Origin of the sequence: Halomonas sp. DQ26W, from assembly GCF_003339685.1 — a bacterium.
Lineage (GTDB): Bacteria > Pseudomonadota > Gammaproteobacteria > Pseudomonadales > Halomonadaceae > Halomonas.
In genome coordinates this window covers 1-109479 of record NZ_QPKI01000011.1, presented here as the reverse complement: position 1 = coordinate 109479, position 109479 = coordinate 1, and the positions used below count along the sequence as shown (strand labels likewise).

General features: G+C 60.0%; 92 protein-coding genes, 6 tRNA genes and 1 pseudogene. 32 read left to right on the top strand and 67 right to left on the bottom strand.

Annotated features, from left to right (window positions below; genetic code table 11):
- Nucleotides 1-178: 178 nt before the first annotated feature.
- Nucleotides 179-829, bottom strand: a complete 651-nt coding sequence (locus DU490_RS08075; protein ID WP_114573802.1) for a TetR/AcrR family transcriptional regulator — start codon at nucleotides 827-829, stop codon at nucleotides 179-181.
- A 133-nt stretch (nucleotides 830-962) separates the two neighbouring features.
- On the bottom strand, nucleotides 963-2168 hold the full coding sequence (locus tag DU490_RS08070; RefSeq protein WP_114573801.1) for an NAD(P)/FAD-dependent oxidoreductase: 1206 nt from the start codon (nucleotides 2166-2168) through the stop codon (nucleotides 963-965).
- Nucleotides 2169-2648: 480 nt separating this feature from the next.
- On the opposite strand from DU490_RS08070, the gene DU490_RS08065 reads away from it, so the two are divergent.
- Entirely contained in the window at nucleotides 2649-3581 is a 933-nt protein-coding gene (locus DU490_RS08065) for a DNA-binding response regulator (protein WP_114573800.1), read from the top strand.
- Nucleotides 3582-3678: 97 nt separating this feature from the next.
- On the opposite strand, the gene DU490_RS08060 is transcribed toward DU490_RS08065, so the two are convergent.
- The 13 genes from DU490_RS08060 to DU490_RS08000 form a co-directional block, all read right to left on the bottom strand.
- Nucleotides 3679-5019 (bottom strand): pilus assembly protein TadG-related protein, encoded by a 1341-nt coding sequence (locus DU490_RS08060; RefSeq protein ID WP_114573799.1) that lies wholly within the window; start codon nucleotides 5017-5019, stop codon nucleotides 3679-3681.
- Nucleotides 5020-5021: 2 nt separating this feature from the next.
- Complete coding sequence (locus DU490_RS08055; protein ID WP_114573798.1) at nucleotides 5022-5462, bottom strand: TadE/TadG family type IV pilus assembly protein; 441 nt, start codon at nucleotides 5460-5462, stop codon at nucleotides 5022-5024.
- Between the two features lie 24 nt (nucleotides 5463-5486).
- Nucleotides 5487-6446, bottom strand: coding sequence for a lipopolysaccharide assembly protein LapB (locus DU490_RS08050; RefSeq protein ID WP_258801488.1), 960 nt, complete (start codon nucleotides 6444-6446; stop codon nucleotides 5487-5489).
- Between the two features lie 51 nt (nucleotides 6447-6497).
- A complete protein-coding gene (locus tag DU490_RS08045) occupies nucleotides 6498-7472 on the bottom strand; it encodes a type II secretion system F family protein (protein WP_114573797.1) in 975 nt (324 codons plus the stop codon).
- 12 nt (nucleotides 7473-7484) lie between these two features.
- Nucleotides 7485-8480: a type II secretion system F family protein gene (locus DU490_RS08040; protein ID WP_114573796.1), complete on the bottom strand. Its 996-nt coding sequence runs from the start codon at nucleotides 8478-8480 to the stop codon at nucleotides 7485-7487.
- Nucleotides 8471-9835, bottom strand: a complete 1365-nt coding sequence (locus tag DU490_RS08035) for a CpaF family protein (RefSeq protein ID WP_114573795.1) — start codon at nucleotides 9833-9835, stop codon at nucleotides 8471-8473. Before DU490_RS08035 ends, DU490_RS08040 begins: the two co-directional genes overlap by 10 nt.
- 124 nt (nucleotides 9836-9959) lie before the next feature.
- On the bottom strand, nucleotides 9960-11147 hold the full coding sequence (locus DU490_RS08030; RefSeq protein WP_114573794.1) for an AAA family ATPase: 1188 nt from the start codon (nucleotides 11145-11147) through the stop codon (nucleotides 9960-9962).
- A gap of 66 nt (nucleotides 11148-11213) precedes the next feature.
- On the bottom strand, nucleotides 11214-11531 hold the full coding sequence (locus DU490_RS08025) for a hypothetical protein (protein ID WP_147270451.1): 318 nt from the start codon (nucleotides 11529-11531) through the stop codon (nucleotides 11214-11216).
- 40 nt (nucleotides 11532-11571) lie between these two features.
- Nucleotides 11572-13194: a type II and III secretion system protein family protein gene (locus DU490_RS08020; RefSeq protein ID WP_114573792.1), complete on the bottom strand. Its 1623-nt coding sequence runs from the start codon at nucleotides 13192-13194 to the stop codon at nucleotides 11572-11574.
- Between the two features lie 61 nt (nucleotides 13195-13255).
- Nucleotides 13256-14083: a Flp pilus assembly protein CpaB gene (cpaB, locus tag DU490_RS08015; protein WP_114573791.1), complete on the bottom strand. Its 828-nt coding sequence runs from the start codon at nucleotides 14081-14083 to the stop codon at nucleotides 13256-13258.
- Nucleotides 14080-15435 carry an AAA family ATPase gene (locus tag DU490_RS08010; RefSeq protein WP_114573790.1) on the bottom strand — a complete coding sequence of 452 codons (1356 nt, stop codon included), beginning with the start codon at nucleotides 15433-15435 and terminating at the stop codon, nucleotides 14080-14082. Before DU490_RS08010 ends, cpaB begins: the two co-directional genes overlap by 4 nt.
- Before the next feature lie 88 nt (nucleotides 15436-15523).
- Complete coding sequence (locus DU490_RS08005; RefSeq protein WP_114573789.1) at nucleotides 15524-16063, bottom strand: prepilin peptidase; 540 nt, start codon at nucleotides 16061-16063, stop codon at nucleotides 15524-15526.
- 79 nt (nucleotides 16064-16142) lie between these two features.
- Nucleotides 16143-16346, bottom strand: coding sequence for a Flp family type IVb pilin (locus tag DU490_RS08000; protein WP_114573788.1), 204 nt, complete (start codon nucleotides 16344-16346; stop codon nucleotides 16143-16145).
- A 425-nt stretch (nucleotides 16347-16771) separates the two neighbouring features.
- Here DU490_RS08000 and DU490_RS07995 point away from each other — a divergent pair, with 425 nt between their 5' ends.
- Nucleotides 16772-17896, top strand: a complete 1125-nt coding sequence (locus DU490_RS07995; protein ID WP_114573787.1) for an efflux RND transporter periplasmic adaptor subunit — start codon at nucleotides 16772-16774, stop codon at nucleotides 17894-17896.
- Nucleotides 17896-21054 (top strand): efflux RND transporter permease subunit, encoded by a 3159-nt coding sequence (locus tag DU490_RS07990; RefSeq protein WP_114573786.1) that lies wholly within the window; start codon nucleotides 17896-17898, stop codon nucleotides 21052-21054. Before DU490_RS07995 ends, DU490_RS07990 begins: the two co-directional genes overlap by 1 nt.
- Before the next feature lie 54 nt (nucleotides 21055-21108).
- On the opposite strand, the gene DU490_RS07985 is transcribed toward DU490_RS07990, so the two are convergent.
- Nucleotides 21109-21534 (bottom strand): DUF3617 family protein, encoded by a 426-nt coding sequence (locus DU490_RS07985; RefSeq protein WP_114573785.1) that lies wholly within the window; start codon nucleotides 21532-21534, stop codon nucleotides 21109-21111.
- Between the two features lie 109 nt (nucleotides 21535-21643).
- The gene (locus DU490_RS07980; protein WP_258801484.1) at nucleotides 21644-23167 is read right to left on the bottom strand and encodes a bifunctional diguanylate cyclase/phosphodiesterase; all 1524 of its coding nucleotides are present in this window, start codon (nucleotides 23165-23167) and stop codon (nucleotides 21644-21646) included.
- Between the two features lie 358 nt (nucleotides 23168-23525).
- On the opposite strand from DU490_RS07980, the gene DU490_RS07975 reads away from it, so the two are divergent.
- Both DU490_RS07975 and DU490_RS07970 read left to right on the top strand, forming a co-directional pair.
- A complete protein-coding gene (locus tag DU490_RS07975; protein ID WP_114573783.1) occupies nucleotides 23526-23966 on the top strand; it encodes a LexA family transcriptional regulator in 441 nt (146 codons plus the stop codon).
- A complete protein-coding gene (locus tag DU490_RS07970) occupies nucleotides 23963-25243 on the top strand; it encodes a Y-family DNA polymerase (protein ID WP_114573782.1) in 1281 nt (426 codons plus the stop codon). The genes DU490_RS07975 and DU490_RS07970 overlap by 4 nt, the downstream gene beginning before the upstream one ends.
- Before the next feature lie 313 nt (nucleotides 25244-25556).
- Here DU490_RS07970 and DU490_RS07965 read toward each other — a convergent pair whose 3' ends face one another.
- The 8 genes from DU490_RS07965 to DU490_RS07930 all read right to left on the bottom strand — a co-directional run bounded on the left by DU490_RS07965 (nucleotide 25557) and on the right by DU490_RS07930 (nucleotide 34045).
- The gene (locus tag DU490_RS07965) at nucleotides 25557-26612 is read right to left on the bottom strand and encodes a YeiH family protein (protein WP_114573781.1); all 1056 of its coding nucleotides are present in this window, start codon (nucleotides 26610-26612) and stop codon (nucleotides 25557-25559) included.
- A 137-nt stretch (nucleotides 26613-26749) separates the two neighbouring features.
- Nucleotides 26750-27433, bottom strand: a complete 684-nt coding sequence (locus DU490_RS07960; protein WP_114573780.1) for an aspartate/glutamate racemase family protein — start codon at nucleotides 27431-27433, stop codon at nucleotides 26750-26752.
- A gap of 72 nt (nucleotides 27434-27505) precedes the next feature.
- Nucleotides 27506-28786: a TRAP transporter large permease gene (locus tag DU490_RS07955; RefSeq protein ID WP_114573779.1), complete on the bottom strand. Its 1281-nt coding sequence runs from the start codon at nucleotides 28784-28786 to the stop codon at nucleotides 27506-27508.
- A gap of 12 nt (nucleotides 28787-28798) precedes the next feature.
- Nucleotides 28799-29404, bottom strand: coding sequence for a TRAP transporter small permease (locus DU490_RS07950; protein WP_114573778.1), 606 nt, complete (start codon nucleotides 29402-29404; stop codon nucleotides 28799-28801).
- Between the two features lie 3 nt (nucleotides 29405-29407).
- On the bottom strand, nucleotides 29408-30391 hold the full coding sequence (locus DU490_RS07945; RefSeq protein ID WP_114573777.1) for a TRAP transporter substrate-binding protein: 984 nt from the start codon (nucleotides 30389-30391) through the stop codon (nucleotides 29408-29410).
- A 30-nt stretch (nucleotides 30392-30421) separates the two neighbouring features.
- The gene (locus DU490_RS07940) at nucleotides 30422-31630 is read right to left on the bottom strand and encodes a DegT/DnrJ/EryC1/StrS aminotransferase family protein (RefSeq protein ID WP_114573776.1); all 1209 of its coding nucleotides are present in this window, start codon (nucleotides 31628-31630) and stop codon (nucleotides 30422-30424) included.
- A gap of 10 nt (nucleotides 31631-31640) precedes the next feature.
- The gene (hisD, locus tag DU490_RS07935) at nucleotides 31641-32957 is read right to left on the bottom strand and encodes a histidinol dehydrogenase (RefSeq protein ID WP_181869996.1); all 1317 of its coding nucleotides are present in this window, start codon (nucleotides 32955-32957) and stop codon (nucleotides 31641-31643) included.
- 74 nt (nucleotides 32958-33031) lie between these two features.
- The gene (locus DU490_RS07930; RefSeq protein WP_114573775.1) at nucleotides 33032-34045 is read right to left on the bottom strand and encodes a D-cysteine desulfhydrase; all 1014 of its coding nucleotides are present in this window, start codon (nucleotides 34043-34045) and stop codon (nucleotides 33032-33034) included.
- A gap of 219 nt (nucleotides 34046-34264) precedes the next feature.
- Between DU490_RS07930 and DU490_RS07925 the strand changes: the two genes are divergently transcribed.
- Together DU490_RS07925 and DU490_RS07920 are read left to right on the top strand one after the other, a co-directional pair.
- Entirely contained in the window at nucleotides 34265-35170 is a 906-nt protein-coding gene (locus DU490_RS07925; protein WP_114573774.1) for a LysR substrate-binding domain-containing protein, read from the top strand.
- Between the two features lie 66 nt (nucleotides 35171-35236).
- Nucleotides 35237-35539 (top strand): DUF4113 domain-containing protein, encoded by a 303-nt coding sequence (locus DU490_RS07920; RefSeq protein ID WP_114573773.1) that lies wholly within the window; start codon nucleotides 35237-35239, stop codon nucleotides 35537-35539.
- A gap of 144 nt (nucleotides 35540-35683) precedes the next feature.
- Here DU490_RS07920 and putA read toward each other — a convergent pair whose 3' ends face one another.
- From putA to DU490_RS07895, 5 genes and pseudogenes are all read right to left on the bottom strand, one after another.
- Nucleotides 35684-39349 carry a bifunctional proline dehydrogenase/L-glutamate gamma-semialdehyde dehydrogenase PutA gene (gene putA, locus DU490_RS07915; RefSeq protein WP_114573772.1) on the bottom strand — a complete coding sequence of 1222 codons (3666 nt, stop codon included), beginning with the start codon at nucleotides 39347-39349 and terminating at the stop codon, nucleotides 35684-35686.
- A gap of 155 nt (nucleotides 39350-39504) precedes the next feature.
- The gene (putP, locus tag DU490_RS07910) at nucleotides 39505-40995 is read right to left on the bottom strand and encodes a sodium/proline symporter PutP (RefSeq protein WP_114573771.1); all 1491 of its coding nucleotides are present in this window, start codon (nucleotides 40993-40995) and stop codon (nucleotides 39505-39507) included.
- Nucleotides 40996-41387: 392 nt separating this feature from the next.
- On the bottom strand, nucleotides 41388-43280 hold the full coding sequence (locus DU490_RS07905; protein ID WP_181869995.1) for a methyl-accepting chemotaxis protein: 1893 nt from the start codon (nucleotides 43278-43280) through the stop codon (nucleotides 41388-41390).
- A 232-nt stretch (nucleotides 43281-43512) separates the two neighbouring features.
- Nucleotides 43513-44064, bottom strand: a complete 552-nt coding sequence (locus DU490_RS07900; protein WP_220270469.1) for a transposase — start codon at nucleotides 44062-44064, stop codon at nucleotides 43513-43515.
- A 5-nt stretch (nucleotides 44065-44069) separates the two neighbouring features.
- A pseudogene (locus tag DU490_RS07895) lies at nucleotides 44070-44189 on the bottom strand (transposase domain-containing protein); the annotation flags it as partial.
- 135 nt (nucleotides 44190-44324) lie between these two features.
- Here DU490_RS07895 and DU490_RS07890 point away from each other — a divergent pair.
- From DU490_RS07890 to DU490_RS07865, 6 genes are all read left to right on the top strand, one after another.
- On the top strand, nucleotides 44325-45107 hold the full coding sequence (locus tag DU490_RS07890) for a site-specific integrase (protein WP_114573769.1): 783 nt from the start codon (nucleotides 44325-44327) through the stop codon (nucleotides 45105-45107).
- Between the two features lie 116 nt (nucleotides 45108-45223).
- Entirely contained in the window at nucleotides 45224-46744 is a 1521-nt protein-coding gene (gene istA / locus DU490_RS07885) for an IS21 family transposase (RefSeq protein ID WP_114573768.1), read from the top strand.
- On the top strand, nucleotides 46731-47471 hold the full coding sequence (gene istB, locus DU490_RS07880) for an IS21-like element helper ATPase IstB (RefSeq protein ID WP_114573767.1): 741 nt from the start codon (nucleotides 46731-46733) through the stop codon (nucleotides 47469-47471). Before istA ends, istB begins: the two co-directional genes overlap by 14 nt.
- A gap of 61 nt (nucleotides 47472-47532) precedes the next feature.
- Nucleotides 47533-47955 carry a tyrosine-type recombinase/integrase gene (locus DU490_RS07875; RefSeq protein WP_114573766.1) on the top strand — a complete coding sequence of 141 codons (423 nt, stop codon included), beginning with the start codon at nucleotides 47533-47535 and terminating at the stop codon, nucleotides 47953-47955.
- 347 nt (nucleotides 47956-48302) lie between these two features.
- Nucleotides 48303-49499 (top strand): site-specific integrase, encoded by a 1197-nt coding sequence (locus DU490_RS07870; protein WP_114573765.1) that lies wholly within the window; start codon nucleotides 48303-48305, stop codon nucleotides 49497-49499.
- 268 nt (nucleotides 49500-49767) lie between these two features.
- Nucleotides 49768-49992, top strand: a complete 225-nt coding sequence (locus tag DU490_RS07865) for a hypothetical protein (RefSeq protein ID WP_114573764.1) — start codon at nucleotides 49768-49770, stop codon at nucleotides 49990-49992.
- 86 nt (nucleotides 49993-50078) lie between these two features.
- On the opposite strand, the gene DU490_RS07860 is transcribed toward DU490_RS07865, so the two are convergent.
- The 9 genes from DU490_RS07860 to DU490_RS07820 form a co-directional block, all read right to left on the bottom strand.
- Nucleotides 50079-53456: a DEAD/DEAH box helicase family protein gene (locus tag DU490_RS07860; protein WP_114573763.1), complete on the bottom strand. Its 3378-nt coding sequence runs from the start codon at nucleotides 53454-53456 to the stop codon at nucleotides 50079-50081.
- Nucleotides 53456-53650, bottom strand: a complete 195-nt coding sequence (locus tag DU490_RS07855; protein WP_114573762.1) for a hypothetical protein — start codon at nucleotides 53648-53650, stop codon at nucleotides 53456-53458. Before DU490_RS07855 ends, DU490_RS07860 begins: the two co-directional genes overlap by 1 nt.
- 136 nt (nucleotides 53651-53786) lie before the next feature.
- Complete coding sequence (locus DU490_RS07850; RefSeq protein ID WP_114573761.1) at nucleotides 53787-54386, bottom strand: DUF4276 family protein; 600 nt, start codon at nucleotides 54384-54386, stop codon at nucleotides 53787-53789.
- Entirely contained in the window at nucleotides 54386-55486 is a 1101-nt protein-coding gene (locus tag DU490_RS07845; RefSeq protein WP_114573760.1) for an AAA family ATPase, read from the bottom strand. Before DU490_RS07845 ends, DU490_RS07850 begins: the two co-directional genes overlap by 1 nt.
- Nucleotides 55479-58802 (bottom strand): DNA methyltransferase, encoded by a 3324-nt coding sequence (locus tag DU490_RS07840; RefSeq protein ID WP_114573759.1) that lies wholly within the window; start codon nucleotides 58800-58802, stop codon nucleotides 55479-55481. Before DU490_RS07840 ends, DU490_RS07845 begins: the two co-directional genes overlap by 8 nt.
- 145 nt (nucleotides 58803-58947) lie before the next feature.
- Nucleotides 58948-61827, bottom strand: coding sequence for an SNF2-related protein (locus tag DU490_RS07835; RefSeq protein WP_114573758.1), 2880 nt, complete (start codon nucleotides 61825-61827; stop codon nucleotides 58948-58950).
- Nucleotides 61828-61909: 82 nt separating this feature from the next.
- The gene (locus DU490_RS07830; protein ID WP_258801475.1) at nucleotides 61910-63145 is read right to left on the bottom strand and encodes a DUF4236 domain-containing protein; all 1236 of its coding nucleotides are present in this window, start codon (nucleotides 63143-63145) and stop codon (nucleotides 61910-61912) included.
- 66 nt (nucleotides 63146-63211) lie between these two features.
- Nucleotides 63212-63505, bottom strand: coding sequence for an AlpA family transcriptional regulator (locus DU490_RS07825; protein WP_114573756.1), 294 nt, complete (start codon nucleotides 63503-63505; stop codon nucleotides 63212-63214).
- A 249-nt stretch (nucleotides 63506-63754) separates the two neighbouring features.
- Entirely contained in the window at nucleotides 63755-64489 is a 735-nt protein-coding gene (locus DU490_RS07820) for a S24 family peptidase (RefSeq protein ID WP_114573755.1), read from the bottom strand.
- Nucleotides 64490-65020: 531 nt separating this feature from the next.
- Here DU490_RS07820 and DU490_RS16980 point away from each other — a divergent pair.
- Entirely contained in the window at nucleotides 65021-66850 is a 1830-nt protein-coding gene (locus tag DU490_RS16980) for a hypothetical protein (RefSeq protein ID WP_147270450.1), read from the top strand.
- Between the two features lie 104 nt (nucleotides 66851-66954).
- On the opposite strand, the gene DU490_RS07805 is transcribed toward DU490_RS16980, so the two are convergent.
- Both DU490_RS07805 and DU490_RS07800 read right to left on the bottom strand, forming a co-directional pair.
- A complete protein-coding gene (locus DU490_RS07805; RefSeq protein WP_114573752.1) occupies nucleotides 66955-67173 on the bottom strand; it encodes a DNA-binding transcriptional regulator in 219 nt (72 codons plus the stop codon).
- A 431-nt stretch (nucleotides 67174-67604) separates the two neighbouring features.
- Entirely contained in the window at nucleotides 67605-68726 is a 1122-nt protein-coding gene (locus DU490_RS07800; protein ID WP_114573751.1) for an inovirus-type Gp2 protein, read from the bottom strand.
- A gap of 537 nt (nucleotides 68727-69263) precedes the next feature.
- Between DU490_RS07800 and DU490_RS07795 the strand changes: the two genes are divergently transcribed.
- From DU490_RS07795 to DU490_RS17620, 8 genes are all read left to right on the top strand, one after another.
- Nucleotides 69264-69596, top strand: coding sequence for a hypothetical protein (locus DU490_RS07795; RefSeq protein ID WP_114573750.1), 333 nt, complete (start codon nucleotides 69264-69266; stop codon nucleotides 69594-69596).
- A 106-nt stretch (nucleotides 69597-69702) separates the two neighbouring features.
- Entirely contained in the window at nucleotides 69703-70671 is a 969-nt protein-coding gene (locus tag DU490_RS07790; protein WP_114573749.1) for a DUF932 domain-containing protein, read from the top strand.
- Nucleotides 70672-70749: 78 nt separating this feature from the next.
- Nucleotides 70750-70935 carry a hypothetical protein gene (locus DU490_RS07785; RefSeq protein ID WP_114573748.1) on the top strand — a complete coding sequence of 62 codons (186 nt, stop codon included), beginning with the start codon at nucleotides 70750-70752 and terminating at the stop codon, nucleotides 70933-70935.
- Nucleotides 70936-70945: 10 nt separating this feature from the next.
- Nucleotides 70946-71707 (top strand): ERF family protein, encoded by a 762-nt coding sequence (locus DU490_RS07780; protein WP_114573747.1) that lies wholly within the window; start codon nucleotides 70946-70948, stop codon nucleotides 71705-71707.
- Nucleotides 71708-71765: 58 nt separating this feature from the next.
- Entirely contained in the window at nucleotides 71766-72377 is a 612-nt protein-coding gene (locus DU490_RS07775) for a lambda exonuclease family protein (RefSeq protein ID WP_114573746.1), read from the top strand.
- 10 nt (nucleotides 72378-72387) lie between these two features.
- Nucleotides 72388-72885 (top strand): RadC family protein, encoded by a 498-nt coding sequence (gene radC, locus DU490_RS07770; protein WP_114573745.1) that lies wholly within the window; start codon nucleotides 72388-72390, stop codon nucleotides 72883-72885.
- 192 nt (nucleotides 72886-73077) lie between these two features.
- Complete coding sequence (locus DU490_RS07765; protein ID WP_114573744.1) at nucleotides 73078-73404, top strand: hypothetical protein; 327 nt, start codon at nucleotides 73078-73080, stop codon at nucleotides 73402-73404.
- A 50-nt stretch (nucleotides 73405-73454) separates the two neighbouring features.
- The gene (locus tag DU490_RS17620) at nucleotides 73455-73607 is read left to right on the top strand and encodes a JAB domain-containing protein (protein WP_404872839.1); all 153 of its coding nucleotides are present in this window, start codon (nucleotides 73455-73457) and stop codon (nucleotides 73605-73607) included.
- A 249-nt stretch (nucleotides 73608-73856) separates the two neighbouring features.
- On the opposite strand, the gene DU490_RS07755 is transcribed toward DU490_RS17620, so the two are convergent.
- The 3 genes from DU490_RS07755 to DU490_RS07745 form a co-directional block, all read right to left on the bottom strand.
- Nucleotides 73857-74843, bottom strand: a complete 987-nt coding sequence (locus DU490_RS07755; RefSeq protein ID WP_114573742.1) for a calcium/sodium antiporter — start codon at nucleotides 74841-74843, stop codon at nucleotides 73857-73859.
- A 297-nt stretch (nucleotides 74844-75140) separates the two neighbouring features.
- The gene (locus DU490_RS07750) at nucleotides 75141-76565 is read right to left on the bottom strand and encodes a UvrD-helicase domain-containing protein (RefSeq protein WP_114573741.1); all 1425 of its coding nucleotides are present in this window, start codon (nucleotides 76563-76565) and stop codon (nucleotides 75141-75143) included.
- Entirely contained in the window at nucleotides 76552-78285 is a 1734-nt protein-coding gene (locus DU490_RS07745) for an ATP-dependent endonuclease (RefSeq protein ID WP_114573740.1), read from the bottom strand. Before DU490_RS07745 ends, DU490_RS07750 begins: the two co-directional genes overlap by 14 nt.
- 472 nt (nucleotides 78286-78757) lie before the next feature.
- Between DU490_RS07745 and DU490_RS07740 the strand changes: the two genes are divergently transcribed.
- Both DU490_RS07740 and DU490_RS07735 read left to right on the top strand, forming a co-directional pair.
- Nucleotides 78758-79198 (top strand): LexA family transcriptional regulator, encoded by a 441-nt coding sequence (locus DU490_RS07740; protein ID WP_114573739.1) that lies wholly within the window; start codon nucleotides 78758-78760, stop codon nucleotides 79196-79198.
- 2 nt (nucleotides 79199-79200) lie between these two features.
- Complete coding sequence (locus tag DU490_RS07735) at nucleotides 79201-80472, top strand: Y-family DNA polymerase (RefSeq protein ID WP_114573738.1); 1272 nt, start codon at nucleotides 79201-79203, stop codon at nucleotides 80470-80472.
- A gap of 309 nt (nucleotides 80473-80781) precedes the next feature.
- On the opposite strand, the gene DU490_RS07730 is transcribed toward DU490_RS07735, so the two are convergent.
- The 3 genes from DU490_RS07730 to DU490_RS07720 all read right to left on the bottom strand — a co-directional run bounded on the left by DU490_RS07730 (nucleotide 80782) and on the right by DU490_RS07720 (nucleotide 82043).
- Nucleotides 80782-80869 (bottom strand) — tRNA-Ser (locus DU490_RS07730).
- Nucleotides 80870-80974: 105 nt separating this feature from the next.
- Nucleotides 80975-81478 (bottom strand): YiiD C-terminal domain-containing protein, encoded by a 504-nt coding sequence (locus DU490_RS07725; protein WP_114573737.1) that lies wholly within the window; start codon nucleotides 81476-81478, stop codon nucleotides 80975-80977.
- Nucleotides 81479-81482: 4 nt separating this feature from the next.
- The gene (locus tag DU490_RS07720) at nucleotides 81483-82043 is read right to left on the bottom strand and encodes a nitroreductase (protein WP_114573736.1); all 561 of its coding nucleotides are present in this window, start codon (nucleotides 82041-82043) and stop codon (nucleotides 81483-81485) included.
- Between the two features lie 431 nt (nucleotides 82044-82474).
- Here DU490_RS07720 and DU490_RS07715 point away from each other — a divergent pair, with 431 nt between their 5' ends.
- Nucleotides 82475-83599 (top strand): RNA-guided endonuclease TnpB family protein, encoded by a 1125-nt coding sequence (locus DU490_RS07715; protein ID WP_114573735.1) that lies wholly within the window; start codon nucleotides 82475-82477, stop codon nucleotides 83597-83599.
- Nucleotides 83600-83703: 104 nt separating this feature from the next.
- Here the strand turns inward: DU490_RS07715 and queF are convergent, their stop codons facing one another.
- The 8 genes from queF to DU490_RS07675 all read right to left on the bottom strand — a co-directional run bounded on the left by queF (nucleotide 83704) and on the right by DU490_RS07675 (nucleotide 87029).
- A complete protein-coding gene (gene queF / locus DU490_RS07710; RefSeq protein WP_114573734.1) occupies nucleotides 83704-84540 on the bottom strand; it encodes an NADPH-dependent 7-cyano-7-deazaguanine reductase QueF in 837 nt (278 codons plus the stop codon).
- Nucleotides 84540-85313 (bottom strand): ABC transporter permease, encoded by a 774-nt coding sequence (locus tag DU490_RS07705; RefSeq protein ID WP_114573733.1) that lies wholly within the window; start codon nucleotides 85311-85313, stop codon nucleotides 84540-84542. Before DU490_RS07705 ends, queF begins: the two co-directional genes overlap by 1 nt.
- Entirely contained in the window at nucleotides 85310-86272 is a 963-nt protein-coding gene (locus DU490_RS07700) for an ABC transporter ATP-binding protein (protein ID WP_114573732.1), read from the bottom strand. Before DU490_RS07700 ends, DU490_RS07705 begins: the two co-directional genes overlap by 4 nt.
- 249 nt (nucleotides 86273-86521) lie before the next feature.
- Nucleotides 86522-86597: transfer RNA gene (locus DU490_RS07695), tRNA-Glu, on the bottom strand.
- A 5-nt stretch (nucleotides 86598-86602) separates the two neighbouring features.
- Nucleotides 86603-86677, bottom strand: a tRNA-Gly gene (locus tag DU490_RS07690).
- Nucleotides 86678-86745: 68 nt separating this feature from the next.
- A tRNA-Glu gene (locus tag DU490_RS07685) sits at nucleotides 86746-86821 on the bottom strand.
- 33 nt (nucleotides 86822-86854) lie between these two features.
- Nucleotides 86855-86929, bottom strand: a tRNA-Gly gene (locus DU490_RS07680).
- Between the two features lie 24 nt (nucleotides 86930-86953).
- Nucleotides 86954-87029: transfer RNA gene (locus tag DU490_RS07675), tRNA-Glu, on the bottom strand.
- Between the two features lie 185 nt (nucleotides 87030-87214).
- Here DU490_RS07675 and msrB point away from each other — a divergent pair.
- From msrB to htpX, 4 genes are all read left to right on the top strand, one after another.
- Nucleotides 87215-87616 (top strand): peptide-methionine (R)-S-oxide reductase MsrB, encoded by a 402-nt coding sequence (gene msrB, locus DU490_RS07670; RefSeq protein ID WP_114573731.1) that lies wholly within the window; start codon nucleotides 87215-87217, stop codon nucleotides 87614-87616.
- Nucleotides 87617-87690: 74 nt separating this feature from the next.
- Nucleotides 87691-88650, top strand: a complete 960-nt coding sequence (ylqF, locus tag DU490_RS07665; RefSeq protein ID WP_114573730.1) for a ribosome biogenesis GTPase YlqF — start codon at nucleotides 87691-87693, stop codon at nucleotides 88648-88650.
- 99 nt (nucleotides 88651-88749) lie between these two features.
- Nucleotides 88750-89982, top strand: a complete 1233-nt coding sequence (locus DU490_RS07660; RefSeq protein ID WP_114573729.1) for a pyridoxal phosphate-dependent aminotransferase — start codon at nucleotides 88750-88752, stop codon at nucleotides 89980-89982.
- A 130-nt stretch (nucleotides 89983-90112) separates the two neighbouring features.
- Entirely contained in the window at nucleotides 90113-91012 is a 900-nt protein-coding gene (htpX, locus tag DU490_RS07655) for a protease HtpX (RefSeq protein WP_114573728.1), read from the top strand.
- 129 nt (nucleotides 91013-91141) lie between these two features.
- Here the strand turns inward: htpX and pdxB are convergent, their stop codons facing one another.
- Nucleotides 91142-92296, bottom strand: a complete 1155-nt coding sequence (gene pdxB, locus DU490_RS07650) for a 4-phosphoerythronate dehydrogenase PdxB (RefSeq protein ID WP_114573727.1) — start codon at nucleotides 92294-92296, stop codon at nucleotides 91142-91144.
- A 109-nt stretch (nucleotides 92297-92405) separates the two neighbouring features.
- Between pdxB and DU490_RS07645 the strand changes: the two genes are divergently transcribed.
- Nucleotides 92406-92687, top strand: coding sequence for a hypothetical protein (locus DU490_RS07645; RefSeq protein ID WP_114573726.1), 282 nt, complete (start codon nucleotides 92406-92408; stop codon nucleotides 92685-92687).
- A gap of 66 nt (nucleotides 92688-92753) precedes the next feature.
- Here DU490_RS07645 and DU490_RS07640 read toward each other — a convergent pair whose 3' ends face one another.
- Nucleotides 92754-93101, bottom strand: coding sequence for a glutaredoxin family protein (locus tag DU490_RS07640; protein ID WP_114573725.1), 348 nt, complete (start codon nucleotides 93099-93101; stop codon nucleotides 92754-92756).
- Nucleotides 93098-95293: a bifunctional 23S rRNA (guanine(2069)-N(7))-methyltransferase RlmK/23S rRNA (guanine(2445)-N(2))-methyltransferase RlmL gene (gene rlmKL, locus DU490_RS07635; protein ID WP_114573724.1), complete on the bottom strand. Its 2196-nt coding sequence runs from the start codon at nucleotides 95291-95293 to the stop codon at nucleotides 93098-93100. The genes DU490_RS07640 and rlmKL overlap by 4 nt, the downstream gene beginning before the upstream one ends.
- 267 nt (nucleotides 95294-95560) lie before the next feature.
- Here rlmKL and rmf point away from each other — a divergent pair, with 267 nt between their 5' ends.
- Complete coding sequence (rmf, locus tag DU490_RS07630; protein WP_043516906.1) at nucleotides 95561-95767, top strand: ribosome modulation factor; 207 nt, start codon at nucleotides 95561-95563, stop codon at nucleotides 95765-95767.
- 125 nt (nucleotides 95768-95892) lie between these two features.
- Here rmf and DU490_RS07625 read toward each other — a convergent pair whose 3' ends face one another.
- The 5 genes from DU490_RS07625 to DU490_RS07605 all read right to left on the bottom strand — a co-directional run bounded on the left by DU490_RS07625 (nucleotide 95893) and on the right by DU490_RS07605 (nucleotide 104688).
- On the bottom strand, nucleotides 95893-96912 hold the full coding sequence (locus DU490_RS07625) for a quinone-dependent dihydroorotate dehydrogenase (RefSeq protein ID WP_114573723.1): 1020 nt from the start codon (nucleotides 96910-96912) through the stop codon (nucleotides 95893-95895).
- Between the two features lie 159 nt (nucleotides 96913-97071).
- Nucleotides 97072-101913, bottom strand: a complete 4842-nt coding sequence (locus DU490_RS07620) for an NAD-glutamate dehydrogenase (RefSeq protein ID WP_114573722.1) — start codon at nucleotides 101911-101913, stop codon at nucleotides 97072-97074.
- Between the two features lie 206 nt (nucleotides 101914-102119).
- A complete protein-coding gene (trmA, locus tag DU490_RS07615) occupies nucleotides 102120-103244 on the bottom strand; it encodes a tRNA (uridine(54)-C5)-methyltransferase TrmA (protein ID WP_114573721.1) in 1125 nt (374 codons plus the stop codon).
- A 36-nt stretch (nucleotides 103245-103280) separates the two neighbouring features.
- A complete protein-coding gene (murI, locus tag DU490_RS07610) occupies nucleotides 103281-104057 on the bottom strand; it encodes a glutamate racemase (RefSeq protein WP_114573720.1) in 777 nt (258 codons plus the stop codon).
- An 85-nt stretch (nucleotides 104058-104142) separates the two neighbouring features.
- Nucleotides 104143-104688 (bottom strand): hemerythrin domain-containing protein, encoded by a 546-nt coding sequence (locus DU490_RS07605; RefSeq protein WP_114573803.1) that lies wholly within the window; start codon nucleotides 104686-104688, stop codon nucleotides 104143-104145.
- Between the two features lie 232 nt (nucleotides 104689-104920).
- Here DU490_RS07605 and DU490_RS07600 point away from each other — a divergent pair, with 232 nt between their 5' ends.
- Nucleotides 104921-106264 (top strand): replication-associated recombination protein A, encoded by a 1344-nt coding sequence (locus DU490_RS07600; RefSeq protein ID WP_114573719.1) that lies wholly within the window; start codon nucleotides 104921-104923, stop codon nucleotides 106262-106264.
- Nucleotides 106265-106284: 20 nt separating this feature from the next.
- Here DU490_RS07600 and DU490_RS07595 read toward each other — a convergent pair whose 3' ends face one another.
- From DU490_RS07595 to DU490_RS17300, 4 genes are all read right to left on the bottom strand, one after another.
- Nucleotides 106285-106692, bottom strand: coding sequence for a hypothetical protein (locus tag DU490_RS07595; protein ID WP_258801461.1), 408 nt, complete (start codon nucleotides 106690-106692; stop codon nucleotides 106285-106287).
- 103 nt (nucleotides 106693-106795) lie between these two features.
- A complete protein-coding gene (locus DU490_RS07590) occupies nucleotides 106796-108628 on the bottom strand; it encodes a phospholipase effector Tle1 domain-containing protein (protein WP_114573718.1) in 1833 nt (610 codons plus the stop codon).
- Nucleotides 108625-109137: a DUF3304 domain-containing protein gene (locus DU490_RS07585; protein ID WP_114573717.1), complete on the bottom strand. Its 513-nt coding sequence runs from the start codon at nucleotides 109135-109137 to the stop codon at nucleotides 108625-108627. Before DU490_RS07585 ends, DU490_RS07590 begins: the two co-directional genes overlap by 4 nt.
- 155 nt (nucleotides 109138-109292) lie before the next feature.
- On the bottom strand, nucleotides 109293-109479 hold a 187-nt coding region (locus DU490_RS17300), incomplete at its 5' end, for a hypothetical protein (RefSeq protein ID WP_220270468.1).

Sequence of the window (109479 nt, the reverse complement as noted above, 5' to 3'; positions counted from 1 at the left end):
GAGTATCTTTAGATCACGACTGGAGGCCGCAGGACTCCCGGCGGTGTTGCCAACGTTCGCGGCCATCACCGGCGTTCCAGCCTCCGCCGAGGCGCCTGACGGCGCCAGTCGCGATGGGAACTCGGAGCGCCGAACCGAGCGCTCCAACAGCTGCTTTCTTCACCGATGGTAACTACCCCTAAAGGGAAGCCGACGCCGGGCTGCCAGCCTTGCGCTTCACCCCCGGCATCCACTTCATGCATTTTTCCCCGCGCTTGAGTCGGCGCTCGACGAACTGTCGGGTGCGGTGTTGGCCATCACTGCAATCGCGGGACCAGACGGCAAGGGTGGCCAGGAACAGGCTGGTCAGTGCCAGCTCCTCGACCTGAGCCCGCCGGGTTCCGTAGCGCGCCTCGAGCTGCGCCGCCTCGCGCAGCCATTGGACGGTGCGCGACAGGTCGAATGCCATGGGGACCCAGGTATGCAGATGCGGCAGGTGGGCCTTGGTCCGTAGCATCTGTACGGTGACCCGACGATGGGCGGAGAAGGCGTCCAACCAAGCCAGCAAACTGTGCTCGATGCGAACTCGCTCGGGCCAATCCTCGAAGGTGTCCGGTTTTTTGGCGAGCATCGCCTGCAGTCCCCGCTGGAACCAGGCATTGGCCACGGCATCCAAGTCACGAAACCGGGTCAGCACCAGTGACACTGGCAGCTCGAGGGCACGGGCCACTTCCGTCAGGCGTACCGCTTCCCAGCCTCGTTCCTCGGCCTGTCGAACGGCCTCATCCACCACCTGGTCGATATATGAGCTACCGGTGGTCGAGGAATCGTGTATGGCAATCATGGACATCGCGCAATCTCCCAGCCTGCGTTCCTGGCCTCAGCATAGACCACCAGCTTGAGCATGGACTATCAACATAGACCACCGGGGCATGAAGCAGGGAACACTGCCGCAAGGAGCAAACGGTGGCCACAGGGCATCGTCACAGGGCATTACCGCAGGCCACCCCCGAGGACCAGGCCCACTGGAAATTGTGGCCACCTAGCTCTCCGGTAACGTCGAGCACCTCACCGATGAAGCGTAGCTGGGGCAGCCCGTCCACGGCAAAACTCTTCGAGGAGATCGCCTGGGTATCCACGCCGCCCATGGTCACCTCTGCGGTACGCCAGCCTTCAGTGCCCGCCGGCTTGATCCGCCAGCGATTGAGGTGCCCCTGCCACGCCTCGATGCGCGCATTCGAGAGATCGGCCAGGGTCGGGTCCTCGCCGTGCCATTCGCCCAAGGACTGCGCCAACCGCTTGGGCAGGCGCTCGCTCAGCCAGGTGGACAGCTGGCGCCTGGGGTTCTGCCGCCGAGCGGCTATCAGGGCTGCTCCGACGTCGATGCCTGGTAGCAGGTCGATCTCCAGTTCATCGCCAGGCAGCCAGTAGCTGGAAATCTGCAGCATGCCCGGCCCGGAGAGGCCCCGATGGGTGAACAGCAGTGGCTCGCGATAGCGTTGCTCGCGCCCCGGCCCCTGTCGCTGACCATCGCGCAGTACACTGACCGCCACGTCGCAGGCCACGCCCGAGAGTGCCGCAACTCGCTCCTTCCACTGCGACGTCAGGGTAAACGGCACCAGCGCCGGGCGAGTGTCGGCGACCGCCAGGCCGAACTGCCGGGCGATGTCGTAGCCGAAGCCGGTCGCCCCCATGGTGGGAATCGACAGCCCACCGCAGGCCACTACCACCGCACCGGTCTCGATGCGTCCCAGTGACGTCAACACCTGCATGCCCTCCCCCAACCGCTCAACCCTCTCCACCGAGCACTGCAGGCGAATATCGACCCCTGCCCAGTCGCACTCGGTGAGCAAAACCCGCAGGATCTCCTTGGCGGAATCGGCGCAGAACAGCTGTCCCGGGGCCTTTTCCACATAGTCGACCCCATGCCGCTCGACCAGCGCCACGAAGTGCTCGGGCCGGTAACGCTTCAGCGCCGAGATACAGAAATGCGGGTTGCCGGAGAAAAAATTGGCCGGCGTGGAGGCCAGGTTGGTGAAGTTGCAGCGCCCTCCACCGGACATGAGGATTTTCTTGCCGGCCTTGTTTGCATGGTCGACGACCAGCACACGTCGCCCGCCGTAGCCGGCGGTCAGCGCACACATCAACCCGGCGGCACCCGCCCCGATCACCACCACGTCATAGCTCATGTGCTCATGTCTCCAGGCCACTGCTGTCAGGGCACGCATTGTAACAGGGATGCCCGGGCTTCCTCCCGGATCGGGCTTTTCACTTTCCAAAGTCAATTTGGCGGTCTAGGCTAAACAAGCGCAGCAACAAACTGAAACATTGCATCGAACATTACATTCCAAAACAAAGGAAGTTTTTTCCAGCTGGCTTAGGGACCGTATGAGAAGTCAGCCAGCAATGGCCAGACAAGGCAAAAATCAGCGCAAAGGCGGAGTTTACTCGTGTAAATGAATACTTTGAGTTGATTTTCAACAACGTATAACCGAGCGCAGAGAGTTTTCGGACAATGCCTAACGCCTTAGAGAGAATTCTGAGCGTGAAGGCTTGTCATGTAAAATAATCTGCTGTTGAAATGAATGCTTTAAAAGAATCAAAAAAACTCATTGAAAAAAACAGCATATACATATGGATGAGCTGCGTGCGAGACAGCAGGGGGAGCCATGATTGTCCATGAATACGTACTTATCGTTGTTCGAAACGTTCAAGGGCAGACCGACAGTGACTTTCACCACGCCTTGAAACAGGAAGGTTATCGCACCGAGATTGTTGTCGCCGGCCAGGACCCCGTCCCTATCATGCAGAACAGGCCACCCGTTGCTGTCTGCTTTCAGTTTGATTATCCGGATTTTTCTGGCCTTACCAGCCTACGTGAAGCCAAACAGGCCGTTCCCTCCGTCCCCTTGCTGATGATCACTCAAGCTCATTCCGAACACCTTGCCGTATGGGCCTTCCGCGCCAGGGTATGGGACTATCTGGTACAACCTTTCGATATGCAGCGGTTTCTTGAGGTGATGGCCAAGCTATACAGCGTGCGCTTGCCGGGCAAGACCATCAATGCCGGTACCCCGCCCCAAAGGAGCAAGCCGCAGGAAAGGGAAGTGGTGGAAATCAACAACAGCATTCCTCACGAAGCCCGGCTGCACTGTTCGGCGGCAGGCGATGAACAGGCCCGCCTGCAGCGCGCCCTCTCCTTTATCGATCAGAACCTGCACCGCAAGATCGTCCAGCAGGAAGTAGCGGCACTTTGCGAACTGAGTGCTTTCCAGTTCAGTCGCTTCTTCAAACGACTGACCGGGATTACCTTTCAGGAGTACCTGCTTCACCGTCGCATCAATGAGGCCATGCGGCTGCTGGCCAATCCCAAGGTGTCCATCACCGACGTCTGCTTTACCGTGGGCTTTCGCGACCACTCCTATTTTACCCGCACCTTTCAGCGCTATGTGGGGAAACCCCCGTCGCGTTACCGGCTCGAAGCCACTCAGTCCCAACCCCCCATTGCCAATACTACAACGATGACGGCCAATAGCGACGAAGCCTCGATTATCCCACCCTTGCCGACATTGCCCGACCCCTTCAAGCCCATCGATTCATAAGCCGTCGCGCCACATTGCAGACTTGCAGGCAGCGTGCATCGCAAAGGGCCCCACGACGGGGCCCTTCGAAGGGAGCGCGAAGCCAGGAACGCAGCGATCAATCCACCAATACCGGTATTCGCGCCAGGATGCCGTAGTTCTCGCCACCTGTCTGGCCCTTGGGTTCGTGATAGTCGCAACTCGGCAGGAAATAGATGCTCTGCCTCCGCCAGTCGGCCGGATCATCGTTCTGGTTCTGCAGCGAAAGGTGATCGACGAAGCTGTCCCAGCGCTCTTCACCTGAGCTATCGCTGGTAATCACATCTTCTTCACCCGGCCAGTCGCCCGGCCACTCGACGTCCTCGGAATCCGGCGCCAGGCTCATCTCGTAGGGGGCATATTGGTCGATCTGGCTCAGGGGTTGATTATGGTTGACCATCCAGACGATATGCACGGTGACCGCACCGACCAGGCGATTGCTGGGCGCAACGCCATCCTCGCAGTCGATCACCGGCAGGGTCAGGGTCCAGGTGATCTTCTTGTCGGTGGCCTCCACCCAGCAGTTGTAGAGCGCGGTGAAGGCCGACTGCACCTGGCCGTTGTTGGTGGCGATATCCTCGCCGTAGTGCATCTCGTTGGGGTTGCCGTCACCACACACCAGATCCCTGAGCTCGTTGGCGTTGGTGGCGCCGCTGGTATCATGCTCGAAATTGGTCCAGCCGCCGGTCTTGTCGCCGTCGGGAACGAAGCGCCCCACATCGCAGGAGTAGTCGCCATCCGGGTTCAGCAGCGCCTCCTTGCAAAGCGCAATCGGCTGGTCCACATCTTCCGGATTCAGTTTTCCGGTAAACCCGATATAGGCCACCGAGCGTGCCGTGACGTCATAGCCCTCGAAGCCAAAGATGCGCCCGAAGAAGGCCTCCACCTGTGTTCTAACCTGTCTCTCTGTCTTCTCTTGTCGGGTAACCACCACCTCCACCGCGTTGATAAAGGGATTGAGGTCAAAAGGATCATATTGGTCCAGCTCCGCCGTCGACTTCTCGGACAGATTCACTGGCTCTAGGGAATCATTTGAATTAAATTTTCGTTCTGAAAAACTCCAGTGGCCGCGTCGAGCACTAATCACCTCCTCTATTTCATCTTCGTTTATCTCTATTGAAGAGCTTTTCATATAATTCATATAATTAGATTTGGCAGCATCGGTGGCCACTTGGTTGGCGCCGGGATTGACCGAGCTTCCGTCCGCCGTATAGAGCATCCTGGCGCCCGCCAGGGAGCCGGCATCGGCGGCATTGTGCAACTCATTGCGGGCAACGAAAAGGTTGCCAACATCAATTGCTAGCGCTGTGAAGCCCACCAGGATGAAAAGAGACACCGTGACCAGCACAACCGAAACACCACGCTGCCGATGCGCTGTACCGTAGCGACGATGAGTAGGGTTATCACGTTGTAGGTTCATGGCTATTCCGCTCTCATAGTAGTAACCGCTGACAACTCGATAAGCTCTCCCAGCGTGCCGACAAAGCCCGGAAGCAGCAGGAACCGGTAGGGGTAATCCACCGTAACGACGACGTCGCTGCCGGGCGACATGTCGGGATCGGAACGCGTGATGCTGATATCCATGTCGGCCGGGCCACCCAGTGAGATCAGGTACTGCTCCGCATAGTTGCGAACCGCCTCTTCGATGGCGGCATTCTCGGCAGCGATATCCCTGGGGTTCGGCCGAAAAAGAATGCCCGTCCGCGCCCCTTCCCTGCTAGCATTCGTCAACACTGCCTTATCATACAACGCCACACTGAACTCAATAATGCCGAAGAGTATGGTGAAGAGCAGTACCGCCGAGATGGCAAACTCGACAACTTCTGCCCCTTGCTGCTTGTGTAGTGAGCGCACCCTTTTCATGGCCACTCTCCCCTCTCAAATGCGCTAGTTGGCCGCCTGGTTGCCATTACGCCGCAGCAGGCTATCGAGATTGCGGGCGTTCTCACTGGCGGTCACGTAATAGGCCGGCGATAGCCGCATGGCCTCCTCGAAGAAGCCCATGGCGTCCTGGTAACGGCCCTCGAGCATCGAGATATAGCCGATATCGTTATAGGCCTTGGCGCGGTCGCCGTTGCCGTTGCGGGACACCGCCTCGATGGCGGTCTCATGGTCGCCCTCCCTTGCGTAGACCAGCCCCAGGTTGCGCCAGGCCAGCTCGTAGTTGGGATTGGCACTCACCGCGGCGCGCAGTGACTGGCGTGCGCCCGGCAAGTCGCCGGCCAGGTAGCGTGAATAGCCCAGGTTGTTGAGCACCAGCGGCGTGCCGGGGCTCGCCGACAGTGCCTTTTCGAAGTGGCTCCCGGCCAGGCTGTGCTCGCCACGGATGTCGGCGATCACGCCCAGGGCGTTGTGCGCCTGCCAGGGAGAGTTGCGCCCGTTGGCGATGGGCGCCAAGTGGCGTTCTGCACCGTCGTAGTCGCGTTGCTGCAACAGCAGGACACCCAGCGCCGTGCCGGCGCCCACGTGGCTCGGCTCGATCTCGAGCGCCCAGCGATAGGCATTCTGGGCCAGGTCGTTGTTGCCGCGCCCGTGGTGAATGATACCGACCCGATAGAGCGGATCGGCCTGGGGCCTACGCTCCATGCGCAGGCCGCGCAGGTACTCGAACAGGGCCCGGTCGGCGTCGCCGGCGCGCAGCGCCGCCTCGCCGTTGCGGTAGGCCTCCTCCGGCGAGGCCACCGGAAACGCCGTGCTGTACTCCACCGAGGAGCCGCCATCCCCCAGCGGACCGTAGAGGTCTGAGTTCATTCCTCCCAGCTGCTGTTGATTGGTGGATGCGCAACCGCTTAGCCCCAGGGTCAGCAACAACGCCACACAGCCTGACTTGTTCATTCTGGTCATCATGACGACAGCTCCTTCGTTTCATGGTCAGTCACGCCAGTGGCCGACCCTTGATCACAAGCCCTGACGGGAAAACGCGGCGATGACCCCCAGAATCGGCGGTCCCAGTGTTACCAGCAGAAAGCTCGGCAGGATGCAGAAAATCAGCGGGAAGAGCATCTTGGTGCTGACCTTGGCGGCTCGCTCCTCGGCCTGCTGGGTACGCTTGTCGCGCAGCTCCACGGCAAAGAGCCGCAGGGTCATGGCGATGCTGGTGCCGAAGCGCATGCTCTGCAGCAGGGTGGTGACCAGCCCGCGGACATCGTCCACGCCGGTGCGCTCCTCCAGGTCGCGCAGGGCCGCCTTGTTGTCCATGCCTGCGCGGGTCTGCAGGGTGTAGAGATGCAGCTCGTCGGCCAGCTCCGGGTGGCTGATCTCCAGGTCCCGGGCCACTCGCTGAATGGCCGCCCCCAGCCCCAGGCCCGCCTCGCTGCATACCACCAGCAGGTCCAGGGCGTCGGGTAGCCCACGGCTCAGCGCACGTGTACGACGCTTGATGGCCCGCGCCAGCCAGAAGCGCGGCAGCAGGTAGCCAATCACCGCCAGACAAGCAATCAGCAAGGCGCCGATGTTCAGCGGAATGCGCAGGAAGGGCAGCACCATCAGCATCAGCAAGGGGGGCACAGCCGTCAGCAGCAGGCGCACCCCAAAGAAGATATTCACCGCCCCCGGCGAGCGCTTGCCAGCGCGGCGCATGTCGCGGGCGATACGGCTTCTGGCCGCCTCCTCGCTGGGCACCAGCTTTTCGCCCATGGGGCCCAGCCATTCCCGAAACCCCGACTCCGAACTCGCGGTACCGTCAGCGCCGCTCGCTTCGAGACGGCGCAGGCGGCGGCGCAGTGGATCGGAAACCCCCATCACCACCATTGACAAGGCGAGCAGGAGGGTAAAGATCGCCAGCCCCAGCAAGGCAGCAAAGCCCAGCTGCGCCGCTGCGGGGTCATTGATCAGTTCGTTAAGGGGCTGCAACCACGCCAGAATAGTGTCCATCTCGCGCTCTCCTTACACTTCGATGCGCACGATCTTGCGCAGCCACAGAATGCCAATGATCACCATCACGAAGGCCACCACGACAAGCTGCCGGCCAATGGGATCCTCGGTGAGCATCGGGATGAAGTCCGGGTTGATCAGCATAAGAATTCCGCCCAGGAAAAAGGGCAGCAGCGAGAGGATCCAGCCGGCCATGCGTCCCTCCGCCGAAAGCGTGCGAACCTTGCGCTGGAAGCGGAAGCGATCGCGCACCACCGCCGCCAGGTTGTCGAGCAGCTCGGCCAGGTTGCCGCCGGTCTCCTTCTGGATCAGCACCGAGGTGACGAAGATCATCACCGTCACGCTCTGCACTCGCCGTAGCAGGCCGAGCAAGGCGCCGCGCACATCACCGCCGTAGTTGATCTCCATGAAGGTGATGCGAAATTCGCCGGCGATGGGCTCGGCCAGCTCCTCGGCCACCAGGTGCATGGCGTCGCTGAAGGGGTGACCGGCACGCAGCGCCCGCCCCATGATGATCAGGGCATCCGGCAGCTGCTCCTCGAAGCGAGCCAGGCGCCGCTTGCGGGCCCGCGTCAGGCGCACAAACGGGAACGCCGCCACGCCGGCGCCAAGCAACAGACCGAGCGTGGGCTGAGGCAGCAGCAGATAGCCCGACACCCCACTGATTCCACCCAGGCAGACTGAGTAGAGCACCACCCGATAGGCCGGCGTTTCCTGGCCGGCCTGCTCGATGAGCTGATGCACCCGCGCCATGCCCGGCAGCTTTTCCAGGGCCCGCTCCAGCGGTGAAAGCTTGCGCAGGTACCTGCTCTGAATCAGCGATACACTGCCATGCTGCCCCTCGCCGGAGATCGCCCGAAGTCGCTTCTTGAGCCGCTTCTGGGCCTGGCGGTTCTCGCCGAAGGCGGGCACCAGGAAGCTCTGCATCAGCAGGAAGACCGCGATGGCGATCATGCCGATGACGATCACCTCATCGGAGAGCTGGATATTCAGGCTGGTCAGTTCCATGGCCGTTGCGCCCCCACGCCCTGGAAGATCTCCAGGCCCGGGTCGAGCCCGCGGCGCTTGAGATAATCATGGAAGCCGGGCACCACCCCGGTGGCCACGTAGCGGCCGAGCACCTTGCCCTCGGCATCCATGCCCTCGCGCTCGAAGCGGAAGATCTCCGACATGGTGATGATCTCGCCCTCCTGGCCGTTGACCTCCTGCACGCTGACCAGGCGACGCACGCCGTCCTCCTGGCGCTCGATCTGCACCACCACGTCGATGGCCGAGGCGATCTGCGAGCGCAGCGCCTGGGCCGGCAGCTGGTAGCCGCTCATGGCCACCATGTTCTCGATGCGGGTCAGGGCGTCCCGGGGGGTGTTGGCGTGGATGGTGGTCAACGAGCCGTCGTGACCGGTGTTCATGGCCTGCAGCATGTCGAAGGCCTCGCCCCCGCGCACCTCACCGACCACGATACGATCGGGACGCATGCGCAGGCTGTTGCGCACCAGGTCGCGCTGGCTTATCTCGCCCTTGCCCTCGATATTGGGCGGCCGAGTCTCCAGGCGGCCCACGTGGGGCTGCTGCAGCTGCAGCTCCGCGGAGTCCTCGATGGTGACGATACGCTCGTCAGGGGGAATGAACCCCGACAGCACGTTGAGCAGGGTGGTCTTGCCGGCGCCCGTACCGCCGGAGACCAGCACGTTGAGCCGCCCCTTGACCACCTTTTCCAGCAGCCGGGCGATTTCGGGCGAAATGCTGCCATACTCCACCAGGCTGTCGACGCCAAGCCGCTCCACCGCGAAACGGCGAATGGAGAGCATGGGGCCGTCGATGGCCAGCGGCGGAATCACCGCGTTGACCCGCGAGCCGTCCTTGAGTCGCGCGTCCACCATGGGCGAGGACTCGTCGATGCGCCGCCCGACGCTGGAGACGATGCGATCGATGATGGTCATCAGGTGCGCATCGCTGTCGAAGCACAGCAGGGTCTGTTCCAGCTTGCCGCGGCGCTCCACATAGATGGGGTTGGTGCCGTTGACCAGGATATCCGATACCGTCTTGTCGGCCAGCAGGGTCTCCAGGGGGCCCAGCCCCAGCACCTCGTCCTGCAGCTCGGTAACAATGCGCTGGCGCATGGCGACGTTGAACGGCAGGGTCTCCTTGCTCATCAGCGACTCGCACACCTGCTGCACCTGCAGCCGAGCCTCCCGCTCCTCCAGGGTGCTGAGCAGGGTCAGGTCCATCACCTTGACCAGCTGGCGGAACAGCCGCTGCTTGTACTCCTGTTCCGCCTGGGAAAGCTGGCCGGCGCCACGCCCCGCCCAGGCCGAACGCGCCTCCCCCTCTCCGCCGAGTGCCATCCGTTCACGCAGGTTCATAGCCGTTCTCCTGATGAATGATCCGTAATGACGCCATCTTGGTAACAATCTCCCTTGTGGGAGGTCGGCTCCGCCGGCGGTTCGACGCTTCGACGAAGGCGCCGTAGGCGTCATTACCCATCGTTCAATGTCTCCCCGGCAGCGCCCAGCCCAGCAGCGAGCGCTTCCTGGTCTGGGCCGTGCCGGCAGCGGGCGCCTCCAGCGATTCGGCCAGCGCGGCAAGCTGCCGGGTCAGCGGCGCCTTGGGGGCGATATCGTGGAGCGGGCTGCCCACGTTGATGCTGTGGCAGGCGCGCTTGAAGTCGTTGGGCAGCGTCTGCAGCGACAGGCCCGGCAGGGCATCCTCGATCGCCGCGAGACTCACGTCATTGCGCTTGTCGTAGCGGTTGACCACCACCTCGATACGCGACGCAAGCATGCCCAGTTCGTGAACGAGAATATCGCGCAGGCGCTGGGCATCATGCAGGTGGGCCACGCTCTGCTGCATTACCACCAGCACCTTGTCGGCCCGCTCCAGCACGCTGGCGGTAGCGCCGTTGATCCAGCGCGGCAGGTCGACCACTATCTCCTCGTGGCCCTGGCAGAGCACTGCCAGCAGCTGTTCGACCCGGGTCTCCGGCACTTCGCCGAGGCCAAAGCGGTCTTCCGGCGATGAGGCCAGCAGAGCCAGACCGCTGGCGTGGGGCTGCAGGTAGGCCTCCAGCGCCAGGGCATCCAGGCTGTCGGCCGATTCCAGCGCCCGCACCAGGCCATGGTCCGGGATCACATTGAAGTAGAGCGGCAGGGAGCCGAACTGCACGTCGAGATCCACCAGCACGGTATCCCGCTCCTGCCGGGCCAGGCAGTGGGCCAGGTTGGCGGCCACCAGGCTGGCCCCGGAGCCCCCCTTGGCATTGATCACCGCCGTCACCCGTGCGGCGCGGGTCGGGTCGTCGCGCCGGTTCCGGGCCAGCTCGCGCAGGAAGTGGAAGATCTCGGCATCGTCGATGGGCGGCGAGAAGAAGTCCCGGGCCCCGGCGCGCATGGCCAGGCGAATCAGCTCCACGTTTCCCTTGGGCCCCACCACCAGCAGGGGTGGGCGTTCCGCCGCCGGTCGCTCGCAAAGGGCCATCAGTTCCGCCTCCCAGTGGGTGCCCACCAGCAGCACCAGGGCATCGGGCAGGGGTGCCACCCCTTCCAGGGGATCGACGTTGCCGTTGATCATCAAGCGAGAGGTGACCTGGATATCGCCCTGGCTGCTCAGCAGCGACTCCAGGGCATCCAGTTCGTCACGGGTTCTTCCCGCCAGCAATATCTCGAGCCGTTTACGCATTGCGCCACCTGCTTGTCATTGAAAGTCCCTGATTGCCGTGTGTCCTGCCGTCGGTGGGTGGGCCTCTCAGGGCAGTGAACTCGGGGCCTGGCTGCCACCGGGCGCCTGGCGATAGAGGCGCATGGCCTCTGCCGCCTTGGCACCGTGTAGCGGCGGCACCGGATCGCCAGGCTCATAGGTCTGCAGCGCCTTGGTATGCTGCACGCTCTCGCCATAGGGCGGCAGGTCGGCTCCCGGCTGGGGGGCCATGCAGCCCGCCAGAAGCGTGGCAAAGAGCAGCAGCGCCACGGCAAGCCATGGACGCCCCTCGAGAAACCGCCGGGCCGACAGAGCACGGTGGGTGGTATCAAGCCTGCCTGCACTGGATCGTTGTAAAGGAAACATGGACGCGCCCCCTGTTGATAAGTCGCCAAGGCGATAAAGGTCAGAGATCATGACCGAAGCGGCCTTCGGTGCCGCCATCGGGGCGGCTGGACATCAGCTCCAGGTCGAAGCTGCTCGGCCGCCGGCGCGGGTTGTCGCCACTTTCCTCCAGAGACCGAAAGCTGCCCAGCAGGTAGAACTCCAGGTCGCTGGGCGGCACGAAGGAGCCGGTGGGCAGGCGCACCTGCTCCGGGGCAAAGGAGCGCGCCAGCCGCGGGGTGACGAAGATCACCAGCTCGGTCTGCTCCTTGATGAACTCCTGGCTCCTGAACAGCACCCCCAGTACCGGCAGTTCGCCGAGGCCGGGCATCTTGGAGACGTTCTCACGCAGGTTCTCGTTGAGCATGCCGGCGATGGCGATCGTCTGGCCGTTGGCCAGTTCCACCGTGGAGCTGGCGCTACGCTTGGCCAGCGCCGGGACGAAGAACTGGGTACTCACCCCGCTGCCCACCCCCACCTGCAGGCTGTTGACCGGTACCAGGTCGGAGACCGAGACATCCACCTTGAGATTGATGGTGCCGGAATCCAGCACCGTGGGCAGGAAGCCCAGTCCCACGCCAAACTCCTTGTGCTCGATGGCCACCTGGCCGTTTCCCTGGGGTACGGGAATCGGAAACTCGCCACCGGCCAGGAACTGAGCCGGCTGGCCGGTCAGCGTGGTCAGGTTAGGCTCGGCCAGGATCTTGGCCACGCCTTCACGGCTGGCGGCGTCCAGCACCAGGTTGAGCAGGTAGTCGCCGCGCTGGTAGCTGGCGAAGATGCCGGTATCGGCGATGGTGGCGGTGGCCGGCGCGAACTCGGTGACCGCTGGGCCAACGGGGGTGCCACCGCCAAATACCGGGATACGTCCTCCACCTAGACCCTCAAAAACAGCATCCGGAAAACTGGCGCCGCCACTGACCGCGCCGGCGCGGAATGCCGAGGAGCCGACATTGAAGACGTTGAAGTTGGCCTCCAGGCGCTTGACCAGGGAGCGGGAGACCTCGGCCACCTTGACGTCGAGCATGACCTGCTGGGCGCCGCCCACCTGCATCAGGTTGAGCACCGCATCCTCGCCACCGGCGAAGCGGTTGGCCAGGCGCAGGGCGGTCTCCAGCCGTTCGGCGCTGGAGAGCTGTCCGCTCAGCACGATGCCATCCTGGGCCGAGCGCACCTGGATGTTCTCGCCGGGCAGCAGCTGGTGCAGGTTGCTCTTGAGCGTCTCCAGGTCGTGGGTCACCGTGACATTGAGCGCACCCTCGACCCGCTCTCCCTGATCCCACAGCACCACGTTGGTGGTGCCGGTGGACTTGCCCAGCACATAGAGCTGGCGCGAGCCCATCACCACGATGTCGGCGATTTCGGGGTTGCCCACCGAGACCACCCGCACCGCCCGGGGAAATTCCAGCACCTGGCCCTTGTTGATGGCCACCGCCACCGCGACCGAGCGCCCCTCCAGGGGCATGGAGACATTGCGCGGCGTGCCGCGGTCCTGGGCCGCCAGTTGTGCCGCCGAGCCCAGGGCCAGCAACGCCACCAGGGCCGCCGCCAGCCACTTGAGCAGCAGTACCGCCGCCGGCCCGCAGGGCCATTGGCGCCGTATCAGGTGGTGCCCCTGGGCCAGCCATTGAGTCTGTCTGCTCATGTCGATTCTCCCTTGCTCGTGATCCAACCCTGGGGGCTCGGCCGCCGTTGGCGGTGCGCCCTCAGTTGCGCACGTTCACCGTGCTGATCTGGGTGCCGCGAATGACGTTGACCTGGCGCTGCACCGGGGCCGCGGGTGCCGGCGCCGGCCTGGCTTGTTGCCGCGGCTGGATTTCCGGCAGGTTCAGCACCGAGCGCTGGGCCGTCATCACGTCATTCTCGTCCTCCTTATCCAGGGGGTTGCGCAGGGTGAGCTGCACCTTGCCCTCCTGGGTGGCCTGGACCAGGGTTTCGGCCTGGCGCGGGTCCACCTCGAGGGTGACCGCGCGCACGATTACCGGCCCGTCACGCTCCTGGGAGGCGATCTGGTCCACCGCCAGCACCTTGATGTTGCGCAGGATCGTTTCCGACGCGACGCTGTTGCGGTTGCCATTGTTGTTGCGCTGGGTGGAAACCACGTCGACCCGGTTGCCGGGCAGCAGGAAGCCCGCCACGCCCACCACATCGTCCACCCGCACGCTCATGGCACGTTTGCCGTGGTCCAGCAGCGCCGCCAGGGCACTGCCGCCCAAGTGCTCGGCTACTCGCCCCTCGTGGAGGATCTCGCCGGAATAGATCACCTGGTTGCTGACCCGACCCACCACACTGTCGAAGTCGTTGAAACTTCCCGGCGGCACCGAATCGGGGGGCAGCTTCATTACCTTGAGGTCGGACGCCTGAACCGTGGTACCAAAGGGAATCTGCATCGCCGCCACCACCACCTGGCTGGTCTCGGCCAGGGCGTCTCGCTCGCCCCCCTGCTCCTGCATCCAGTTCATGGCCACCAGGGCGGCGCCCAGGGCCATGAAGAGTGAAATCGCGAACATCGCGAAGATACCTTTGCGTTTCATGATCCTTCCCTCCCATGCACGGCAGCGTCACCGTCGGTGAAATCGCCGAAGTAGGTTTGCCAGGCCCAGTTCAGGGTCTCGCGGTCAGGGGTGGTGTCACCCCGATAGCTCAACTGGTCCAGCGCCAGGCTCAGCAGGTCCCGGGGATGGCAGGCCAGCAGCGGCACCCCATGGCGGGCATGCAGCTCGTCGATCACGAAATCGACCAGCGCCTCTTCAAACGGCAGCCCCTGCGCCTGGCACTGCTGGGCCCAGATGGCCCGGTAGGCCTCCGGGGCCAGGGGTGAGAAGCGGATCTTGTAGCCGATGCGGCGAAGAAAGGCGGCATCGGCCAGGGAGAGCGGGTCGAGGTTGGTGGAGAAGACCAGGGCCACATCGAAGGGGACGCTGAAGTGGTAGCCGTTGGAGAGGGCCAAGAAGTCGCGGCGCTCTTCCAATGGCACGATCCAGCGGTTGAACAGCTCGGTGGGCGACATGCGCTGGCGGCCCAGGTCGTCGATCACCAGCATGCCGTTGTTGGCCAGTAGCTGGACGGGTGCCTGATGGATATGGGTTGCCATATCGTACTGGATCTCCAGGCGCTCCATGGTCAGCTCGCCGCCGGTGACCACGCAGGGCCGCCGGCAGCGCACGTAGCGCGGGTCGTGGCCCTGGCCCAGGAAGAGCCGCGAGGAGGACGCCGCCTGGGCGGGGTCCTCCAGCGAATGATGTACGGCGGGGTCGAAGCAGCGCACCGCCTTGCCCCCGACCTGGATGGCGTGGGGAATCAGCACCTCGCCCTCCAGCAGCCGCACCAGGCGCCGGGCGATATAGCTCTTGCCGGTGCCCGCCTCGCCATGGATGAACATGGCCCGGCCGGAGTGCAGGCCGGGGCCCAGCTGGTCGAGCAGGCCCGGGTCGATCACCGTATCGGCGAAGGCCGCCATCACCGTGTCGCGCTGAATGGCCACGTCAGAGAGCGCCTGGGCCTTCACCCGGGCGCTGTAGGCCTCCAGGGTAACCGGCGCCATGCCGCTGTAGCCATCGCGGTTGAACGCCTCCAGCGCCGAGGCACGGCCGCGGTCGGTCAGCCCGAAGCGCAGCGCCCCCCCATCGCCCTGGCCCCGCACCTCGACCCGCCCCTCGTCGCGCAGGAAGCGGCACACCTCCTCCACCACGCTGCCGGCCAGCGCGCTCTCGCGGCTGAGCTGGTGCAGGTCCAGCACGCCCTGCTCGAAGAGCTGCTTGACCAGCAGGTCGCCCAGGTAGAGCACCGATAGCCCCGTTTCCGCCACCGTGCCGGGGCGCGGCGCGCGTCGTGCAGCCGCCTGGCCGTGGCTGACATCGTCAAGGGGGGGGGCTTCCGGGAGCATGATCGGCCTCACTTTTTCAGCGTAACGTTTGGTTAACGAGTGGCCTGACAATGGCCGCTTGGTTCGTGTTCTTGTTCTTGTTTGCCCACTAGCCCAGCGGCCATTGCCAGATCATCCATCCTGTCGTACCCAGTGCAATTGCCACCGCAAAGGGAAATTTTCGACCCATCACCTCGCCTTGTTCCGGCTTGATATAAATCGGCTTTCCCGTCACGACCAGCGTCTTCGTCATCAATCCATAGCGCGCCATTGGCGAAGCCGTCTGGCGAAACAGCACGGCAAACAGGAGATAGCCAATGGCGATCAGCGAGCCCGCCAGAATACTGGCTAATGCGGCCTGGTACGCCCCCAACGGCCCCAGGAAAGTGCCCACCGCCGCCATCAGCTTGGCATCGCCGGCGCCGGTAAAGCCCAGCAGGTAGCCGGGCATAAATACCGCCAGGCCCACCAGCAATCCGTAGCTGGCGGCCAGGAAACCGCTCGAGCCTGGCAGCATTCCCTGCAGTAGCAACCCGGTAGCGGCCCCGGCCAGAATAAGGTTATTGGGAATTCTACGCTGAAAAAAATCCCAAACTGAAGAAAGAGATAACATAGCCAGACATATTAAATATAAACCCAAATTTTCCATGTCATCACCTTTCTCTGAGGAAATTTAAACCCAACGCCGACCTCCTTGTCAGCGTCAGATACCACTTACTCTATGGTGTTTAGTCACCACCACCGCCAATAGATCCAGGATCATCCAAGGCACCAGTAATTGTGGCAAAAGCAGTAGCTATAGAATCACCAAGAGCGGCATAACCAGCCAAGAATGCCGCCACAATTAGTGCACACACCAGCACCCATTCCACGACCTCAGCACCTTCCTCGTCCTTCCAGAAACGCTCGATACCCTGCATCAGCTTGCTCATGATTGCTTCTCCGTCTGTTTGTCATTCAAGCCTGCTGTTGTCGGAAACCGGCGCCTCTTGCCCCGGCTCTCGGAGGTCAGCATCGTCGTTACCAAGTGTTAATGCTTGAAGAATCTTGCAGGAGACTAGGAGTATCTTGCAGTGGCTTGAAGAATGCTGAAGGAGTGTGCCGAAAGCAGCGTCGTGTGGGCTGGAGGGGCTGGAAGCAGGCGGCAGAAACGAGGCCAATGGCGTATCGCTTTTCTTCTTGCGAAATTTATGTACAATTTATGTACAATTAAAGTCACTAAGCAAATGTCACTGCGTGGAACTTGTGAATTGTTGTCACACTTCCACCAAGCCGCGTGGCTAGTATTATCAGCGGTGCCCCAAGGGATTGGGGCGTCTCTCAGTCATGCATCGTTCGTTACGCCACAAGAGCCCCGATGAACACGATTTCACGCCTCAAGCCCCCCACGTGGCGCGACACTGTGTTGTTGCTGCTGTCGTTATTGCTGCTATCCCTCGCCCTGCTTTTCCTGAGCCTGCCGCTTGCCGCCCAGGAGCGCACTGCGGTGATCGCTTCCCGCGTGACGCTGGAGCCCTGGTCCGACCCCCTCGAGGCATTGGGTACCCTGCGCGCCGACGAAAGCGTCACCCTCTCCGCCACCGTTACCGAGATCGTTGCCGAGCTCAATTTCAGCGATGGTGAGCTGGTGGAAGCCGGCCAGCTGTTGATCCGCCTGGAGGATGGCGAGCAGCAAGCGCAGCTGCGTGCCGCCCAGGCCCAGCGCGACGAACGACGCAGTGCGGTCAATCGGCTCACCCAGCTGCAGGAGCGCAACATGGCGCCGCGGGCCGACGTAGAAGACAGCCAGGCACGGCTGCGCCAGGTGGAAGCCGAGATCCAGGGGCTGGAGGCGCGCCTGACCAACTACCGGCTGCGCGCGCCCTTCGACGGCCGCGTGGGCTTTCGCAACATCAGCGTGGGCAGCCTGGTCACCCCCGGCACCCAGTTGGTGACCCTGGACAAGAGCGACGTGATGAAGCTCGACTTCAACGTGCCCGAGGTCTTTCTGGCGATCCTCGAGCCCGGCCTGCCGCTGACCGCGCATAGCGCGGCCTTTCCCGACGCTGTCTTCGAGGGCGAGGTGGCCAGCGTCGGGTCGCGGGTCGACCCGGTCAGCCGCAGCGTCAGCGTTCGCGCCGAGCTGGCCAATTCCGAGCTTAGGCTGCGCCCGGGCATGCTGATGGAGGTCGTGGTTCAGCGCAGCCCCCGGCAGGCCGTGGTGGCGCCCGAATCGGTACTCGTTCCCAGCGGTGACCGGCAGTATGTGATGGTGATCGATGAATCCGATGGCAACCGGCTAGAGCGCCGTCGGGTCACCGTGGGAGAACGCCGCACCGGTCAGGTGGAGATACTCGAAGGCCTCGCCGAGGGTGAGCTGGTGGTCAACCACGGGCTGCAACGAGCCCGGGAGGGCGACAGCGTGAGGCTGCTGGGCATCACCGACGACGAGGCCACGATTCGCCAGATCCTCAAGCAGAGCCGCAGTGAGGAAAGCACCTGATGCGGCTCTCCGATCTCTCCGTCCAGCGCCCGGTGATGGCCACGGTACTGGCGCTTCTGATCGTCGCCTTTGGCCTGCTGGCCATGCAACGACTGCCGCTGCAGGAGTATCCCTCCATCGACCCGCCGGTAGTCAGCATCGATACCCGCTACGCCGGTGCCTCGGCCAGCGTGGTGGAGACCCGGATCACCCAACTGCTGGAAGACCGCATCGCCGGGGTCGAGGGCATCCAGCTGATCACCTCCTCCAGCCAGGATGGCCGTTCGCGGATCAATATCGAGTTTCGCCTGGACATGGATATCGATGCCGCCGCCAACGACGTACGCGACCGTATCTCCGGCGCCCTGCGCAACCTGCCCGATGAAGCCGACCCGCCGGAAGTGCAAAAGGCCGATTCCAGCGAGGAAGTGGTACTGTGGCTCTCGCTCTCCGGCGACGATTACACGATTCCCGAACTCACCGACTATGCCAACCGCTATCTGGTGGACGGGTTCTCGGTACAGCCCGGCGTGGCGCGGGTTCGCGTGGGAGGCGGACGGGAGTACGCCATGCGGGTGTGGCTCGACCGCAACGCACTTGCGGCCCGCAACCTCACCGTGGGCGATGTGGAAAGCGCCCTGCGTGCCGAGAACGTGGAACTGCCGGCCGGGTCGATCGAGTCCCGCGACCGGCAGTTCATGGTCCGCCTGCCGCGCAGCTTCAATCAGCCCGATGATTTCGAACGCCTGGCGCTGACCCAGAGCCCCGATGGCTACCTGGTGCGCCTGGGCGATGTGGCGCGGGTGGAAATCGGTTCGGTGGAGGATCGCTCGATTTTCCGTGCCAACGGCGTGCCGATGGTGGGCCTGGGGATCATGAAACAGTCCACCGCCAACGTGCTGGAGGTCTCCGAGGGCGTACATGCGGAACTGGCGCGGGTACAGGACAGCCTGCCGCAAGGCATGTCGCTCGCCCTCAACTACGATGCCTCGGTCTTCGTTTCTGGTGCCATTCAACAGGTGGTGGTCACGCTGTTCATCGCCATGGGTCTGGTCGTCGTGGTGATTTTCCTGTTCCTCGGCAATGTGCGCACCACCCTGATCCCCGCGGTAACGGTGCCGGTGGCCATGGTCGGTGCCTTCATGGCGCTGGCTCTGATGGGTTTCTCGATCAATCTGTTGACACTGCTCGCCCTGGTACTGGCCATCGGCCTGATCGTCGATGACGCCATCGTGGTGCTGGAGAACATTCACCGGCGCATGCACGACTACGGCGAGACCCCGCTGGTGGCGGCCTTTCGCGGCACCCGCCAGATCGCCTTTGCGGTCATTGCCACCACTCTGGTGCTGATCGCCGTGTTCGTGCCGCTGGGCTTCCTGCAGGGCAACATCGGCCGGCTGTTCACCGAATTCGCCTTGACCATGGCCGCCGCCGTGGCCATCTCCAGCGTACTGGCACTTTCCCTGACCCCGATGCTGGCCTCGAAGATTCTCAAGCCTTCGATGCACGAGGGCCGCATCGCCCTCGCCGTACAGTGGCTGCTGGAGTTTACCCAGCGGATCTATCGCACCCTGCTGGTCTGGATGCTCAAGGCCCGTGCCGCGGTGCTGGCGGTGTTCGTGGCGCTGATCGCCGCTACCGTCTGGCTCGCCAACCTGCTGCCCAGTGAGTACACCCCGCAGGAGGATCGCGGCAGCTTCATCATCCTGGTCAACGGCCCGGAAGGCGCCACCTTCGATTACATCATGGACTACATGGATGAGATCGAGATCCGACTCGAGCCCATGCTGGAGAGCGGTGAACTCGAGCGCGTGGTGGTGCGTGCCCCGCGCGGCTTCGGCAACATCGAGAATTTCAACAACGGCTTCGCCATCATCAGCATGGCCCCCTGGGGCGAGCGTCGCGATGCCTGGTCGATCATGGGTGAAGTGCGCCAGGAACTGGCCGACCTGCCCGGCGTGCAGGCCTTCCCGGTGATGCGCCAGGGCTTCGGCCAGCGCATCAGCAAGCCGGTGTCGTTCGTGCTGGGCGGCGGTACCTATGAAGAGCTGGCCGTGTGGCGCGACACCCTGATGGATCATATCCGCGAGGACAACCCGAGGCTGATCGGGCTGGACAGCGACTATCGCGAGACTCAGCCGCAGCTGCGCGTTGATATCGACTATACCCGCGCGGCCGACCTGGGCGTCACCGTCACCGAGATCGGCCGTACCCTCGAGGTGCTGCTGGGTGGACGCAACGTGACGCGCTATCTAGACGGCGGCCAGGAATACAATGTCATCGTCGAGGGCGACCGGGGCAGCCAGGCCAGCCCCCGCGCGCTGGACAACATCCAGGTGCGCTCGGCGCGCTCGGGCGAGCTGATCCCCCTGGCCAGCCTGGTGAGCTTTTCTGATTTTGCCGGTGCCAGCACGCTGAACCGCTTCAATCGCCTGCGTGCCATCACCATCGAAGCCAACCTGGCCGACGACTACTCCCTGGGGGAAGCCCTGGCGTACCTGGAAGCCGCCACCGCCGAGGTACTACCCGGGCAGGCCCAGACCGATGTCAGCGGGGCCTCCCGCGACTTCCGCCAGGCCAGCGGTGCCACCACCTTCCTGCTGATCCTGGGTGCGCTGGTGGTATTCCTGGTAATGGCGGCCCAGTTCGAGAGCTTCATCCACCCCTTCGTGATCATGCTCACGGTGCCTTTGGCCATGAGCGGCGCCATGCTGGGGCTGTTCGTCACCGGCCAGTCGCTCAACATCTACAGCCAGGTAGGCTTGGTGATGCTGATCGGCCTGGCGACCAAGAACGGTATCCTGATCGTGGAGTTCGCCAACCAGCTGCGCGACGAGGGCCTGGCCTTCCGCGACGCCCTGCTCGACGCCGCGGTGACGCGCCTGCGGCCGATCCTGATGACCGCGGTGACCACCATGGCCGGCTCCATTCCGCTGATCGTCTCCAGCGGGGCCGGCGCCGAGTCGCGCATGGTGATCGGCACGGTGATCCTCTCCGGCGTCGCCGCCGCCACCCTGTTCACCCTGTTCGTGGTACCGGTGGCCTACGACCTGCTGGCGCGCCATACCGGCTCCCCCGGCGACGTGAAACGCCGCCTGGAAGCGGAGATGACCGCCGGCACGGCCGCCCAAAACGACGGAGCCCACGGCCAGGACGTAACCCACAGCCAGAAGACATGAACGACGAAGGCCACCCTTGTGGTGGCCTTCGTGTTTCTCGCTGCTGTCAGCCGCTCAGCAGTTGCCGAGGCGCTCGCCTTCGATAGTTGTGTTCATGGTCATTTCGCCCATCGGCGAGTCGGTCTGGATAGTGACGCTGCCTTCCACGCGCTCGCCCAGAAAGTCCATCCGGCCGTCGATATCGGCCTGGCCACCATCGGCGTGACAGACCATCTTGTAATCGACACCATCTGCGGACACGTTGTGATCCAGCAGCTCACACCCTTCTTCCACTTCGAGGAACTGGAAATCGGCATCATCGAGATCACCCTGCACGATGCACTCCTGGTGGCTTTCGGTCTGGTCCGGAATCGGCATGTCGCCTTCGACCGAGGTGGTGCTGGTGAATTGCCACTGGCCGGGTACGATATTGGGCGATTCTGCCATGGCGGTCAGCGGCAGCATCAGCACGGTGGCGGCAAGCAAGGATCGAAAGGGCATGAAGACTCTCCGGTGTTTTAATGAAGGGCGGTTGCGGAAGACAGGCCTCTGGTATCCGACATAGCTTACCCCAGACAGGGAGCCGGTGGGAAAACCGAACGATGTGCCATCATGTATCGTAGATGCAGGAGAGCTGCTCCGCTTGCAACTCCACCACCGGCTGCGGCCTGCCGAAAAGGTAGCCCTGGAAGGCTTCGCAGCCGTGGTCCCGGAGCCATTGGTGCTGCGCCTCGGTCTCCACGCCTTCGGCGGTCACGTCGAGGCCAAGGCTCGCCGCCAGGGTGATGGTGGCCTGGACGATCGCGGCATCCACCGAATCGTCGAGCACGCCGTTGACGAAGGATTGGTCGATCTTCAACTCGTCCAGCGGCAACCGCTTGAGATAGTTCAGCGAAGAGTAGCCGGTACCGAAGTCGTCCAGGGCGAAACGGATACCGAGCCGATTGAGTCGCAGCATGATAGTGCGTACCCGCTGATGATCATCCATCAACAGGCTTTCCGTCACCTCCAGCGTCAGCCGATGAGGGTTGGCAGCCGTCTCCTCGAGTATCTGCTGCAGTCTCGCCACGAAATCCGGCTGGTGGAACTGCACGGAACTGACGTTGACGGCAATGCTCAACCTTTCCCGCTCCGGTTCCTGCGCCCAGGCAGCCAACTGCCGGCATGCGGTTTCGAGGACCCAGTAGCCGATCGGCAGAATCATCCGATTCTTTTCCGCCAGGGGAATGAACATGCCGGGCGACACCATGCCACGCTGGGGATGCTCCCAGCGAATCAGCGCCTCGACCCCAGTGACGCGGGTCCGGGCGTCGACCTGCACCTGGTAATGCAGGCGAAATTCATTTCGAGCCAGCGCATGATGCAGGTCGGCTTCTAGGTGGACGCGCGCCATCACCGTGGCCTGCATCGTGTGACTGAAGAAGCGTAACGCGTTGCCTCCCGCCCCCTTGGCCTGTTGCAGTGCCATGTCGGCCTGCTGCATGGCAGTCTCCACGCAGATCTCGCCGTTGGCAAACAGCGTGACACCGATGCTGCCGGTAATCGGCAGTGTCAAGGGTAGGGCCTGCTCCTGCTGGGCTTCCCGAATGCGAGTCAACAGCTTTTCTGCCACACGCTCGGCAGCATGCGCCGCCTGCTCCTGATCGGCAGCCAGGTCGTGAATCAGCAAGACGAACTCATCGCCACCCAAGCGCGCCAGGGTGTCGCTCTCCCGCACTCCACTGGAAAGATGCTCGGCGACATGGCGCAGTAGATGATCACCCTGATAGAGCCCCTGGGTGTCGTTGACCAGTTTGAAATTATCCAGATCGATGAACATCAGCGCCGCATGGCGATCCGTGCGCCGGGAACCCTTGACCACCATTTCCAGTCGATCGAGCATCAGGCGCCTGTTGGGTAGGCCGGTCAACGGATCATAGAAGGTCAGGCGATGATTGCTCTCCTGGACGGCATGGCACTCGGTGGCATCCTTGGAAATACCGCACGGCAAATAGACCATGTCATCTGAATCATTGGCCAGCTTTACCCTGACGGCCAGCGAGTCGGCGCAGTCCCGAGCCGCTGTGCGACGGGTCCACAAGGCACCACCCACTGCCGCCAATGCCATGGACGCAATGGCTACGAGGGCGAGCACTGCCCATCCCATGGCAGGCATCGACGCCGAACCTTCCACGCTGCCAGCCGCTGGCAACGACAGCCCGGCCAGCATCCCTGCGAGCGCATACCGTCGAACTATCGACAGCAAGCCAGTCAATGACATTCCATCACCATTGTTAGGTTATACATCTATTTATAGCAGAAAAATCTGAAATGTCCGTTGAGTGAGCGGCCGACACCATTTCCTGCGCCAGCAAACCCTGCACAGCACGCCATCAAGATGCCAATGGGCTCGGCAACCCACCCGGCAGCCAACTTCCATTAGCGATCCCCTGTTGCCTGTGACAGCTTGTCAATATACTGTACATAACAACAGTTCAAGAAGACCCAATTTCATGTCACACCATACGATCCTTACCGCACACCCTACACCACCTTCCCTTGCGCTGCCGTACCCGCTGGCCCTGGGCCGCGCCGGGCTCGCCGGCTTTCCCAGCCCGGCCCAGGACTACGAGTGCCGCACGCTCGACCTCAACGAGCGCCTGGTAAAACGCCCCTCGGCCACGTTCTTCATGAACGTCACCGGTGACAGCATGGTGCGCCTGGGTATCCACGAAGGCGACCTGCTGTTGGTCGATCGCTCCATCGATCCGCGACCCGGCCATATCCTGGTGGCCATGGTCGACGGCGAAATCACCGTGAAGCGCTATAAACTGCTCAGTAACCAACCACACCTCTGCTCCGGCAATGCCCGCTATGCTCCGATCCCCCTTGAGGATCTCGACTGCCAGGTATGGGGCGTGGTACGCGCGGTCATTCACGAGTACCCAGTATGATCGGCCTGGTGGATTGCAATTCGTTCTACGTCAGCTGCGAGCGCGTGTTCCAGCCGCGGCTGAATGGCCTGGCCGTCGGCGTGCTCTCCAACAACGACGGTTGCGTGATCGCACTTTCCAATGAGCTCAAGGCGCTCGGCATCAAGATGGGCACCCCCGCATTCGAGATCCAATATCTGGTGCACCAAGGCCAGATCCACCTGCTCTCGTCGAACTATGAGCTCTACGGCGACATGTCTGCGCGGGTGCAGGAAGTGCTCGAGGAGTACACACCCGCCGTCGAGCCCTACTCCATCGACGAAATGTTCCTGCGCCTCGACGGCTTCGAGCGCGCCCAACTGCTCGAGCACGCCCGGCAATTGCACCATAGAGTTCGACAGTACACCGGCATTCCCGTCTGCGTAGGGGTGGCTCCCACCCGCACGCTGGCAAAGCTGGCCAATCGCGCGGCGAAGAAGATTCCCGCTTATGCCGGGGTGTGCGTGCTGCACCCCGATAGCCGGGAAACCCAGGTGCTGCTGAAGAAGATCGAACTGGGCGACGTGTGGGGCGTAGGACGACGCCTCGTCGAGCGCCTTGCCATCATCGGCATCAACAGCGCCTGGGATCTCGCCCAGGCCGACCCCAAGCGAATCCGCCGGCAGTTCAGCGTCACCCTGGAACGCACCGCCCTGGAGCTAAGTGGTATCCCTTGCATCGAGATGAACGACTTCCATGAGCCCCGCCAGCGCATCATGACCAGCCGCAGCTTTGGCAAGCTGACTGGTGACATCAGCGAGATACGCGAGGCGATCCGTCAGCACGGCCAGCGGTGCGCCGAGAAGCTGCGCTACCAGAACAGCCTCGCCCGTGCCGTTCTGGTGTTCCTCAAGACCAACCCGTTTCGCAACGACCTACCCCAGTACTCGCCTAGCCTGTCCGTCGAGCTGCCGCGCCCCACCGACGACAGCCGCGAGATCCTCAACGCCGCTGGTCACGCCCTGCAGCGTATCTACCGCAAGGGCTACCAGTACCAGAAAGGCGGCGTGATGCTGCTCGACCTCATCGACACCAATCGGCAGCAGCTCTCGCTGCTCGACACGCCCCAGAGCGACGCCGACAGGAACCGCAGCCAGAAACTGATGAGCGTCATGGATGAACTGAACAGCAGGATGGGGCGCGGCACAGTAAAGCTCGGCATACCCAGCCCCGGCGCCGCCTGGCACCTGCGCTGCAACAACCTAACCCAGCGCTGTTCGACACGCTGGGAGGAGCTGGCCACGGCAAGAGCCATATAACAAGAAGCCCGGCCGTAAGGCCGGGCTAAATCTTCGCTTCCTTTCCACTACCTCAAGCATCCTGCTTGAGCATCCTTGGTGCGTAAGTCTCCCTGACTGGCCTTCCCTGTAGAGCCTCCTTGCCCGATGAGCCTACTATGACAGCTACGAAGGGAGATCACTATTAACCTGGGATACCATTTCTGTAAGAGATTGCCGACACGTGCTGTAAGCAATAACGCTCACGCCAGTACCGTTCGCTACAAGGCACCTGAAACGAAGGAGCAAGCTACACTCCCAAGTCCAGGGCTAGGAAATCTCGGCGTTAATTCCCTCAGACTCCCAACCCACCCAGCACAACCACCCCGAGAACGATGCCCAGCAGTAGCAGGGTTTCCAACACCATCAGGATCACTGGTCGCCACCCCACCACGGCAAGCTTCTGAAAGGAGGTCTTGATACCCAAGGCGGCAATGGCTGTGACCAGGCACCAGCGAGACAGCGTCGTCATGGCATCGTTAACCGATTCCGGAATAGCCCCAAGGCTGTTCACTATCACCAGCACCACGAAGCCCACCAGAAAGCTAGGTAACAAGGGCATTCTAGAGGATTCACCTGCCTCTCGACGTGACTTTCGAAAAAGCCACATGAACACCATGACAACCGGCACCAGCATTGCTACGCGCACCAGCTTGACCAGGGTGGAAACATCACCTGTCTCCTCCGAGATCATGTAACCGGCCCCCACCACTTGGGCGACATCGTGGATAGTCCCCCCCAGAAAGATGCCGGCCTGAGTGTCGGCCAGCGCCAGTGCACCAGCGATGAGCGGATAGATCACCATTGCCATGGTGGAAAGCGTGGTTACGCCCACCACTGTGAGGATGGTATTGCGTTCACTGGCCTCGTTGCGCGGCATCACCGCTGACAAGGCCAGGGCCGCCGAGGCACCACAAATTCCGACTGCTCCACCGGTCAATAGCCCGAATTCGCGTGGCAGGCCCAGTACTCTGGCAAGCAACGCCCCCAACGCAATGACCAATGCAACAGAGCCGATCACGGTAAGTACTGGCGCAAGACCCAGATCACCCACCTGTTCCAACGTCATCCTCGCACCCAGCAACGCCACCCCCAGACGCAGCACCGTGCGAGAAGCAAATTCAATGCCCTCTCGGCAGCGGCCCTCTTCACTGAGAAAGTGCAGCGACATGCCAAACAGCAGCGCATAAAGCAAAGTCGGGCCACCGTAATGATCGGCAATAAAGGTGGTCGCCAAGGCAATGGTCACGCACACGAGAAGGCCACGACCAACGGCACGATAGTGCCCAAGAGAACCATGAAAGAATGTCCGCAGGGTCGTCAATGGCGCGGTAAAGGTACGAGGTTTCATAAGTGGATCTCCGGTCGCATCCCGCGAGTCGCACGAACGATGCCATGACTCGGCAATAGCCGAACCATGAAAACATTCGCGAAATAAATAGCTATGCAAGCGGACGATAAACGCCCATTACTGAACTTACTCGGGGGTCAGCCCGTATTGGCTGCCTCGACCACGTCATCAGCCAACACTTGTAAGGTATCTACCACTGGGAGGGATACCTTTAGCCCATCGCCAATCACGGAAAGTTCGGTACATGCCAGCACCAGCACGTCCGCCTGTAGCGTGGCAAGTTCGGCGGCCGCGCTGGCGAAGGCCGCCAGGGTCTCGGGAGCACGCCCCTGACCACGCTTGACGGCACGAATCACGCCCAGCACGGCTTCTTCATCGCTTGGGTAGACCAGCGCCAACCCACGCTCCCGAGAAAAACCTTCATAGAGGCCGATCTTGCGCAGGGCCGGCGAGCACAGCATGCCGACGCGGGCACCGGGCAGACGATGTGCGATGGCATCCAGCGTTCTCTCGACCATATGCCAAACCGGGATATCTACTGCTTCTTGAGCATCCTTCCAGTAATAGTGCGCGGTGTTGCAAGGCATCACCAGGAAATTGGCACCGGCCTGTTCGAGGCGCCTCGCCATCTCGGCGATAACGGGTCCCGGGCTCTCGCCATCGCCTTCGATCAACGCCTTAATGCGTGATGGCACTTTAGGGTTGTTGTCAACCAGCATGTGGACATGATCGATATCATCTTCAGCCGGCGTGGCATCAATGACCCGTTGCATAAAGGCTACTGTGGCATCGGGCCCCATACCTCCCAGAACGCCAACCATGACATGTGTACTGGTCACAGCAGAAGGCGAATATTCGTTTGCTTTGCTCACAAGAACACTCCCGATAAATCGTCAATACCCAAACTTTCCGGGCAACCACAGCGTAATTTCTGGAATAAATGCAAGAATAAGGGCGATCACTACCATAGACCCAACGAGAGGCAAGGCTCTAACCGATATTCTCTCGATTGAAACATTGGCTATACTGGAACTGATAAACATATTCTCACCAAGCGGCGGTGTAGAGAAGCCTATACCTAGGCTCACCACCAGTACAATACCAAAATGTATAGGATCAACACCTAGCTCCACCATCACAGGAAGAAGCACTGGCGTAACTATCATTATCACGGCCAAAATCTCGATGAACATCCCTACCAGGAGGAGGAACAGAATGACAAGTATCCAAACCATCCAAAGACTGGTGGTGATATCGAGAATTCCTTGAGCAATCATCGCTGGAATATGATTCTCCACCAGAACACGCCCGAAAGCTGTCGCCGTAAACATGATAATCAACACACGACCGGTCAGCCATGTAGCACTCTCAAAAGATTTTCCAACCCCAATCAAAGAGGATTCCTTGTGTATAAACACCCCCACAAAAAGAGCATAAAAAATCGATACCACAGCTGCCTCTGTAGGCGTAAACAGCCCCGAATAAATCCCGCCCAGAATAACAACCGGCGCCATCAAGGACCAGATCCCGTCTTTCAGCACACTGAGGACACGCCGCCAGTCGTAGGGGGTGCCTTCTGTCTGATAGCCATTCCGTTTGGCCACGATATAGTTAGCCACCATCAGGCCCGCACCAAGGATGATTCCCGGAATCGCACCGGCCAGAAAGAGAGCCGAAATAGATTGACTAGCCGTTACGCCATAGATGATCAACGGCATGCTCGGAGGAATGACGACACCTAACCCACCAGCTGTAGCTGTGATTGCCGCCGGATAGCTCCTGCCATACCCTTTTTCTATCATGGCAGGGATGACCAACATGCCTACCGCAGCGGTAGTTGCCGGGCCGGAGCCGGATATGGCGCCGAAAAACATGCAAGCTATCACGACTGCAGCTCCCAAGCCGCCGGCAGCAGGGCCTGCAAGCTCTTCAGCAATGCGTATTAACCGGCGAGCGATACCAGAGTCTCCCATCAAAGCCCCGGCGAGAATAAATGCTGGCAGCGCCATTAATGGAAAAGAGTTCAGAGCAGAGAAACCCAGCTCCACCATCGAGCTGATATCTCTGCCATTCATTACATAGACCGACATTGCCGAGATTCCCAGGGCAACCACGATAGGCGCCCCAAGCAACAGCAATCCACCAAAAACAGAAAATAGAAGAAGAGCCGTCATGATGCCACCCCTTTACTTTTCTGAAGACGGGCTTTTGGCAGCTTCGTCTTCAATTATTTTATCGACTTGTTCTTGATCAATATCGCCAAGTTCGACTCCTTTAACGAGCTTAAGATATTGAACCTGCAAAACGCGGAATGCCATCAACACGAAAGCAACAGGAAATATCATGTAGACGTAAACCAAGGACCACCCCATGGCAGGCGTTCTGTAGGGAAAGGCAAAAAGAAGTTCGATGAGGGAGAGACTTTTCCATGCCAGAGTCAGGCAGAAACCAACCCAGATCAAATCGACAAAAAGCAGTAGCCCGTTGGCAACACGCTTGGGCAAAAGATTGATGTGGACCTGCAATCTATTATGGGCTCCAAGGTGAGCAGCATGCGCTGCACCCAGAAAAACGAACCAGACAAAGGCGTAGCGGGACAACTCTTCAATCCATGCCATGCCAATCCCAAGCGTTGCTCGCATCACCACCTGAGCAAATATCAGAATCACAAAAAGCCCGAGCAAGAACCGGCAAGTGTAGTCTTCAATATTGTTGATAAATTTTAGCACGGGCACCACCCTATCCAGCCAGGAGCGTGCATTTAAGGCCGGGAGATTCTCCCGGCCCAGCATGGTTTAATAGCCAAGAATGGACTGAAACTCTTCGAAGGCTTCCTGACCGCCAATTTTGTCGTAGAAGGCGGGCCAAACTTCTTCTTGAGCGATACGTATCCACTCATCCTCATCTTCGAGCGTCGATACTTCAACGCCTTCTGCCTCCATACCTTCTCGCGCCGTGACCGCTCCAGTCAGCTGAAACTGCAGGGCGTAGAGCTGAGCGTCGATTCCCGCGCGATCAATTATCCTCCTTTCCTCTTCCGACAAGGCATCATAGGTACGCACGCCCATCACAAGTGGCTGTAACGAGTACTGGTGATGGACTTCAGTCAAGTAATCTTGCACCTCGTGGAATTTCATCGTGTAATTCACGATATAGGGGTTATCCTGGCCGTCAACGACACCTTGCTGGAGAGCCGTGAACACCTCAGGCCAGGACATGCTGATCGGATTGGCGCCCCAGGCCTCATAGGTAGCCAGCATCATCTCATTTTGCGGGACACGAACCTTGAGCCCTTGCAGGTCTTCCAGGTTGCGTACCGGGCGATCCGAGTTGGTCAGATAGCGGAAGTTTGAATACAGCCAGCTGATGATTTTTACACCCGCTTCCTCCTTGGCAATGTCGTTCCAGCGTTGTGCAAGCGGGCCCGTCGTTGCCTTGACAGCATCAGCATGGCTTCGCAATGAATAGGGCATCGTCAAGGCACCGAGCTTCGGTGCATACGGCGTCAGGTTACCGACACCGATGAATGCCATATCCAGTGACCCGATGCGGGTGTCTTGAATCATTCCGGTTTCAGGACCAAGCTGGCCACCCGGAAACAGGTCGACAGTCATTTCGCCATCGGAATATTGCTCCACCAGTTCGGCAAATCGCTGGGCCAGCGCCCCTTGGTCGGAATCCATGGGATCTCCCATGCCCACCTGAAAGGTTCTGGCCTGGGCCGCATGAACAGTCAGCGAAGCCAGGATGGCAGTTGCCAGCAGTGTTTTCTTGAACATTGTTATCACTCCAATTCGATAATATCGGTGTTACGGGTTGTTGGTCTTGTCGGTTGCCTGCTCCATGGCATCGCCCATCAGCTGGACAATGTCGTCGCACTCCTCTTCGGTGAATGTCAGTGGAAGCCGCAGGTCACACAGCTCTGCCAGGATGCGATCCGCATTGGGCAATGCTCGTGTGGCTGGGAGATAGCGCCAGCTGTCGTAGCGGCTGGTGTAGTCCTCAGGTTGTGGCTTGCCATACCACTTGAGGGGGATTCCCCGCGCCTCGCAGCCGACGACGAATCGTGCGATTCGATCCGGCGACAGGGACGGCAGCCGAAACTGGATGGAGCTACCCACGAAGTCTTCCTGGGCATGCCGGGGAAGAATCTTGACGAGTTCATGATCGGCAAGACCGGCCTCGATACACCGGTAAAGCGTCTTCCAGCGCTCCTTGCGCCCTTCGAGCTCGGCCAGTTGCGGCCGCAGCACGGCCGCTCGCAGGTTATCCATGCGACCGCTCATGTTAGGTGTCACCAGGCGAGTTTCGTCGAAGCTCTCGGCACCAGGAGCGGCCAGGTGGCGGTCGTAGAGCATATACGAGCCCGACATGATTACCGCCCGGCGCATGATCTCGGGGTCCTGGGTTGCCAGCAGCCCCCCCTCACCGGAATTGATGTGCTTGTAGGTCTGGGTGCTGAAGCAACCTACCCTGCCGAAAGTGCCACTCGGCTTGCCTGCGTAACTGGCGCCCATGGTGTGGGCGCAGTCTTCGATCAGCGTGATACCGTGCGCATCACACACCTCCGTGATGGCGTCCATGTCGCCGATATGGCCACGCATGTGTGAGAGCAAGAAGAACCGTGCGCCGGTCTCCTGCGCCGCTGCTGCCAGGTCAACCGGGTCTACCGTGGTGTCCTCAAGGATGTCGACCAATACCGCTTCGCCTCCCGCTGCATGAATGCTGCCGGGCACCGGAGACAAGGTGAAGGCGTTGCACAGCACCCGGTCTCCCGGCGCGATCCCGCAAGCACGCAGTGCCAGTTGCAGGGCATAGCCGCCCGATGCGCAGGCGAGTGCATAGGGAACGCCCAGGCTGTCGGCAAATTCTTGTTCCAGCAGCGCGGTTTCACCCTTCTCCCCTTCCACCAGGTTGTAGCGATGCAGCCGCCCGGAGCGCATCACCGCCACCGCCGCCTCGATCGAGTCCTCGGACAGTGGCTCCTGCTGGGTGAACGATTTCGAGAAGCGACGCATGTGACGTACCTCAATAGCGCTGTTGGTGATAGACGGGGAATTCCCATTGTTCATTGGGGAAATACTTGGTCAGCCGCCAGTCGCAGGCACGGGCGTGACCTTCCATGCCCTCGGTGCGCGAAATTCGCGAGCCCACGGCGCTGAAGGTGCGGTTGGCTTCTTCGCTGAGTTGCTGAGTAGTCAGCACCTTCATGAACTTGTGTACATTGAGGCCGCCGCTGTAACGGCTGGCACGCTTGGTCGGCAGGATGTGGTTGGTCCCCGAGCACTTGTCACCGTGGGTGACGGTGCTTCCCTCGCCGAGGAACAGCGAGCCGTAGTTGCTGAGGTGCTGCTTCCACCATTCAAGATCCTCGCACAGCACCTGGAGGTGCTCGCAGGCATACCGATCGCTGGCTTCGACGACTTCCTCTCGGGTATCGCCTACGATCACTTCGCCATAATCGCGCCACGCGGCATGCACCACTTCGGCGTTGGGCATATCGTCGGCGACCTTGGGCATCAGCTCGATGACCTTCTGCGCCAAGGGTTCGCTGGTGGTGAATAGCCACACGGGTGAGTTGGGGCCATGCTCGGCCTGGGATGCCAGGTCGACGGCGATGGTCATGGGGTCGGCGCTATCGTCGGCAATGATCGCCGACTCGGTGGGGCCGGCAAACACATCGATTCCAACCTGACCAAACAGCAGCCGCTTGGCCTCTGCCACATAGGCATTGCCCGGCCCCACCAGGATGTCGGCCTCACGACCACCGAACAGCCCGAAAGCCATGCTCGCCATGGCATGTACGCCGCCCATCTCCAGGATCATGTCCGCGCCGGCCACATCCAGGGCATAGGCCACTGCCGGGTCGATGCTGTCACCGCGCGGTGGCGAGCAGGCCACCACATGGGCGACCCCCGCCGCCTTGGCGGTGGCGACACTCATCAGTGCCGAGGCGACATGCGCGTAGCGTCCTCCCGGGATATAACAGCCGGCGCACCCCACCGGAAGCACCCGCTGTCCCAGAATGACCCCTGGCTCAGTCTCGATCTCGAACGAAATCAGGCTGTCGCGTTGCGCCTCGGCAAAGCGCTTGATCTGACGATGCGCGAAGTCGATGTCATCCTTGGTCTCTTGGGGCACCATGGCTATCAGTTGCTGGCGTTTCTCATCGCTGAGCACGAAGTCGCCCTTCCAGCCATCGAACTTCTCGGCATATTCTCGAACCGCCACCTCACCACGTGCGCGTATGTCGTCGAGCATGTCGCGTACCACCGTGGTGATACGCTGGTCTTCGGTGGCTACCGTCTCGGCCGCCTGCGCCGACTTGAGATGTCGAATTGTCATTGTGTTCTCCGCAATGCTGCTGATTTCTAAACCAGGCTCACATCAGGGCTTCCGCCCAGGTTTCAAGGAGACTGTCACGCTGTGTAGTCGGGAAAGCCGAAGGCCTCGGGGTAACCGAACAGCGCCACGCTGCCACCGGTATGTAGAAAGACAACGTTATCGCCTTCCTTGAAGTGGCCCTTGCGAATCAGGTCGATCAGGCCTGCCATGCCTTTGCCTGAATAGACCGGATCGAGCAGGATCCCTTCGTGGCGTGCCAGCAGCGTGACTGCCTCAACCATGCTCTGAGTAGGAATTCCATAGCCTTCGCCGACATAGTCACAATTGGCTACTACGTCCTCACGGGCCACTACACCCGAAAGCCCCAGCTTGGCTTCGGTCTTCTGGGCAAGCGCAAACACGTTTTCTTCCTGCTTGTCCTTGGGCGCACGCACGCCGATGCCGAGTACCGGAATGCCGGCATTGCAGGCGGCAAGTCCAGTGACAAGCCCCGCCTGGGTGCCGGCGCTACCGGTGGCGTGCACCAGATGATCGACCTGAAGCCCCATGTCATTGGCCTGGGCCAGCAGTTCGAGGGCGGCATTGACGTAACCCAGCGCCCCGATCTCGTTGGAACCGCCTCCGGGGATGATGTAGGGGGTCTTACCGTCTTCCTTGAGCTGTTCGGCCAAAAGCTCCATCTCGGCCGCCATGTCGGTGCCACCGGGTCGCTTGCTGACCGTTGCGCCATGCAACTGGTCAAGGAATACATTGCCGTTGAAGTTGTAGGCGGGGTCATCACTTCCGGTGCGATCCTCGAGCAGGATGTGGCACTCAAGCCCCAGCTTGCAGGCCGCGGCAACGGTCTGGCGCGCGTGGTTCGACTGGGTAGCCCCCTGAGTGATGATGGTGTCGGCGCGTTTCTCCATGGCATCGGCCATCAGGAACTCGAGCTTGCGGGTCTTGTTGCCACCGGTGGAAAGACCGGTACAGTCATCGCGCTTGATCCACAGACGCGGTCCTCCCAAGAGACGGCTCAGGTTATCCATCGGCTCGAGTGGTGTTGGCATGTGTCCAAGACGTATGCGCGGGAAACGGGAAAGATGCATGCGGGCCTCCAGGCGAGTAGTTTTTTGCATAAACGTGCTCTCTATTTATGACCAGCGACCAAGAGGTCAGCGAACCGCCGTCCGACATAAGTTGGTCTGGCCTATGAAAAATAGTGCCTATCGGATTGTCCCGACTAATGCCAAGATATTGTCAGTCGGTTAATTTTTTGCATAGAAAGGATAAATTATTGTTGAAAACAATTTATTCAGGAAATTGATATGAAAATTGAGTGGATAGAGGATTTTCTTGCCCTCATAGAGGCCGGAACCTTCTCACAGGCAGCAGAAAGGCGTCATGTCACCCAGCCCGCATTCTCGCGGCGTATTCGGCAATTGGAAGAATGGCTAGGCGTCGAGTTGATTGATCGCCACTCGCCACGCCTGACACTCCTACCCCATGCGAAATCCTATGAGTCATCGCTGCGGGACTGGCTGGCACACCTGTACGCCCTGAGAGGCCGCATCCGCGCTGATGCCAAGCATGGACCGCGAGCAATCCTTACCACCCAGCACACCTTAACCGTCAGCTACTTGCCTCGCTTGCTACGGCACTTTCGTCAGCACGCCGCAGATGCCAGGCTGCAGGTGAGATCATCGGACCGCAGCGAATGCATACGCGACTTCCAACGAGGCGACGCAGACCTGTTGCTATGCAATGAACTCGAAGATGCCCCCCTATTGATGGAGCGCACGGAAATCGAGCGGGTGCTGCTAGGGACCGAGCAGCTCGTGCCGGTGTGCGCAGCCGATCGCTTCGGACAACCGATATTCGATCTCGACAATCAGAACCGGCTGCCCTTGCTTGGATATGATCCCAACAGCTTTCTGGGCAGCGCGCTGTCGTCCCCTTATCTGCTGGACCTGCAACGTCGTTACGATGTTGAGCTGGTCTGTGAAACAGCCTTCACGATAGGCATCCGCGAGCTGTCGCTGGCGGGATTAGGTATTGGATGGTTGCCGCATGGCCTTATCGAGTTGGAGCTTGAGGCAGGGAAGCTTGTCTCGCTTGCAGAACGGCTTGGAGGGCCGATGCTGGTAGTGGCCTGCTACTGGCAACCAGGATACGGCGCGTCAGCAGCGGAACAGTTGTGGGGGTTGATCAATGCTCGGCCGCCAACCGTCTAGTAAGAAAACAACACTTAAATCAGCAATAAGGAAATCTTCACCTGTACATTAAGTTATCGGTCTTTCATGAGCGTGTGTGAAGAGACCCGTCAGCGCATCTGCCGCAAGGGCTACCTAAATCAGAAAGGCGGGGTGATGCTGGTCGACGCTGGCCGCCAGCAGCTCTCATTACTCGACACGCCCCAGAGCGACGCCAAGCGGCAACGCAGCGAGAAGCTGATGGGGGTAATGGGCGAACTTAATCAGAATATGGGGCGCGGTACCGTGAAGTTGGGTATGCCCAGCCCCGGGGCTGCCAGGCACCTGTGCTGCGCCCACCGCACCCCGTTTTGGAGGACGCAGTGGAGCGATATCCCACGTTTACGCTGACACCGTTCTGCCAGCCGCCATGCGTCAGTTCATCGGCAAGCCGTCAGCTCATCGATAAACAAACGAGCGAGAACGAATGCCGGGGTCCTAAGGTCCCGGCGTGGGAGCTGCCATTCACAGAGCCGCCCTCGTGGGTCGATGGGTTTATTCAGCTGTCGCCAGTAAGCTTGCATTACCACCCGCGGCCGTAGTGTCGATGCACAGATGGCGTTCCACTACGTAGCGGTCCGGCGAGATGGTCTGGGTCTCGAGTGGCACGATGGCACCGTCGCGCTCAGAGAGGGCGAGGCGCAACTCGCGGGTCCAGTCGCTGTCACCGGCCGCGGCCACCGCCGCGATGCCCTTGACCTCGCTCAGCGCCTCGGCCGTAACGCTGCCGTCGAGCGCGGCGACAGGCGCCCCGGCATCGATCAGCGGCCGCACGGACTGCGTCGCACCCGGCGCGACGAGCACCGCCGCACAGCCCGCGCCGAGGGCCTGCGCCGCCTGGGCGAGGGCGATATCGAGGGTTGGCCCCAGGCAGAGTACCGGCCCCTTCGGATACAGCGACAAGCGGTTGCTTTCGCCTGTCGGCCCCGGAAGAGTCTGCGGCGTCATGTCCAGGGCCGCGGTCTCGTTGAGCGCCTTGCGGGTCAGGCCACTCTTGCCGGAGAGCGCCTTGCGCAGCACCTCGACCCGATTGGGGCGCGCCGCCCAGTTACGCGCGTCAAGCCCGTCGAGGGCCGACTGGAGGTCACTGAGTGTCACGGCCTTCACGTTCGGCGCGTCGTGGCGCTCCACGGCAGCGATACGGCGGAAGCGGGAGACGTAAAGGGGACCGCCAGCCTTGGGCCCGGTACCCGAGAGGCCCTCGCCACCGAAGGGCTGGGAGCCGACGATGGCGCCGATCTGATTGCGGTTGACATAGATGTTGCCGACATGGATACGCTCAACGATCTGCTGCACCCTGTCGTCGATCCGGGTATGCAAGCCGAAGGTCAGCCCATATCCCCGGTCATTGATGGCGTCGACAACCTCGTCGATGTCTCGCGCCTTGAAGGTGGCCACGTGCAGGATCGGGCCAAATATCTCGCGCTCAAGATCATCAATGCCCCCGACCTCGACCACCGCCGGCGTGACGAAGGTGCCGGTGTCCGGCACGGGCAGCTTTTTCAGCACCTTGCCGGCCTTTTCCTGCTCCGCTACATAGCCGCTGATGTCGGCCTGGGCCTCGGCGTCGATCACCGGCGAGACGTCGGTATCGGTATTCCAGGGATCGCCGATGGTGAGCGCGTCCATGGCGCCGTCGAGCATCGTCAGCAACCGCTCGCGGGCTTCTTCCTGGACGTACAGCATGCGTAGCGCCGAACAGCGCTGGCCGGCCGACTGAAAGGACGAGATCAGGATGTCGCGCACCGCCTGCTCGGTCAGCGCCGTGGAGTCCACGATCATGGCATTCAGCCCGCCGGTCTCGGCGATCAGCACCGAATCCGGCCCCGCATTCTGAGCCAGGGCCTTGTGGATGATCTGCGCCACCGGGGTCGAGCCGGTGAAGCATACCCCGGCGATCCGCGGGTCGCTGGTCAGCGGCCCGCCTACCGTCGGCCCGTCGCCGGGCAGCAATTGCAGCGCCGCCTCCGGCACACCGGCCTCGCGCATCAGCTCGACGGCACGCGCGGCAATCAGGGGCGTCTGCTCGGCGGGCTTGGCGAGCACTACGTTGCCGGCAGCCAGGGCCGCGGCGATCTGGCCGGTAAAGATCGCCAGGGGGAAGTTCCACGGGCTGATGCAGACGAAGATGCCGCGGGCAGTGCCAGGCTCTTCCGCCTCCAGCCGCTCGGCCTCGTTGGCGTAGAAGCGCAGAAAATCCACCGCCTCGCGCACTTCGGCGATGCCATCGAACATCATCTTGCCGGCCTCGCGGGTGGTGATCACGGTCAGCTCGGCGATGTGTTCCTCGTAGAGATCGGCGGTAAGGCGCAGCACCTCGGCGCGCTCGGCCGCCGGACGCGCCGGCCAGTCGCTCAAGCCCTTCTCGGCGGCGTCAAGGGCCGCGGCCACCTCATCCGGCGTCGCCTCATGCACGGTGCCGACCACACGAGAGCCGTCAGCGGGAGACACGGCATCGCGAGCCGGCCCCTGGGGTGCCGGGCTTCCGGCCAGCATGGGGCCGGCGATCCAGGTCGTGTCGGCGAATCCTTCTCGCGCCTCTAGTAATGGCAGGATCGAGGCAGGCTCGTTGATCCGATAGCCCCGGGAATTCTTGCGCTCGGGAGCGAACAGCTCGCCGGGCTGGCGGATCGACGGACTTGGGATTGCCTTGCCCAGGCGCTGCATCTCGGCCACCGGGTCGCGCGCGACCTCGCTGGTCGGAATCGACTTGTCCACCACCTGGTTCACAAACGAGGAATTCGCCCCGTTCTCGAGCAGACGGCGTACCAGATAGGCCAGCAGATCACGATGCGCGCCGACCGGTGCGTAGATACGGCATCGCGTGCCCTCCGACTCCTTGACGATGTGGTGCAATGACTCGCCCATGCCGTGCAGGCGCTGGAATTCGAAGCTGTCCTTGTCGTCACCTGCCATGGCCACCACGGCGGCACAGGTATGGGCGTTGTGGGTCGCGAACTGCGGATAGATGCGGTCCCGTCGGTCGAGCAGCAACTGCGCGCAGGCCATGTAGCTGACATCGGTGTTGACCTTGCGGGTAAAGACCGGAAACGTCTCGACGCCCATCTCCTGGGACAGCTTGATCTCGGTATCCCAGTAAGCGCCTTTCACCAGCCGTACCATGATCTTGCGGTCGAGCCGCTCGGCAAGCTCGTAGAGCGCCTCGATCACCGGCGCGGCACGGCGCCCGTAGGCCTGCACCACGATCCCGAAGCCGTCCCAGCCGGCGAGTCCGGGGTCGGACAGCAGCGCCTCGATCACGTCGAGGGAAAGATCCAGCCGGTCCTGTTCCTCGGCGTCGATGTTGAAGCCGATATTGGCATTGGCCGCCTGACGGGCCAGCTCCAGCGCGCGCGGCACGAGCTCAGCCATCACCGTGTCACGGTGAGTGTATTCATAGCGCGGATGCAGCGCAGAGAGTTTCACCGAGATGCCGGGGCTAGAACGCACGTCACCCTTGGCCTGCCTGGCAATCGCGGTGATCGCCTTGGCATAGGCCTCATGATAGCGAACGGCATCTTCGTCGGTACGCGCCGCCTCACCCAGCATGTCGTAGGAGTAGGTGTAGCCCTGCTTCTCGAGTTCACGAGCATTCTTGATGCCCTCCTCGATGGTCTGACCGAGCACGAACTGGCGGCCAAGAATCTTCATCGACTGAGCGACAGCCTTGCGCACCACCGGTTCGCCCATACGGCGCACCAGACCACGTAGCGCTCGTGCCGGGCCCTTGGGGTCCTCTTCCAGCACCTTGCCGGTCAACATCAGCGCCCAGGTCGAGGCGTTGACCATCGAAGACGAGGACTTGCCCAGGTGCGCGCCCCAGTCGGATGGCTCGATCTTGTCGTGGATCAAATCGTCGATGGTTTCCGCATCGGGCACGCGCAGCAGCGCTTCTGCTAGACACATGAGGCCGACGCCCTCGGCGGTGGAGAGCCCATACTCAGCCAGAAATGCCTCCATCATCGAGGGCGACTTTTCCTTGCGCACTCGTTCCACGTAGTTGGCGCCAACAGCGGCCACCTTCTGGCGATCATCCTCCGATAGCTTGAGTCGTTCGACAAGCTCGTGCAGTACATCTGCCTCGCCGGCGGCGTAGTTGGCGCGGATCCGCGAGCGCATTTCGCTCACGACGCCCTGCAGATGAAAGTTTGCTTCGTTCATGGTCGATTTCTCCTTGCTACCCGACACCTAGCGTTGATGTGTCGGCCGGATGTTGTCGTTATTGTCGACAGCAAATCATCGCCCATCTCTCAAGACCCCGGAATAGTACGACCTTAGGTAGCCTGAGCAATGGACTATGCATCTTGAGTAACATGTCAGCGATTGATGTGCTGATATTCACCAGCATCGTCAGTAACGCTGCTCACCACCACGATGGCTATCATGGAAGCGATGAAGCCAGGAATGATCTCGTACACACCTGGCCCCCCAATGAACTCTCCGTTCCAGCCCAGAGCAATCCAGATCATGACGGTAGCGGCACCGACCACCATGCCCGCGATGGCACCAGCGCCGTTCGTGCGCGGCCACATCAGCGACAAGATAATCAGCGGACCGAACGCCGCACCGAAGCCTGCCCAGGCGTTACTGACCAGCCCCAGAACCTGAGAGCTCTCATCAGATGCAATCACGGCTGCAACCAGACCAACCAGGACGACACAAATCCGACCGATGGCGACGGTCTCCTTATCCGTAGCCTCTTTGCGCAGGAACAGGCGATAAAAATCCTCAGTCAATGATGAGGAAGACACCAGAAGCTGGCTGGAAATGGTGCTCATGATGGCAGCAAGCAGTGCAGCATAGAGGAAGCCGGTGATCAGCGGATGGAACAGCAGTTCCGCCAGAATGATGAAGATGGTTTCCGGATCCTGTACATCCATGCCATTGCGGATCGCAAAGGCCCGGCCGAATATCCCCAGAGAAATGGCACCGATCAGGGAGATGAGCATCCAGCTCATGCCGATATTACGGGCAATTGGAACATCCTTCAGCGTCCGGATGGCCATGAAGCGCACGATGATGTGCGGCTGCCCGAAATACCCCAGTCCCCAGGTCACCGCAGACAACCACCCTACAAAGGTCAGCCCCGCCGTCCAGGATAGCAGCGTGGGGTCGACTTGATTCAGGGTCTGCGAGGCCTGGGCGAAACCGCCGCCACCTTCGCCAAAGAGCACAACTGCCGGCATGATCACCAGTGCCAGCATCATGATGCAGCCTTGCACGAAGTCCGTCATGCTCACGGCTAGAAAACCGCCGACAACTGTGTAAATCAATACCACGCCCAGTGTGATAATGATGCCCATGGCGTAGTCACTCAGGCCACCGACGTTGATGATGCCGGAAAACGCGCTTTCAAACAGCTTGCCGCCAGCCACCAGGCCTGACGCCGTGTAAACCGCGAAAAAAATTACTATGACGATAGCGGATACCGTTCTCAGCGACATCGCACGAGTCGGGAACCGGTTTGCCAGAAATTCTGGGATGGTAATCGCATTACCATAGTGAACCGTCTGTTCGCGGAGGCGTGGGGCGACCAGCGTCCAGTTGAAGAATGCACCCACGAGCAGACCGATACCGATCCAGGCCGAACCCAGGCCAGATACAAACATTGCCCCGGGCAAGCCCAGCAGCAACCAGCCGCTCATGTCCGAAGCACCGGCCGACAGGGCCGCCACTTGTGGACTGAGGGCTCGGCCACCCAGCATATAATCTTCAGACGTTGACGTAGCTTTGCGCATCGCATAAACGCCGATGGCGATCATGAGTGCAAAGTAACCAACAAGACTAATCCAAACTCCAGTAGCCATGTGATTTCTCCAGTTCGTCAGGACGGAACCAACTCCGACAGGTTGGCGCGCTTACCGTGCTGAATCCGGTAGTGCCACGCATTTTTAACTTCGTTTTTTTGTTCACGTAACAAGACGCCACCGCCTGTGACGCCAGCCTTACAATCTCAATATATACCCCTGAATCCGTGATGTCGCCGCAGGCACTCCCCCCCCCACCTCCCCCAACGAGTATTTTTTGAGCACTCGCCCCTCCTGCATACGATCAAGATAAATCAAGAAGAACTCGAGAGAATCTCAAGGAGTGCCTGCATACCTGGATTGGTTTCAGGACATGAGAAAGGGGACCCGAAGGCCCCCGAGTGCTGCGGCACCGATCAAGCGGGGCACGGCTCGTGCCGAATCGGCTGATACTACCAGATGGGATCAGCGGAAGCGGAGACCTTGAAACTGCCAGTGAGCTTTGCCATGTCACCCGCCTGGTCACCCAGAGAGCGACTGGCAGCAGCCACCTGCTCGACGAGTGCCGCGTTCTGCTGAGTCACCTGCTCCAGTTGCGAGACGGCCAGGTTGATCTGCTCGATACCGGCAGACTGTTCGCCGGTGGCCGCGGACATGTCACGCACCAGATTGGCTACCTGGGTGACCTTGATGGCGATGGTCTCCAACGCGGTGGTCGTCTCGTTTACCAGTGACTCACCCTCACTGATGCGAGCTACGTTGTTGTCGATCAGGCGCCGGATCTGATTCGCCTCCTCCGCACTGCGGCTAGCAAGCTTACGCACCTCCTGGGCGACCACCGCAAACCCGCGCCCATGTTCGCCGACACGAGCGGCCTCCACGGACGCATTGAGTGCCAGCAGGTTTGTCTGGAACGCGATACTATCGATGGCAGCCACGATAGACGTCACCTCCTGGTTGGCAGTGTGAATCTGCTGCATCGCCTGACTAGCGCGTTCAGCAACACCGGTAGCATCTGAGGTTTCCTGGCTCACCTCGCCGGTCATTGTCTCTGCCTGACGGGCATTCTCCGCCGTGTGCCGAACCGTGGCAGTGATCTGCTCCATGCTGGAGGCGGTTTCCACCAGCGACGCCGACTGTTCCTCGGTGCGCTGAGCGAGATCCTGGTTACCCTGGGCAATCTCCCCGCTGGCCACCTCGACGGACAGCGCATTGCTCTGGATGCTACCGACAAGGGTCTCCATCTCTTCGGACCCCTTGTTGAATGCCGCATAGAGTCGAGACAGCTCGTCGCTGCCGGGTACCTCAAGCCGCTGGGTCAGATCGCCGCCTCGCGTCTGGATGTTCAGGAGGTTGTTGTGCAGCGGTCTCAGTAGGCTTCGGACAACGAGCACTGACAGCACCAGGGACGCAATGCCGGCGAAGGAAGCCATCAACAGATAGGCTATCAGATTCTGACGAGCACCGCGGCGGAGAGTGGAACCCTCAGTGAGCACGTTCGCCCCCACCGCATCCTCCACCGTCTTCATGCGATTGAGTTTGAGCGACTGCTGTTCGAACCAGGCCTCGGCGTCGATGTTATAGCCGCCCCGGATGCCGCGGTCGATCGCAACCTGGCGCATTTCCGACAGTCGATCCATCTCAGCGCCGCTGAGCTCACGTTCAAGCTGCTCACGATGTTCAGGATTGGCCAGGTCCTTGAAGGAGCGCAGAAAGGCCTGCTCTCGGCCAAACATCGAAAGCAATCGCTGATAGGCTGGGGCAGCCATGACGTTTGAGCTGAACACATTGGTTAGCGTGGCACGCTCCACACCTGCGAGCTCCTTTGCCCGTAGGAGACTGACGTATGCCCCAAGCTGGCGAGTGATGTCATCGTCCTCAGCGAGGTGAGCAGTGCGCGCCACCATAGTGATCAAAGCGTCATTGAGATCCGTGTAAAAGGCGGTGGACTCATCCCCGGTAATCGCCATCTCCAGGACCTGTCGTCTCGCCCCTGGAATCTCGGAAAGCCGGTCCGCCATATCGGCAGCTCGCTGGGCGAAGGCCTCGTCTATGGTCATAAAATCCATTTCGGACAGAGAATCCCGAAACGCCGTGATTGACGCATCGGTCTGAGGGTGTTGCTGGGGAGCAAGCTGGTCCACGAAACGGCTGCCACGGCTGCCAATGTAACCGGTGGACATTCCGCGTTCGCGCTGCAGTTCATGAACAAGATCGCCCGCCTTTGACGTCAGGGCCGATAGCGACTCCAGTTGAGCCATATTCGTTGCGAGCTGCTGGCGTTCGATGATGCCCGAGCCGGCAAACCAGAGCAGGGCGATCAGTGGGAACGCCAGGACGAGCACGAACTTCCTGCTCATTGGAAGACGATTTAAAAGGTGCATCATAGTGAGAATCTCCAGTCCTCTTGCGAGGAAGGTATGGGGCGAGCTTGATGCAGAGGCAACTTTGAGGGAATAGCGAGGTGATTCAATAGTGAATCTGCATGCTTGTAATATCGTCCGAAGATGACTAATCCTGAGCCCTTTGCGAAGCAGCAGATGTTTTCGTTGACATGCGTCAAAAAAACAGAACTTCCTAAGAAACTCGCTGCTCGAAGGCCTGCACAGGGGCCAGTTCGTAGCCTAGCGACTTCGCGCGGCGGTGCAGATTGCTCACCAACCGTTGCCGGTAGCGGACTTCATAGTAATCCACGCCAGGGTCCTGATACTGCCAGCTATACCGCAGGGTGTTGTAGAACAGCAGAGCCAGCTTGCGTGCGGTGGCCGTTACCGCCTTGGCCTTGCCGATGCGGCTCGCCAGTCGACGGTAGTAGGCGCCCAGCGCCGTCTGCGTTCGCCCGATGACATTGGCCGCCAGTCGCAACAGTGCCGCCGCTCGACTCTTGGTCCGCCGCGTGCGCGATGACAGCAGCTTGCCCCCCGAGATCTTGCTGCCCGGCGACAGGGCCAGCCAGGAAGTAAAGTGCTTGGCCGTCGGCCAACGGGCCATGTCGATGCCACACTCGGCAATCAGCTTGAGCACCAGGTAGGGGCCAAACCCATGAACCTGTGTCAGATCGATGCCCAGCACCCGGAACAGTCGTTCGCGTAGATCGGTAAGCGCTCCACCAACCCCATCTGTTGCCACATGAGTTAGATCGGTAGGGTGTCTTTCCAACGCCAAGGGAACAAGGTGCTGACGTCGTCATCCTTGCCGAGTTTGGGGAGGGTCTCGAACACGAACTGCAGGTACTCGTAGGGCGAGAGGCCATTGGCCTTGGCCGTTTATGCCGCCCGCCGAACTATGCCGAACGAGGGTTTTCTTCCCCAGAATCAGCACGAGTGGCACATGATGGGTTCGGCATAATTAGTCTTGTATCTCCACGTTCAACATTGGAGAACAAGATTATGGTGGCAGAAGAGTATCTGGGCAGGAGCCGAATGTTCAGGCGCCTGAAGAGCGGCCCCCACGGACAGCTCATCGAGCTCTACGCGGCGCGTCTCGTCAAGGACGGACTGGCTCGCCAAGGCACCTGGCGATGCCTGAACTTAGTCGACGGCCTCCTGAGTTGGCTCACAAGAAGCCGCTTGAAGCTGTCCGGTCTCGATGAGGGCGTGCTCGAGCGATACCTGAGATACCGAGCTCGCAAGCAATCTATCCAGCCAGGCGACCGGGCGGCGCTGAAGCGGCTGCTGTCAGTGCTGCGCCAAGCGGACCTCATTCCCCCTGTGTCTCAGCCTCCGATCACGCCGGAGGACCAGGTATTCGATAAGTTCGCAGATTATCTACGACAAGAACGCGGACTGGCGTCGACGTCCATCGTCCGCCACCTGCCGGTCATTCGCCGGTTTCTGCGCGAGGTGTGCCCTGGCGGCGACAGCGATCTCAGTGAGATTAGGCAGGCAGACGTCATCTGCTACGTCGAGCACCACGCCAGGGACGGAAGCGCGGCCTCCGGAAAAGCGATGTGCTGGTCGCTGCGCGCCTTTCTTCGATACCTCTACCATAGCGGGTCGAACCCGCTCGCTCTTGACGGCTGTGTCCCTTCCATCAGGCGGTGGACGCTTTCAAGCCTGCCGACCTATCTATCCGTCGCGCAGGTTCAGAAGGTCCTGGATGCTTGTGATCGAACGAAGGCGTCTGGGCGGCGGGACTACGCCATCCTAATGATGCTGTTAATGGCCAAGTAAAGTGACCCCGTACCGGCCAACGCTTTTGACCCACCCCCAAGGTGGCAGCGCTGCCACCGTCCACTTACCGTGTCGGCTCAGCCAAGGGTCGGGACGGAGACGTGAAGGACTGGGGAATGATTCACAAGATCAAAGCGTTACACGATGACGGACAGGGGCTGTCCATTCGGGCCATCGGCCAGGAGCTGGGGATTTCCCGCAACACTGTCCGCAAGTACCTGCGCCAGGAGGTGGCCGCCATCGAAGCGGCGCAGACGCACCGTGAGCGGGAGAAGAAGCTCGACGTCCACCGCGACTACATCGCCTACTTGCTTCGCGCCTTCCCCCGGCTGAGCAGCGTCAAGGTGGCTCGCAAGCTGCGCGAGAAGGTCGGTGAGCTGGACGTCTCGGAGCGCTCCCTGCGGCGCTACGTTAAGCTGATGAAGACCACTATCGCCAGCCGCCAACGCCGCTACTACGAGCCGGTGCTCGACATGGTCCCCGGCGTGCAGTGCCAGGTCGATCCCGGCGAACTGCGCGAGGTGGAGATCGGCGGCGAGCGACGCACGGTGTACTTCGTGGTGTTCGTGCTCTCGTACTCGCGCCTGACCTACGTCGGCGTCAGCTTCACGCCGCTGGACACCACCACCTTTATCCGCCTGCACGACGAGGCCTTCCGCGACTTCGGCGGGCTGCCCGAGGAGTGCGTCTACGACCAGACCAAGATGGTGGTCATCAGCGAGCAGTTCCGCGAGTTGGAGGTGAACCAGCGCTTTCAGGAGTACGCCACTACCGCAGGCTTCCGGATCCACGCCTGCTGCGGCTACGACCCGGAGAGCAAGGGTAAGGTCGAGGCCGGGGTGAAGTACGCCAAGCAGGACGCGTTCTACGGCGATACCTTCCGTGACGAGGCCGACCTACGCGGGCATGTGCAGCAGTGGCTCGATGAGGTGGCCAACGTGCGCATTCATGGCACCACCGGCCAACAGCCCAGGGCGCTCTTCGAGGCCGAGGAGCAGGCCCATCTGCGGCCCTACCTGACACCGGCTTGCGTGGGACGTGAGGCCGACGGCCTGGCCCCACGACAGGTCGATAAGACCGGCTTGATCGCCTGGAAATCCAACAAGTACTCGGTACCCATGGCCTACCAGCAGGGCCGCGTCGGCGCCCGGGAACAGGGCGCTACGCTCCAGGTGCACGACCTGGAGAGCGGCGAGGTGATCGCCACCCATGAGCTGCACCTGGGCAAGGGACGCACCCTACGCAACGAGAGCCACTACCGAGACCACCGACAGCGTGAGGCCGACTTGGAACAGGCCATCGCGGTGTGCTTGGGCGAAGCGCTGGGCGAGCAGCTCTGCGCACGCCTGCGGGCGGCGATGCCGCGCCATTACAAGGACCAGCTGGCCGGCGCCAGGCGGGTGCTGGAGGCCGAACCCGAGCTGGACCTAGCGCTGATCGGCGACTGGGTAACGCGAGAGCGGCTGACTGCCGGGATGCTCAAGGAGCGCCTGGAAGCGACCCGGCAGGCTAAGGCACGGGGCCGTGACACCGATGAGGCGGTGCCGGCCACCGGTGCCACGCCGCCCGACCTGTCGCCTTATGCCCGACTTGGCCGCTCCAGCGGCCAGCTGGAGGTGACCCATGGGGCAGCTTGAGCTGACCACCGGGCGCTACCGCAGCCTGCGCCTGGGCGCCATTGCCGATGACCTCGTCGATCTGCTGGCCCGAGCCGAGGCCAACGAGGCCTCCTACCTGAGCTTCGCCGACATGCTGGTCGAGCATGAGCGGCAGCGGCGCGACGCCAAGCGCATCGACCTGTACCGGCGCCAGGCCGGGTTCCCCAGCGACAAGCGGCTGGAAGCGTTCGACTACCGACACCAGACCACCATCACCAAGCGCCAGATCAACGCCCTGCTCGACTTCGCCTTCCTCGATAACCGCGAGAACCTGGTGTTCATCGGCCCGCCGGGAGTGGGCAAGACCCATTTGGCCATCGGCATCGGCCAGAAGGCCATCGAGGCGGGCTACCGGGTCAGGTTCCGCAACGCCCTCGACCTGGTCGAGGAACTGGAGCTGGCCGAGATGAAGGGTGAGCTGAAGAAGAAGCTCCATCAACTGACCAAGGCCGACGCCCTGGTGATCGACGAGCTAGGGTATTTGCCGATGAACCGACAAGCACGCTACGCACTGTTCCAGCTGATCAACCGGTTCTACGAATACCGGTCGCTGATCATCACCACCAACAAGGACTTCACCAGCTGGGGGGAGTTCTTCCACGACGATAACGTGGCGGTGCCGATCATCGACCGGATCATCCACCACTCGCACCTCTACCTGCTGGGAGGCGAGAGCTACCGGCTGAAGCAGAAGACGCTTAGCTAACGATCAAGGGTGGGTCAATTTTATTGGCCGCTGGTGGGTCAGTTCTGATGGCCATTGACAGATGCTGGCCAAGGTTGGATTGCGGGCCAACGAAGTCGCAACCCTCACCCTGGATGATATCGACTGGCGATCTGGGACGATGCTGATTAGTGCCAAGAATCGCCAGCAGACACGGATGCCAATGCCCTCTGATGTCGGCGTGGCCATCGTTGCTTATCTGCGTGATGACCGTCCGGCTTCACCGTGCCGCCGGCTATTTCTCCGCACCTTGGCACCCCATGCCGGCTTCGCCTCCGGTAGCGCTATCACAATGATCGCCGGGGCGGCTCTCAAGCGCGCTGGCATCAGTGGCTGCGTACACCATGGGGCACATCTCTTCCGCCACAGCCTTGCCACAGAGCTTCTTCGTTGCGGCGCGACCTTGTCACAGATCGGCCAATTGCTGCGACACAAGAGCCATGACACGACGCGCATCTACGTGTAGTGGTCAAGTATTTTTGGCCACTACACCAGCGTAGTCCTGACAGGTTCAGAGGAAGCTAGGCTCAAAGTATAGGCTGGAGTATGGGCCTGGACTTTACAAGCAAAGAAAAAGCCGCTTAAATCAGCGGCTTATTCGGTATTCGTGGCGGAGGGGGAGTCCGTATACTGACTATCCCATGAGATACAAAGACCACCTTCAAACAATTGATATTAAATAGTTTTTAATGCCTTCTTGTCCAGTACTGCCTTATGCAGCCCTGCTAATCCCTGGACCAATGTGTGGGTCAAAGTGTGGGTCAGGTTGTGGTAGGCTGCATGGCATCAAGCAGCGGCGCAACAGGGACACTCATGGGCAAGCTCACCAGCAAGGCGGTTCAGAAGCTCGCGAAGGAAGGCAAGAAGGGCATGACCGGCGATGGCCAGGGGCTATACCTCCAGATCACCGCCGGTGGGTCGGTGAGCTGGATCTACAGGTTCAAGCTGCAGGGCAAGCAGCGCTACATGGGCCTGGGCAGCTTTCCGGAAACGTCCCTCGCGGAAGCCCGGGAGCGAGCTACCGACAACCGTAAGCTGGTCAAAAGCGGAATCGATCCCATGGAGGTCGGCATCGTGGAAGACCAAGCCGATGAAACAACGCCCTCCTTCACCAGCTGTGCCGCTCGCTACATCATGTCTCACCGACGCAGCTGGCGGAACGCCAAACATGCCCGGCAGTGGGTCAGTACCTTGAAGGCTTATGCCCGGCCGGTTATCGGGAGCAAGCCGGTCGATGAGGTCACCACCCAAGACGTCCTGAAGATCCTGTCACCGATCTGGATCAGCAAGACCGAGACGGCCAAGCGAGTGCAGGGGCGGATCGAGAACGTTCTCGACTACGCCGCGGCGCATAACTACCGAGACCCCGTAAATCCGGCTCGCTGGCGTGGCCACCTTGATAAGCTGCTGGCCAGGCCCTCTAGGGTCAAGAAGGTGACGCACCACCCTGCCATGCCTTACGACGAGGTCGCCGCCTTCATAGCTGAGCTCCAGGGCTATACCAGCATCTCCTCCAAGGCATTGCAGATTCTGATCCTGACAGCTACGCGGACCTCGGAAGTTCTTCGCTCCGAGTGGCCGGAGATCGACCTCGACAATGAGACCTGGACGATCCCAGCAGACAGGATGAAGGCTCGCCGCGAACATCGTGTGCCGCTGCCCCAGCAAGCGTTGGCGCTGCTGAGCGAGCTCCCGAGGGTAAAGGGCAATCCCTATGTCTTCCCTGGGGCTCGTTACGGACGCCCCCTCTCCAATATGGCCATGCTCCAGCTCATGCGCGGGATGGGCTTCGGCCTTGACGGCGAGCGTGGTGACTTCGTGCCCCACGGCTTCCGCTCGAGCTTTCGCGACTGGACCGGCGAGGTCACCAGCTACCCGCGTGACGTGGCCGAAATGGCGCTGGCCCACACCATCGAGAACAAGGTGGAGGCGGCATACCGCCGCGGAGACCTGTTCGAGAAACGGCGGGCGATGATGCAAGAATGGGCTGATTTCATCGCTGGCTTGTGAGACCTATGATTGAGATAGCGTCAAACCACTGAATTTCCTGTTTCGAGAAACTCAGCGGATCGCTGAATAGCACGGCAGCATCAGCTGCTCGTCGCTGTGCTGCCAGCAACGCCATCTACTGGCTGTTGATCTATTGTTTTTCCTGGTCGCCTGGCACCTGCGCTGCACCAACCGCACACCGCGCTGGGACGAGCTGCCCCGTCTGCGCTGACACGCCGTCACCTGCCCCACAGTGTCTTTGATGGACACTCACAGGGTGGAACATGGCATGGAGACCATCGTAGTCATTTGGCTGGAAGATGGGGGCTACGCGCTGATCTGTGCCTGCGGCCAGAGCCAGCGTCTGACCCACAAGCCCAGAACCTGGACCTACTTCGACTTCATCTGGCGCTCGGAGAAGCGTTTCTGGATTCGCTGCCGTGCCTGTCACGCCCATATCGAGCTCTGCGTCTGCTACGCCAGGGAAGCGGTCTCTCAATGCCCTTCCAGCTGAACCGTTCGGAATTTCCTAACGGTTGCCTCCTGGGTGAGCTCCTCCTCACGGTAAATATTCTTGAGGGTGACGGTAGGTGGCCTGCATCACGGTTGAGCTGTTGCTTTTGCCGCTGCTGGGCCGGCCACCACCTGCATCAGGCTATCCAAGTAATCCGAGTCAGACATGAACAGCACGTGCTTAGAGCGCAACTCCTCAGCAGTCATGTTCCAGTGGTTGGTGATCCACTCCCGCGTAGTGCTGGAAGGGGCCAGGATGACGCTTTCCAGTTCGACGTAGTCACTCTTCAGGCGCCGCTCCACATCCTTGATGCGCTCTCCGAACTCGATTTTCTCGTCCTTGGGCCCGGTGTGACGAAGCCCATGGGGATCGACGAAGACGATTCGCTGGCGATCGTCCTGCACATGCCAGAGGATGAAGTCAGGGTAGAATCCACCCGCCTCGAAGAAGCCGATGCCCTGCTTCACCAGGTTGCGCAGCAGGTAGAGCTGCTCACCACGTTCCGCTATCGCCTGCTGGTTTCGCTCCAGCCACCCTTTCAGATCCTCGACGAAGCGGAACTCGCTGTCGTTCAGAGCGACGGGCTCGACGCGTATACGGCTGTCCTTGCCCAGGTGCAGCAGCGGATTGTAGAGATGAGCGCCGATCTGCACAGCACTGATGCCATTGGATTTGGACGAGCGATAGATCGCCTGGCGCTGCTTCTCAATGGCCTCCTTCATCTGCTTGATGTCGTCGATCAGTGCCGATTCGCTCCCATCGACAATCAGCTGATACTCCTTGGTATCCGGCAGGTTGCCTCGGGCATCCTCGAGCGCGACCAACTCCATGCGCGGTTCCAGGTAGGCGCGACGATGATAGTTGAAGACTCTGTCCATCAGTAGCGACAAAAGCTCCAGCGCCATACTCTGGTAGCGCTGTAAGTTGTCGGCATGTAGCTTCCACTGATCTTCGGGAACCAGCAGTTTGTACCACACCTGGCTCTTCAGCAGCGCCGGGAAGCGACCGGCATCGATCAGCAGGTTGGCGTAGCCACGGGCTCGACGGTAGCGCTCCAGATCCCGCTCCAACGCTGCCATGTCCAGGAACAGCAGGCGGTGGTCATCGAAGTAGCGCTCATGCTGCTTGGCCTGCCCGGGTTTGGCCATCACGTCCTTCACGCCCGAAGCCTGCAGGCTCTCGACCCTCGGGTAGCGGTCAAGCTCGACCTTGCGCTCCTTGAGCACGATATCCGGCGTCAGGCCCAGCTCGTGACTAAAACCACTGCCCGGCGCAGTCACAGGGTGGCCGAAGCGCACCAAGGGGCCATCGCGGTGGAAGCTGTAGGCCTGCTTGGTGTCCTGTCGGACCTTGGGACGCAGCATCTTCAGCGATTTGCCGACGTCCTCCATAACGTTCAGCTTGAGCGTATGGATCTCGGGCTGATCGTTGCCCGGCAGGCCCTCGTCCTCTAGAAAGTCACGGAAGGTCGCCATGAAATCGGCGCCGACACCGAACACATTGAGGGTTTCCAGCAAGTAGAGGTGCTTGGGAGCCAGTACCGGATCTAGCCGGCTCGAGCGCATCAGGCTCATGTCGCGGCCCTTCAAACGCACACCGCGGCCGAACAGCTGGATGATCTGCGAGCCCTCCTTCTTGCCGGTGTTCATCAGCCCCATGCTGGAGACACGCCAGCAGTTCCAGCCCTCGATGAACTTCTTGGAGCCGATCAATAGGTTGACCGGCGAGCTCTCACGGGTCACCTCGGCGAAAATGGGATTAGCCAGCTCCGACTTGCGGACTTGTAGGTGCTGGATCTTGCGGCCCTCAAGGTGCTCGGCCAGCCCAAGCGCATCGCCCACGTTGATCAGGCCAAAAGGCTTCTCCGCCTCCCCTACTTTCAGCAGTAGCTCGCCAGAGTCACCGGTGATGCGGTCGACGTTCAGCGTGCCCCCACCCGGCGCGTGGAAGGTATGGGTGAGGATGTCGCGGTAGAGCTCTTCGACGGTCGGCCCTTGGGCCTTGAGCCAGGGAAAACTACCAGAAAATATCTCGTTGCCTTGTTTGTCAATCAAGCCAGTCGTTGCTGCGTCACCTTCATAGACAGCGCTGAGCGCACGGCGCGCTGCATCCTTCTCCCCGAGGAACCAGGCAAGAAAGCCCAGCACCTGTGCGATATCGGAAGCACGCTCGTTGTAGTTCTTGGCGGTCTCCTTGCTGCCGTCATCCTTGACCACGCTGGCCCCGACGAATACCCATAGCGGAGCAGCCAGATTCCACTGGGTCAGCTGTCCATGCTCCTCCCGGTAGTAACGCTGCTGCTGGTAGAACGCCAGCAGCGCCGCCGTGAGGTAGGTGTAGCGCTGCTGGGTCTCCTTCTCCGGCAGATTGAAGATCCGATAGTCCTTGCCGTAGCCATCTTCGTAAAAGTAGCGGTAGCCGTAATCGAAGAGGATGCTCTTGGCGTAGGTCTCCTCCACCGCGGTATCCTTGGCGGCGACCACGGCCTCCTTGAAGGTGGCCGAGTATTCGAAGGTGAAGCCCCGCCCGGCCAGCTTGTTACGATGCGACAGCCAGCCCTTCTCTTCGCTCGCCGAGCCCAACCCACGGTGCCCTTCATCGACCAGCAGCAGGTTGCCATCACCGAAGCTGTCGACCGCCATGGTCTTCTTGCCCTGCTCGATGCCGAGCTTGGTGATCTCGGTCACCGCAACGCGGCTCAGCGATTTCCGTTCGCCGCTGAACAGGTCACCACCATCCTGACTCAGTCGCTCCGCCTCCAAGCTAGAATCACGGCACTCCAGCAGGTGCTGCTCACTAAGCCGCTCATTGGGCGTGATCAGGATGATCTGGCCGTAGTCGGCGATGCGGTGGTGCTTGCGGGCATAATGGCGAAACTGACGCACGTTGGTGTGCATCAGCAGCGTCTTGCCTGAGCCCGTGGCGTTTTGAAGGCACACCTTGTTGAGGTCGTCGTCCTCATAGGGCCCGATACCGGTCTGGTAGCCCTGCCCTTGCCAGTAGCCGTTGAATCGCTCGACCTGTCGATTGAGACCGGACTTAAGCGCCTCACGGTCACGGAAGTACTCATGGAGGTAAACCTCCACAAATAGCAGCGTTAGCCACTGAAAGTACTTCCACTCCACCCCGACCTCACGCTGCTGGTTGAGGGCATCGGTATGCTGGACGATATTGGCGTCGAAGCGCTTCAGATCCTCCTCACCGTACTGCCAGTTGGGTTGATAGCTACCCAGCAAGGCATGCAGGTAATGATGGTGGCGATCGCCAGTTAGCCCCGGGCCACTCTCTTTCAGCGTCTTGCTGAGTAGCGTTATCGGACGAACGCGACTGCCGCCGTCGCGATACTGCTCCAGGGGATCGATACCGAAGCGCGTCAGCAGCCACTGATTGAGTACCAGTTTCTTGAGAAAGTCGCTCTTTGCGCTGAGCTGCTTGATTTTGGTTTGGCGTGGCCTACCTGCCATCAGTGCGGCTCCCGGTTCTGATCGCCCTGTTCATCCACCTGCTTCTTGGGCGCATCATCACCCACCAGCACGGGCTTGCCGTCCTGCCAGATCACCGCGTACTGGCCGAGGCGACGCTTACGCTCCAGGGTGTTAGCCACTGCAGTGCGGAGGCTATCGAGCATTTTCTGAGTGTCCGATGACAGCTGAGTCATGGCCGTGCCTCCTTGATGAGGTGATTGTAGTGGCGGTAATCGAAAATATTCAGACCAATTACCGCTTTATCGACGCTTTGGGTGCCAGCAGCGTTCAAGCAGATAGAGCCGTTGACATCTAAAATCATCACCATATCTAACCCTGCGCAGCGAGTTGTGATAATTGCGTTAACCATGCATCAAAGCGTGGGCATCCAACGCGGGCAGCAGCCAATCCCTCTTCAAGAATCACGGGGCCGTGAAACTTTTTTTCGTATTGTGGGGCAAGCGCCTTGATGCGCCTCGAGGGACAGGTGTCGTAACCATCATTCACTTTCTCCGCGCCGCCGCTGTCAGCAACAATTTTTTTAAAACGGTCGCTAAGAGACCTAATCGCCATGACAGCCTCTGCTTGGTCATGTGCTGCCAAGACCAGAGCTTCAAACTCGTACTGCTGAACATAAGGCATTAATCGATGCCTCTGCCCTGGCGAGACAAGCTCAGAAATAGCAATCTCCAAAGCTTCCACATCACCTTGGGGCCTTTTTTGAAAGCCATAAAAATCATAAAACGTCGTCACATAGTCAAACATCGCCAGAAGGCTATTTATTTCACGACTAATTCGTTGTAGCGATACACGCCCCCGCATGTCAATGGGGCTGGCAAAAACCTGATTTCTTGCCAATTCAGGCGCAAGCACCCGGCTCACAAACTCTCGTTCAGTAGCACCCTCGACGCTAATACCCAACCGAATCATCAGGGCGTACCTCCCAACAAGTTTTTCTCCCACAGATCTCCAAGGCGATAATCTTCAAGCCATGTTTCCAATGCCTTGGCATCTAAGCGCTTGAACGTAGAGCTGTTATCGTGATGCTCCACGATTACCATATTTTCAGACGCAAACTCATTGGCCAGCGTTACTGACTGAGTTGACGCTATTATCTGTGTAGACTGGCTTGCTGAGCGCAGCATCGAGCCTAGCAACTGGATAGCGTAGGGATGCAGACCTAATTCCGGCTCATCCAGCAAAACAACAGATGGGAGCTCAGGCTGTAACAACAGCGTTGCCATGCAGATAAAGCGCAAGGTACCGTCAGAAAGTGCGTGCGCATCAAAAAACGCATCGCTACCCTTATGCTTCCACCTTAAACGAATCTTACTGCTATTATGCCGATCGGGCTCCAAAATAAAGTCATGGAAAAATGGAGCCACCCGCTGAACGGTGGTAACGATGCGCGCATAGGCATCTGGCCAATGCTGCTGGATATCATAGAGAAATGCGGCAAGATTCTCACCCTGCTCTCGAAGACGGTCACTATCTAGTAGTTCACCCGCCTGCTTCACCGGTGCAGTACTGCTGGTATCATGAAAATGATAGACTTTCCAATCTGCAATGTATCTAGAGACATTACTTTCAATGGAAACTCGCCCCGGGTTAGGCAGACCCGATTCATCCACACCAGGTTTCGCAAGAGACTTTTTTTTCTTCCCCCCAATATAGCCAATTTTGTCGGCAAAAAACTCACAAAACTCTTCTTTAAATACCAAGCGCCCATCATTAGTAGGAACTAGAGTTGCGCCATAACTGTTTGGGTCAAAGCGAAGATAGGTTCGAAGCTCTGGCGTTTTTTTACGACCAAAGTGCAGCAGTGAATCAGCTCCACCCTGTTCGGCAACATAGAGCTGAAGATCCTTCTGCAGAAGTTTATTCATGAAGCGGAAAAAATTAATGAAGTTGGATTTTCCCGCACCATTAGGCCCAATAAGGATATTAAGAGGCTCTAGCTCCAGAGACATGTCTGCAATAGAGCGAAAGCCTCGAATCTCAAGGTGCGTCAGGTAACCTGTTTTACTCATCGTCACATCCCTCCCACATGCGGGCATGGAAGGTCTCTTCCAGGCTGTGCACTCGGCTACGTGCACTGCCGGTCAGGTTCAAGCCGTGCGGGCCGTTGATGTAAATGGCATCGAACTCACTGTCGGTGGTGCCGATCTTGTACTTTTCCAGCAGCGCTTCCAGCACCGCGGCATCCTTCTCGGGGTCGTCGGTCAGCTTACGCCAAACCACCAACACCTTGGCCAGGTCCTCGTCGCTGCCCGGAATGCGGCGCACATGCCCTTCAACCTGGCGAATCCAGTAGGCGCCGTCCTCATTCTCTCGCAGGCCTTCTGCCTTGAGCCGGGTGTTCTGGTCCTCCGGCAGCTCGGGGTCTTCCTCGCGCTTGAAGCGGGCGATATAGGTCCGCGGCTTGTCGAGGTGAGTGACATGCAGGCCGATCAGCCAATTAAAGGTCTCGACCAAATCGACGGCCGTTTCGCGGGTTTCATCACTGCCGGGCTGCTTGACATTCAGCGTATAGCCCTCGGGGTCACGGAACCACTCAGTATTGAGCAGGCTGGCCGAGCCACGGGTTTCCACGTCGAGCAGGTACTTGAGTGTGTAGTCGCGGCGCAGCTCCGGATTCTGCTCCATCAGCGCATCACGCTGGGCATTATCGTCCAGCTTGAGGTTATTTAAGGTGTCGTCGTAGCTTTCAAGCCGAAAATATTTAAAAGCATGAGACAGCCCCCCTAATTCACCATTGTCATCCTTTTTAGGGGCCTGATCCCTCCAACTTGATGAGTAAACTGCCTTATGAATTCTAGGCTTCATCACCGAATCAAAATGCTCACCCATTTCGATCAAGGCGTATTTAATTTTTTTACCGCTCCCCCTGCTTTCCTCAATGACCCCATGGGCAGTTGACCCAGATCCAGCAAAATAATCTAAGATAAATTTAGAATCTTTTACAATAGATGCGATATGCCGCATCAACCCAATAGGCTTAGGGTAGTCTGGGTACGGGACGCCCATGTGATTAAGAAGTGAGCTGGTAGACTGTGTTGTGCCTACCTTTTGTATCAATGAAGTTATATGCCCATGGTCTTTGCTTCTTTTTTTCTTTGACTCAATTGCACCATTCTTTGTCAAGTAGAACACTGTCTCTTGACCCTTGTTGTCATATACTGGATTCAACCCAGACTCAATAAACTGCAACAGTAAAGTTTTGGAGCTCCACCCAGACCTTGCTTTGACTTCATGAGAAAGCTTCCAATCATTGACTTCCACATCAACACTGTACTTTGGCCATGTTATATCGTCATTTTTTAGAAAAAAGTCCTGTTCATTTGATGGAAAGCCTACTGGGAGGATGACATCACCAGGAGGGTTTTTGGGACCATTTTTTACTATTGTGTTGACAATATTATCATTAAATAGCTTGCTATCTTCACTAGCCCAACCCTCTATTGCGCTTGGATAAGGCAAGTGGTCTCTATTCTTTGAATAAAACAAAATGTACTCATGCGCAAGCTTGACCTTGGCTTGATTGTCAAAGTTACCATCTGTCTTCCAGACGAATTCGCTAACAAAATTATTTTCACCAAATATATTCTCGACAACTCTAGACAAATTTTTAAATTCATTCTCATCACAACTAGAGAAGAAACCGCCTGATTCCCTTAAAAATTCATGAGAATTGGAAATTCGATCATAAACCATAGACAACCAGCTAGATGACTGGTATCCATCCTTGTAAATAAAGTCATCCTTACCTGTATTATAGGGCGGATCAATGTAAATTGTATCAACAGAGCTTCGAAGGCTACTAGCCATGAGCCTAGATGCATGAAATGAATCTGATTGAACTAAAACGCCGTCTAGGCAATCACCTTCACCATACGACAAATTAGAAATCTCATATTTGAGGCTCTTTGGGAGCAAAGCCGTATCAACCATGAGAAACCGGTATTTCTCATTTTTCACAAGCTCGCTCACACTCTTGCTGCTCAAATCACCATCAAGCTCATCCAAGTTTATAGCGTAAAAATCCACCCATTGCTTACGCTGCAATTCTTGCTGAAAAATCTCATACAAAATCTCTTCTCTTCCTTCAAGCTTGTCAAGCGTGAGACAGTAATCAGCCTCTTTAACAAACTTCCTCTTGAGCCAAAGCTTTTTCTGAAAATTCTCCAACTGTGCCAGAAAGGTAATAATCTGCTTGGCAATCTTGCGCAGCACCTGAACTTTCTTTAGCTGCTGTTCGACGATCAGCACACCGGCATTGTCAATATCGTCCAGGCGCAGAATCTCGTTCTTGATGTAGAAGTCCAGCTCTCGGGAGAGGAAGCCGCCCAAGTCCTTGTGGATAAAGTAATCCATGGTGTTGCGGGCGGTGTACTGCTGCAGGTACTTACCCAGCAAAGTACGCTCTCTCTGCTTGTCTGTTGGCGCCTTGGTTGCCAGCCCATCTCGGAAGGCGGCAACCCCATCTGTGGTACGAAGCGACGCCATGATGACGTCTTCCGCATCCTCGAGCAGTTTCTTCTGCCAGGTGCTACTCTGGCCCGTTTTCTCCGGGTCCGGCCGATACTCGAACTGCAGTACCAGATCGGCTCCATCCGGACGCACCGGCTCATCGCGATGGATGATGAAGTAGCGCTCAGTGCTTTCCTTCACATCGTTATGTTCGCCTTCGGTGGCGTCAACTACTCGAAGATGAACCTTGTAAGCATCTTGTACAACACCGAGATCCAATGAAGGCTGTAGCCCTCTTCGTTTCATCTCTTTCTGAATGGCTTTTCCGAGCTCAAAAGTAAAGTTTGAGAGTGTCTCAGAAGACTTTACGTAGTACTGATCCTTGTTGGCCCAGTGGAGGTAGACCTCTCGACCATCGTAGGGTACCGCATAGGGGGCGGCCCGACTGTCGTTTTCAGCGACATGGTGGCGGCGACTCATGAAGTCGCCCTTGTCGTAGTAGCGCGAGAAGAAACGGTAGAGGTGGTCGTAGATGTCCGCCGAGGCGTTATGCTCGCGCTTGGCGACGTCGTAGGCGGCCCTCGCCTGCTTCACCGCCGGGGCCCTATCCGGGTCCGGGGCGCCCAGCTCTTCGGCCTGACGGCGCTTTTCCTCGATCTCCTGGCGCATCGCTGCCAGCTGCTGCTCGCCCTGCTCGGCAAACGCCTCTTCGATGGCCTGGGCCAGGTCCTCGCGGATGAACCGGGAGAGCTGGTCGCTCTTGGCGTGCATGATGCGATAAAGCCCGAAGTCCAGCTCCGGTTTGTCGAGCTGGAACAGCTCATGGAGCAGCTTGATGAAGCGTTCCTTGTGACCGTCGACTGTTGCTACATTCATTGGGCAATCCCATCATCCCTTGCAAAGATTTTAAAAATCAATGCGATATGCGCAAAACGGGGCTGAGCGATGTGCTCAGCCCCTGTTGATTCGTTTGCCAGAATGATACCGGTCAGCACGCCTCCCCGTCATGTCCTGCGCGGTTTCATGCAAGCTCCCAGCGTATCCGGAACAGTCGATGCGTCTGGCTCTTGCGGTGCATCTGGCGCTCCAGGGCGTCGATGAGTGCGTCGCGCTTCTCCTCGATCTCATCCTGCACGTCGAATATCGCCTGACGGTCGCGTCGCTGCTGACGCTCAAGCGTCTTGAGTGCTTCCTGCGCGGCCTTCTGCTCTTCAAGGGTCTCGGCGGTGCGTGAGCGGCGTTTGGCATCCTTGATCTTGGCCCGCGTGTCCTCCAGTTGTGCTTCACTGGAAGCGACCTGATCATCGGCCCAGGCCTCCAGCTTGTCGCGCTCGCGCTGGAAGTATCCGTGATTCTCCTCAAGCACACGGCTGAGGGTGGCATCCAGCTGCCGCTTGGCCAACGCAGGGAGCTCCTGAGGGGGTTCGGGTGCGCTATCGGGTACTACCTCAGCCGTCACATTGAAGAGCCGCTCACAGGCCTCCTGGTCAAGGTGTGTGCCATCGTCAGCAAGGGCAGTGAAGACCAGGTGCTCCTCATGCTGAAAGCTGTCCAGCTCGAGCAGATTCAGCTCCAGCCAGCCACTACGAGTGGTGAGCTGTTCGAGTACCGATATTCGCAGCGGGTGGCCCGATAGCAGGAAGCGCAGCGTGGCAGCCGACGTCTCCCGGCGGCGGCCGCTATCGAGGACATGCTCGCCCAGCGGATGGGTCAGCCGATAGACATGGGCATGCTCGGGTGGCTTGATGCCCTTTCCCTTGCGAATCAGCCAGTAGTCACCGGCGAGCACGCTCTGTACCGGGGAAGCCTCCAAGTGAAAGGTCAAGCTGCTGTCGTTGAACTTGGCCTGTTCCCCTAGGCAGTGCCGGGTCAGCTTCCAGAACAGCTTACCGGTGCGGTCAAGCTGGGCCTCGGCCTTGTCGCGCTGAACGCGCAGCATGTCGTGGATCTGCTCGTCGAAGTGCTCGAGCAGCTTGTTCTCCGTCTCCCGCATACGAGCATCGATATCGACCTCCAGCTGCTCACGCAGCTCTGCGAAGGCCGCCTCGATGGCGGTCGGCGTGCGGCAGGTAGCGTAGATATCGGCGATGCGCTTCTCGACATCCACGCCAGACTCGAGCCGACCGAGAATCTCATCGGATGCTCCAAACACTCCATCAAACAGCTGGAACTTCTCGCTCAGCAGCTCGAGGACGCGCTTATCGGCCTCGTTTCGCTGGTTGAGGAAGTTGACCACCACTACATCGAACTGCTGGCCATAGCGGTGGCAGCGTCCGATGCGCTGCTCCACACGCTGAGGGTTCCAGGGTAAATCGTAGTTCACCACCAGGTTGCAGAACTGCAGGTTGACCCCTTCGGCAGCAGCCTCGGTGGCCACCAGGATCTGAGCCTTGTCACGGAAGTGGTCTGTGATGGCAGTGCGGCGATCAATAGCAGGGCTACCGGTCACTTGGTCGCTGCTGGCATGCTTTGCCAGCCAGCGCTGGTAAATACCCGTGATCCCCGGGCTATTGTTGGTTCCGCTGAAGGTGACGACCTCATCGGCAAACCCTTGGCGTTCCAGAAAGCGGCTGAGGTACTCCAGGGTTCGGCGAGACTCGGTGAATACCACCGCCTTGCGCGGGGCCCCCATCTCATCCATACGGGCAAAGCCGGTTTCCAGCGCAGTCACCAGTGCATGAGACTTGGCATCCTCGTGGATCCCCCGAGCCAGGTTTAGATACTGCTCGATTTCTGCTATCTCGCCCTGCAATCGGGTCGGGTTGATCTCCTCTTCCAGATACCGGACATTACCTTCCTCCACCTCATCAGCGTCGGCGAGTTCCAATAACTCCTCATCGAGTGACTCATCAGCCAACAGCCGCTCCAGCCAGTCTTGCTCGACCTGATGTCGGTCATGAAGCGACTCAAGCCGCTCCTTGAGCGTCTCCAGCGTTTGGATGATGGCGGTGGTAGAGGACGCCAGCAGCTTACGTATGACCAGCGACACCAAGTGGCGTTGACGAGTGGGCACCCCATAGCTATCTTCGCGCTCCAGGTAGCCAGAGACCAAGTGGTAGAGCCGCTGTTCGTCCTGCGACGGGGTAAACGGTATCGTCAGTGCCTTTCGCTCGGTGTACTGCACGTACTCCAACACCTGGCGGCGGAGTGTGCGCTTGACGAACTCACCAAGGCGCTGGCGAAGCGCTTCGATGTCATTACCATCGCGCATGAACTGACGACGGAAGCTGATCGCGTCACCGAACAGCTGATCATCAATTACTGTCGAGAGCCCGTAGAGCTCCAGAAGCGAATTCTGCAGAGGCGTCGCCGTCAGCAGAAGCTTGCGGCTCCCGGCGAAGGTGCGCTTGATAGCCTGACCGGTACGATGACTCTCGCGGTGTGCATTACGTAGCTTGTGGGCCTCGTCGATCACCACAAGGTCCCATGGAATGGTGCGCAACTGGGGTTCCAGCTTCACCGCGAAGTGATAGGACATCACGCTGATAACGTCCTGATCCAGCGGGTCGTAGATCCCTTGGTCACGTTGCTGCTTGTAGGTGCGCGCATCCAGCACCTGGGTCGGCAAATGGAATTTCTCGGACAGCTCGTTGGCCCACTGCTTGCGAAGGGCAGCCGGGGCAATCACTACCAGACGGCGCCGACGCTCCGCCCAGTATTGGCAGATGACCAGCGCGGCCTCGATGGTCTTGCCCAGCCCTACCTCATCGGCCAGCAATACCCCCTTGGTTAGCGGGTTCTTGAGAGCAAACAGAGCCGCATCGATCTGATGAGGGTTTAGGTCGACAGAGGCATCGAACAGCGAGGTTGCCAGCCGGTCGACATCGCCCCCACGGCGCTGACGCGTCAGCTCATAGGCGAAGTATTTGGCGTGGTAGTCGGTGATGCGCTCTGTGGTCATCCTTGCAACCTACTCTGTTATTACTTTATAGCCATACTCTGTGGCTTCCATGAAGTGAGAGCAAGGCGCCTTTGGGCATGGACTACACCAGCTTGAATGGCTCGATGTCGCGGAAAATGCCGGTTTTGGTCATATCACGGCGCAGCGCGAAAGCCTCCACGGCGGCAACCGGGTCCACCTGATCCAGCTTGTCGAAGTGGATCTTCTGCCACTGGCTGCGGGAGACCTTGACGCTGTAGAGGTACTGATCCCGTTCGCCGCCCTTAGCGGCGTCAGTGATCTGGCGGTAACCCGAAACCCGTGACTCTTGAACCGTGGGCAAGCGGGCGAAGACGGCTCCCAGCACGCGAAACGCGATCCCGTGGACATGGTCCCGGTAGAGCTTGCGCTGCCGAGTGTCACTCAGCTTGCGTGGCGTCAGCTTTACCTGCTTGGCTGGCATGGTCCAGTAGCGGTCCGGCATCTCGTCCTCGCTCGGAAGGTCGATGTCGACCGCGATGGTGCTCACATCGCTACCGAGGTCGAAGTCGATGGCCGTTTCACGGGGCCAGTCGATCTCCTCCAGCCGCTCGCCCAGGGTCTGCTCCATGGCGTCGAGGTCATGCATCACGCCTTCGCTCTCGCGCTGTTGGCGGGCAAACTCTGCCGCATCGTGCTCCGCCTTGCGCCACTCCCAGCTACGGTAGGCTTCTTCGAAGGCAGCCTGGCGACGATGATTCTCCATTGCCACCTGTCGCTTGGCCGGCGGCCACAGGAAATGCCACCAGACAGGCGGACTCGGCTCCGGAGGTGACGGTGGCACTTCGGTGAAACCTTGGGTGGTGTAACCGTTGTGGTGCGGGTGAGGGGTATCCTCGTGCAGCTTCCCGAGGCGATCAAGGTCGGCGTTGAGACGTTCGCAGTGTTGTGCCAACTGCTCACGCAGGGACTCCCTGGCATGCCGCCGCAATAAGCGGGCCTCCTTATCCCCCATGGGTGTGCCGTCGCCGTGGAAGTAATCGATGTTTCCATCGCTATCGATGTCGAGTCGAATGGGAAGCGACTCGCCCTGTGCCAGTAGCGCATCCATGGCAGCCGCGGGGCGTGATTGCCCCGCCCCACTACCTGGCCAACTCCCTCGCCGGTTCCGGACGTTGAGCTTCTGCCGATAGGCCAAGCCCGTGCCCGGTATGCCGGCATGCCCGTGGACGCCACTGGGCCCCATGCTGAGACTCGCTCCCCGCGGCCCCACCGAAAGGCCCAGGCCGCGCTTGCTCAGGTTCAGCCGCAGCCCAGGTGCCAGGGTAATGCGGCGTTGAAATCGAAACGCCAACGTCATTCTCCTCGATAGAACGTGATCCGGCGCGATAGGCAGTCATGGTCATACTGAAAATCAAGCACGCCTCTAGTAAACAGAACAGCCTCCTCTCTCAACGCCTCGATTCGCTAGCCACTCTTCCACCTCTGACTCAAACCATCCAACAGCACGGTTACCCAGCTTCACCTGCCTAGGAAAATGAGGATCGTAAGATTTTGATTTTGCATCTATTTTGCTGTAAATGGTTGATCTGGATAATCCCGTTTTCGAGATCACGTCCCTGACCCTCAAAATGGTACGCTTTCCCTCTACCCTCTGGTGCGTCGTGACCAAGGAGAACCCTGGAGAAAACTTTTTACTTTCAATAGCTTGCTGTCTCATCGCCTGCCTCTCCCTCTCTTGATTTAGCTGTCAATTGTGCACCGACCGTATCCTGAGCATTCACGTCTGAACGAAGTGAATGGTCATGCCCCGCTCCGCTCCTAAGGTTTTGTCATGAAGCTGAGTAATGGGTGGTGCTGGTACCCATAATACCTTAACGCATTAACCTGTCAATACGTTTTCGTATTAGAATGGAGGCGGAGGGAGTGGCGATGCCGTAAGGAAATCATTCAATGGGTATACGAAAGGTCACAGCTTGATCCTGGCCTCAATAGCCACGGCCAGTACGAGACAGCTTTTCTCTAGTTTAATCAATGGGTAAGAGGGGTTCAGAGGCTTCAGGAAAGTCTGGCCGCTTTCTTCAATCAGCATCCGGAGGGTGGGTTCAGCCGAGCCTGCAGGAGCGGCTAGCACCAGCTTTCCAGGGTCTGCTTCCAAGCCAGTGTCCATGAGAACCAGGGTACCTTCCGGCAGGCTGGGCGAAGAGCCGATAGGTGCTGCCATGGCATCACCACGCATTCTTAGCCAAAAGGCCACACCGACCTGTAAGTAGTCACTTGATTCAAATTGCCTTTTCTCAGCTGACGCAGGCTCCTCGAGTCGACTTGCCTGCATAGCCTCGGGCCAAGTGAGAATGGGGTAAGGCCCAAGATGCTGAGCAGTAGGTTCTTTATCGTACCGTGGTCGTCCGGCAAGGGCAGTTGCCGCTACTCCAATCATCGGGAACGCCCCCGACACCCCCGAGCCCGCCGGAGTGGAGGAAGCTTGTTTAGCATCGCCATGCGCAAGGAAGCTTGCAGTGGTTCCTAGCGAGGCTGCAATGTTCTCCAGATTACTGATTCTTGGGGATTTACTAACGCCTTTGAGGATGCGATGTATGGTCGGCTGTGGCACCTTGGAGCGCCGAGCCAGCTCATTTTCACCTACCCCCTGCTCTTCCATGAGCTGGCGAAGTCGCTCAGCGATTGATGTTGCTGAATTCATACCGGGCTGCCTACCTGTACTGTGACACTGTCAATACGCAAATGTATTGATTTTTTGGCCCCGAGTCCATGCCAACAGCGCAGACTTGCAGCCCCGCCAGCGACGCCAAGGGCAGCAGGCCGTCCTCGGCCTGATGAGGACGGTGCAACAAACGGGAAAATAGGGCATCCTGCGGCGCATGAAAATTTCAGCTGCTCCCGTCAGTTACCAAACCCACGTCCGCCCGTCGCAAGCAGTGGACATGATTCGTCACTGTAAAGCGTTACAGCGGGCGTTCGACCGCCTGACGGATACCTCCCGGGACCCAAGGCGCTTTCTCGACGCCAGTGCGACATATGACCCCCAGATGGTGGCCGTGCAATGGGTGTCTCGGCCAGAAGTGCCCGCCTTCCGTGAAGCCGCACTCAACAATCACTTCGTCTGTGCGAACTGGAAGGCCTTTGATGAGCTCCAAGGCGATGGTTTCCGATCAAGGGAGGCGTTGTTAGAGGGGCGACCTCTGACCCTGAAGATGATAGATGGGGTTGTGTGATGGCAATTCGTATCAAAGGAAAAGATTTTCAAAAACTTGAAGAGCGAAAAAAGCGACAGCTTAGAATGTTTGCTGAGATCGAGGGTTGCAGTGTGGAAGAGCTGCTTGCTAGGGCTGATTCTTTCGATAATTCTTCCGAGAAAAATCCGCCTCAGCCAGAAGTTTCAAAGACGAATCGGGACAAGACTCCCTCAGCACATCAACAATCAAACGATGAAAAAAATCAGCCGCTTGGCGAATGGGGAATGAAGGCGCATATGGCCGCCAAGGGCATGACAGAAATGTCCTATCCAAGCCCATTTTCGCATCCCTATACGCAGAAACCAGCCCCCATTCAGTCGCAACCCCAAGCACCGCAACTGGTTGGCCAGGATAAGCCTCGCCCTGATTATCGTCAACGACGAGTTGATCGTGTCTCATCGATACTGGTAGACCGATATAGAAGAATCACCAATGAGGCCAACAGCTCTTTGTTGTTTGATACCTATAAAGGGCGCGTGTTGCCAGAGGTTCTTGATGCCATTTCTTCGTCTGTAGCGACTCAATATCGAAGCATTCACGGGTCTGAAGTTCCTAAGACAGATATTAGAAGAGCGTTCGATCATTTTTGTGAATCAGTGGCACCCTACGAAACAAAGGTTTTCTTTGGCCGAGCGGGTTATGATCCTGTAAGTCGCCGGAGATTTATCCATGCAACGGCAGGACAATGCCTGATGGTTGATGCAGGTACAATGTACCATCAAACGCAGGTCGGTCAGCCATTCATTCTTCCCTTTAAAAGTCGAGACTTGCCTCAGACGTCTAACATTGGCAACCATAGCACCTTTTTGATTGACTCCTTATTCGATATTTCCGCATTGCCGAGCGAGGCGGATTTATTGATTGTTGCCTGGATGGTACTAAGCTGGATGCCCGATAGAAAGCAGGTCATGCTTGAGTTGCTTGGCGCCCCTTCTTCGTCAATGGAAAAAGCGCATTCCCTCATTAAGTGCGTGGTAGACCCCTCTACAGAATCTTGGCAAAACGAGTTGCCGAACCACGTAAAGCAATTCAACGATGTTGCGCTTCAGCACTACTTGCTTAGCTTCAGTCAGGTTGTTGATTTGACGCCTATACAACAAGATCATTTATTCAATCTGATGCGCGGCAAGCCAATCGATTGGAAGTGGAAGGGAAAGAAGGTTGTTGCCAATATTACCGTTCAATGTCCGGTAATGATCAGCAGCCTGGAAAGCGTTGTGACCGTGCCAAAGCTTGCCGACTCGACCTTAAGCATTGAAGTAGAAGAGAACGAAAGCCGCTACGAAATCCCAGAGCAACTCCAATCAATAGAGTCGGCTCTAGTGGCGGGATTGCTGATGATCTTCGGGCATGTCAACGCTCGGTGGGCCATGGTCGAATATGATAGGCGTTTTGACCATTATGGCGGGCTGGCCGATCTCTGTCGAGTAGGAGAGCTAGTAGCAGAAAGCTTAAGGCGAGATAAGGCCGAATTTTGGCATCAATTTGAGACTAATCAGCGAAGCCGACGTCAGTTCGAGCTCGAAGAGTCGCCTGTAGCCATGGCCATCCTAAAGATGCTGGCTGATGAACCATCGGGTGTGATTGACATGCCTGTCAAAAGGTGGCTTTCCCGACTGAAACCATATTGTCCTGAGAGCACGCCTCCCGAGCAGTGGCCAACCACTTCTAGAGGGTTATCTGCAAAATTCAAGCTAGCGAAACCTCTGTTGCGCGACTTCGGTATCACCCTTGCTTCGATCGGCAGGCGCGGCCCGCAGTGCTACTGGCGAGCTGAAAAGACCCAACCTTCTTCAGTTGAGGAATGAACGTCAGTGCCGTTCAGAGGCGTGACGTTGTGAAATGGAAATTGATAAAAACGGAAAAATGACGCGCTCTTTAGGGTTTTTTTGCCTATTCTGCTTTCTCAATATCACGTAGTCCTGCCTTGATGGGCATCTACCCACCGCTGCAGTAACGTCGTGCCCGGGGCTTTTGGCATGCGCCGGAACTGCAGCCACTCCTCCAGGGTGCGATGGGGCACCCCCATCTCCTCGGCCATTTGCGCCTGGGTGATCTTACGGATCTTGGCCAGCTCCTTGGCATCACTTATCAGCCGTCGTTTGGGCTCATTCCGCTCCATCTCAGCCAAGCGTTTTTCCTCCGTGGGCGGATACGATGGTGGGGTATGCCAGATTGGAGGCGATGGCTCGATGACAGGATCGCGCGCATGGATAGTCTGCTGCTGGGCTTCCCACTCAGCCTTGCTGATTGCCTGCCAGGGTAATAGGGGCGGCCTGCTACTATCGTCGTGATGACGTGACTCTTCAGGCGGATCGGTGGGATGATGTTTCGGGGGGAAAATGGACATCGTTTTACTCCAATGGATTGACGAAAAGGCCTACCATGATCAGGGAAGGCCCAGTAGAAAAGCGGGGAGAAAGTAGCCCGTCATTGGGCGCCGCAAGACGGAATCACCGGCTTATTCCCGTGACTGCCGTGACGACTCATACCATGAGCGAATAACCATCAAGATGAATGGTCAGCGGGCAGATGTGTGACGTGCCGACGCTGATGCTCGGCCTAGGCGGCTGAGAACTTCCTAGGTCGACCAGGGCGTGGTCCGTCGGGCAAGGTTGGCGTTGGGCTGGTCTGGAATGTACGACCAGTGACCAGCATGGCGGCGTACTCATCGATCTTGGTCAGGTAGCGAGCGATGTAGTCCAGGCCGCGCTGCTTTTTGAAGTCGTGGTAGTCGATGCGCCCCAGGGCGTTGTAGTGATAGACGTTCTCAGCATTGCGATTGCAGTTGAAATAATGCCCTTGTCCTCCTGTGATCGAGCGCACCCAAAGCTCGCCGATAAGCCGAGCCTGGATAATGTCTTCCTGTACCTGATGCCCATCGAAGAAGAACAGGAAATGGTAATGAAATCCTTTCTGAGGACGCCATTCAAGCTTCCAAGCATAGCCAATCAAGTGATCAAAGAGCGCGTGGGAGTGAAACATCCGGCACAGCTGTTCACGATGGTAGCGCGCCGTCTCATAGTTGATATACGGTCCATCCATCTCGGTATAGCTCAGATCGACTCGCAGTACCGTCAGGCGGCTATGACAGGCGAATAGGGTATCCATTAGATCCCGGAGACTCTGGTAATTGTTGCGGCTATTGCGGCGATTCCGGTTGCACTCGTAGGCAAAGTCCGGCTGCTTCATGCATTGGTACCAGGCCGTCAGTCTCTGATTGAGGTCGACGACCGTCTGCTCTGCTACCTGTCGGCTCATGGGCGGTGGCTGATGGAATCCTGCCTCACGCAGGTAGGCACAGCTCGCAAACGCCCAAAGGAAACGCTGGGCGTGAGGGCTCGGCCGATAGTGCTGACCGATGTCAGTCTCCTGGAACATCGTCAGAAGCACCGTATAGAGCGTGGTCAGCGTGTCCAGTAGAGCGTCCGGTGCCAGCACCACGACATCACTGCCGTATCCATCTGGCAGAATCAGCCGTTTACTCTGCAGCAGCGTACCGGTGATGGCCAAGCCTTTCAGCTGCCGATCCACCTCGATCAAGTCCTGTCGCCAGAGGTGGTGGGAAAGCGTGGCGATCTCCTGCCCTAAGGCGGAAGTCTCCAGCACGGTGCTGCTCATGCCTTGGCAGATGGCCAGCATTTCCGCTTCGCTCAGGGTATCGTCGTTAGCATCATCGTACATGGGGGATTGCCTCTCTTGATGGTGTTGGAGCGTTTCGCTCGTACCATCGCCGAGGCATGTAGAAATTTACGTCACCGCCGGGAAACGTGGCAGGCCATCTCCAAGAGGCCTGACCACTTCGAGGTCTCGCTGGCTGCGTGATGCTGTCCAAGACTGGAAGGTCGATTTGATCCTTTTGGGGATCTCCCCTCCCAACCTATGGTGTCTCTTTGATGCTGCCTATTGGGCTCTTACTACGTGAGCCCATTGTCTGTAGAGCTATTGATTACCCCTTATAGAACCCATGATTATATCTAATAACATACAAAGCCAAATGCCATATCCCGCTCAGAGAGGGCATAGCCGGGGATTGACGAACCGCTGCCCAATGAATGCCAGGGATTTGCCGGTTAAGCCATTGAAAAAGTTAGTGTCGTAGACAAGGTGCACCACTGGGCTGCCTGCTCACTGATTCGATTCAAAAAAATCTCAGCCCTGTACTACCACGATGAAGCCCCAGACGACTGGGTTCTCAGCGTTCATCAAGGAGCTACTGCCATGTCCACAAGCTGCCCAAGCTGTGGCTCACATCACGTCATGTCCCGACACCACGGCCGCAAGGTGTGCGGTGTTACCGGCGCTGCCGCCGGAATGGCTTCAGGATCGGCTGGAGCCCTCAGCGGTGCCAAGACCGGCGCCATCGTGGGGGCAATGGCCGGTCCTGTTGGTATCAGTGTCGGTAGCATTACCGGTGCCGTGCTGGGCGGCCTAATTGGCTGTGCCGCTGGCGGCGTCACCGGCGCACGTCTCGGCGCACAGCTTGACGACAAGGTGCTCGACAACCATCAGTGCGGCGATTGCGGTCACAGTTTCCGCCCCGTGGCGGACTGATCCCTACGCTCATCCCTGTTTTCCCTCAACTCTCGCGAGCATGGCCCGCTGCCCTTCGGTGGCGGGCTGCTATGCCGTGTTCACAACATTTCAAGGAGCTATATCCATGGCACATCTGATCGAACAAATGGCTTACGTCGGCGACACCCCTTGGCATGGCCTGGGGCAGCAGCTGTCGCGTCATCAACCGCTGGAGGTCTGGCGGCAGCAGGCCGGCATGGACTGGCACATCGAGGCATCCCCGGTGCGCTTCATCGCCGATGGCGCCGGGCACCTGGGCAGCATCCACTCCTTCCCGGAACAGAAGGTGCTCTATCGCTCGGATACCCGGGCACCGCTGTCGGTGGTCTCCCAGCGCTACAAGGTCGTCCAGCCGGAGGAGGTGCTGGAGTTCTACCGCGACCTGACCGAGTACGCCGGTTATGAGCTGGAGACCGCCGGGGTGCTCAAGGGAGGCCGCAAGTTCTGGGCGCTGGCCCGCAGCGGCCTGGGCACGGCCTTGAAGGGGCAGGATCAGGTCAACGCCTACCTCTTGCTGGCCACGTCCTGTGACGGCTCCCTGGCAACGGTGGCGACGCCCACGTCGGTACGGGTGGTATGCAACAACACCCTGACCATCGCCGTGGACGGCATGGCGCAGGGAGTGAAAGTACCGCACAGCACCGAGTTCAACCCGCAGCGGGTCAAGCAGCAGCTGGGTATCTCGGTATCCCAGTGGGACGATTTCATGTACCGCATGAAGACCCTGGCCGAGCGCAAGGTGAGCCAGGAGGAGATCAAGAGCTATTTCCAGTCTGTCATCTGCAACGCTGAGGAACCGCTAGACGATCCCTCCAAGCTGCCCAACGTCAGGGCGCTCAACCGCGTCCAAAAGCTCTACCACGGCGAAGGGCGGGGCTCGCAGCTCTGCACGGCCCAAGGCACCGCCTGGGGCCTGCTCAACGCCATCACCGAGTACGTCGACCACGAGAAGCGCGCACGCAGCAACGACTACCGCATGGATTCCGCCTGGTTCGGTCAAGGCGCGAGCCTCAAAGACAAGGCCCTGGCATCGGCCATGGCGCTGGTCGCCTGATCTTCATTCATTTCATTCCCATCACGGCATAGCGCCCGGCCCCCACCAAGGCCGGGCGTTTCTGTGTCTGGAGGACTCATGTCATCGCGATTGTCATTCGAGATCTGCCGCGCCCTGACCCAGCTGACTCGCCAGCTGCTGGGGGCCAATGAACGTGAAACCCATACCCACGTGCTGGCCGAGGGCCGGGTCTACCGCGTGGTCGTGTCGCTGGAGCCGGTCCCGGCCGAGCAGCTCCACGAGATCATCAATCACTATGTGTAAGGAGGTCATCATGGCGACCACTACCCAACCAACGCATTCATCCAAGGGATCTGGGCATAACGGCCAAGTGTCGACGGCCCAGCCGTTGCAGGAGAGCACCGCGATCATCCAGGTGATCGAGCGTGCTGCCCTCAACCCCGAGGTCGATATCGACAAGATGGAGCGCCTGCTGCAGATGCAGGAGCGCGTGCTCGATCGCCAGGCGCTGATGGCCTATAGCGCCGCCATGGCGGCGATGCAGACAGAACTCCCGAGCATTACCGAACGAGGCCAGGGCAACAACGGCGCCTACGCCACCTTGGAGGATATCGTCGACACCGTGCGCCCGATCATGCAGCGCCACGGCTTCGCGGTGAGCTTCCGTATCCAGACCCAGGAGCGCGGTATCCAGGTGACCGGCGTGCTGATGCACCAGGGGGGCCACCGCGAGGAGACCAGCATGCTGCTGCCGGCGGACGTCAGCGGCAACAAGAATGCCGTACAGGCCTTCGGCTCCTCCACCAGCTACGGCAAGCGCTACGTACTGTGCGCGCTGCTCAACATCACCACCCGCGGTCATGACGACAACGGTCATGCTGCAGCACCGCCGGTGAAGGTGGTCACGCCGTTCCAGGCCAGCCTGCTCAAGCAGCTCATCACCGCCTGTCCCGTCACTACCCAGGAGTGGTTCGTCGGCAAGTACGGCGAGGTCGAGCGGGTCCCCCGCAGCGATTTCGACAAGCTACGCGCCTCCCTGCAGAAGCGAGCCCTGCCCAATCACCAACGTCACTGAGTCATCGGCGAGGGACTACCCTCGCCGCTATGCCGTCATGTCACCCAAGGAGATCGTCATGCAGATCCTGACACTGGAACAGGGCACGCCCGAGTGGCATGCCGCACGCCTCGGTATCGTCACCATGTCAGAGCTGAAGACTCTGCTGGTCAAGGGCAAGGGGCCGGCAGGCTTCGGTACTGGCGCCATCAGCTATATGCATCAGCTGATCGGCGAGCGCATCACCGGCGAGCCCAGTGATGCCTTCCAGGGCAATACCCATACTCAGCGTGGCCACGAACTGGAACCGGTGGCCCGCGAGCTCTACCAGGAAACCACTGGCCTGCCCCGACTGGAGCAGGTCGGCATCATCCTCAACCACGGGGTGGGCTACTCCCCCGACTGCCTGGTGGACAGCCAGGGGCTGGCCGAGATCAAGACCAAACTGCCCAAGTACCAGATCGAGCTACTGCTCGAGGGAGAACTGCCCCAGGAGCATGTGGCCCAGTGCCAGGGAGGCCTGTGGGTCAGCGAACGGGAATGGATCGACTTCGTCAGCTACTGGCCGGGTATGCCGCTGTTCGTGAAGCGCGCCTATCGGGACGAGGCGCTGATCAGCACCATCGCCGAGCGGGTCGAGGCGTTCTACGAAGAAATGGAGCGCCGCACTGCGCAAGTGATGGCGGCCTGAGGAGTCAATCATGAACCATCGCAAGCTGAGTGCCGGCGAGACCGCCGGCACTTATCGCATCACCGACACGGTGACCGAAGCGGAACTCCTGAGCATCGCCAAGGCTTTCGCCCGTCGTCGTCTGGCCAGGGGACGCAAGATCACCCAGCCAGCGCTGGCGTTCGAGTACCTGCAGATCCTGCTGCAGGACTACGAGCACGAGGTGTTCAGTGCCATCTTCCTTGACAGCCAGCACCGCGTGATCAGCTTCGAAGAGCTCTTTCGCGGCACCATCGACTCGGCCAGCGTCTACCCCCGTGAGGTGGTCAAGCAGGCACTGGCCAACAATGCCGCGGCGGTGATCCTGGTCCACAACCACCCTAGTGGCGACCCCGAGCCCAGTGATGCCGACAGGCGCATCACGCAACGGCTGAAGGACGCGCTGGGACTGGTCGAGGTGCGAGTGATCGACCACATCGTGGTGGGGAGCGAAGGCTGCGAGACGTTTGCAGAGCGGGGATATCTGTAGAGTTGAGTTAGATACCACGACATAGCCTCGATGCTGCCCCCATGGGGGCAGCATCGGCATATCGATTTATTTTTTTGTCCATTACTGTCCAATGAAGTGTTTTTCAAACCAGCAGTAAAAAAATGCTTTATATAGCCTCTTTTGTCAGTATCATAGCTCCACGCAGAGACATTAATTGACATAGGAGGCTATATGCCAAGTGAAGCTGAAAGTCTGTCGCGTGAGCTTAATGATGAACTAACTCCTGAGCAAATTGAGTTGGAAGAGGAGGATTCGATGATTTGTGCAGCGGAAGAAGAAGATGCACATAACGCTGCGCTTGACCTCTACGAACCACAGGAAAAAGATGAAGACCAGAAATTATTAGAAAAACTACATACAAATGGGATGATTCAGTACCAGTATGATGAAAGCTTCAGGGAGGAGGTTAAATTGAGAGAGCTTATGATTAAAGCGGGAATTGACATCCCGCTAGACCAATTTCGATCACCAATACAGTTCAACCCTGTTGTCGTTTAGAAACAACGGGCTACATCTACACGCACCTTCTCTGCTTTCAGCATCAGACTGTGAAGAATCCCGTGTATTGGAAAGGACTATGGTCAACACTCGGTGATCCGGAGCCAAACGACAATGATCGGTCCGTCACCCAGCGTCTCGGGGAAGCACAGAGACTGGTGGAGGTGCGTATCATGGACCGCATCGTGGTGGAAAGCGAGTGATATTAACCCTATGCGGGGTTGCGGCATCGAATTGCCCGCATTACGACATAAACCGGTGCCGCCTTCAGGGCGGGACCGGTGAGCGCGTGTCCATTTTATTTTTTTGCTAGTAAAAAGTTACGACCAAGAGCGGACGTTCGGCTACACCTCATATATCGTCGCCAAAACATGCAGCTTAGTAGTTTAGCCGAATCCAAAACGCGGAAAATACGCTGAACTTGACGTGAATAAGCCTTTTACGCTAGAAGCTTATGAACTGAATATCGTAAAACTTAAACCAACATACACTACGTAACCGAGCATGAGCAACCCACCTTCGAGCCTGCTAAGGCGACTCCCTGTGTATAAAAAAATCAACAGAATCAGCGACGTTCCCAGCATGACCCACTGATCAAACTGCAAGATTCGCTCATGGACTGGAAGAGGCTGCAGGAACGCGGAAATGCCGAGTATTCCCAGGAGATTGAAAGTGTTGCTTCCCAGAATATTTCCAATAGCAACATCGGCATGCCGCCGTAATGCCGCGATTACTGAGATGGAAAGCTCGGGCAGGGACGTACCAACCGCAACAAGGGTCAGGCCTATTACAGCCTCTGAGACACGAAATGATTCGGCTATTCCCACAGCTCCCTTTAGCAGAACTTGCGATCCCGCGATTAAGAGCCCCAAACCCAACACAATCGCTATGGCTATCCATAGCGTAGTTTTTGGCAACGAAGTCATCTCCTTCCCTTCAGCTCTGTGTAACTCTGCGGAAGGAATTTCACCGGACCGTTCAGTCAAATAAGCCCAGACCAGATAAGCGGCTAGCGCAAAAAGGAATATGGCAGCGTCAGACCTTTCCAAGGCATCCCCACCGACAAGAACAAGAAACAAAATGCTAGCCGCGACAACAGTGACGCCATCACGCCGCAACACCAGCGGCTTAACGGCAAGCGGCGTTATCAGCGCGCACAAACCTAGAATCAGCAATATATTGCCAATATTGCTCCCCACAACGTTACCGATTGCGATGTCTGGCCGCTCACTCAAAGCCGCTTCGATTGAAACAACCAACTCTGGAGCAGACGTACCGAAACCAACAATCAGAAGCCCGCTGAGCAAAGGTGAAATCCCCAGTCGATTTGCAGCAGCCAGAGAACCTCTGATAAGTGCCTCACCGCCACCTGTCAGAAGCAAAACCCCGATCGCGACAAGCAGCAGGTTCAACAAAGTTTTAGCCTCCAGCCTCGGCATTAATAAGAAATTTCTGAATTTTCATGAAATAACTAACAGCAATTACCATGCCTGCTGCCTTTTCCTGAATCTCATTTTTGCGTCGTAAGCAGAAAATTGCCTTGCATCAAGCATAGGCGAACCTTCCACTTTCGGCCAGAAGCAGCCATCCCTAATCAAAAAAACTGATGTGAATTTTGCAGCGAGAGTAGAAGCTTGGCGTCCGGTAGCGATCGTCTGATTTGGAGCTTCGCATGGTCGCTGAGGTCCCAAACGTCATTGTTGAAAGGGAGAGTTTAGTTGTTGAATGAGCTTTCGCTAACGGTCCGCGACGGGCGTTAGAAAAGGCGTCGACGAGCAGACCACGACTCGCCTTGCGCCTCGAGTGAGAGCAACATAGAGGTGTTGCGCAGTCATGCGCTCTGGCTCAAGAATGACCGCAACGTCAGCCTCCAGCCCTTTCAGAAGAAGCGTACTTCCAACGGCACGTCGGCCCAACGGCCGACCCAAATGGCGGTTTCGCTCGCGAGCCTGAATCGCCGCACCAATGAACCCACCTTCGCTCCCGGCTGCTCTCAGCGCTGCGATACAGCAGTGCAGCACTTCGGGTCGGTAGACACGCGCACCGCGTTGGTCCGCAAGAGACTGTAGCATATCGATTGAGGACGTGTAGCTGGGAGCCGCCATGAACGCCACTGCTGCGGCTTCAGCAGGCGTCGCGGGCGTGCGGGCTCGGCCGCCTCGTATCGTTTCAACTCGTGTGAGTAAGTTTGCAGCCCCCACTCCGGTCATTAGTGAAGACGCAAATTTGACAATTTGCCGCAGCGCGCTGGGGCTATCCAAATCAAACTGGCGGGCAAAGTTCACTAGGTCTTTCAGGTCGACCGCCTCGACGGAAGTGGCGCCCGGCGTCTGCATTGTGAGTTGATGGCGACCATTAACATTAATGGAGTCGCCAATTATGAGAACGCGACCGTCACGGTTTGGCGCTTCTGTCCGGGCAGCTATTAGTCGCTGCTGTAGTTCCATACCTTGGTTTAATTGAACCCATTGGACTTCCTCTGGTGCTTCACGCAGATCCAAAGGCTGACCAGACAACAGTGTTGTGCGGGCTCCGAGAAGCCAGTCACCCAGGGCACCCGTGCCTGCGAGTCGCCAACGCCAAGGAGTTTGCAGTGCACCGATTGGTGGGAACGCAGCCTGAACTTCCCGCTCCCAATGAACAAGTGGATCGCGGAAGCCAAATATTGCCTGCATCGGGTCACCAAGGATGCAGGTTGGCAATACCCGTGCGATGGAACAAACTATGGCATGCTGCGAAGTGTTGCAGTCCTGGTACTCGTCGACCAGCAAGCGCGAATATGTCGAGGCTATGGGATCTCTGATGTGATCGGCCTGAAGCAGGCCGTACACGGCACCTCGTATGGCAGGATAGTCGGCGTTCGGGTTGGCTAGTTCGAGAACGCGCGCGCTGAGGTCTGTGCGGAGCGGAAACTTGGCCGCTAACCCCATCGCTAAACCATCTATGGTCGACACCTTGTACGCTGAACTCCTGACACCGCCACGCTGGAGCCTAATGCGTAGAGCGTTGACTCCAGCATTTGTGTGCGTCAATACTAAGACTGGTTTGTTGTCGGCGTGCTGACTCAGCGTGTCTACTATAAGCTGAGTCTTACCACATCCGGCTGGGGCGGTGACGGAGCCTAAGTGCGTTTGAAAGATGTCAATTTCAAGTGGCGGCACTCATCCACCTCCAGAGCTGGTCCGTAATTTCTTTAAAACCCGGTTCTGTCTGCGAAATATTGGGGCCGACGACGTCTTTAGCTATTTCTTGGAAACCGCTCACTGACTTGAACCATCCGTTCTTATTATTGCGAGCGGCAAGCCCGAGTAATCTTCGATTCTCAGGCGTATATCCGTCTATCAGTCGTTCGGCCTCCATGCTATCTAATGTGACTTTTCCGCTAGACTTCGACTTAATGTGCTCAGCCATGAGCTCACGACCAACCATCTCATCCGCTTTATTCAGCAAAGCCTCTACCGCGTCATCGCTTAAATGGAGGAACAGCTCATCCTCGAGTGCCAAGCCGTCTCGCCACATGATGTACTGACCGCCAGACGCAACGAATCTATCGATAAGACCGTCAGTTGACACAGGCTTATCCCCATCGACGAAGACTAAGACGCGATAGCCCAGCTTGAGGAATATTTCCCCTCGTGTGAAGCATTGATCGGGACTTCCCCCGCCTGCGTCCACGTATGAGCCTCCAAGAGCAAGGAATGAAGTAGCACCACATTGGGACCACCACTGGTCCATTCCCCGGGCGAATCCAACCTCGCTAGCGCCTTCACAGACGATAATGGACTTGGACAAGAATGCCTCGGCCGCCTTGCGCAGTGTGCCTTGCATGCCATTGTCTTTACCGGGGCTTGTAGCCGTGTGAATGCCCGAGCGCTGGCGCACAACGAAAAGCTGATTTCCAGCGAGTTCTCTGAGCGTGACCGGTGAATGGGTTGTCATAAAGACCTGCAGCGGCTCCGCTGCATCCTTAGCACCGAGAGAATCTAGCAATCGCATGAGCCGATGCGGTTCCAGGCCGTACTCAACTTCGTCTACGAGTGCGACGGTCGCGGCCGCCGCTGCGGCTCTTTGCAACCCCGCAACGAGGAGACGCCCCGACCCGGTGCCCAGCGAGCGCAGAGGAATACCAGCCTCGCTGTGAAGCGCGATAGCACTATCGCCAATTGACACCGAGTGAGCATCAAGTAACGCCTGGGCGTTCGCGCCGACGGCTACGCCCAAGCTGGTAGCTGTCTGAGTAACCATTTGCAGGGTCTGGGCGAGTTGAGGACCAGCTTGTACACCAAAGGTGGCCCGGGCGGCGCGTGCCGCGCCGACGAGCTCCGACCCGAGGTCTGTCTGTTCTTCCGTAAGCCGGTTCAACACAGAACCCTTAGCCCAAGAAAGGTTTGAATGTGCATAGGTACCGATTCGAGCTGGAACTAGCAGGTTTCGGTCCTTCCAGGCCAGAGACCGTTCCAGTTGCTGGTGGGCGGCTCGCTCGGAATAGAGCGTCCAACTCGGCTCGAGGTCGGCATTGACCTCCAGCTTAAGCGTCAAAACGGTTTCGAAACCTGCACGTGGTTCGTCTTCAAGCTGCCCGGTGCCAAGATCGAATCCTCGAAGAAACTCTCCGTAGATGTCGATGTTCTTCAGCGTGTCAGGTAGTGCACCGAGCGTGACCGCAATCACGACGGGGCGGGTAACGTCCAGGCCGAAGAAGTCAGTATCGGCAAAAGACATGCTCCTACGCGCGCCTAGGCACAGATTGATGGCATCGAGGATGGTCGACTTGCCGCTGTCACCCGGGCCAATAAGGCAGTTCACGCCGTTGGACGGTGTCCAATCGAGCGTCTGTATTGAGCGAAAATTGCGAATTTCAAGGCGACGGATGCGCGTCATGCTTCCTCCCAATTAGCCTGTTAAATATCTCAATACGGCGACAAGCTGCCTAAGACAAGCAAGGTTACTTGTCAGACGCCCTTTAACGTCAGCTTTTCTATGAAGCCAATCACAGAATCGAGCGTTCGCGTTAAATATTCCTATTTGGCATCCTCACTTAAATGGTATTAATAAATATTATTATTTGTCACGATATACGAAACTATTATGCCTTGGCCTGAATAAAACGATTAAACGAGTATGTTGATTCTGTCGAATGTCCGCTTTGGGTCGTGAAGCGACATCCCACCTGAAGCGTTCGGTGTTTCGATCATGGCATCTAATCTTGGTATTCTAATGTTCCGTCAGCCTAGCACTTTCATCACTAGCTTGCCCATGCTCAGCGAGCAACCGTGAAAGGCAGGCCTTGGCAGGAGCCGTGCCACAGCTGATACTGTATATAGAGACAGCATTCAGTGAGAGGCACTCTTCCATGCAACCCAATACCCCCTATCGCGCCCACCCCGCGCCGCCACTGTTGGCACTACCGTACCCACTAGCCCTCGGCCGCGCCGGGCTGTCGGGCTTTCCCAGCCCCGCGCAGGACTACGAGGGCCGCACGCTCGACCTCAACGAGCACCTCATCAAGCGCCCGGCCAGCACCTTTTTCATGGGCGTCACCGGCGACAGCATGGAAGCCTTCGGCATCCACGATGGCGACACTCTGGTTGTCGATCGCTCCCTCGACCCGCGCCCCGGCCACATCCTGGTCGCCCTGGTCGAGGGTGAGATTACCATCAAGCGCTACCAGCAGATCGGCAACCGCCCCTACCTCTGCTCGGGCAACCCGCGCTACCAGCCCGTCGCCCTCACCGACCTCGACTGCCAGGTGTGGGGCGTGGTCCGCTCCGTCATCCACGAATTTCAGGTGTAGCCATGATCGGTCTGATCGACTGCAACAACTTCTACGTGAGCTGCGAGCGCGTGTTCAACCCACGCCTCGACGGCCGCCCCGTAGGCGTCATGTCCAACAACGACGGCTGCGTCATCGCCCGCAGCAACGAGATCAAACCGCTGGTCAAGATGGGTGCACCCGCTTTCCAGCTGCAACAACTGGTGCGCAGCGGGCAGATTCACCTTGTCTCATCTAACTACGAGCTCTACGGCGACATGAGCCGCCGCGTGCAATCGGTCCTTGAGGAGTACACCCCCGAGGTCGAGCCCTACTCCATCGACGAGATGTTCGCGCACTTCCACGGTTTCACCCCCGCCGCCCTGCTCGAGCACGCCCGGGAACTCCACCACAAGGTGCGCCAGTACACCGGCATTCCCGTCTGCGTCGGCGTCGCGCCCACCCGCACCCTGGCCAAGCTCGCCAACCGCGCCGCCAAGAAAATCGACGGCTACGGCGGCGTCTGTGTGCTCAACGCCGGCAGCGCCGAACTCAAAGGCATCTTGCAGCGCACCCCTCTCGATGATATCTGGGGCGTCGGCGGCCGCCTGCGCGAGCGCCTCGCCGTCATGGGCCTGCGCACCGCCTGGGACCTCGCCCAGCAGGACCACAAAGCCATCAAGCGCAAGTTCAGCACCACCCTCGAGCGCACCGTGATCGAGCTACAGGGCAAGCCCGCCATCGATATGAACGACCCTAGCGAGGGCCGCCAACGCATCATGACCTCGCGCTCATTCGGCCGCCTGACCGAGAGCAAAGCCGAGATCCATGAAGCCATTCGCCAGCACGGTCAGCGCAGCGCCGAGAAACTCCGCAGCCAAGACAGCCTCGCCCGCGCCGTGATGGTCTTTCTCAAGACCAACCGCCACCGGCCAGACCTGCCCCAGTACTCTCCCAGCATCGTCGTCGAGCTCGCGCACCCCACCGACGACAGCCGAGAGATACTCCACGCGGCCAGCCACGCCCTCGAGGAGATCTACCGGCCCCACTACCGGTTCATGAAAGCCGGCGTCATGCTGCTCGACCTCATCGACGCCAATCGCCAGCAACTCTCGCTACTTGATACCCCACAAAGCGGGGCCGAACGCGAACGCAGCCACAAGCTGATGGCAACGCTGGATGAACTGAACAAGAAGATGGGCCGTGGCACGGTGAAGTTAGGTACCCCCAGCCCCGGTGCCGCCTGGCACTTGCGCTGTGCCCATCGAACGCCGCGCTGGACTACGCGCTGGGAAGAGATACCCAAGATAAGCTGAAGCCCTACGCTGATCATCAAAGGCGCTGTAGCTAACGGCCCTATGCGAGACCGGATGGGGCAGGCCCTGCAGAGTGGAAGTGGTGGTTTGCAGAAAGGAAGCAGCCTCCTCCAGAAAGAAGGCGCTCAATGCAGAAGGCAGAAATCAAGGCGGGAACGGGCTCTCGAAGTCTGTCAGGCGCAGCTGGATTGTCCGAGAGGCTCCAGCTCGATTCAGGGAAAGCCAGCACAAGGGTGTGGGTCAAAGTGTGGGTCAAAAACTTTCTGGCAAAGAAAAAGCCGCTGATTTCAGCGGCTTATTCATATTCAGTGGCGGAGGGGGAGGGATTCGAACCCTCGAAGCCTTGCGACTTACACACTTTCCAGGCGTGCTCCTTCGACCACTCGGACACCCCTCCACATTGCGGTCCTCACGCCCTTCGGCTGTGCCTTGTACGTCAGAACGGCGCAAATACTAACGGCTTAAGTGCGCGTATGCAAGCCAGTTTTCGGCTTTCCCCGGCTCAAACGCCGGCCAGAACGGCGTAGTGGCCGCGCGCTTCCAGGCAAAGCGTGTCGCCGCACCAGAGCTGCTGGGCCAGACTGATCCGCCCTCGCCCACGGCTCTGCAACTGCGCCGCCAGGCTATCGGGCCCTTGCGGCGATTCAGGCGCGCAGGTCATGCGGTAGTCGCCGATCACCGGCGCCAGGAAGCGCTGTGTGGCCTCGGCCACGACGACGTCGCGGGCAAGCCCATGCTCGCGCAGCCAGAGCGTGGTCCAGCACCAGCCCAGCAGCGTGGTCTGGGCGGTCAGCCCCCCACCGAAGCCGGTGCCCTTGTCGTTGAGGTTGGGTGCCAGCGAGAGTGCCCACACCAGGCTCTCCCCTTCCCAACGCATCTCGCGAATGCCCAGGTGTTCGACCAAGGGGATCGCATCTCCGAGCCAGGCGAGGAAGGCCTTCAGGTCGTCCCGCTGGCCGGATTCGGGCAGCGGCAGGCGTGGATGGGGTATGCCGACTTTGCGCATCGTGTCAGGTCCAGCGTTCGACGAAGTCGCTGAGCCGGTGTTCGGGAACGGGTCTGTGGCGCCCGCCGAGCTGTCCCAGGTAGATGAAGGCGATCAGCTCGTCGTCCTCTTCCAGACCGAGCCCCTTGCGCACGGTGGGGTCGAAGGCGTACTTGCCGCTGCGCCACATGGCCCCCAATCCCAGGGCGTGGGCCGCCAGCAGGATGCCGTGGCCGGCACAGCCGGCCGAGACCACCTGCTCGATCTTCGGCACCTTGGGAATATCCGGTGTCACCTTGGCCACCACAGCGATGATCATGGGGGCCCGATGCGGCTTCTTGCGCACGGCATCCAGGGTCGCATCGTCGACATCCGGGTCCTCGCGGAACTCGGCTTCGGCGAACAGCTCGCCCAGGCGGTCGAGCCCTTCTCCCGAAAACTCGATGAAGCGCCAGGGTCGCAATTCCTTGTGATCGGGTGCCCGCAGTGCGGCCCGATAGATCGCTTCAAGCTGCTCGGGGCCAGGCGGCGGCCCCATCAGCTTGCCCATGGAGCTGCGTTCATGCAGCAGCGTCATCGCATCCATGATGCTCTCCTCATCGGCGGCGCATTAGCCCGTCGGTTACCGGTTCGAATCTAGGCTTTGTCCGAAAAGTGCCTGCGCTTGGCCATACGGCGTTAAAAATCAGCTCAAAGTACTCATTTACACCCCGTAAACTCCGCTTTGGACTCGCGACATCCATGTCGCTCGCTCTTTGAGCAGCGGAACTGCCCAGATCGGCTTTCCTGCCGATTTGTCGCCAATTTTTGCCTTGCGACCCACATGGATGTGGGAAGTGCGTTGGCCCGTAGGGAACGGGCCTAGCCCTGACCTTCGCTCGCCGACTTTTCAGACGAAGCCTAGAGCACTTTACCAAATTGCGCGTAAAGCATCGCCCAATCGGGCGGTGATATAAGCGCGCACCGCGTAGCGGTGCTTATCTTGAAACAACTCAGAACCCCTGATATTTTTCCAGTATGGCAAAACGAGCGTATAAAGAGCGGTTCTATCCCACGCCCGAGCAGGCTTTGCTCCTGGCAAAGTCGTTCGGTTGCGCACGTTTTGTCTGGAACAATACACTGGCGTATCGTACCGAGGCGTATCAGCAGCATGGGCAGTCGGTATCGCACTCGGCAGCGGAAAAGCGGCTGGTCGTACTCAAGGCGGAATATCCATGGCTGGGCGATGTTTCCAGCGTCATTCTGCAACAAACCCTGCGCGACCAGAAAGCGGCCTTCGACAACTTCTTTAACCCCAAGCTCAAGGCTCGCTATCCGCGTTTCAAGCGCAAGGATAGCCGACAGTCTATCCGACTAACCAAAGCCGCTTTCCGCTATCGGGATGGCGAAATCACCATCGCCAAGTCGAAGGTGCCATTGCCGATCCGATGGAGCCGCCCGCTGCCCTGTGCGCCCTCAAGTATCACGATCTCGCAAGACCACGCTGGTCGCTACTTCATCAGCTGTCTTTGCGAGTTCACGCCGAAGGTTCTGCCGGTGACGCCCAAAATGACGGGGATTGATCTGGGCCTGACCGACCTGTTCATCACCAGCGAGGGCGTGAAATCGGGCAATCCGCGCCACCTCAAGCGCCATGAGGCCAGGCTGGCGCACCTGCAGCGCCAACTGGCCAAAAAACAGAAAGGCTCCAACAACCGTAACAAGCTGCGCCGGAAAGTGGCGCGGCTGTATGCCAAAATCGCGGATTGTCGCCGCGACGCCATCCACAAAGCGACCCGTACCCTCGTCAACGAAAACCAAGTGCTGTGTGTCGAGTCGCTGAACATCACCGGCATGGTCAAGAACCGCTCACTGGCCAAGGCCATCAGTGATGCCGGCTGGGGCGAGTTCGTGCGCCAGCTTGAGTACAAAGCGGAATGGGCGGGCCGACAACTGGTGAAAGTGAGCCAGTGGCTGCCCAGCAGCAAAACGTGCCACGGCTGCGGGCACAAGGTCGAAAAGCTGCCGCTCTCGCAACGCCGCTGGCACTGCGAGGGCTGTGGTCAAGCTATCGACCGCGACATCAATGCAGCGAAGAATATCAGAACCGCCGGGCTGGCGGGGTTAGCCTGTGGAGCGACCGGAGCGGGGGCAGTGGCCTAGCCACTGCCTAGTGAAGGCGCGTTGAAGCAGGAAGGTTCACGGGGCGACCCGGAACCCTCGCCCAAAGCGCGCAGCGCGGCGGGCGGGGAGTGTCAGCCAAGCTGCTATTGTCGTGCCAACCGCAGCGGCTCGGGCGGCCTCTCGCCGGGGGTGGCGCGCCAGGGAGAGATATCCAGCCCGCCGCGACGCACGTAGCGCGCCAGCACCAGCAGCCGTTCCGGGCGCGCCCGGGTCATGAGGTCGGTAAAGATGTGCTCGACGCAGTGTTCGTGGAAATCCTGATGCTGGCGGTAGCCAATCAGGTAGCGCAGCAGGCCTTCACGGTCGAGCTTCGGTCCACGATAGCGGACCAGCACGCTGCCCCAGTCGGGCTGGCCGGTCACCGGGCAGTTGGACTTGAGCAAATGCGAGTATAGCGTCTCCTCGACGACCTCCTCTGCCACCTGCAGATGCTCGGCACTGGGCGTGTAGTTCTCTATCTCGATATCCAGTCCGTCGAGGCACTCGCCCGGCAGGTGCTGCACGGCAAGCGCATCGTCGTCGACAGAGTACAGTTCGACCGATACCGGTGCTCCGGCCGCCTGGGCCAAGTCGCGCGCGAGGGTATCGATCACCTGCTCGCGGCTGTTGAAGCGAGTCTGGTTGAAGCTGTTGAGATAGAGCTTCCAGGACTTGGACTCGATCAGGTTCGGCGAGTCTGCCGGCAGGCTGAAGCGTGCCACGGCGACAATTGGCTTGCCGCGCCCGTTGAGCCAGGAAACCTCGAAGGCATGCCATTCGTCCTCGCCGACAAAGGGCAGGCTGCCCTCCTCGATGCCCAGCGGCGCACGGTTGGCAGCGCGGGGAATGGGATAGAGCAGCCCGGCGTCGTAGTGCTCGGGGTAGGCGGACTCGCGCCCCAGCGGGGCATGCTCGAGGGTGTCGGGACGATGATGTGTCATCAGCTGCGAATTCCTTTGCCGCTTTCAAGCATCCACAGGGCGATGGCGAACAGTACCACGATGAAGGTGACGATAGCGGCCAGCGCCCAGCCCACCGGAATGTCGGAGACACCCAGAAAACCGTAGCGGAACACGTTGACCATATACAGAATCGGGTTGAGCATCGACACGCCCTGCCAGAAGGACGGCAACAGCGAGATCGAGTAGAAGACCCCGCCCAGGTAGGTCAGCGGTGTCAGGATGAAGGTCGGCACGATCGAAATGTCGTCGAACTTCTTCCCCAGCAGAGCGTTGATGAAACCGCCGATGGAGAACAGCGCGGCGGTCAGCACCACCACCGCCACGGTCAGGAACGGGTGTGCCACACTGATGCGGGTGAAGAACAGCGACACGATGGTGACGATGAGCCCCACTCCCAAGCCGCGTGCCATGCCGCCGAACACGAAGCCGGCCAGGATCACCCAGTTGGGCATGGGCGAGACCATCATCTCCTCGATGGAGCGCTGGAACTTGTTGGAGAAGAAGCTCGATGCCACGTTGGAGTAGCTGTTGGTGATCACTGCCATCATGATCAGCCCGGGGACGATGAAGTCCATGTAGCTGAAGCCGTCCATCTCACCGATGCGCGGTCCGATCAGGTTGCCGAAGATGATGAAGTACATGGTCATGGTGATCGAGGGCGGCAGCAGCGTCTGCGGCCAGATCCGAGTGAAGCGCTTGATCTCCTTGTGCACCAGGGTCAACAGGGCGATGGCAGTCTGGATCGAATTCATGAACGGCTCTCCCCGCGCTCGGCTTCGGCCTTTTCCTCGTTGCCCTGCTCGACCATGGTAACGAACATCTCCTCGAGCCGGTTGGCACGGTTGCGCATGGAAACCACCTGGATGTCTCGCTCACTCAGCGCCGTGAAGACATCGTTCAGGCGCTGGCCTCGATGGACCGCAACAGCCAGCTGGGCTGCATCTACCTGGCGCACCTCGAAGCCATCGATGGCCGGCACATCGCTCACCGGGTGGGCCAGGTCGAGCAGGAAAGTCTCGGTGTCGAGCTCGGCGAGCAGCCCGCGCACGCTGGTGTTACGGATGATCTCGCCGTGATTGATGATCGCCACGTTGCGACAGAGACTCTCCGCCTCCTCGAGATAATGGGTGGTCAGGATGATGGTCGTGCCCTCTTCGCGATTGATGCGACGCATGTACTCCCACATGCTGCGACGCAGCTCGATATCGACGCCAGCGGTGGGCTCATCGAGAATCAACAGCTTGGGCCGATGCATCAAGGCGCGGGCAATCATCAGGCGGCGCTTCATCCCACCGGAGAGCATGCGGGCGTTACCGTTGCGCTTGTCCCAGAGGCCAAGATCCCTGAGCAACCGCTCGGCCCTTGGCAGGGCCTCGCGTCGCGACATGCCGAAGTAGCCCGCCTGGGCCAGCACAATGTCGATCACCTGCTCGAACTGGTTGAAGTTGAACTCCTGCGGCACCACGCCCATGTGATACTTGGCCTTGGCAAAGTCTCGGTCGATGTCGATGCCAAAGATCGATACCTTGCCGGCGCTCTTCTGCACCAGTGAACAGACGATGCCGAGGGTGGTGGACTTGCCGGCACCGTTGGGGCCTAGCATGGCAAAGAAGTCACCCTGCTCGACGTCGAGATCGATTCCCTTCAGGGCGTGAAAGCCGTTGCCGTAGACCTTGGTCAGGCCACGAATCGACAGCGCCGGTTCGGCCATGAGACATCCTTGTGTTGGGATAGCTTGTGTTGGGATAGCTTGTGTTGGGATAGCTTGTGTTGGGACAGACAGCGAGTTCAAGACATTAGGGCGCGAAGGAGCTTTTCAAGTCGCGACCAGGAAAAACGCAAACGGCCTCGCCCATGGGCAAGGTAATCGAAATCGAGGGGGAGCCTTTGGTTGGCAAGGCGATGCTCTACCACTGAGCTATTACCGCTTATCGAAGTCGCCTGGACAGGTCAAACTAATTGGCGTCCCATAGGGGGTTCGAACCCCTGTTCCCGCCGTGAAAGGGCGGTGTCCTAGGCCACTAGACGAATGGGACTTATCTGGAGCGGGAAAGGAGATTCGAACTCCCGACCCTCGCCTTGGCAAGGCGATGCTCTACCACTGAGCTATTCCCGCTTATCTAACAGTCTATTCTTACAGTCTGTTCTCACAGTCTATGCTATCGGCAATGCATACTGGAAGAGTGGCGTCCCATAGGGGGTTCGAACCCCTGTTCCCGCCGTGAAAGGGCGGTGTCCTGGACCACTAGACGAATGGGACGCAATGACTTCCAAAAACGACTTTCAAAAAACTTGGAGCGGGAAAGGAGATTCGAACTCCCGACCCTCGCCTTGGCAAGGCGATGCTCTACCACTGAGCTATTCCCGCATTCCGGTACCTGAAGAAAACGAGTGGCGTCCCATAGGGGGTTCGAACCCCTGTTCCCGCCGTGAAAGGGCGGTGTCCTGGACCACTAGACGAATGGGACGCAGCCGTCTCGCTTCAACGAGGTGGCGCGAATCTTACTCAAGCGCCTCGGGGCTGTCAACCGTCGACCTTGAACGCCCCGGAGATGGAAATCGCAGGCCCATCCGTTGTCTCATGTAAGCCATGCTGGCCAGGCCCGAAATGGATGGCATGATGGAAAGTACCACCCCCAGGAGGAGAGATGCCATGCGCAGAAAGATCGATAAGAGCGAGGCCGAATGGCGTGAACAGCTCAGCCCCGAGCAGTACCGGGTAACCCGGGAGAAAGGTACAGAGCCGCCCTTTTCCGGCGATCATCGGGTCAGCGACGAGCACGGCATCTACCACTGTGTCTGTTGTCATGCACCGCTGTTCGAGAATGAACACAAGTTCGACGCCGGCTGTGGCTGGCCGAGCTTCGACCGGCCATTGGGCAAGTCCGCCGTAGAAGAGAAGCCGGACGATGCCCATGGCATGCAGCGCACCGAGGTAGTCTGCTCCCACTGCGACGCGCATCTGGGACATGTCTTCCCCGATGGCCCGCCGGAGTCCACGGGGCTGCGCTATTGTATCAACTCCGTGGCGATCACCTTTCACCCGGGAGAGTAAGTAGCCTGCACTGCCGGGGTCGCCCTTCTGCTATGATGGGCGGCCTTTTTCCATCGGTTTGCGGGAGTGGTGCAATGCTCGGCTGGTATCCGGGACACATGAACAAGGCGCGCCGCCAGATCCAGGAGGCGCTGCCGGAAATCGACGTAGCGATCGAGGTCCTCGACGCCCGCCTGCCTTACTCCAGCGCCAACCCTATGCTCGCCGGCCTCATCCGCCATACGCCGGTGCTGAAGATTTTGTCGCGGGCCGATCTCGCCGACCCGGAGCGCACGCGAGAGTGGGTGGCCTACTTCGATGCCCAGCCTGATACACGCGCCCTGGCAGTAACCACCACCAATGCCCGTGAGCTCAAGCGCATCCCCAAGCTGTGCCATGAGCTGGCCGGCCAGATCCGCGCCGACCGCGACGTTCGGGTCATGGTCATGGGCATCCCCAACGTGGGTAAATCGACCCTGATCAATGGTCTGGCCGGACGCAGCATCGCCAAGACCGGCAATGAGCCCGCCGTGACCAAGCGCCAGCAGAAGGTGCGCATTACCGGCCGGGTGGCACTCATCGACACACCCGGGGTGCTTTGGCCGAAGATCGAGGACCAGGCCAGCGCCTATCGACTTGCCGCCACTGGCGCCATTCGCGATACCGCCATCGACTATGTCGACGTCGCCGTGGTCACCGCCGCCGAGATGGCCAGGCGCTATCCCGACGCGCTCAGGTCACGCTACAAGCTCGTCGAACTGCCCGGCTACGCGCCCAACCCTGATGCCGACCGGGTCGAGGCCGACGGCCCTCAGCGAATCGACCTGTTGGCACTGGCCGGCTACGATGGCCACGCCATCCTGCGCGATATCGCCAGCCGCCGTGGCGGCCTGCGTGCTGGCGGCGAGGTGGACCTGCATCGTGGTGCCGAGGTGCTACTCCATGAGCTGCGAGACGGCAAGCTGGGGCGCCTGACCCTGGAGACCCCAGCCGACATTCCGCCTCCCACCGAAGCAGAAGCAGAACCACAGGCAGAAGCGGCCCCCCCAGGATAACAATAGCGGCAACGACAGCGAGCCCGCATAATCAACGGCGCTGCCCGACGGCCCGGCCGCTCGTACAGCCACTGGACACCACTGGAATTCGGATACCTCATGGACACGCCCTCCCTTTTCAGGAAATCGCACAAGCTCGCCAACGTCTGCTACGACATCCGCGGCCCAGTGCTCGAGCATGCCAAGCGGCTGGAAGATGAGGGCCAGCGCATCCTCAAGCTCAATATCGGCAACCCGGCGCCGTTCGGCTTCGAGGCACCGGAAGAGATCCTCCAGGACGTGATGCGCAACCTGCCCACCGCCCAGGGCTACTGCGACTCCAAAGGACTCTACTCGGCGCGCAAGGCGATCATGCAGGAGTGCCAGCGCAAGGAAATTCCCGGCGTCGGTATCGAGGACATCTTCATCGGTAATGGTGTGTCCGAGTTGATCGTGATGGCACTGCAGGCACTTCTGAACGACGGCGACGAAGTGCTGATTCCCGCTCCCGACTACCCGCTGTGGACCGCCGCTGCGAACCTCTCTGGCGGCCATGCAGTACACTATCGCTGCGACGAGCAGGCCGATTGGGCGCCGGACATTGACGATGTGCGGGCCAAGGTGACCGGCCATACCCGCGCCATAGTGATCATCAATCCCAACAACCCCACCGGCGCCGTCTATCCGCCCGACGTAGTGCGCGAACTCCTTGACATCGCCCGCGAGCACGACCTGGTCGTCTTCTCCGACGAGATTTACGACAAGATCCTCTACGACGACACCGAGCACGTCTCCACCGGAGCGCTCGCCGACGAGGATCAGCTGGTGGTGACCATGAATGGCCTGTCGAAGAGCTATCGCTGTGCCGGCTTCCGCTCCGGCTGGATGATCCTTTCCGGCAGCGTGGCCATGCAGCGTGCCAGGGACTACATCCAGGGCATCAACATGCTCGCCTCGATGCGCCTGTGCGCCAATGTCCCGGCTCAACACGCCATCCAGACGGCATTGGGCGGCTATCAGTCGATCAACGACCTGATCCTACCCGGCGGGCGTCTGCTGGCCCAGCGCGACATCACCCATGAAAAACTTAACGCCATTCCGGGCGTGTCCTGCACCAAGGCCAAGGGCGCGCTCTACGCCTTTCCGAGGCTCGACCCCAAGGTCTATCCCATTGTGGATGATCAGAAGCTGGTGCTGGACCTGCTGCTGCAAGAAAAGATACTGCTGGTACAGGGCACCGCCTTCAACTGGCCGGAGCCGGACCATGTGCGCATCGTTACATTACCTTGGGCGGACCAGCTCGGCGACGCTCTTGACCGCTTCACCCGTTTCCTGTCGCGCTATCGCCAATAGCCCACCTGCACACGGCTGGATTTTCGACAAAGGCTTGAAACCTCGGTTAACCAGCCGTATCTAATCAACAGATTTCTGGGCCTCCCAAACGCGGCCCTAACACCCTTGATATGATCGGAGAATCCGAACCATGATGAGAATCCTGCTCTTCCTGGGCACCAACCTGGCGGTCATCGTTGTCGCCAGCATCACCTTGCGCCTGCTGGGGGTAGAAGGTTACCTGCGCGGCCAGGGTATCAACTTCAACGCCCTGCTGATCTTCTGCTTCATCGTCGGCATGGCTGGCTCGATGATCTCGCTATTCATCTCCAAGTGGATGGCCAAGCGTTCCACTGGCACGGTGGTGATCGATACGCCGAGTAATGCCACCGAAAAGTGGCTGCTCGATACCGTGGCCGAACTGTCCCGCGAGGCCGGCATCAAGATGCCGGAAGTCGGCATCTTCCCGGCCCAACAGTCGAATGCCTTCGCCACGGGCTGGAACAGGAACGACGCCCTGGTCGCGGTTTCCGCCGGCCTGCTCAACCGCATGCGCCCCGAAGAGGTCCGCGCGGTGCTGGCCCATGAAATCGGCCACGTGGCCAACGGCGATATGGTCACTCTGGCACTGATCCAGGGGGTGGTGAACACCTTCGTGATGTTCTTCGCGCGAGTGGTTGCCCACCTGGTGGACAATTTCCTACGTTCACGCAGTGATGGCGCCGGGCTGGGCTTCATGGGCTACTTCGCGGTGGTCATCGTCGCCGAGATCGTCTTCGGCATCATCGCCTCAGCCATCGTTGCCTGGTTCTCGCGCTTTCGCGAATACCGTGCCGACGCCGCTGGCGCGCAGCTTGCCGGTTCCGGCGCCATGATCAATGCCCTGGCACGACTCAAGGCCGAAACCCAGATGCCCGATCAGATGCCGGATACCCTGCGCGCCATGGCTATCACAAAGGGCCAGACCAAGTCGCTGATGGAGCGGCTGTTCGCAAGCCACCCTCCGTTGGATGATCGCATTCGCGCACTGAAGGAAGCGGCCTACCGCTAGGGAAACACTGGACAAATGCCTGCGCGAGCGAACCGACCTCTCCTGGCCGATAAGTAAGAAAGCCCGCCATGGCGGGCTTTCTGCGTTTTATCAAACCACGTTATCAACCCATGTGATCAACCCATGTTATCAACCCACGCGACAGCCCATGCCCTCGAGCAGCGGGGCCAGCTCCCTGGCCCCTTCGCGCAGCTCGACCTCGAGGGTGGCTAACTCACGCCGCAGCGGATAATCGGCCCGGCAGGCATCGAAGCCGGCCGCCATGCCGCGCCGGCGCGATTCGCGATACAGGGCATCGTGGTCGCGCCGCACGTCATAGACCACACGCAGGCAGCGCCTCAGCGCGTCCTCTGGCGCCAGGCCGCCATCGAGCACCAGCCGGGGTAGCGGCGGCGCCGGCAGCAGCGCATCGAGCGTCAGCCGCACCGGCAGCCCCAGGTGGCGGGACAGCGCCACATAGATCTGATGAGTGCCACGCAGCTTGCCATCGAGGCTGTGGCCGGCGATATGCGGCGTGGCAAGATTGACCAGGTCGCGCAGTGCGGCATCGATTTCCGGCTCCGATTCCCAGACGTCCAGCACCGCACTGATATCACCCGGCCCGGTCAGGCGCTGGCGCAAGGCCAGACCGTCCACGCAGTCACCACGTCCGGCATTGAGCAACACCGTGCCCGGCTCGAGTCGCGCTATTCGCTGAGCATCGAGTAGATGATGAGTGGCATGGAGCCCCTCGCGTACCAGGGGTGTATGCAGGCACAGTACGTCGCACTCGTCGATCAGTGTCTCGAGGCCGGAAAAGCCCTCGCTTCCCTCCCGCTCGGCCCGGGGCGGATCGCAGGCCAGGCACTCGATACCCATGGCTGTCAGGCGTTTGCGGAGCCGCTTGCCCACGTTGCCGACCCCGACGATGCCTACGCGGCGCTCGACCATCTGCCAGCCCTGACGCTCGGCCAGGGTCAGAAGGCTGCCCAGCACGTAGTCCACCACCGCTTCGGCATTGCAACCCGGCGCACTGGCAAAGGCGATGCCGTGGCGCGCCAATGCCGCCTGGTCGACGTGATCCGTACCAATGGTACAGGTGCCGACGAAGCGCAGCCTCGAGCCCTGAGCCATGGCCGTATCGAGGGTCGTCGCATCGAGGCGGGTAATGGAGCGAATCACCAGTACATCGATATCGCACAGAGCCGCAGCGTCGATTTCACGCCCCGGCAGGCGAATCAACTCACCTAGCTCGCGGAAACAGGCGTCGGCGGCGGGCACGTTGGCATCGACCAAAATTCTCACGCGAACTCTCCTTGATACGGTACTTGTCCAGTCTGCTCGAACCCTTACAATACCGCCACCTGACATTGGCACGCCGCTACCCGGCGGCGCCCGACTTGCTGGAGCCTTCGTGATCATCCGCTGGGAAAGTGACCATGACTATGTGCTGGTGCATATCCATCAGGACATGCTCGGCGACTGGATCTTCAGCCGCGCCTGGGGGCAGATCGGCACCCAGTTCGGTGGCCTGAAGCATATGCTTGCCGACGATCACGACCAGGCCAGGATGTGGCTCGCCGATGAAGCCACCATCCAGTCTTCTCGCGGCTTGCGAAAGGTACTCGAGGTCGAGGCCGAGAGCGCCGAAGGCCGCGAGGCGGTCAGCCAATTTTCGCTGCTCGACCCGCTGTAGGCGAGAGTCTGTAGAGCCACGTCACCAATGGCGACTAGGTGGCGCAGGCATTGGATCAATGCCCCCTTAGCCCAAATAGCGCCGGCCGCCACGCATGACGGCGCCTCTCACATCACGGGCCTCGGCCTCGCCCTCCAGTTGGCGCCCGAGGGCCTGCCAGGCTGCCTCATTCAGCCAGCCGCGCTCGGCCAGCCAAACCGCCAGGCGCTCCGGCTCGAAGCCCAGGTCCAGCTCATTGCCCGCTGCGTCCAACAGCACCGGTATACGAGTTCCGTAATGCACCATTAGTGCCTCGTCCTCGCTGATCTCGACCTTCTCCAGGCGATATTCGCCAAGGTGCAACGTAGTCAGCAGGGTCTCAAGCCGTTCACAAAGGTGGCAGCCCAGGGTGGTATAGAGCGTCAGGTGCGTCATTCCACCTCCCTGTGGCGAATCAGGAATACATGGTGAATATCGGGGCGGCGCTGAAAGTCCGGATCGAAGGTGCGCGCCGAGATGTCTTTCACGGCGAAGCGTTCAACCAGGCCGGCATCGAGTTGGAAGCGGCGCTGGTTGTTGGAAAATACCAGAGTACCCCCTGGTGCCAGACGCGCCATGCCAAGCTCGACCAGGCGCACGTGGTCGCGCTGCACGTCCAGGGTGCCCTCCATCTTCTTGGAGTTGGAAAAGGTCGGCGGGTCGAGAAATATCAGGTCGAACTCTGCGCTGGCGTTCTCAAGCCAGCGCAGGCAGTCATCGCGCACTACCCGGTGTCGTGCCGAATCGAGTCCGTTCAGGGCGAAGTTGTCCCGTGCCCACTCCAGATAGGTGTTGGAAAGGTCCACACTGACGCTTGCCATGGCACCGCCGTCCCTTTCCGTCCCCAAAGCCGCGTGCACCGTGGCCGCGGCGGTGTAGCAGAACAGATTCAGGAAACGCGCTCCAGAAGCCAATTCGGCGAGCATGCGCCGCACCGGGCGGTGGTCGAGGAACAGACCGGTATCGAGGTAGTCGCGCAGGTTGACCCACAGCCGTGCACGCCCCTCGCGCACCTGGAAACGCTCCCCGGTGCTGGCCTGCTTGCGATACTGAGCCTTGCCACTTTGTTTCTCACGGCGCTTGATCACCACCTGGCCCGCGTCGACGTCGAGCACCTCGGGAATCACCTGCAGGGCATCGAACAAGCGCTTCTGAGCCTGGTCGGCATTCACCGAGCGGGGCGGCGCATACTCTTGCACGTGAACCCGGTCGCCATAGACATCGATTGCCAGGGCATACTCCGGCATATCGGCATCATACAGACGATAGCAGGTCTCGCCGGACTGCTTGAGCCACTTCTTCAGCCGCTTACGGTTTTTCTCCAGGCGATTGGCGAACATCTGCGCCCCGTCGCTGCGCGCCGCTCCTTGGGATTTCACCGGGGCGTCCGCGGCGGCAGCGGGCGTCACGTTCATCAACAGCAGTTTGGCATCGAGCTGCCCATTCTTCAGCGAGTACTGCTTGTCGGCCCTCAGCCCGATGCGGTGGCCAAGATCGGGGTTACCGGTAAAGACGGCCAGGCGCCAGCCGGGAAAGGCGCGACGAACCCCTTCGCCCAGTTCGGCATAGAGCGTCACCAGTTCGGGCAGTTCCCCCAGCCGCTCCCCATAGGGGGGATTGGCGATCACCAGCCCCCGCGCCGCTTCATCGAGTTCGGCGGGGCGATGCAACTGCTCCAGCGAAGCGCCCTTGAAGGCGATAAGGGCCGGAATTCCTGCCCGCATGGCGTTGGCCTTGGCCGCCGCCAGCGCCGGTGGACTCTGGTCGAAGCCGAAGAGACGGTTGCGGCAGCGCTTGCGACCGATGCTGGCGCGTGCTTCGGCCTCGCGCTTGAGCTCATGCCACAGCGCCTCGTCGTGTTGCACCCAACCGTGAAAGCCGAAGTACTCCCGACTCAGGTTCGGGGCCATGTCCGCGGCCATCAGCGCCGCTTCGATCAGCAGGGTGCCAGCGCCGCATAGGGGGTCCACCAGGTGTTCGCCGGCACGCAGGCGTTCAGGCCAGCCGGCCCGCAGCAGCAAGGCAGCCGCGAGGTTTTCCTTCAATGGCGCATGGCCAACATCACGACGGTAGCCACGGCGATGCAGGCTCTCCCCGGAGAGGTCCACGCCAAGCGTCAGCCGGCCGCGATGAAGATGGGCATAAAGACGCAGGTCCGGGTTCTGCAGGTCGACGTCTGGCCGCGACCTTCCCGCTGTTTGCAAGGCATCGACCACCCCATCCTTGACGGTCTGGGCACCAAAGCGAGTATGACGGATCTGATCCGAACGGCCATGAAAGTCCACTGCCAGCGTGGCACCGGGGCGCAGATGGCGTGCCCAGTCGACGTTGGTCACCGCTTGGCGCAACGAATCGGGGCTCTCGATGCCCTCGTCACGCACGAGGCACAGTACGATGCGATTGGCCAGGCGCGACCAGAGGCAGGCGCGATAGGCGGCTGCCAGGTCGCCCTGGAAGTGGACGCCGGCCACGGTGGTCTTGAGCGGCTCGCACCCCAGGGTGCGAAGCTCGTCGGCCAGCAGCTCTTCGAGCCCCCTGGGACAGGTGGCAAGGAAGGCGCGGTATTCGGTTTGGAATGGCTCGCTCATGGTGTCGTTCCCGCCCCTCGGGACGGGCATGATCCTTTTGTTACAAAATTGAGTCCGACTTTTGACGAAAGAAAGGTCGACAATGACACCCGAAATGCGCTAAGACTAGTCTTAGTAGCTACTGTAAGGATGCATGCGTTCTCTTGGCGAGTCCTGTCTGGACTTGCACCCATTGGCTCTGCCGTTTAACACGGCTATGCGAGCGGTGGAACGTCGGGTCGCACATGTCGTGCGCCCCAAATTGGTACCTTTACAAGAGGTCATCCGATGAAAAGACAGAAACGTGATCGCTTCCAGCGCGCCTACCTCCATGGCTACAAGGCGGGTATTTCCGGGCGCTCCCGCGACGACTGTCCCAGTCAGGATGTCAATATACGCGAATACTGGATGAGTGGTTGGCGTGAGGGCCGTGGGGATCAGTGGGCCGGTATGACCGGCGTCTCCGGTATTCACAAGAACCCCATGGTGTTGTAACTCACTTTTCCACCCAATCAACCATCCCTCGCTGCCTGCTAAGGCGGTGATGACACAAGCCCGTGAGTCGCTTCACGGGCTTTCTTGTATCCAGGATCCTGTCGGGACTTGCCGCTGATCTACTCTTAGCCCCGAGCGGCCTTGAGTGCCTCGGCACACTCCCCGATCAGGGCCGGGCCTCGATAGATAAAGCCCGAATAGAGCTGAACCAGATCGGCACCGGACGCCACCTTGGCCACGGCCGCCTCACCGCTGTCGATTCCCCCCACGCCGACGATGGGAATCTCGGGCAGATGTCGGCGCAGCTCGCGGATAACACGATTGGATGACTCGAAGACAGGGCGCCCTGAAAGCCCACCCTGCTCGTCGGCATGCGCGAGTCCGGCGACCGCTTCCCGCGACACGGTGGTATTGGTGGCAATCACCGCATCGATGCCATTGGCCGAAATACTGGCAGCGACCAGCCCCACTTCCTCGTCTGTCATGTCCGGCGCTATCTTGACCGCCAGGGGTACCCGGCGCCCCGCCTGCTGATCCAGTCGGCTGCCGGCTTCCCGCAGCGTGCCCAGCAAAGCGTCCAGGTGTGCGCCGAACTGAAGGTTGCGCAGCCCAGGGGTATTCGGTGACGAGATATTGACGGTCACATAGTCGGCGTGGGCATGTACCTTCTCCAGACAGATCAGATAGTCTTCCACCGCCTGGTCCACCGGCGTGGTCAGGTTCTTGCCGATGTTGATACCGATGACGCCGTCGTAGCGGCGGCCTTTCACCTGCGCCACCAGATGATCGACTCCGGCATTGTTGAAGCCCATACGATTGATGATCGCCTCCTGCTCCGGCAAACGAAACAGGCGAGGCCGGGGGTTGCCTTCCTGGGGCCTCGGCGTCACCGTGCCCACCTCGACAAAGCCGAACCCCAGTGCGCCCAGTCCATCGAGATGGTCGGCGTTCTTGTCCAGCCCCGCCGCCAGCCCGACCCGGTTGGGAAACCTCAACCCCATCAGCTCTACCGGATCGTCGACCCGCGCCCCACCCAGCCGTGCCGCCAGCTTCAGGCGATGCGCCAGGTCCAGGGCCGAGAGTGCGTACCCGTGTGCGGTTTCGGCATCGAGTCGAAACAGGATCGAACGGGCAAGCGCATACATGGGCATCTCCAGGGATCAAGGACGGCAGGTCAGGGACAACAGGCGGGCGCGATTATAGCAGTGCTGCCCGCCCATGACGACGAACCCCGCCGTAGCGGGGTTCGTTGCCTTGATGACGAGGCAGCCTTGATGGTGAGACAGCCTGAACGACCGGGCCGATCAGCTCTCGCCGTTGCTCTCCGCCAGGTCGACCAGCTCGCGGACCGCCACGGCAAACAGCGGGAAGCTCGCCTGACTGGCGCCGCTACGGACTTCGGCGATCAGGCGACACCAGCGCTTATGCAGTGAACTGTGCATCTGCAGCCAGTTGTCGACTCGCTCTTCCGGTTCGCGGCCATCCTCCGTTTTCAGCACGCTGACCGTCAGGGCCAACTGCTGGCGGTCGATATCGTCGCGGAAGGTCTCGCGGGCCTGGGCCTGCCAGCTGTCGCCCACGTCGAGGTTGGTCACTTGCTGGATCATCCACGGAAGCTCGAGCCTGCTGCCGATCTCATAGAAGACCTCGGCGACGCGCTGCGGCTTTTCATCGGTCTGACGTGCCGCCTGAATGACACCCAGCGCCCCGTAAAGGCTACCTGCCGCCGCCACGGCACTGGCCAGCGCTTCCGACACGCCTGACTCGACCAGCTCGTTACGCCGGAGTTCCCAGCGCTCATGTTCCTCGCCGCGCAACAGTTCGCCGATGCCCTCCTGAAGCTGCGCCACGCGGGGTGCAAAGTAATCGATGGCATCCCGTGTGGAGAGCCCCAGCCGCTGGCGCAGGAACCAGCGCGTGGTACGACGGATCAGGCGCATAAGGTCGAGCATCATCGAGTACTGGATATCGCTTGGTACCTGATTGTCCAGGGCCTCGATCTGCTCCCAAGCTTCGGCAAGCTGGAAGCTATCTCGGGCAACGATATAGGCACGGGCGATATCGGCACGGCTGGCCCCGGTGGAATCGATCAGGCGACGCGTGAAGACGATGCCCATGTGATCGACAAGGTCGTTGGCCACCTGGGTCGTGACGATCTCGCGCCTCAAACGGTGGTCGTACATCTCGTCACGAAAACGTTCGACCAGGACCGGCGGAAAGATCCGCTCCAGGTACTGCTGGATATAGGGGTCGTCGGGCACATCGGAGGCAAGCACGTCGCCCTTTAGCACACTTTTGGAGTAGGAAATCAATACTGACAGCTCAGGCAGCGTCATGCCCTGCCCGGTAGCCACACGCTCCTGGATCGTTTCGTCGACCGGCAGGAACTCCAGATCCCGATCCAGCTGCCCCTGGGCCTCCAGCTCGGTGATGAAGCGACGATAGGGGCCGATGCCGAACTTCGACAGCATCTGCGACAGGTAGATCGCCTGGGTCTGGCGATAGTTGTCGAGAATCACCAGGTCGGCCACCTCCTCGGTCATGTCGGCAAGCAACTGGTTACGTTGCTTGTCGGTCATGTCGCCGCGCTTGACCACTTCATCGATAAGGATCTTGATGTTGACCTCGTGGTCCGAGCAGTTCACCCCACCGGCGTTGTCGATAAAGTCCGTAAAGACCTTTACGCCATTTTCAGCGGCTTCCATGCGCCCGCGTTGGGTCATACCTAGGTTGCCGCCTTCACCGATCACGCGACACTTCAATTCATTCCCGTTGATGCGCAGTGAATCGTTGGCCTTGTCGCCGACTTCGGGATCGGTTTCATCACTGGCTTTCACATAAGTACCGATTCCGCCATTCCACAGCAGGTCGACCGGCGCCCGAAGCATGGCGCTTAGCAAATCGTTGGGCGAGAGCTGGTCCTCGGCAATGCCGAAGACCTCTTTCATCTGAGGCGTTATCGTGATCGACTTGGCGCTGCGCTTGAAGATGCCGCCGCCCTCGGAGATGAGGCTCTTGTCGAAATCTTCCCAGCTGGAGCGCGGCATCTCGAAGAGTCGCTGACGCTCAGCGAAGGTGGTCGCGGCATCCGGATTGGGGTCGACGAAGATATGCAGGTGGTTGAACGCACCTACCAGACGTATCTTGTCGGACAGCAGCATACCGTTGCCGAACACGTCGCCGGCCATGTCACCGATGCCAAGCACGCTAAACTCCTCGCGTTGCGTGTCCAGCCCCAAGCTGCGGAAGTGGCGCTTCACCGACTCCCAGGCGCCACGGGCGGTGATACCCATCTTCTTGTGGTCATATCCGTTGGCACCACCGGAAGCAAAGGCGTCACCCAGCCAGTGGCCGTACTCAGCGGATATCTCGTTGGCGATATCGGAGAACGTGGCGGTGCCCTTGTCGGCCGCTACTACCAGGTAGGCGTCGTCGTCGTCGTGACGCACCACGTCCCTGGGTGGCACCACTTCGCTGCCCACCCGGTTGTCGGTGACATCGAGCAGGGCACGAATGAAGGTCTTGTAGCAGGCAATACCCTCCTGCTGGATGGTGTCGCGGTCGGCTCCCTCGGGCATGCGCTTGCAGACGAACCCGCCCTTGGCCCCGACCGGGACGATCACGGCATTCTTGACCTGCTGTGCTTTCACCAGGCCCAGCACCTCGGTGCGGTAGTCCTCATGCCGGTCGGACCAACGCAGGCCGCCACGCGCCACCTTGCCGCCACGCAGGTGCACGCCTTCCACCCGGGGCGAGCAGACGAAAATTTCAAAGGCGGGACACGGCTTGGGTATCCCGGTGATCCGCCGGGGATCAAGCTTGTAGGCGATATAGTCCTTGGCACGCCCCTGGTCATTTCGCTGATAATAGTTGGTACGCAGCGTCGCCTGGATCAGCTCCATATAACGCCGCAGCAACTGGTCGTCGTTGAGGCTGGCGACACCGTCGAGATGGCGGATGATACGCTCGATGCACGCATTCACCTGCTCCTGGTCGGGGCGGTGAACCGGGTCGAAGCGCAGCGCAAAGAGCCTGACCAGCTCACGGGTGATCTGTGGATGGTTAGCCAGGGTCGCCGCGATGTAGTCCTGAGACATGCCGAAGCGAATTTGCTTCAGGTAGCGTGCATAGGTACGCAGCATCGCCACCTCACGCCAATCCAGGTTGGCGGAAATGATCAGTCGGTTGAACGAGTCATTTTCCGCCTCGCCGGCCCAGATACGCCGGAACGCCTCGATGAAGGGCTCGCGCATCTGCTGCAGGCTGACCTCGGTGCTGGTGTGGTGCTCGAGGTCGAAGTCATGCAGCAGGTAACGAACGTCCGGCGTGTTGATCTCATAAGGGCGCTCGCCGATGACCCGCAGCCCCAGGTTCTCCATGACCGGCAATACATCTGAGAGCGGAATCGGAAGGTCGCGCTGGAAGAGTTTGAGATTGACACCGCTTCCCTCCTCCTCGACCAGGCGATAGAGCGACAGTGCCAGGGGCTCGCCCTCATCCAGTTCGAAGAGGTGCTGCAGGTCAAATACGGCCGAGCGCGAGCCAAAGTCTTCACGGTACCCGGCGGGGAAGGCGTCGCGGTAGCGATCCATCAAATGATTGGCCTGCTCCTCGCCAAAGCCCTCGATCATCGCCTCCTGCAGTTCGTCGCGCCAACTGCGGGCCAGCTGGGCTATCTTGGCCTCGAGACGCTTGAGATTGACCTCCCGCGGCACCTCGCTGTTGAAGCGCAGGATGAACTGGATCCGGGCCAGCACCGACTCTGAGAGATAGGTGTTGAAATCCCCGAAGGTGACGTCGAGCTCCTCGCAAAGCAACTGCTGGATGCGCAAGCGCAGATCGGTGGAAAAAACGTCCCGCGGCACGAAGACAAGGCAGGAGTGGAAGCGTCCCGAATGGTCGGTGCGCACGAAGATGCGCACCCGGCGACGTTCACGTATATCGAGGATACCCAACGCCGTTCTGGCCAGCTCCTGAGTGTCGATCTGGAACAGGTCGTCACGCGGATAGACTTCGAGAATCTGCAACAACTGCTTGCCGTTGTGGCCCTTGGGGTTGAATCCGGCAATTTCCATCACCGCCTTGAGCTTGCGCCTCAGCAGCGGAATGTTGCGGGGCGATTCGTTGTAGACCGTGGAGGTGAACAACCCCAGGAAACGATGCTCTCCGATGACCCGGCCCTGATCGTCGTAGCGATCGATGGATATATAGTCCGGGTAGGTTGGCCGATGCACACGGGCATGATGGGCGCTCTTGGCGAATGACAGTAGCTGGGGCACCAGCACGAAGCGGTTGCCCTCGACACCCAGCTCGGTACGAATACGCTCCTGGTAGCGAGGCAAGTCGAGACGAAACAACCCCAGCTCACTGCCAGAGACCCTGGCCAGGTGATCCCCGTCGGCGCCGGATTCGATGGTGTACTCGTCGTAACCCAGAAAGGTGAAGTTGTCTCGTACCAGCCACCCGAGAAACGCAACAGCCTCCTCGTGATCGCCGGGATCGATCTGCTCTGGGCAACGGTCTTTCAGCTCCGATATGGCTTTCCGCGCCCGGTCGCTCATCGCCTCGTAGTCATCCACGGCGATACGCACGTCGCGCAGCACTTCGTAGAGTGCGCGCTCGATATCGGCCAGCATGGCCGGCGTCGAATGGCGATCGATCTCGATGGCGATCAAGGATTCACGATGGTCGGGCGCCTGCTCTTCACGTGGAGAGCAGACCCGACTCAGCTTGTGCTCGGCGTCCCGCTCCACCGCCAGCACAGCGTTATGGATCGCGTGCACGGTGATGCCGCGACGATTGAGTTCGATGCGCACCGAGTCGACCAGAAACGGCATATCCTCGTGCAGGACAGCAACGAAGGTATGTGATGATTGCCAGCCGTGTTCCTCGAAGTCGGGGTTGAAGACCCGAACCTTTGGCGACGTCGGGTCGTGCTGCTGGATGAAATGCCAGACCGACAGGGTCGCGCCATAGAGGTCGTCCAACCGGCGGTCGGCCAAGTCCTCCAGCGGCACCGTGCCATAGAAATAACGAGCAAAGGCTTCCACCTCATCGGCCCGTTCCTTCTCCAGACGGCTATCCAGGCGCTCACGCAGTTGCTTGAGAATATCCTGCTTGCCTGTCTCGATTGTCTCGTAATGCATCCCTCACCTCGACTGCCTGGAGCCGTATCGCTACGGCCTAGGGTAGATTCACCACGACCAACTGGCCTCGTGGTGCCAAGCTTACTGCAGCCCCGGCGCGCACCCTACTGACTTGCCAGCCTTCTCATGGTGCATGTCGCTTGGGCATCGCTACTTGACGATTTTCCCTTGACTTTACCTGACAGGACAACACCCGGCTTGACAGCTCAGGTGGCGTGTCGCTCCAGTAGCACGCCGCACTCACAATGGTGGGTCCAGGGGAACTGATCGAACAGCGCAAAGCGAGTGATTCTGTGAGTACGGCATAGCGTTTCCAGATTCCGCGCCAATGTATCGGGGCTGCATGAAATATAGACGATACGGGGATACTCGCTCAGCTGCCGGCAACTCGCATCGTCGAGGCCCGCCCTGGGCGGGTCCACCAACACGGTGCCGAAGTCGTATGCCTCCAGCCCCATCTCTGCCACCCGGCGGCCGCCCTTCTCTCCCTTGAGCGCCTCGGCAAACTCCTCCGCGGACATTCGCCCGATCACCGCATTGGCGATGCCATTGGCAACCAGATTCTCACGAGCGCTTGCCACCGAGGTGCGCGAGATTTCGGTGGCCAAGACGCGGCGAAAGTTCTCTGCCAGCGCAATGGTGAAGTTGCCGTTGCCGCAATAGAGCTCAACCAGGTCGTGATCCTGGCTTCCACGAGTCACCTCACGGGCCCAAGCCAGCATGCTGCGACATATCTCGGCGTTGGGCTGGGTGAAGCTGTTTTCCACCTGCTGGTAGACGAAGGAATGCCCGTCCACGTCCAGACGCTCCCAGACATGGTCGCGATCAAGCACCAGCCGCTGCTTGCGCGAGCGGCCGATGAGGCTAATGCCCATCTGCTCCTGAAGCACGCGAGCCTCGCTCTCCCACGCCTCATCCAGCGGCCGGTGGTAGATCAAGGTCACCAGCGCATCGCCGGTCAACGTGGTCAGGAACTCCACCTGAAACAGCCGGTGGCGCAGCGTGGGGCTGGCCAGCAGCGCTTCCCGCAGGCGGGGCATCAACTCATTGATCCGTCGGCTGGCAACCGGAAACTGGTCCAAGCGTATGACATGCTTTTTCCTTGGTTCCACGGGGTCGCCTTCGGACTCTTGCATTTCGAACATCGCATAGAAAAGATCGTCGCCTTCGTGCCAGATACGAAACTCGCAGCGCTGCCGATAATGGCTCGGCGGCGATGCCAGGACTTCCAGTGGCGGTGGCGAGAAGGGCGCGAACTGGCGAGCGATACGCTCGCGCTTGGCTTCAAGTTGCTGGTCGTAGCGCGCGGGATCGACAACGGGAAGAGACACGGCAGCTCCTGTCGGGGGCGTGGCAAGGAAAAAAAGTTAATCGAGGGGTAGCAGCTGCGGCGCATCGAAGCCGAATGCCTCGAGAGCCCGGCTCAGGCGCGCATCGAGGGCGGTGGCAAAGCTGCGATCACAGCCGCCGCGAGGCGCTGGCCGGCGAATGACCTGGGCCGTACGGCGTGCAATGGCTTCACCGGAATCGACCAGGCGCACTCCTCGTGGGGCCGCCTCGGCGATGTAGGCGCTGAGCAAGGGGAAGTGTGTGCAGCCGAGCACTACGGTATCCAGGTCTCCGACCGCCCACAGCGGAGACGTGGCGTCGCGGATGATGCACCGGTCCGGCGTCTCGCCCGCCAGCAGCCGTTCCGCCTGGCCCACCAAGGCATCAGCTGCCACGCGGGTGACCCGGCAATCGGCGGCAAAATCCCTGATCAGGCGATCGGTGTAGGGCCTGGATACCGTGGCACTGGTGGCCAGCAGACCGATGTGGCGACTTTGACTCGACTCCGCGGCGGGCTTGATGGCCGGCACGGTACCCACGACAGGCACCGCGAGACAGTCACGCAGGACATCGAGCGCCAGGGTGCTGGCGGTATTGCAGGCCACTACCAGTACCTTGCAGCCACTCGCTGCGACAGCGGCACTACATACCGACAGAATACGCTTCACCAGCCACTCATCGGGCCGCGTACCGTAAGGCATCATGGCATTGTCGCAGGCGTAGACCAGAGCGGCATCCGGCAAGCGGCGGCGCAGCGGCGCAATGACCGATAGGCCACCGACGCCGGAGTCGAAGATCAGGATCGGGCCGGACATGGCAAACAGACCAACATGAGGGGATCGCTCGGCGGCTATGAGGCGCTTATTCTAGCAGCAAGCGCGCCAGGCTGAAGCCTCCCAGTCAGGTTGCCGGTTCGGGCATCTCCCGCAGTTCGGCATAGAGCTCGGGGTAGGCGGCCTGCAGTCGCTGGAGTTGTGCAGCGGCGCCGTCGGGTAGCGCCTCCGCAAGGCGCTCCAGGTCCTGGTCATTGAAGTGCTCACGAATCAGCGGGAAGAGCAGCTCCCGCTCGTCGCGCAGATAGGCCCGGTGCGCATCGAGATAAGACTTCAGGTCCTCGGCGAAACGGTCCATGGGCACCACGGCGTCCATCAGAATCATATCGAGATCATTGGAAAGCCGCATCAGGCGCTGTCGCACGGCCTGATAGTCGATGGAAAGGCGCTCAGTCAGCACTCCGCTCTCGGGGGCCAGGGCCTTGAGACGATCGGTGCAGACCCGCTCCAGCGGAACCGTAAATCCTTCCATGTAATCAAGAATGTAGTCGACGACCTCCCGAACCAGTTGAAAATTGGGTCGTTCGCCGGATGCAAGGGCCTTCTGCTTGCGCTGAAGGACGTGCAACATGCGCGCCATATTGGCATGATCCTGACGCAGCTGGGTCAGCATGGGCATGTCGAAGCCTCCTCTACCATCGAATGAAGCGGGCACTAAGAGTTGGATGCGCGGTACGAACGCAGGTTCATTGTCGGGGCCGTTTTCATCCTTGGCAACCCGGCCGGACCAAGATGCCATATCACCCTAGTCCCTTTGACCCAATACCGCACATGGCCGAAGGTCGTATTGCAAAACACCTCAATCACCGAAATCACCGAAATCACACAGCCACAAGGAGAGCCCCATGGACTTGTTCGGCCAGGCCACCGACGATGCGGCACCACTCGCCTACCGCATGCGGCCCCGCCGCCTGGAGGACTACGTGGGGCAGCAGGCTCTGGTGGGCCCCGGCAAGCCGCTACGCCGCATGGCGGAGACCGGCACGGTCCGCTCGATGATCCTCTGGGGCCCCCCGGGGGTTGGCAAGACCACCCTGGCCGACATCCTGGCTACCGAATCCGGCTCCCGCCTGGAAAGGCTCTCGGCGGTGATGGCCGGGGTCAAGGATATCCGCGACGCGGTATCGCGGGCCGAGGTTGCACGGGGGCAGGGGCAGCCGACGCTGATGTTCCTCGACGAAATCCACCGTCTCAACAAGAGCCAGCAGGATGCCCTGCTGCCCCATGTGGAGTCGGGCTTGCTGACACTGATCGGCGCCACCACCGAGAACCCCTCCTTCGAGGTCAACTCGGCGCTGCTCTCCCGGGCCCGCGTTCACGTGCTCAAGCCCCTCGACGAAGCCGAACTGACCACCGTGATGCGCCAGGCCCTGGGCGACAGCGATCGCGGCCTGGGCAGTCGCCGCATCGCCGTGGATGACGAGATCCTCTCCATGCTGGCCCGGGCCGCCGCCGGCGATGCCCGGCGCGCCCTGGGCCTGCTCGAGACCGCCTGCGACTTCACCGTCGCCGATGGCGATCGCGAGCGCCTGCCCCGGGAGGCGCTCGATGCGGTGATGGGCCATCAGGCCAGCGCCTTCGACAAGCAGGGCGACTACTACTACGACCTGCTCTCGGCCATCCACAAGTCCATCCGCTCCTCGCGGCAGGACGCCGCCCTGCTCTACATCGCCCGCTTCATCCAGGGCGGCGGCGATCCGCTGGACGTGGTTCGCCGGCTCGCCGCCATCGCCTCGGAGGACGTGGGTAACGCCGACCCTCGCGCCCTGCCGCTGGTCATCTCCGCCTGGGACGCCTACCTGCGTCTGGGGGACTACGAAGGCCAGCGCGCCATTGCCCACGCCGCCATTCATCTGGCCGTGGCCCCCAAGAGCCACGCCATCGACCAGGCATGGCATCGTGCCAAGGCGTTCGTGGCCGCCCAGCCGAGCCTGGAGGTGCCCGGCTACCTGCGCAATGCCCCGACCAAGCTGATGGAGTCGCTGGGCCATGGCCAGGGGTATCGCTACGCCCACGGCGAACCGGAAGGCTACCCGGCGGGAAGCGCCCACGACTGCTGGCCCGACGACCTGCCCCACCAGCCGTTCTACCAGCCCAGCGACCACGGCCAGGAGAAGCGCTACGCTCAGCTGATGGCCTGGCGTGCCGCGCTGGATGCCCAGGCCGACCAAGGTGAGGACGGCGATTGATCCGCTGCCGCTTATACCACTCACGGAACGGTCCCCCGAGTGATCGGGGCAGTCTGTGTTAACGCATGAGTAACGGCCCTAGCCCTCGACGCTGTCACGACCTTGGCCGCGACGATGGTAAAAAAAGAGATAGGCAAGCCCAAGCGGAGCGTTATCGTGAACAACTTCACGCCCAGCAGTAACACAGTATTGACGAAGAACACGTTGTCTCCCATCACGAACCCCACCGCCTGTTCATAGACGAAGCGTGAGTAGGGGTACAGCAAGGCATTGACAAGCAGCACCAGCACATGATCTATCCTCAGCGCCGCCTCACCCTGCGTGACCACGAACAGGAGCAAGGCCGAAATACCGGCACCGAAGAACAACTGACGCAGGTAATAGCGAAGCGAAAGGCCACCGAATGTCATGGCGATGAAATGACGCATGAATGTCTCCTATGATCCATTTTTCTTTTTCCTGTCCGAACCCGATCAGATACCGAATGGCGGTAGCCACCGTTAACGAAACGAATGAACGCGAAGCGCTCACTCAGCGCATGGTCCAGCGTTCCATGCTCTCCCAGGGGTGCTGGGTGGAGCGTTCCGCCGGCGACTCCTCGCTTGGCATGTCCACGCCACGCCAGGCGAAAAAGCGGTAATGCCGGCTACCCACGCTGGCGTTCGCGCCCCCGGCCTGGAAACTCAGCGCCTGATCATCATCATGACGATCATGAATGCCATAGCGGAACAGATACGCCACGCCGGGGCTGTGCTCGAACGTCGCTTCCATCGCGTGACGCGCCGACTCTCCGCTGACGCGGGCCATCCACAGCTCCGCCCACTTACCCTCGGTCGCCAGGTGCCGCTGGGCATGTCGGGCAATTTCGTTGGCACCCGCATGGTGTTGGCCGTTGAGAGCCCGAGCTTCACGGTCGACCTCCTTCAGCCAGCCCCACTGCGCTTTCAGCTCCGTCAACGCCCGTTCGGCTTCCTCGGCGGTGGCGACGATATTCTCCCACTCGGCCGACTGGGTCAGTGAGGCCGTGGGAACACCCAGCACACCGCTCGGCGTACGGCTCGGCAACGCGTCGAGACGGGCCTCCAGCGCGGCCCTGGTATCGCGGTAGATCAGGTAACGCTTGGCCAGCCAGGCGAGATACAGCTCGGCATGAAAGCGAAAGCTCTCGACGTTTGGCTCCTGATGACGGCGGGTTGCNTCGATTTCAAAGTATTGAGCGTTCAAAATATCGCGTTCACGCAGTGATTCCAGGCTGGGCACCGGCACGCCGGCCCGATGCGCCATTCGGTACATACGGTGCAACGCATAGCGCGACAGCTCGGCGCTGACCTTCTGCTCGCCAGGCTTGAGGCCTCCGCCGACATCTTCGCTGATGCCCGGCAGCAGCTCCTCGCGCCAGTTGGCCCGCTTCCCCCCGAGGGGGCGGCAGCGGCGGGTAATCCGCCGCTCGTGGGCGGCGATCAGGTGCACGGCCCGGCGGCAGGCAGGATGCAATGGGCCACCGTCATCGATTTCCGTGACGGCAGGCGTCAGGGCTTCCAGCGGCCCCATGTCGGGGTGGGTGCGATGCACGCAATCGAACAGCCCGGCAAAGGCGACCACCACTTCGGCACCCTGATAGAGATAGGTATCGCCCTGGCGCCCACACGCCTTATCCAAGAGTTCGCGGATGAAGGCCTTGGCCAGGGCCGCGCCGAAATCGAAGCCGAACACCGAGATACGAATGGTGCGCAGCGGCATATCGTCCGAATTCGCTTGAGCCACCAGTCGCTCGAAGTCGCTCATCGCCTTGGTCAGCCGCGATGCCGCACCGCTGGTCAACAGGTGCGCCATCAAGGGGCTGTCACGCAGCGGCGACCAGGACTCGACACCGAGGCGCGCGACGGTATCGCGCGGCGCCTTCACCCAGCCCTTGAGTGAACTGAACTGCTGGGTCAGGTTACGCCGGGAGGTCTCCCACCAGGCGCGCCCGCTCTCTTCCAGCAGCCCACGCCCCACTGCTTCGCGGGCGCTGCTACTCACATGACCCTCCATAGTGCTACGTGCCTCACCGGGTGCCATGCGCCCCGCCGTGGCCAGGCTCTCGGACGCCTCGGTCTCCAGCGGTGTGCCCAGGCCAGGAAGATAAAGTTTACGAAAACGTCGACCGGGTTGATCGCTGGTTTCATCGGGAAAGACGTTATGCAATCGTGCGACATTACTGAGACGCCCTTCTATCGAATCTTTATCAAGATTACGTCCGATTCCATCGAAGAAAACACCCATCTCCAAGATACTATGACAGGTCATGGTATCCACCGAGGGCATGTCCTCCGCGATAGCGCTCAGCGCCTCGCAGTTGGCCAGGATTTCCTCTTCGGTCATGGGTTGGCTCCTTCGTCGAGTTGATCCAGGCGTTTTGGCAAATGGGCATAAGGAGAAATCAAATCTTCGCTCCAGCCCAGCTTGACCTCGTTATTGGGCAGAAAATGCACGTGCAGGTAGCGGTCTTCCCGTGCGCGCTCCGGCATTGGCAGCGTTACGCTATGTCGTTCTACTTCCATGCCCTGTCGTTCTTGCTCCCCTGTGATGCTAAGAATCCACTCCACCTCGGCGGTCTCGCCGCTGATACGCTGGCAACAGACGACACCTCCCCCACCATAGGGGCCAACATTCCCCCCCCCCCTGCCATTAACCCAAAAGCGATGGATCGGGCGATCGATATGGCTGCGCCCTTCGATAGAGGTATCCGTGGGCATGGGGTGCAGGTCGGGCAAGAAGAACAGCCACACGAAATAACCGGCAAACAACGCACCCAGCCCCCAGCGTGCTACTTTGGGCAAGCCGTACCAGACTTGATTGAACAGCCAGCTCCAGATCCATCTCACCAGCATTTATTGCTCCTGATATCGGGCCACATCGGGGCGCTTTGGTAGATGGGCATAAGGCGAAATAAGGTCTGCGCTCCAGCCCATCTTGACCTCATTATTCGGCAGAAAATGCACGTGCAGGTAGCGGTCTTCCCGCGTACGCTCCGGCATGGGTAGTGTCACATGGTGTCTTTCAGGTTCATCGCCACGTTCGAACTCCTCGACGGTTCGCCCATACACCCACTCCACCACTGTTCGATGCCACCGAAGAGAGAACGATGCCAACCGGCTTCGGTTTCAACATGCAATCGCTTGATGACCCGGGACAGGTAGAACCGCAATAGGGCCGGCGGCTCACCAGCCGGA

What these genes read in the sequence shown, in the direction of transcription:
- DU490_RS08075 (WP_114573802.1), bottom strand. Translation starts at nt 829, where the DNA reads ATGTCCATGATTGCCATACACGATTCCTCGACCACCGGTAGCTCATAT.
- DU490_RS08070 (WP_114573801.1), bottom strand. Translation starts at nt 2,168, where the DNA reads ATGAGCTATGACGTGGTGGTGATCGGGGCGGGTGCCGCCGGGTTGATG.
- DU490_RS08065 (WP_114573800.1), top strand. Translation starts at nt 2,649, where the DNA reads ATGATTGTCCATGAATACGTACTTATCGTTGTTCGAAACGTTCAAGGG.
- DU490_RS08060 (WP_114573799.1), bottom strand. Translation starts at nt 5,019, where the DNA reads ATGAACCTACAACGTGATAACCCTACTCATCGTCGCTACGGTACAGCG.
- DU490_RS08055 (WP_114573798.1), bottom strand. Translation starts at nt 5,462, where the DNA reads ATGAAAAGGGTGCGCTCACTACACAAGCAGCAAGGGGCAGAAGTTGTC.
- DU490_RS08050 (WP_258801488.1), bottom strand. Translation starts at nt 6,446, where the DNA reads ATGATGACCAGAATGAACAAGTCAGGCTGTGTGGCGTTGTTGCTGACC.
- DU490_RS08045 (WP_114573797.1), bottom strand. Translation starts at nt 7,472, where the DNA reads ATGGACACTATTCTGGCGTGGTTGCAGCCCCTTAACGAACTGATCAAT.
- DU490_RS08040 (WP_114573796.1), bottom strand. Translation starts at nt 8,480, where the DNA reads ATGGAACTGACCAGCCTGAATATCCAGCTCTCCGATGAGGTGATCGTC.
- DU490_RS08035 (WP_114573795.1), bottom strand. Translation starts at nt 9,835, where the DNA reads ATGAACCTGCGTGAACGGATGGCACTCGGCGGAGAGGGGGAGGCGCGT.
- DU490_RS08030 (WP_114573794.1), bottom strand. Translation starts at nt 11,147, where the DNA reads ATGCGTAAACGGCTCGAGATATTGCTGGCGGGAAGAACCCGTGACGAA.
- DU490_RS08025 (WP_147270451.1), bottom strand. Translation starts at nt 11,531, where the DNA reads ATGTTTCCTTTACAACGATCCAGTGCAGGCAGGCTTGATACCACCCAC.
- DU490_RS08020 (WP_114573792.1), bottom strand. Translation starts at nt 13,194, where the DNA reads ATGAGCAGACAGACTCAATGGCTGGCCCAGGGGCACCACCTGATACGG.
- cpaB (WP_114573791.1), bottom strand. Translation starts at nt 14,083, where the DNA reads ATGAAACGCAAAGGTATCTTCGCGATGTTCGCGATTTCACTCTTCATG.
- DU490_RS08010 (WP_114573790.1), bottom strand. Translation starts at nt 15,435, where the DNA reads ATGCTCCCGGAAGCCCCCCCCCTTGACGATGTCAGCCACGGCCAGGCG.
- DU490_RS08005 (WP_114573789.1), bottom strand. Translation starts at nt 16,063, where the DNA reads ATGGAAAATTTGGGTTTATATTTAATATGTCTGGCTATGTTATCTCTT.
- DU490_RS08000 (WP_114573788.1), bottom strand. Translation starts at nt 16,346, where the DNA reads ATGAGCAAGCTGATGCAGGGTATCGAGCGTTTCTGGAAGGACGAGGAA.
- DU490_RS07995 (WP_114573787.1), top strand. Translation starts at nt 16,772, where the DNA reads ATGAACACGATTTCACGCCTCAAGCCCCCCACGTGGCGCGACACTGTG.
- DU490_RS07990 (WP_114573786.1), top strand. Translation starts at nt 17,896, where the DNA reads ATGCGGCTCTCCGATCTCTCCGTCCAGCGCCCGGTGATGGCCACGGTA.
- DU490_RS07985 (WP_114573785.1), bottom strand. Translation starts at nt 21,534, where the DNA reads ATGCCCTTTCGATCCTTGCTTGCCGCCACCGTGCTGATGCTGCCGCTG.
- DU490_RS07975 (WP_114573783.1), top strand. Translation starts at nt 23,526, where the DNA reads ATGTCACACCATACGATCCTTACCGCACACCCTACACCACCTTCCCTT.
- DU490_RS07970 (WP_114573782.1), top strand. Translation starts at nt 23,963, where the DNA reads ATGATCGGCCTGGTGGATTGCAATTCGTTCTACGTCAGCTGCGAGCGC.
- DU490_RS07965 (WP_114573781.1), bottom strand. Translation starts at nt 26,612, where the DNA reads ATGAAACCTCGTACCTTTACCGCGCCATTGACGACCCTGCGGACATTC.
- DU490_RS07960 (WP_114573780.1), bottom strand. Translation starts at nt 27,433, where the DNA reads ATGGTTGGCGTTCTGGGAGGTATGGGGCCCGATGCCACAGTAGCCTTT.
- DU490_RS07955 (WP_114573779.1), bottom strand. Translation starts at nt 28,786, where the DNA reads ATGACGGCTCTTCTTCTATTTTCTGTTTTTGGTGGATTGCTGTTGCTT.
- DU490_RS07950 (WP_114573778.1), bottom strand. Translation starts at nt 29,404, where the DNA reads ATGCTGGGCCGGGAGAATCTCCCGGCCTTAAATGCACGCTCCTGGCTG.
- DU490_RS07945 (WP_114573777.1), bottom strand. Translation starts at nt 30,391, where the DNA reads ATGTTCAAGAAAACACTGCTGGCAACTGCCATCCTGGCTTCGCTGACT.
- DU490_RS07940 (WP_114573776.1), bottom strand. Translation starts at nt 31,630, where the DNA reads ATGCGTCGCTTCTCGAAATCGTTCACCCAGCAGGAGCCACTGTCCGAG.
- hisD (WP_181869996.1), bottom strand. Translation starts at nt 32,957, where the DNA reads ATGACAATTCGACATCTCAAGTCGGCGCAGGCGGCCGAGACGGTAGCC.
- DU490_RS07930 (WP_114573775.1), bottom strand. Translation starts at nt 34,045, where the DNA reads ATGCATCTTTCCCGTTTCCCGCGCATACGTCTTGGACACATGCCAACA.
- DU490_RS07925 (WP_114573774.1), top strand. Translation starts at nt 34,265, where the DNA reads ATGAAAATTGAGTGGATAGAGGATTTTCTTGCCCTCATAGAGGCCGGA.
- DU490_RS07920 (WP_114573773.1), top strand. Translation starts at nt 35,237, where the DNA reads ATGAGCGTGTGTGAAGAGACCCGTCAGCGCATCTGCCGCAAGGGCTAC.
- putA (WP_114573772.1), bottom strand. Translation starts at nt 39,349, where the DNA reads ATGAACGAAGCAAACTTTCATCTGCAGGGCGTCGTGAGCGAAATGCGC.
- putP (WP_114573771.1), bottom strand. Translation starts at nt 40,995, where the DNA reads ATGGCTACTGGAGTTTGGATTAGTCTTGTTGGTTACTTTGCACTCATG.
- DU490_RS07890 (WP_114573769.1), top strand. Translation starts at nt 44,325, where the DNA reads ATGGTGGCAGAAGAGTATCTGGGCAGGAGCCGAATGTTCAGGCGCCTG.
- istA (WP_114573768.1), top strand. Translation starts at nt 45,224, where the DNA reads ATGATTCACAAGATCAAAGCGTTACACGATGACGGACAGGGGCTGTCC.
- istB (WP_114573767.1), top strand. Translation starts at nt 46,731, where the DNA reads ATGGGGCAGCTTGAGCTGACCACCGGGCGCTACCGCAGCCTGCGCCTG.
- DU490_RS07875 (WP_114573766.1), top strand. Translation starts at nt 47,533, where the DNA reads ATGCTGGCCAAGGTTGGATTGCGGGCCAACGAAGTCGCAACCCTCACC.
- DU490_RS07870 (WP_114573765.1), top strand. Translation starts at nt 48,303, where the DNA reads ATGGGCAAGCTCACCAGCAAGGCGGTTCAGAAGCTCGCGAAGGAAGGC.
- DU490_RS07865 (WP_114573764.1), top strand. Translation starts at nt 49,768, where the DNA reads ATGGAGACCATCGTAGTCATTTGGCTGGAAGATGGGGGCTACGCGCTG.
- DU490_RS07860 (WP_114573763.1), bottom strand. Translation starts at nt 53,456, where the DNA reads ATGGCAGGTAGGCCACGCCAAACCAAAATCAAGCAGCTCAGCGCAAAG.
- DU490_RS07855 (WP_114573762.1), bottom strand. Translation starts at nt 53,650, where the DNA reads ATGACTCAGCTGTCATCGGACACTCAGAAAATGCTCGATAGCCTCCGC.
- DU490_RS07850 (WP_114573761.1), bottom strand. Translation starts at nt 54,386, where the DNA reads ATGATTCGGTTGGGTATTAGCGTCGAGGGTGCTACTGAACGAGAGTTT.
- DU490_RS07845 (WP_114573760.1), bottom strand. Translation starts at nt 55,486, where the DNA reads ATGAGTAAAACAGGTTACCTGACGCACCTTGAGATTCGAGGCTTTCGC.
- DU490_RS07840 (WP_114573759.1), bottom strand. Translation starts at nt 58,802, where the DNA reads ATGAATGTAGCAACAGTCGACGGTCACAAGGAACGCTTCATCAAGCTG.
- DU490_RS07835 (WP_114573758.1), bottom strand. Translation starts at nt 61,827, where the DNA reads ATGACCACAGAGCGCATCACCGACTACCACGCCAAATACTTCGCCTAT.
- DU490_RS07830 (WP_258801475.1), bottom strand. Translation starts at nt 63,145, where the DNA reads ATGACGTTGGCGTTTCGATTTCAACGCCGCATTACCCTGGCACCTGGG.
- DU490_RS07825 (WP_114573756.1), bottom strand. Translation starts at nt 63,505, where the DNA reads ATGAGACAGCAAGCTATTGAAAGTAAAAAGTTTTCTCCAGGGTTCTCC.
- DU490_RS07820 (WP_114573755.1), bottom strand. Translation starts at nt 64,489, where the DNA reads ATGAATTCAGCAACATCAATCGCTGAGCGACTTCGCCAGCTCATGGAA.
- DU490_RS16980 (WP_147270450.1), top strand. Translation starts at nt 65,021, where the DNA reads ATGGCAATTCGTATCAAAGGAAAAGATTTTCAAAAACTTGAAGAGCGA.
- DU490_RS07800 (WP_114573751.1), bottom strand. Translation starts at nt 68,726, where the DNA reads ATGTACGATGATGCTAACGACGATACCCTGAGCGAAGCGGAAATGCTG.
- DU490_RS07795 (WP_114573750.1), top strand. Translation starts at nt 69,264, where the DNA reads ATGTCCACAAGCTGCCCAAGCTGTGGCTCACATCACGTCATGTCCCGA.
- DU490_RS07790 (WP_114573749.1), top strand. Translation starts at nt 69,703, where the DNA reads ATGGCACATCTGATCGAACAAATGGCTTACGTCGGCGACACCCCTTGG.
- DU490_RS07785 (WP_114573748.1), top strand. Translation starts at nt 70,750, where the DNA reads ATGTCATCGCGATTGTCATTCGAGATCTGCCGCGCCCTGACCCAGCTG.
- DU490_RS07780 (WP_114573747.1), top strand. Translation starts at nt 70,946, where the DNA reads ATGGCGACCACTACCCAACCAACGCATTCATCCAAGGGATCTGGGCAT.
- DU490_RS07775 (WP_114573746.1), top strand. Translation starts at nt 71,766, where the DNA reads ATGCAGATCCTGACACTGGAACAGGGCACGCCCGAGTGGCATGCCGCA.
- radC (WP_114573745.1), top strand. Translation starts at nt 72,388, where the DNA reads ATGAACCATCGCAAGCTGAGTGCCGGCGAGACCGCCGGCACTTATCGC.
- DU490_RS07765 (WP_114573744.1), top strand. Translation starts at nt 73,078, where the DNA reads ATGCCAAGTGAAGCTGAAAGTCTGTCGCGTGAGCTTAATGATGAACTA.
- DU490_RS07755 (WP_114573742.1), bottom strand. Translation starts at nt 74,843, where the DNA reads ATGCCGAGGCTGGAGGCTAAAACTTTGTTGAACCTGCTGCTTGTCGCG.
- DU490_RS07745 (WP_114573740.1), bottom strand. Translation starts at nt 78,285, where the DNA reads ATGACGCGCATCCGTCGCCTTGAAATTCGCAATTTTCGCTCAATACAG.
- DU490_RS07740 (WP_114573739.1), top strand. Translation starts at nt 78,758, where the DNA reads ATGCAACCCAATACCCCCTATCGCGCCCACCCCGCGCCGCCACTGTTG.
- DU490_RS07735 (WP_114573738.1), top strand. Translation starts at nt 79,201, where the DNA reads ATGATCGGTCTGATCGACTGCAACAACTTCTACGTGAGCTGCGAGCGC.
- DU490_RS07725 (WP_114573737.1), bottom strand. Translation starts at nt 81,478, where the DNA reads ATGCGCAAAGTCGGCATACCCCATCCACGCCTGCCGCTGCCCGAATCC.
- DU490_RS07720 (WP_114573736.1), bottom strand. Translation starts at nt 82,043, where the DNA reads ATGGATGCGATGACGCTGCTGCATGAACGCAGCTCCATGGGCAAGCTG.
- DU490_RS07715 (WP_114573735.1), top strand. Translation starts at nt 82,475, where the DNA reads ATGGCAAAACGAGCGTATAAAGAGCGGTTCTATCCCACGCCCGAGCAG.
- queF (WP_114573734.1), bottom strand. Translation starts at nt 84,540, where the DNA reads ATGACACATCATCGTCCCGACACCCTCGAGCATGCCCCGCTGGGGCGC.
- DU490_RS07705 (WP_114573733.1), bottom strand. Translation starts at nt 85,313, where the DNA reads ATGAATTCGATCCAGACTGCCATCGCCCTGTTGACCCTGGTGCACAAG.
- DU490_RS07700 (WP_114573732.1), bottom strand. Translation starts at nt 86,272, where the DNA reads ATGGCCGAACCGGCGCTGTCGATTCGTGGCCTGACCAAGGTCTACGGC.
- msrB (WP_114573731.1), top strand. Translation starts at nt 87,215, where the DNA reads ATGCGCAGAAAGATCGATAAGAGCGAGGCCGAATGGCGTGAACAGCTC.
- ylqF (WP_114573730.1), top strand. Translation starts at nt 87,691, where the DNA reads ATGCTCGGCTGGTATCCGGGACACATGAACAAGGCGCGCCGCCAGATC.
- DU490_RS07660 (WP_114573729.1), top strand. Translation starts at nt 88,750, where the DNA reads ATGGACACGCCCTCCCTTTTCAGGAAATCGCACAAGCTCGCCAACGTC.
- htpX (WP_114573728.1), top strand. Translation starts at nt 90,113, where the DNA reads ATGATGAGAATCCTGCTCTTCCTGGGCACCAACCTGGCGGTCATCGTT.
- DU490_RS07640 (WP_114573725.1), bottom strand. Translation starts at nt 93,101, where the DNA reads ATGACGCACCTGACGCTCTATACCACCCTGGGCTGCCACCTTTGTGAA.
- rlmKL (WP_114573724.1), bottom strand. Translation starts at nt 95,293, where the DNA reads ATGAGCGAGCCATTCCAAACCGAATACCGCGCCTTCCTTGCCACCTGT.
- rmf (WP_043516906.1), top strand. Translation starts at nt 95,561, where the DNA reads ATGAAAAGACAGAAACGTGATCGCTTCCAGCGCGCCTACCTCCATGGC.
- DU490_RS07625 (WP_114573723.1), bottom strand. Translation starts at nt 96,912, where the DNA reads ATGTATGCGCTTGCCCGTTCGATCCTGTTTCGACTCGATGCCGAAACC.
- DU490_RS07620 (WP_114573722.1), bottom strand. Translation starts at nt 101,913, where the DNA reads ATGCATTACGAGACAATCGAGACAGGCAAGCAGGATATTCTCAAGCAA.
- murI (WP_114573720.1), bottom strand. Translation starts at nt 104,057, where the DNA reads ATGTCCGGCCCGATCCTGATCTTCGACTCCGGCGTCGGTGGCCTATCG.
- DU490_RS07605 (WP_114573803.1), bottom strand. Translation starts at nt 104,688, where the DNA reads ATGCTGACCCAGCTGCGTCAGGATCATGCCAATATGGCGCGCATGTTG.
- DU490_RS07600 (WP_114573719.1), top strand. Translation starts at nt 104,921, where the DNA reads ATGGACTTGTTCGGCCAGGCCACCGACGATGCGGCACCACTCGCCTAC.
- DU490_RS07595 (WP_258801461.1), bottom strand. Translation starts at nt 106,692, where the DNA reads ATGCGTCATTTCATCGCCATGACATTCGGTGGCCTTTCGCTTCGCTAT.
- DU490_RS07585 (WP_114573717.1), bottom strand. Translation starts at nt 109,137, where the DNA reads ATGCTGGTGAGATGGATCTGGAGCTGGCTGTTCAATCAAGTCTGGTAC.